This is a genomic window from Streptomyces sp. NBC_00012, from assembly GCF_045040875.1.
GTDB lineage: Bacteria > Actinomycetota > Actinomycetes > Streptomycetales > Streptomycetaceae > Streptomyces.
In genome coordinates this window covers 2,861,847-2,977,189 of record NZ_CP108309.1, presented here as the reverse complement: position 1 = coordinate 2,977,189, position 115,343 = coordinate 2,861,847, and the positions used below count along the sequence as shown (strand labels likewise).

The following is a 115,343-nucleotide window of genomic DNA, read 5'->3' as shown; positions in this document are numbered from 1 at the left end:
GTGGCGTACGGGAGCGGCAGCGGGCCGAGAAGGTCGAGAACGAGGCGCTGGGCGACCTGGTGACCACCCTCGGGGCCCAGCACGTCCACACGGTCTCGGCCCGCTCGCGCAACCGCCCGTACTGGGACTTCGAGCCCCCGATCGTCTGAGAGCCTGCCGGACGGACCGAAGGGCCCGGCCCCCGCGAGTTGCTCGCGGGGGCCGGGCCCTTCGGTCCGTTCAGCAGCGGGTCAGGCCTCGAAGACCTCGGCGACCAGCTGTGCCTGCTCGGCCTGGTGACGCTTGGCCGAGCCGACCGCCGGGGACGAGCTGTGCGGACGCGAGATGCGGCGCAGGCGCTCGCCGTGCGGCACGTCCGCGCCGACGGCCAGGTCCAGGTGGTCGATCAGGTTCAGGGCGATGAACGGCCAGGCGCCCTGGTTGGCCGGCTCCTCCTGGGTCCAGAGGTACTTCTCGGCGTTCGGGTACTTGGCGATCTCGGCCTGGAGCTCGGCACCCGGCAGCGGGTACAGGCGCTCCAGACGGATAATCGCCGTGCTGGCAGCTGCAGCGTCCGTGACGCCGCGCTTCGTACGCTCGGCCTCCAGGTCGTAGTAGACCTTGCCGGCGCAGAAGACGACCTTGCGGACGTCGGCCGGGTTCACCGAGTCGTCGCCGATCACCGGGCGGAAGCCGCCGGTGGTGAACTCCTCCGCCTTCGACGCGGCCGCCTTGAGGCGGAGCATCGACTTCGGGGTGAAGACGATCAGCGGCTTGTGGTGCGGGTTGTGCACCTGCCACCGCAGGAGGTGGAAGTAGTTCGACGGCAGGGTCGGCATGGCGACCGTCATGTTGTTCTGCGCGCACAGCGTGAGGAAGCGCTCCGGGCGGGCGGACGAGTGGTCCGGTCCCTGGCCCTCGTAGCCGTGCGGCAGCAGCAGCGTGACGCCGGAGGTCTGGCCCCACTTCTGCTCGGCCGAGGAGATGAACTCGTCGACGACGGTCTGCGCGCCGTTGACGAAGTCACCGAACTGGGCCTCCCAGACGACCAGCGACTCCGGACGGGCCAGCGAGTAGCCGTACTCGAAGCCCATCGCCGCGTACTCGCTGAGCAGCGAGTCGTAGACGTTGTAACGGGCCTGCTCGTCGGAGAGGTAGAGCAGCGGGGTGTGGTCCTCGCCGGTCACCTGGTCGACGAGGACCGCGTGACGCTGGCCGAAGGTGCCGCGGCGGGTGTCCTGGCCGGCGAGCCGGACCGGGGTGCCCTCCATCAGCAGCGAACCGATGGCCAGGGTCTCGCCCATGCCCCAGTCGATCGTGCCGTTCTCCACCGAGGCCGCGCGGCGCTGCATCTGCGGCATCAGGCGGGGGTGGACGGTGATCCGGTCGGGGATGTTGACCTGGGATTCCGCGATGACCTTCACGACCTCCGGGGAGATCGCGGTGGTCACGGCGACCGGGAACTCCGGCTGGACCTCGGGGGTGTGCGCCGGGGCGGGCAGCGAGGTGGCCTCGCGGACCTCCGCGAAGACCTTCTCCAGCTGGCCCTGGAAGTCCTGGAGCGCCTGCTCCGCCTCTTCCAGGGTGATGTCGCCGCGACCGATGAGGGACTCGGTGTACAGCTTGCGCACCGAGCGCTTCTTGTCGATCAGGGTGTACATCTGCGGGTTGGTGAACTCCGGGTTGTCGCCCTCGTTGTGACCGCGGCGGCGGTAGCAGATGAGGTCGATCACGACGTCCTTGTTGAACGCCTGGCGGAACTCGAAGGCGAGCCGCGCGACGCGGACGACGGCCTCGGGGTCGTCGCCGTTGACGTGGATGATCGGCGCCTCGATCATGCGCGCCACGTCGGTGGCGTACATCGAGGAGCGCGAGGACTCCGGGGCGGCGGTGAAGCCAACCTGGTTGTTGATCACCACGTGCACGGTGCCACCGGTGCGGTAGCCGCGCAGCTGCGACATGTTGAGCGTCTCGGCGACGACGCCCTGGCCCGCGAAGGCCGCGTCGCCGTGGAGCGCGACGGGCAGGACCGTGAAGTCCGTGCCGCCCTTGTTGATGATGTCCTGCTTGGCGCGGGCGATGCCTTCCAGGACCGGGTCGACCGCCTCCAGGTGCGAGGGGTTGGCGGCCAGCGAGACCTTGATCTGCTCGCCGTCCAGACCGGTGAAGGTGCCCTCGGCGCCCAAGTGGTACTTGACGTCGCCGGAGCCGTGCATCGAGCGGGGGTCGAGGTTGCCCTCGAACTCGCGAAAGATCTGGGCGTACGACTTGCCCACGATGTTGGCGAGGACGTTGAGCCGGCCGCGGTGGGCCATGCCGATGACGACCTCGTCGAGGCGGGCCTCGGCGGCGGAGTCGATGACCGCGTCGAGCAGCGGGATGACGGACTCGCCGCCCTCCAGCGAGAACCGCTTCTGGCCGACGTACTTGGTCTGCAGGAAGGTCTCGAACGCCTCGGCGGCGTTCAGCCGGCGCAGGATCCGCAGCTGCTCCTCGCGCTCGGGCTGCTGGGCGCGCGGGCGCTCCACCCGGTCCTGGAGCCACTTGCGCTGCTTCGGGTCCTGGATGTGCATGAACTCGATGCCGGTGGTGCGGCAGTACGACTCACGCAGCACACCGAGGATGTCGCGGAGCTTCATCATCGACTTGCCGGCGAAACCGCCGACCGCGAAGTCCCGCTCCAGGTCCCACAGGGTGAGGCCGTGCTCGGTGATGTCCAGGTCGGGGTGCTTGCGCTGGCGGTACTCCAGCGGGTCGGTGTCGGCCATGACGTGGCCGCGGACCCGGTAGGAGTGGATCAGCTCGAAGACCCGCGCGGCCTTGGTGACGTCGTTGTCGTGCGAGGCGTCGATGTCCGTCAGCCAGCGGACCGGCTCGTACGGGATGCGCAGCGACTTGAAGATCTCGTCGTAGAACTCGTTCTCGCCGAGCAGCAGCTGGGCGACGATCCGCAGGAACTCGCCGGAGGCGGCGCCCTGGATGACCCGGTGGTCGTACGTCGAGGTCAGCGTCATGACCTTGGAGATGCCCAGCTTGTTCAGGGTGTCCTGGGAGGTGCCCTGGAACTCGGCCGGGTAGTCCATCGCGCCGACGCCCATGATGAGGCCCTGACCGGGCATCAGGCGGGGCACCGAGTGGACGGTGCCGATGCCGCCGGGGTTGGTCAGCGAGGCGGTGACGCCGGTGAAGTCGTCCATGCCGAGCTTGCCGTTGCGGGCGCGGCGGACGATGTCCTCATAGGCCTGCCAGAACTCGAAGAAGTTGAGCGTCTCGGCCTTCTTGATGGCCGCGACGACCAGCTGGCGGTCGCCGTTCGGCTTCACCAGGTCGATGGCGAGGCCGAGGTTGACGTGCTCAGGCTTGACCAGGGTCGGCTTGCCGTCCTTCAGTGCGAAGGAGTGGTTCATCGTCGGCATGGCCTTGAGGGCCTGCACCATCGCGTACCCGATGAGGTGCGTGAAGGAGATCTTCCCGCCCCGGGCGCGCTTGAGGTGGTTGTTGATGACGATGCGGTTGTCGAAGAGCAGCTTCACCGGGACGGCGCGGACGGACGTGGCCGTCGGCAGCTCCAGCGAGGCGTTCATGTTCTTCGCGACGGCGGCCGAGGGGCCACGCAGCGTGACGTACTCGGGTCCGGCCGGGGCCTCGGTGGCCGGCGCGGCCGCGGCCTTGGCCGGGGCGGGCTCGGCGGCCTTCGCGGCCGGAGCCGGGGCGGGCTTCGCCGGGGCTGCCGGAGCAGCGGCGGCGGGGGCGGCCTGTGCGGGGGCCGGGGCCGCGGGGGCCGGAGCGGGTGCGGCCGGGGCCTTGGCCGGCGCCGGCGCGGCCGGGGTCACCGCGGCCGCTGCGGCCGGGGCACCGGGAACGGGCTTGTCCGCCGTGCCGGACGTACCCGGCTTGTAGTCGGCGAAGAAGTCCCACCAGGCGCGATCGACCGAATTGGGATCCTGGAGGTACTGCTGGTAGATCTCGTCGACGAGCCACTCATTGGGCCCGAAAGCAGCAGCCGGGTTCGAACCCGGGCTGGCTTGGTCGGTCGAGATGCTCGAGTTACTGGGGGACTGAGACGACACGGCGGCAACCGCCCTCTTCCGCTTCACAAGGTGATGGACAGCGGAAATCAAGGCTACGCCTCCCCAGCCGTTCCACGCAGGCCGGGCCGGTCTTCGTCGCGCAAGTCACATCGGAAGGCGGGTTTCGGTGCGGGAATTGGCGGGAAACAAGCACGGTTCCGCTTTGTTTTGGGTACGGGGGACCACGGCTACGGCCCACTGGGCCGCACCCCTTGAACGGAACACGCAGAACGTGCCCTTCCGGTTCGAACCCTATGTCAACCGCGCTGCTGAGGGATCCCCGGAAGAGTGACCTGAATGCGGCAGCCGCGAACGGATTCGGCCACGCCGATGCGTCCGCCGTGCAGATCCACCGCCCAGCGGGCGATCGCCAGGCCGAGGCCCGTACCGCCGTCGCTGCCCGGACCGTGCGGGGAGGGCACCTCGCCGCGGTTGAAGCGCTCGAAGACCCGGTGCCGCTCGGACTCCGGAATGCCCGGTCCCTCGTCCATGACCTCGAGCGTCAGGGATTCCGGGGCGGTCCCGCGCCGGGCCAGCACGGTGACCCGGCCGTGCGGCGGGCTGTGCTTTACCGCGTTGTCGATCAGATTGGCCACCACCTGGTGCAGCCGCTCCGCGTCCGCGTGCGCGGTCAGCTCCGGCGGCGACACGTCCAGGTGCAGATGTACGTCCTTGCGGGTGTGGTTCCCGGAACCGGAGGACAGCCGGCGGTGCCCGGCGGCGAGATTCGCCTCCTTCAGCACGCCCGACAGATACGGCCACACCTCGAAACGGCGGGCCTTGAGCGTGACCACCCCGTTGTCCAGCCGGGACAGGTCCAGCAGCGTCTCCACCAGCCTGCCGAGCCGCTCGGTCTGCTTCAGCGCCGTGCGCATCGTCTCGGGATCGGCCGAGGACACCCCGTCCACGACGTTCTCCAGCACGGCTCTCAGCGCCGCGATGGGTGTTCGCAGCTCGTGCGAGACATTGGCCACCAGCTCCTTGCGGTGCCGGTCCACGGCCTCCAGGTCGTCCGCCATGCGATTGATCGTCTGGGCCAGGTCGCCGAGCTCGTCGCGCCGGTCGGCGCCGCTCACCCGTCTGGTGTAGTCGCCGTGCGAGATCGACCGGGCCACCGTCGTCATCTCGTCCAGCGGCGAGGTCAGACCGTGTGCCACGAACTGGGTTATGAGCAGGGTCGCGATCACCGAGAACACCGTGATGAACCGCAGCTCGGTCCTGGTGCGCACGGCCACCATCAGCAGCCCGGTGGTGATGAACACCGAGACCACGACGAGCGTGCTCATCTTGGCCTTGACCGAGAAGGGACGCAGTCCGGAACCGGGCCGGGTCATGGAGCCGGGGTCTCCAGGGCGTAGCCGACACCGTGCACGGTACGGATCCGCTCCGCGCCGATCTTCCGGCGCAGCGCCTTGATGTGGCTGTCGACCGTACGGGTGCCGGAGGCGTCCGCCCAGTCCCAGACCTCTGCCAGCAGCTGCTCCCGGGAGAGCACCGCCCGCGGCGTATTGGCCAGACAGACCAGCAGGTCGAACTCGGTCGGCGTGAGGTGGACGTCGTCGGCGCGGACCCGGACCCGGCGCTGCGCGTGGTCGATCTCCAGCTCGCCGAGGCGCAGTATCCCGCTGCGCGGCGTCACCGCGGCCAGCGCCGCGCGCTCGACCCGGCGCAGCAGGACGTGGACCCGGGCCGCCAGCTCGCGCATCGAGAACGGCTTGGTCATGTAGTCGTCGGCGCCGACCCCGAGGCCGACCAGCATGTCCGTCTCGTCGTCCCGGGCGGTCAGCATCAGCACCGGCACCGGCCGCTGGGCCTGCACGCGGCGGCAGACCTCCAGACCGTCGAAGCCGGGAAGCATGATGTCGAGCACCATCAGATCGGGCTGCCACGCCTCGGCCGCGTCCACCGCCGCGGGACCGTCGAGTGCGGTCTGCACCAGAAAGCCCTCGGCCCGCAGCCGGGCGGAAATGGCATCGACGATCGTGGCGTCGTCCTCGACCACCAGCACCCGGCGCTGCGCGCCAGGGGTGGCCGCGACACCGTTGTGGGTGGTGTGTGTCTGTTCCATCGCCCCGCCCCTGCCCGTTCTCGCGGGGGCCATTCCCCCGGACGCACGGTCTTCGCTTGTGGATTTCGTGGGTGATCCCGTTATCGGTCAGCAGCGTAAAGGCAGCGGACTGCTCTCGGCTACGCAGGGTGTAACGCCTCGGACGCGAAGAGGTGGCGGAGTGTCTGTCTTGTGGCGCTTGGCCCCCGGACTTCCGGGGGCCGGGGATACCCGGTGGGGGGTCTCAGGTTGTCCGAAGTGCGAGATGCACCACGTCGGGCACACCTCGGGCAACGCTGATCTCTTCGGTTCTTACCCCATCGAATCCGGCATTCCGTAGGGCCTGTTCGAAGTCGGCGGACGGTTGTGCGGACCACACTGCGAGAACGCCGCCCGGTGTCAGCCGCTCCCGGCAGTCCGCCAGGCCGGCCGGGGAGTACAGGCTCGTGTTGTCCTCGGTGACGGTCCAGTCCGGCCCGTTGTCGATGTCCAGGCACAGAGCGTCGTAACGGTCCGTAGTCATACGCAGGTACTCGACGAGATCCGTCGTCAGGATCCCGGTCCGCGGATCGGCGAGCGCCGCTCCGGAGATCGCGGCCAGCGGTCCCTGAAGATGCCAGTCCACGATCGCCTGCTCCCGCTCGGCCACGACGATCCGCCCCCACCTCGGCTCGGCGGCGGCCCGGACGAGCGAGAAGCCGACGCCGAGACCCCCGATGAGCACCGACGGGGCGGTCCGGCCGACCGGCAGCGCGGCCAGCGCCGCGTCGATCAGCAGCCGTTCGGAGCGCCCGTCCGAGGTGTCCATCAGGAAGCACCCGTTGGCGATGATCTCGAAGTCGTCACCCCGCTCCCGCAGCACGACTTCGCCGTACGGGCCTTCGCGGCGGTCGAGCGTGACGGGAGCGGCGGGGGTGAGGGTGTCGGAGCGGTGAACGTCGGGCATGGCACGGGTCTCCGATGGACGGCGGGCGGGTTCCCCGCCATCCTGTCCGGTCGGCGCGGCCCGGTGCCAGTGGATTGCCGCATCTGCCCCGAGTGCCGGGAGGGCAGCGGCGGTTAGGGTCTTCGTTTGGATCATGCCGGGCTCGATCCAAACGAAAGACCCTAACCGCGCTCCGGGCGTGCGCCGCGCACCGCGAGGAGCGCCGCCCCGGCCACGTACGCCGTCACGGCCACCGCCCACGCCGCACCCTGCGGGCCCGGTTGCATCGGCCAGGCCCACACCGCCGCCGCGCCGCCCGGGGTGCGGGGCGCCGCCAGATAGACGGCGCCGCCGTAGACCGTCATCGGCAGCCAGCTCAGCCGGGCACCGATCAGGGCGGCGGAGGCCGCGGCCACCCCCGTGGCGCCCAGCACATTGCGCACCATGGCCGGCACGCCGAATTCCTCCGGGTGCCCCGGGACCGCTGCCGCGAGGGCCCCGGCCGCCAGCGCGGTCAGCGCCAGCAGATGCAGCAGCCGGCGCGGCCACCAGCGGCGCACGGCCGTCCGGTCCAGCTCGTCGGAGTGCGAGTGCAGGCTGGTGCCGATCGCGGCGGAGACGAGCAGCGGGGCCAGCACGACGACCGGGACGCGGGCGGTGTGGTCGAAGTACGGCTGGTCCTGGAGCCAGTGGGCGGCCCATGCGGCGACGAGCGTGACGCAGGTCAGGGTGGCGGCGGTGAGGGGGAGCGCGCGGGAACGGATGTAGAGGAGCGGGGGAGCGGCATGGGGCGGCTGGATGCTCACAGGGCCGGGACCTCCGCGGGTGCGCAGCTCTTCAGAGCGGCCAGGAAGCGGCCGAGCCAGACCTTGCGGTCGGCGTCCGGCATGGCCTCGAGACGGGTGACGAGGGGGCGGGCTTCCGGGTCCCACGGGGAGTCGTCCCCGGCCAGCCAGGTCCGTACGGCGTCGTCGGTGAGCTCCACCCGCTCGGCCGCCTCGCGGTCGCTCGTCCTCGAACCGCCCGGACAGTCACGGCTCACCAGGGTCAGGACGGTGTTCGAGGCGTACGCCTGCGGATCGGTCAGCCGGTTCCGCGTGACGCTCCAGCCGCGCGTCGCCGAGCCGAGAACGGCTTCGCCGCCCTTCGGGCGGAACATGGAGTCCACGTATCCGACCGGAGCGCCCGGCACTCCCTCCAGGCGCGAGAACATTCCGGCCAGGGCGGCGGACACGCTGGGCAGCACCGGTGCGTCGGGGGCCTTCACGCAGAGCTGCGGTGTGCCGGGCGCCGGTGCCGAACAGACCTTGCGTGTCGCGGTCGGGTCGTCCCGGAGCAGGCCGGCGCCCGTGGACGCGATCACCGCCCCGGCCGCCACCGCCAGCGCGAGCGGTACGACGGCCGACAGGCGCCGCCGCGCCGCGTACGCGAGCAGCACGGCGGCGGCGATGCCGCCCGTCCAGGCCAGCATGACCGGTGCGAACCACCACACCGGGACGGACCAGCCGAGCTGGTACTGCTCACCGGGGCTAAGGAACCGGCCGCCCGCCTCCATATAGCCCGGGGCCCCCAGGAGCACGTAGAGAACGACCGCGAGCACCGGGGCGGTCAGCCGCCACCGCACCAGCCGCCCGACCACGAAGCCGACGAAGCCGATGGACAGCAACAGACCGAGATCCGTGACGGCGACCGCGAGGGACGGACCGCCCGCCCCGGTGTACGGAGCCGTCGCCGCGAACACCACGCCCAGCGCGAGCAGATACCCGGCCGCCGCCCACAGCGCGATCGGCGCCGCGGCCGTCGTCACCTGGGCCAACCGGCTGCGCGGGACCGAGAGCAGCAGCTCGGTGGTGCGCCGGCGGTGCTCCCGGCCGCCCTGCCAGCAGGCGGCCGCGGCGACGAGCGGGCCGCCGAGCAGCGCCGCCGCCGCGTGCAGTTCGCTCTGTGTCGTGCCCCAGCTCCCCTGCCACTGGGCAGCCTTGCTCCACATCGGAACGAGGAGGGTGAGGGCGACGGCGAGACCCGTCCAGGGGGCGATCCCGCGCCGGAGTTCGGTCCGCAGGGCGGTGCGGGCCGGGGGCCTCCCAGCCGCGGCCTTCACGGACGTGACGGAGGCGGTCATCGGTTCGTCACCGCCGCCCGGTGCGCCCGCAGCGCGCAGGTGTAGCCGCGCTCGATCGGGTTGCCGTCGGGCAGTCCGGCCCCACCGTCCCCGGTGCCGCCGAGCTCCGTCAGCTCCCGTGTCGTGCCCCGGTACGCGATCCGGCCCGACTCGATCAGCGTGACATCGGTGCAGGCGGCGGCGACGTCCTCGACCAGATGGGTCGAGACGATCACGGTGGCGGAGCGGCCCAGCTCCCGTATCAGTGCCCGGAATTCGACCCGTTGCTCCGGGTCGAGACCGGCGGTCGGCTCGTCGAGCAGCAGCAGGTCCGGATCGTTGACGATCGCCTGGGCGATGCCGACGCGCCGCACCATGCCGCCCGACAGGGTCTTCACCCGGGCGTCGATCCGGTCCGCCAGACCCACCCGGTCCACCGCGCGTTCCACGGCCGCCGGGACCGCCGCCGCGTCCATCTCCTTGAGCCAGGCCACGTACGAGACGAACTCGCGGACCGTGAAGCCCGGGTAGTAGCCGAACTCCTGCGGCAGATAGCCGAGCCTGCGCCGGACCGCCGCCCGGTCGCGGTGGTCCGACCCGGCGCCGACCTCGCTGCCGAGCAGCTCGACCCGGCCGCCGGAGGGCGCGGCGACGGTGGCGAGCACCCGGATCAGCGAGGTCTTGCCCGCCCCGTTCGGCCCGAGCAGCCCGTGCACGCCGGGCGCGAAGTCGAGGTCGACGGCGTCGAGCGCGGTCGTCCTGCGGTGCCGGACGGTCAGTGCCCTGACCTCGACCGTGTGCACTGCCTCGGTGCCGCTCATGCGTTCACGCTCACAACGTCTCCAGATGGTCGAAGGATCTACGGCGTACGGCGAGCAGCGCGGCGCACACCAGCGCGCCCGCCGCCCAGCCGGCCTGTGCGGCGGGGCCCGCGAAGTACCGCGCGGCCGCGGCAGCCGCCGCGACGGAGGCCGGGGGCGACGCGGCGAAGGCTGGCAGGACGACGGCCGCCGCCCAGGCCACGGCGACGGACGTGGCACCGGTGCGGCAGCCGACGTACGAGCCGAGAACGAGCGCCGCCAGCGTCATCGCGAGTCCGGGCAGCAGCCACGCCGCCGCACCCGGGCGCCCGGCGGACGCGGGCAGCACCGCTCCGGCGAGCGTGAGCGCCGGGATGCTCACGGCGAGCACCGCGGCGGTCCTGGTCAGCAGCAGCCGCACCCCGCCGGACGGGGTGGCGGCGGTGATCTCGTGCATCGGGTCCGCGTGCCGGCCGTACGAGAGGGCCACCCCGGCCAGCGGCAGCACCGGCGCGACGACGAGGAGCAGCGGGCGGACGGCCTCACCGGCCCCGGAGCCCGCCCCGTACGCCAGCGCTACGGCCCCGACGGCCACCAGCGCCAGCGCGAGCAGCCACGGTCCGCGCAGCGCGGGCCCGGCGGCCCACAGCAGCCGCCCGGCGCGGGTGGCGGCCCCCGGAAAGCGGAACGGGGCGCTGCGGACCGGCCCCGCGTCCTCCACCGCCGGTGCCGGCATGCCTGCCGCCGTCGTCGCGGCCGATGCCGCCCGCGCCGTCACCGCGGCCGGTGCCCCCTGCGCCACCACCGCGGCCAGCACCCCCGCGCGCACCCCGGCCAGCACCGCCCCCGTCTCCGGACGTGCCCGTACCGCCGCCGAGAGCCGGGCCGCGCACCCCCCGCACGCCTCCACGTGCTTCTCCACGGACCAGGCGTCCGTCTCCGGCACCGAACCGGCGGCGTACCGCCCGGCCAGCTCCTCGCTCACGTGCCAGCGGGGCATGCCGTCGTCTCCCATCGTGGTCATGCCGTTCCTCCCAGCGGTCCGGCCGCCGGGGCCGACAGCTCCAGTGCGGCCCGCAGCTCCCGTCTGGCCCGCATCGCCCGGGTCTTGACCGTGCCCTCGGGTATGCCGAGCAGCCGGGCCGTCTCGCGGGTCGTCAGCCCGTCGATGACCGTGGCGCGCAGGACCTCGCGCAGCTCGGGCGAGATCCGGTCGAGCGCGGCGCCCACATCCCCGTACTCCAGCCCGGCGAGCACCCGCTCCTCGGCGGACGGCGCGGTGGCGGCCCACTCGTTGCTCCCGGTCCGCTCGGCCCGGTGGGCGAGATCGGTACGGGCATGGACCCGCTGGGCGTCCACCAGCCGGCGCGAGGCGATCACCCACAGCCAGCCGCCGACCCGCGCCCCGCGGTGCGACGCGGCGGAGCGCCAGACCGTCACGAAGGTGTCCTGAAGGACCTCTCGTACCGTCTCCGCGTCCGAGCACCGTCTGCTCAGCCGGGCGAGCAGCCAGCCGGCGTGCCGGTCGTAGAGCGTCGCCAGGGCCTCCGTATCCCCCTGTGCGACGGCCCGCAGCAGGGCGTCGTCGTCGTTCGGATCCTCCCCCGAGGGGCGCAACAGCTTCACACCTCTTCTATCGGGTGACGTCGTCCGACCGGTTCACGGGCGGCGTGTGTGGCTCACGCCATAGACGGCGCCGGGGAAGATCGCAGAAGGTAGGACGTTGCTTTGGGGGGCTTGTCATGGAAAGGGGCCTCGCGCGGTGCATCAGCGTACGGACAGGGCGGTCCGCGAAGAACCCTCCGCGGCTCCGCTGCTCGACGCCATCCCGCTCCAGCCCCGCACGGACCGCCCCGCCGCCCCGCCGCCACCTCCGGACAGCGGGGCCCGCCGGTGGCTGCGGCTGCTGCCGACACCCGCAGGTACCCCGTTCACCTTCGGGTACCTGCTGGTGCTGGTCGCCACGTCCCTCTTCATGGAGTTCGCCGATCCCGCCACCGTCGCCGCCGTGCTGCGCGAATCGAGCACGGACGTCGCACACCTCGGCGAGCGGCCGCTGCTCGTCCTGACCGCCAGCGCACTGTGGGCCGTCGGCGGGCTCGGCTCGCCGATGGTCCTCGTCCTCGCGCTCGTCCTGACCGCGCTGGAACGCCGCATCGGAGGATGGCGGACCGCCGCGGTGTTCGTGCTCGGCCATGTCGTGGCGACGCTCGCCACGGAGATCCCGGTCGGGATCTCCGTGGTTGTCGGACATCTGCCGGAGTCGTCGCTGCACCGGCTCGACTACGGCATCAGCTTCGGGCTGATGGCGAGCGTGGGCGCGCTCACCGGGCTGTTCACCCCGCTGGTCCGGACGCTGGTGCTCGGCGGGCTGGGCGTGATGCTGGCGCTCGATCTGGTCGACCTGAGCAACCCGCTCACCGACTGGGGCCATCCGCTGGCGCTGCTGCTCGGCGTGGCCTGCTGGCCGTTGCTGCGCCGGGCCGGTGCGGTCGGGGAAGCGGTGACCAGGGGTGTGGCGGCGAGGGGCGAGGTGATCAGGGGCGCGGTGCCTTCTCGCCGTGCACCGCGAGGTACTCGGTCGCCAGCCAGGGCGCGAGGTCCTCGATGAGCGTGGTGAGGACGGCCGGATCGGCTGAGGGAGCGCGGCCGACGCGGGCGGCCAGCCGCATCTGCTCGACCCGCTCCGGATGGTCCGGGTAGTAGTGGGCGAACACCTCGGCGGACTCGGCCAGGTCACTGGTCCAGCCCCGCCACCGCGGCATGACCAGGGTGAAGCCGGACCGGACGATCCGGCGGGCGGCCCCGCGGCAGAGGCTGCGGCGTTCGGCGTCCGTCGCCGCCTCGGCGGCCCTGCGCCGCCAGCGGGGCAGGGCCAGCACCAGGTCCCCGTTGGTCTCGCGGGCGAGCAGCGGGGTCGGGCGGTAGTGCGGCAGCCGCCCGGCGAGGTCCTCGCCCAGCAGCGGGGTGCAGAGGCAGGCGAGGAAGAAGCCGAGGTCGTGCCGTTCGAGCTCGCTGGTGACGGCTTCGGTACTGGTGAGGAGGGCCCCGACACCGTCGATCTGCCCGAAGCCGGCGTCCAGAGCGGCCTCGACGGCACGGGCCGCCGCCTCGTCGGCCCCGGTGGGCCGGGTCCGCAGAATCAGCAGCAGATCCAGATCGGAGACACCGGGAACGGCCGTGCCGCGCGGAATGCTGCCGTAGACGTACGCGCTGTGCAGCCGCGTACCGTCGAACGCTCCGGTGATCCGCGACCGGGCCGCCGCCACCACGGGGGCGAACGCCGCGGGCACCCGGCTCAGCGAGCCCTCCCGCCGGATCGTCCCGTCCTCGTTCAGTCCACGGCCACCGCTGTCGTCGTCCATGGGGGCACTGTGCCCGTGCCTCCGCGACGCGACGAATGATTTTCGCGCTCGCGTCGGGTCCGTTCCGCGTCGGGCCCTTTCGCGCCGGGGCCCTTCCGTGACGAAGCCTTCCGCGACGGCCGGAGTGGTTTTCGCGCCCGCCGAGGGTCGCGGGGCGACCTCTCAGCCAGCCTCCCGGCGGCGCACCAGCTCGGCGATCCAGACCGGTGCGAACGGGGACGTGCAGTTCGGGGGAGTCGGGTAGTCCTTGAGCACTTCCAGGCGCTCGCCGATGCCGATCGCGCGGGCGCGGTACTCGGCGTGCTCGATCCCGATCTGCGCCAGACAGTGGTTCATCGCCCACTGCAGTCGGTCCGGGGCGTCCTTCATCTCCGCCTCGATGACATCGAGCAGCCCCGCGAGGTCGAGACCGTCGGGCCTCTTCGCCACCCGCTCGGTGGTCAGCGCCCAGCCGGCGCTCGCGACCACCGGATCCGGGTCGGCGGACCAGGACAGGCGCAGCTCCTCGGCGTGGGGGTTCTTCTTCACCACGTAGTTCACGAGCCAGTCGTGCACCTTGGGGGCGCGCGTCTCACGCACCATGGCGTCAAGCTCCTCGCGCCCGAACGTCTTCGGGCGGCAGATCAGGATCGCCAGGAGCCTCGCCGCGATGTCGTCCGTCGCCCAGAGCCCGCCCGCGAGCTCCTGCTGCGTCTTGAGCCGCTTCGCGAGCGCGCGCAGCTTGCCGAGGTTCACTCCGTGATCGTCGCCGCGCTTCTCGTTCGCCCTGCGCGTCTTCGGGTCGTCGAGCTCGGCCAGCTCGGCCATGACCTGCGCCACCGTCGTCGTCCCGGTCACCCCGGCGTCCGCCCTCCGCGCGTGAAATTCCAGCGTACGGGCGGAAGTTCCGCAAGCGCCTGTGGGCCCGGCGGCCTAACCCCGGGTAGGGGCAGGGGTCTCGGCCGTCACCATCCGGCCGGCGACCAGGCCCGCGAGGAGCAGGCAGACGACCGCCCACCAGGGAGGGCCGTTGAGGCTGTCGTACACCGCCGTGCCGAGCCCTTGCCCCACGAACTGGCCCGCGATGAGGGCGCCCGCCGCCGTGCCGGAGTGCTGGGGGGCGACGGCGGTGGTCGCGGTGGCGAAGAGCGGTGTGAAGACCAGGCCGATGCCGAGGCCCGCGATGATCACGCCGGGCAGCAGCTCCACGTACGGGGCTTCGGCCCCGATGGCGATGATGCCCAGGGCCAGCCCGAGCGGCGTGATCAGCAGGCCCGCCACGACGATACGGCGAGGCGGCACGGCGCGCCGCAGCAGACGTGGGGAGATCTGGGTGGCGCCGATGACGATCGCGGCGAGCATGGGCAGCATCGGCAGGACGAGCGGGCGCGAATGGCCGGACTCTTCGCCCATCATGAGAGCCAGGGGCGGCATCAGGCAGAGGATGCCGATACCGACGAGGAACATGGCCAGGAAGCCGCCGAGGCGGCTGCGATCCCGGAGGACGTGCGGCGGGAGGAGCGGGGCCGGAGTTCTGTCCTGCCACCACAGGAAGGTCATGAGCAGGACGAGGCCGCCGAAGATCGCGACGGTCACCTGGGGGGTGTCCCAGCCGTCCCGCGGGGCCTGGGCGAGGCCGTAGGCGAGGGCGGCCGGCCCGAGGGAGCCGAGCAGCACGCCGGGCAGGTCGAAGCGGGCGCCGGTGCGGTCCGGGCGGTCGTTCGGCAGTACGCGGATGCCGGCCAGGGCGATCAGGGTGAGGAGGACGCCGATGCCCAGCATCGGGCCCGGGCCCAGCGGTTCGGTCGCGAGCAGCCCGAGCACCGGACCGCAGACACTGACCGAGGCGTAGAGACCGAAGGCTCTGATCCGTTCTTTCGGTTCGGTGAAGCCGGTGGCCACCATGGCCAGCGCCGCCGCCGTCACGAGTGCGCCGAAACCGCCCTGCAGGACGCGGCCCAGAATGATCGCCGCCATGCGGGAGGACTCGGGGAAGACGGCGGACACGGCGCACAACAGGCCGGCCGCCGCGAAGCCCGCCAGGCCGATGACCAGCGCCCGTCTGCGCCCCACGCGGTCCGCGACATGTCCGCCGGGCAATAACAGCCCGACGAAAGCGACCGCGAAGGGGTAGGACATCACCGAGTACTCGCCGTAGACGTGGTACCAGTCACCGATCGTCGTTGCGAACAGCACCGCCAGTTGTGCCAGAGCGATCACCGCCAGGCCCCACCCGCGGCGGGGTGCCGGGGCGGGGGCGGCCGGGGCGGGGGCCGTCGGGGTGTACGCGGGTGCCGCGGAGGGGGTGGCGGGGGCCGTCTGCGTCACGGGCTCGGCGGCGGGCGCCTCGGCCCGCGCCGCTGGCACGTAGTCCAGTAACTGGGCGGTGCGGCGGCCGAGTTGTGCCAGCACCTCACCGGGCAGCCATACGCCGCCGCCGTCCCCGCCGGTGCGGGCGGAGATCTGCGCCGGGGTCGGCCGCCTGGCCGGATCCTTGTCCAGGCAGGCGCGTACGAGGTCGACGAGGGACTCCGGTACGCCGGTCAGGTCGGGGTCGTCCTCGGCGATCTGGAAGAGGTGGGCGTTCAGGCCGGTGTCGGTGGCGCCGAAGAGAAGGCGTCCGGTGGCGGCGTACACGAGTACGGCGCCGAGGCAGAAGACATCGCTGGCGGGGGTGAGTTCACGTCCCCGGACCTGTTCGGGGGACATGAAGCCGGGCGAGCCGATCAGCATGCCGGTGCGGGTGTGCAGGCTGTCGCCGGTCAGGCTGTCCATCGCGCGTGCGATGCCGAAGTCGATGACCCGCGGCCCGTCCACGGTCACCAGCACATTCGACGGCTTGAGGTCGCGGTGGATCAGACCCGCCTCGTGCACGGCCCGCAGTGCGAGGGCGAGGCGGTTGGCGAGGACGCGGACCGAGTGCTCGGGCAGCGGGCCGTAGTCCTCGGCGACGACTGTCGTCAGGTCCGGGCCGGGCACGTACTGGGTGGCCACCCATGGCACTTCGGCCTCGGTGTCGGCGTCGAGGACGTCCGCCGTCCAGTTCCCGCCCACGCGCCGGGCCGCCGCCACCTCGCGGGCGAAGCGCTTGCGGAACTCGGCCTGTGCGGCGTACTCCGCCTGCACGACCTTGACCGCGACCGTACGGCCGATCTCGGAGCGGCCCAGATAGACCAGGCCCATGCCGCCGGCGCCCAGGCGGGCGATGAGGCGGTAGGGGCCTATGTATGTGGGGTCTTCTGCGGTCAGCGGGTTCACTCCAGGAATCTAGCCCGAGGCGGCTGGCGCAGGCGGGGAAACGGATGAGATCGACGATGCTGTGCGTGCCCCTTTCCTCCGTGCAGATTCACGCGAAGCCGTCGAATCCCGATCGCTGCTGACACCCTCGCTGAGTAGGGTTGCGGCCGTGTCGATTCTCTTTCTCACCTGTGGGTTGCCCGGCTCCGGCAAGACGACGTGGGCCAGGCGCCTGGAGCGGGAGTGGTCGGCCCTTCGGTTGACGGCTGACGAGTGGCTGCATGAGCTTCATCCGCACCTCTCCGGTGACGAGCTCGACACCATGCGTGATCCGGTCGAGCGGGTGCAGTGGCGCGTCGCCGTACGTGTTCTTGAGACGGGCGGCAACGTGGTGCTCGACTGGGGGCTGTGGTCCCGGGAGGAACGCGATCACTACCGGAGCGAGGCTCGGGCTCTGGGGGCCCAGGTCGTGCTGTGCTTGCTCGATCCGCCACCGGATGAACTGCGGCGTCGGCTGTCCGAGCGCAACGGGAACCTGCCGCGAGGCACGTTCCACATCACTCAGGACCATCTCGATGACGCGATCCGGTACTTCCAGCGGCCGACGGCCGAAGAGCTGGCGGAGTTCGACCCGTTTCCAGCAGCTGTGGAGCAGTGACCCGTCTGGTCAGGGCGCTTGGGCAGGGCAAGTCAGGGCGCTCCGGGCGGTGCAAGGTCACGCCGGCCTGTGCAAGATCATGTGCAGTTCGGAGCTGAGCTGCGCAAGATCCGCCATTGCAGGACGGCAGCACGCGATCGCTCACAGCGAACGCACCCCGGGGAACAATGTAAGGCTCACGAGCATTGAGTCTGCATAGCTCAACTTGACTGCCGAAGGGGAGATCATGGCTACCGATTCCAATGCGGTCACTCCGCTCGCCCTGCCCGTGCTGCCGCTCGACGACGAGGTCGTGCTGCCCGGGATGGTGGTGCCTCTGGACCTGTCGGACACCGATGTACGTGCCGCCGTGGAGGCCGCACAGGCCACGGCCCGTGCCGGTGGCGGCAAGCCCGAGGTGCTTCTTGTGCCGCGGATCGACGGTACGTACACCGGCACCGGTGTCATCGGCACCGTCGAGCAGGTCGGACGGCTTTCGGACGGGGATCCGGGCGCGCTCATCCGCGGCCGGGGCCGGGTGCGGATCGGGGCCGGGACCAGCGGGCCGGGCGGAGCGCTGTGGGTGGAGGGGACCCGGGTCGACGCGGTCGTTCCCGATCCGCTCCCCGGCGCCGCCGCCGAGCTGGTCAAGGAGTACAAGGCGCTCGCCACCAGCTGGCTGAAGAAGCGCGGCGCCTGGCAGGTCGTGGACCGGGTCCAGCAGATCGAGGACATCTCCGCGCTCGCCGACAATTCCGGTTACTCGCCCTTCCTCACCACCGCCCAGAAGGTGCAGCTCCTGGAGACCACGGACCCGGTCGCCCGGCTGAAGCTCGCCATCCAGTGGCTCGGCGAGCACCTCGCCGAGCAGGACGTCGCCGAGTCCATCGCCAAGGACGTCCAGGAGGGCGTCGACAAGCAGCAGCGCGAGTTCCTGCTGCGGCGCCAGCTCGAAGCCGTCCGCAAGGAGCTCTCCGAACTCAACGGCGACCCGGAGGACGAGTCCGACGACTACCGGGCCCGCGTCGAGGCCGCCGACCTTCCCGAGCACGTCCGCGAGGCCGCGCTCAAGGAGGTCGACAAGCTGGAGCGCTCCTCCGACCAGAGCCCCGAGGGCTCCTGGATCCGGACCTGGCTCGACACCGTCCTCGAACTGCCGTGGACCGAACGGACCGAGGACGCCTACGGCATCCGGGGCGCCCAGGAGATCCTCGACGCCGAGCACGCGGGGCTCCAGGACGTGAAGGAGCGCATCACCGAGTACCTGGCCGTCCGCAAGCGGCGCTCCGACCGGGGGCTCGGCGTGGTCGGCGGGCGGCGCGGCGGTGCCGTGCTGGCGCTGGTGGGGCCTCCGGGCGTGGGCAAGACCTCGCTCGGCGAGTCCGTCGCGCACGCCATGGGCCGCAAGTTCGTCCGCGTCGCCCTCGGCGGTGTGCGGGACGAGGCGGAGATCAGGGGCCACCGGCGTACGTACGTGGGTGCGCTGCCGGGACGTATCGTGCGGGCCGTCAAGGAGGCCGGTTCGATGAACCCGGTCGTCCTGCTCGACGAGATCGACAAGGTCGGCTCCGACTTCCGGGGCGACCCGGCCGCCGCTCTCCTCGAAGTCCTCGACCCGGCGCAGAACCACACCTTCCGCGACCACTACCTGGAGGTCGAGCTCGACCTCAGCGACGTCGTCTTCCTGGCCACGGCCAATGTGCTCGAAGCCATCCCGGAGGCCCTGCTCGACCGCATGGAGCTGGTCAGGCTCGACGGCTACACCGAGGACGAGAAGGTCGTCATCGCCCGGGACCACCTGCTCCCGCGCCAGCTGGAGCGGGCCGGTCTGGAGAAGGACGAGGTGACGCTCGACGAGTCCGCGCTGCGCAGGCTGGCCGGCGAGTACACCCGCGAGGCAGGCGTACGCAACCTGGAGCGGGCCGTCGCCCGGCTGCTCCGCAAGGTCGCGGCCCAGCACGAACTGGGCGACCGGGAGCTGCCGTTCACGGTCACCGAAGCGGATCTGCGCGGTCTGATCGGACGTCCGCACCACGTCCCCGAGTCCGCCCAGGACCCGGCCGAGCGCCGTACCTCGGTGCCCGGCGTGGCCACCGGACTCGCGGTGACCGGCGCGGGCGGTGACGTGCTGTTCGTGGAGGCGTCGCTGGCCGACCCGGAGACCGGGGCGTCCGGACTGACCCTCACCGGCCAGCTCGGCGACGTCATGAAGGAGTCCGCGCAGATCGCGCTGAGCTTCCTGCGGTCGCACGGCGCGGAGCTGGAGCTGCCGGTCGCGGACCTGAAGGACCGCGGCGTGCACATCCACTTCCCGGCGGGCGCGGTCCCCAAGGACGGTCCCAGCGCCGGTATCACCATGACGACGGCGCTGGCCTCGCTGCTCTCCGGACGGCTGGTGCGTACGGACGTGGCGATGACCGGCGAGGTCTCGCTGACCGGACGGGTGCTGCCGATCGGCGGCCTGAAGCAGAAGCTGCTGGCCGCGCACCGCGCCGGTATCACCACCGTGGTGATCCCGAAGCGGAACGAGGCCGACCTGGACGACGTCCCCGCCGAGGTCCTGGACACGCTGGAGGTCCACCCGGTGACCGATGTCCGCCAGGTGCTGGAGATCGCCCTGGCCCCCGCCTCGGCCCGGTCCGACGAGAGGATCCCGGCCGCGGCGTGACCGTCACGGCGTGACGGACGTGGCACCACGTACGCGACCGGTACGGACGGCCCGCCTTCCCGGCAACGGGTGGGCGGGCCGTTCCGCGTCCGTACGCCGCAGGCCGTTCCGGGTCCGTGCGCCGCGGGCCGTTCCGCGTCCGTGCCCCGTGCGGGCCGCTCCGGGTCCGCGACGCCCGCGCACGCCGCCCCCGGCCCGCACCTCCAGCCCCCCACGTACCGCGCGGCGCCCCCGGTTCACACCTCCAGCCACCCCCACAGCGTCGCCTGCGCCCCGCCGGTTCACCGCTTCCGGCTCAGGGGCGGTAGATGGTCCCCGGGACCGGCTCGGCGGGCGCCATCAGCTGAGGGACGGTGACGAAGGTGTAGCCCTGCTTCTTCAGTTCGTCGATGATGCCCGGCACCGCGGGCACCGTGCCCTTGTAGATGTCGTGCAGCAGGATGACGCCGTCCTTGCTCGCCTGATCCAGGATGCGCTTCTTGATCAGCGCCGAGTCGGTCGTGGAGTAGTCCTTCGCCGTGGCGCTCCACAGGATCTGGGAGAGCCCCAGGTCCTTGCTGATCTCCGAGACGGTGTCGTCGGTGCGGCCCTGCGGCGGGCGCATCAGGCGCGGCTTCTTGCCGGTGATGTCCGCTATCGCGTTCTGCGTCTTCTCCAGCTCGGCCCGTATCTCGGCGGGCTTGCGGTCCGTCAGCACCTGGTGGGTCCAGGTGTGGTTGGCCACCTCGTGCCCCTCGGCGGCGATCCTGCGGACCGTGTCGGGGTGCTTCTTGACGTGGTTCTTGCCCAGCAGGAAGAAGGTCGCGTGCACCTTCTTCTCCTTGAGTATGTCCAGCAGGTGCGGGGTGTCCTCGGCCGGTCCCGCGTCGAAGGTCAGCGCTATGCACTTCGCCTTGCGGCAGTCCACCGGCCCGAAGGAGCCCTTGGCGTCGGAGCCGGCGTCGCCGCGCGCCGAGGCGGGCGCCGTGGTCTGCATGGAACACCCGCTCAGCGTGAGGGTGAGCGCTGTCACAAGGGCGGCGGCCAACCCCGTACCGATCGACTTCGTCTTCATGGCCAAGGCGGGTCACTCCTCCGTTGCTGAACAGCTGGACACGGCGCACGGTGTGCGGCAGAGAAGGACTATACATAGGGTGTATACACCGGATGTATAGGGGGGTCCGCTTTCGGCCCGGAGTGCGGAAAACCCTGGTCGCGGGGGTGAAAAGGCGAGAGCCCCGGCGGGTGACCGGGGCTCTGCGGTGTGAAGCGGCGGGGGCGCGGCGGGCGGGCTCAGCCGTTGGCGAGGGCCTGTACGCGGTCGAGGGCGCCGTTGAAGCGGTCGTGGTCGCCGACGGTGGGGCCGGACGAGGTGTACTGCCATATCGTGTAGAAGCCCCAGCCGGCCGGGAGCTCACCGACCGTGGAGGCGTAGCGGGCCACCCACAGCGGGTTGGTCGCGCCGAAGCTCGCGTTGTTGCCGGTGCAGGTCTTCCACCAGCTGGTCGCGGTGTAGATGACCGCGTCACGTCCGGTGCGCGCCTTGTACGTGTTCACGAAGTCGCGGATCCACGAGACCATGCCGGCCTGGCTCAGGCCGAAGCACTGGTCGCCGTACGGGTTCCACTCGATGTCGAGCACTCCGGGCAGCGTCTTGCCGTCCCGCGACCAGCCGCCCCCGTTGTTCACGAAGTAGTTGGCCTGGGTGGCGCCGCTCGTGGTGTTCGGGGTGGCGAAGTGGTACGCGCCCCGGATCATGCCCACGTTGTACGAGCCGTTGTACTGCTGCGCGAAGTACTCGTTCTTGTAGTACGTGCCCTCGGTGGCCTTGGTGTAGGCCCACTTCACGCCGCTGTTCCAGAGTGTCGACCAGGCGACGTTGCCCTGGTGGCCGGAGACGTCGACGCCCTCGGTCTGGACGGCGCGGGTGTCCCGCGGCAGTCCGTCCTGGCCGTCGTGGGCGATGACGCCCATGCCCATCGTGGCCGAGCCGCGGGCGGGCTTCTTGGCGGCTGCCGCGTCATGGCTGCCGGTGGCGCTCGCCGCGCCGGGCAGGGTGAGCAGGAGCGAGAGGGCCGCGAGCAGGGTGCCGGCCGCCGCGAAGCGCGAGCGGCGGGACGTCTTGGCGGTGGATCTGAGCACCGGCATGGGAGTGCCTCCGAGGACGTGGTGGGGGGACGTGCTGATCCCAGGGAGACGCGGAGCGCACCCTGTCGGCATGTAATGGTGTGAACATGCCAGGACTGACGCTACGCACGTAGACCCGTGCTGCGGAAGGGGGCCTGGTCGCTGCCGTTGGTCTACGCCTGCGAAATACTGGCGGAGCTGCGGCGATGACCAGCGGCGAAAGAAATTTTCAGCGACAGGAAAGCTCACGAGGGGTGTTGACGTGCACGGGAGCGAAAGCGGTAGTGAACCCGGCGCGACGGGCGGAAGTGGTGTGGACCACGCATTCCTTGCCCTGGAGCGGGAGTTGGCCGTCTTTCTGCGCCGGGCGCGGTCCAATTCCGGCGAGATGGCGCGAGAGGTCCATCCGGAACTGGAAGCCGCCGCGTACGGGCTGCTCGTCCGGCTGGAGTCGGCCGGGCAGCAGCGGGCCACCGATCTGGCGGCCTACTTCGGGGTGGGCAAGGCGACCATGAGCCGTCAACTGCGCGCCCTGGAAGGCCTCGGACTGGTGGCCCGTGAACCCGATCCGGCCGACGGCCGGGCCATTCTCGTCCGCCTCACCGCCGAGGGGCTGGCCCGCTACCGCAGCGTGCGCGACGCCCGCCGTGAGCGCTACGTCCGCAAGCTCGACGACTGGGACCGGGCCGAGGTGGCCGAACTGGCCCGGTTGCTGCACCACTTGAACGCACGGGCCGAGGACTGACGCGCACCGGGGCGCGGCCTTCCGGTGCGCCGTCACAACACTGCGTAGACCGCCGTCGCGTCGTCGTGGGTCTTGCTGCCGCGCAGCCGCACGCGCTCCGTGTCCGCGTCCTCCAGGGCCCTGACCCGGTCGATCAGTCCCTGCGTGCCGTCCTTGTGGAGAACCCCGAGGCAGTCCGCCCAGTCGCCCTCGCCGAACATCTCGGTCCAGCGGGCCGCCCCGTCGGTGAGCGCGGCGATCGCCCGCACCCGGTCGCGCGGGGTGCGCCCGGTGACCGCTCGGGCCGCCACGGAGGGGTCGGCCGCGGCGGTGAAGAAGCCGCCCTCCTTGTTCCGGAAGGAGTCGGCGACGGCCTCGGTGCTCAGCGAGCCGGGCGGCAGGCGGTCGAGTCGGTCGTCGAGCAGGGGGCGCACGCTCCCGTCGTGCGCCTCGAACAGAAGTGCAGAATCGGAGAGCACCAGATGCTCGACCTCGTGGTCGTCCCACCGCGCCATGACGACCGTCGCCTGAGGCGTACGCACGTGAGAAAGGTCACACAGGGAACGGTGCGTGTCGGCGGTGCGTCGGATGGACACTTCCAGGATCTCCTGAAGGGTCAGATCCCGCCGCGAACCGGACAGTTCGACCAGCGCGCCGCCCAGTCGGGCGGTGAACCAGGGGACCGAGTGCACACAACCGTCGTCGCCCCGGGGCGGCGTCACCCCGTCGAGCACGACCAGCGCCCCGCCCTGGCCGGAAGCGGGCAGCGTGGTGGCGGCCCAGTCCTCGTTCGGGCGTTCCGGGCTGCCGGCGACGGTGGCCAGTTCGATGCGCATGCGACCAGTCTGCACGGTGCCTTCACGAGCCCTGCACCCGGCCGGTATTGGACTGCACCAGCAGGTCAGACAGACGTCCCGAGCGGAAGGAACGGCTCCGCAGGGCGTGCGGGTGGGCATCCTGCCAAAGCCTGCGCGGAAGTTCCAGCTGAAGTACCAGGTGTGGCCGAGGTGCCTCCGGGGCAAACTTGTTCGCCAACTCTGGAGTGATGTTCACTCGTTCAGGTGGCGGAGTGGTTGATGCACGCCCCCCTCTCAAAAGCACTGGAATGGTCAGAAGCCGTACCAGGGGTCGGGGCGCTCGTTACATGTGACCGTGCGTCACCTCTGCTTCAAGGGCGGACGAGTCAAGATTGCGAGCACCGGTGCAGAAGAAGCGGCCTCGGAGCAAGGGCGGCAAGCAGAGCGGTTCCGGGGTGACGCCACCGGCACCTGCCGAGAGCGGAAGCACCCGGCGCACCGTGCGGGTGCGGAGCCGGCTGGTCGCCGGTGTCGCGGTGGTCGGCATCACGGTCATCGCCGCGGGCACCCCCGCGATCCTCGCCGCCTCCTCCGAACTGAACGAATCGCAGCGGCTGGTCACCCTCGCCGAGCTGAACCAGCAGGCCATCGCCCTCGCCCACGCCCTCGCGGACGAGCGCGACGAGGTCACCGCCCGGATCGCGGCAGGACGTGACGAGGCGTCCGGCGGCAAGGACGACTCCCGCGACCGCAGCGCCCGCGTCGACCAGCAGGTCGACGAGATCCGGGCCACGGCCCCGGCCGCCCTGCGCCGCGACCTCTCCACCATCCCGTCCCTGCGCCGCGACGCGCTCAGCGGCAAGGGCACGGCACTGGAGGCCCACCAGGCCTACGCCGAGGTCATCGCCAAGCTCCACGAACTCGCGGACGAGCTCGCCGAGAAGACCCCGCCGCGCGCGGTCGAGGCCACCCGCGCCCCGCTCGCCCTCGGCCAGGCCACCGAGCAGGCCTCCGCCACCCGCGGGCTGCTGATCGCCGCCCTCTCGGTGCCCCGCAAGGTCACGGTCCCGCAGCTCGACCCGGTGACCGGACTGCCGGTGCAGACCACGGACGGCGGCAGCGACAAGGACGACCGCACCCGCGACGAGCTGAGTGCCGCGGCCCAGCAGTCCCGGGTGCGTGAACTCGCCTCGCTCGCCGACTTCGACCAGGCCGCCGGCGCCACCGCCCGCGACAAGCTGTCCTCCACCGTCACCGGGCCCGAGGTCAACAGCGCGGAGAAGTACCTCAACAGCCTCACCGACCGCCCCGAGCTGTCGGACTCCGACCAGCGGACCAGCCGCAAGAAGGCCGAGGCGGCGCTCTCCGCCCGGATCGACCGGATGCGGAGCGTCGAATCCGCCCTCGGCACCGAACAGATCCAGCGCCTGGAGCAGTTGCGCGACGACGACGTCACCGCGCTCGAACTGCGCATCGCCCTGCTCGGCGGCTGCCTGCTGATCGCCGTCGGTGTCTCCACCGCGGTGGCCCGCACCCTCACCCAGCCGCTCGCCGTGCTGCGGATCGGCGCCGCCCGCCTCGCCACCGAGCCCGACACCGCCGAACCGGTCCGCTACACCGGCCGCAACGACGAGTTCGCCCAGGTCGTACGGTCCCTCAACAGCCTGCACGGTCGGCTCCAGGGACTCCTGACCGAGTTCAACGGCCGCTACGAGAGCCTCCGGGCCGAGCACGGCGAGCTGATCGCCGGGCGCGAGACCCTCACTCTCCAGCGTGCCGAGCTCCAGGTCGTGGCGTCCGACCTCACCGCCCAGCTGGAGCGGCTGAAGAACACGGTCCACCACACCTTCGTCAACCTCTCGCTGCGCACCCTCGGCCTCGTCGAGCGCCAGCTCGGGGTCATCGAGAGCCTGGAGGAGCGCGAGCACGACCCGGAGCGGCTCGCCACCCTCTTCAAGCTCGACCACATGGCCACCGTCATGCGCAGGCACAGCGAGAACATGCTGGTCCTCGCGGGCGCCGAGCACAGCCACGGGCACGCGGGACCGATCCCGCTGGTCGATGTGTTGCGCGCGGCCGTTTCGGAGATCGAGCGGTACGAGCGGGTCACCATCCAGTCCCTGCCGCCGCACGCCCAGATCGCCGGCTTCGCCGCCGACGACCTCAGCCACCTGGTCGCCGAGCTCCTGGAGAACGCCACCTCCTTCTCGCCGCCCGACTCCAGCGTCCAGCTCTCCGGCTGGCTGCTGGAGAGCGGCGAGGTCATGCTCTCCGTCCAGGACGAGGGCATCGGGATGTCGACCGTACGGATGGGCGAGCTCAACACCCGGCTCGCCGACCCCACGCTCTTCGAGGCCGGGGAGCAGAGTGCGGACGGGGCCGGCCTGGGCCTCCAGGTCACCTCCCTGCTGGCCGCGCGCCACGGCGTCCGGGTCCAGCTGCGCGAGCACAAGGGCAGCGGGATCACCGCGGTCGTCGTACTGCCCCGGACCCTGCTGCCGAAGGCGCCTCCGGCCGCCACCCCGCCGCCGGTGAAGATCCCCGGGGACGCCCCCGCGCTGAACCTGCCGGGATCGGTCGCCGAGGCCAACTCCAACGCGCTGCCGAGCCGTACCCTCGCGATGCCCGACGACCCGCTGATCGCCGCCGCCGAGCAGACGATCCGCGAGGCGGAGGCGGAGCCGGCCCCCGCCGTTCCCGAGCCCGCCGCGGTCCCCGCCCCCGCCGCTCCCGAGCCCGCCGCGGTTCCCGTCCCCGAGCCGGCTGCCGCCCCCGAGCCCGCCCCGGCCGAGGCGAAGGCCCCGGCCGAGACGGAGGCCGAGGTCACGATGCAGGTCCGGCTCCCGGTGGTGCCGGAGTTCGCGGACGCCCCCGGGACCGAGGCCCCCGGCCCGTACGCCATCGGCCCCGACCGCCACGAGCGCACCGCGGACGAGGCCCCGGAGCCGCACCCCGCCGCCCCGGCCGCCACCCCCGTGGCCGACGCCCTGCCCGGCCCCCGGCAGCCGGAACAGCAGTCCCGGCCCCCGCAGCCCGCCGAACGCGTCACCGACAAGGGGCTGCCCAAGCGCACCCCCAAGGTGGTCAAGCCCGCCACGGCACCCACCGCCGAGCGCAAGGGCAGCCTGGACAAGGACGCCCTGCGCCGTCGGCTCGGCGGCTTCCACCAGGGCGCGAAGGACGGCCGCCGGGACGTCGAGGCAGAGATCGCCGAGAGCACGGCCACCCGGACGCTCCCGGGATCCACCGCACCCGGCGGACGCCCCGTACCGACCGAACACAGTGAGGTGGCCGGCCTCGATGGCGGCCGGACCGACCGGACCGACGAGACGGGGGACACAGTCGAGGAGGCACGCAGTTGACTGCGCCCAGCACATTCGGGCTGAGTAACGAGGCCCGTAACCTTCACTGGTTGCTGAGCAATCTCGTGGAGGAGGTGCCAGGGGTCCACTCGGTCACCGTCGTCTCGTCCGACGGACTGATGCTGCTCTCCTCCGACCCCGGCCATCTGATCGCCCGGACGGGCGACCAGGGCGGCCCCAGGGGCTCCAGCGCCGACCTGGCGACCATCGTCTCCGGCATCGGCAGCCTCACCATCGGCGCCGCCAAGCTGATGGACGGCGGTGGCGTCAAGCAGACGATGGTCGCCATGGACGAAGGCAGTGTCTTCGTCATGTCGATCAGCGACGGCTCGCTGCTCGGCGTGCACGCCACCCCGGACTGCGACATGAGCGTCATCGCCTACCACATGGCGCTCTTCGTCGGCCGGGCCGGACACGTACTCACCCCCGAACTCCGCAGTGAACTGCGCAAATCGATGGAGAGCACCCAGTGAAGCCCGCTGCTGAATCCGCCCGCAGGCTCCCCGTCCGCGGGGCCGACCGAAGGCCCGCACGGGTCCGTCCGTACTCGCTCACCGGCGGACGCACCCGCTTCGGCCACGTCCTGCTCGTCGAGACGTTCGTCGCCGCGCTCGAAGCGCCCGAGGAACGCCGCGAGCTGACCAACGGCAACCTGGCCGGCCGTATCATGCCGGAGCTCCAGGCCATCGTCGAAATCTGCCGCCGGATGCGTACCGTCGCGGAGATCTCGGCCCTGTTGAAGATGCCGCTCGGCGTGGTCCGGGTGCTGCTCAGCGACTTGGCCGACCAAGGAAAGATCCGCGTGTACGGGACCGGTCACGGCACCGGCCAGCCCGACCGCGCACTGCTCGAAAGGGTGCTCAATGGACTCCGCCGTCTCTGAGTCGCCGCTCTTCGCCCCGCGTCAGCCGGGCGCCAAGGACCAGGCCGAGGAATCGCTCCAGGCCTGGCAGCTGGACCACACCCGGGCCCCGATCGCCACGAAGATCGTGGTCGCCGGCGGGTTCGGCGTGGGCAAGACGACCTTCGTGGGTTCGGTCTCCGAGATCACCCCGCTGAAGACCGAAGCGATGATGACCCAGGCCAGCGAGGAGACCGACGACCTCTCCGCGACGCCCGACAAGGTCACCACGACCGTCGCGATGGACTTCGGCCGGCTCACGCTCGACGACGACCTCGTGCTGTACGTATTCGGCACACCGGGCCAGCAGCGTTTCTGGTTCATGTGGGACGACCTGGTGCGCGGCGCGATCGGCGCCGTGGTGATGGCCGACACCCGCCGGCTCGCCGACTGCTTCCCCGCACTCGACTACTTCGAGAGCTGCGGGCTGCCGTACATCGTGGCCGTCAACCACTTCGAGGGAACGCCCGGATTCGAGGCCGATGACGTGCGGGAGGCCCTGACCGTCCTCCCGCACGTGCCTGTTGTGATCATGGACGCGCGTAACCGGATCACCGTCGTCGAGTCGCTGCTGGCCCTGGTGGGCCACGCGCTCGACGCAACCCCGGCCTAGGCCTACCCCGCACCAGCAACACACAACGGAGAAACCGCGATGCGGAAGATACTCATAGTCGGAGCCGGCCAGTCCGGGCTCCAGCTGGCTCTCGGGCTGCAGTCCCGCGGGTACGAAGTCACCCTGATGTCCAACCGCACCGCCGACGAGGTCCGCTCCGGCAGGGTCATGTCGACGCAGTGCATGTTCCACACCGCGCTCCAGCACGAGCGTGACTACCAGCTCAACTTCTGGGAGTCCCAGGCCCCGCGCATCGAGGGCCTCGGCGTCTCCGTCGCGGCGCCGGACTCCTCGCGCGCCGTCGACTGGGTCGGCAAGCTGAACGGCTTCGCCCAGTCCGTCGACCAGCGCGTGAAGATGGCCGGCTGGATGGAGACGTTCGCCCAGCGTGGCGGGCAGCTCGTCATCCACGGCGCGGCCGTCTCCGATCTGGACTACTTCTCCCGCACCTACGACCTGGTGATGGTCTCCGCGGGCAAGGGCGAGCTGGTCTCCATGTTCGGCCGGGACGCCTCCCGTTCGCCGTTCGACGCCCCGCAGCGTGCCCTGGCCGTCGCGTACGTCCACGGCATGGGCCCGCGCCCGGAGCACCCCGACTTCGACGCGGTCCGCTGCAATCTGGTCCCCGGCGTCGGCGAGCTCTTCGTGATGCCGACCCTGACCACGTCCGGCCGCGCCGACATCCTGTTCTGGGAGGGCGTCCCGGGCGGCCCGCTCGACGTCTTCCAGGGCATCAAGGACCCCTCCGAGCACCTGGCGAAGACGCTGGAGCTCATGGAGCGGTTCACGCCGTGGGAGTACGCCCGCGCCACCAAGGTCGAACTGACCGACGCCAACGGCACCCTGGCGGGCCGCTACGCCCCGACCGTCCGCAAGCCGATCGGCCGGCTGCCCAGCGGTGGTCTGGTGCTCGGCGTCGCGGATGTCGTCGTCGCCAACGACCCGATCACCGGCCAGGGCTCCAACTCGGCCTCCAAGTGCGCCAATGCGTACCTGGACTCGATCATCGAGCACGGTGACCGGGAGTTCGACGCGGAGTGGATGCAGGCCACGTTCGACCGCTACTGGGACACCGCGCAGCACGTCGTGAAGTGGACCAACGCGATGCTCGGCGTACCGCCGGAGCACGTGCTGAACCTGATCGGCGCCGCCGGCCAGCTCCAGCCGGTCGCCGACCGCTTCGCCAACGGCTTCAACGACCCGGCCGACTTCGACAACTTCTTCTTCGAACCGGAGAAGACCAACGCGTACCTCGCCGAGGTGTCGGGCGCCGCGTAGGCGCCTGATCACCGAGGCGGGGCCGGGACCGGTCGGGCGACCGACGGACCCGGCCCCGCCGGTGTTCCGTGCCCCGCCGGTCACTTCCCGGAGGCGGCGGGGGCCGATGACGAGCTGTACCCCGCGTCCGAGCCCGAGGAGGCCCCCTGCGGGAGCCCCGGCGGCTTGTACGCGGACAGCGGCACGTTCCGCGGGTCGGGCCGTACGGCGCCGAGCAGCGGATTCGACGCCAGCGGCGAGACCTTCACCCGCGAGCCCGGCCGGGGCGCCTGCACCACCAGGCCGTTGCCGAGGTACAGCGCCACATGGGTGGCCTTCGGGAAGTAGATCACCAGGTCACCGGGGCGCAGCGCGTTCACCGGGACCTTCCGCAGCTGACGCCACTGCTCCTGCGAGGTCCGTGGAATGACCAGGCCGGCCTTGGCCCAGGCCTGCGAGGTGAGCCCCGAGCAGTCGAACGAGTCCGGCCCCTCCGCGCCCCACACGTACGGCTTACCGACCTGTTCGACGGCGTACCGCACCGCCTTCCCGCCGGCTTCGGACGGCGGTCGTGTCGAGGACAGGGCCCCGGAGGAGGCCAGGGCGCCCTGTGCCTTCTGCACGTCCCGCTGTTCGAGCCGGGACAGCTCGGTGAGCTGCGGGCCGGAGAGCGTGGCCAGCATCGACTCGACGGCCTTCAGCCGCTTCCGGACCTTGTCCCGCTGCTTCTTCTGCTTCGCGGCCAGGACCTGCTGCCGGTCGAGCACCTTGCGGGACTCGGTGGCCAGCTCGTCGGCGCGCTTCTCGGCACCGGTGAGCCGCTTCACGGTCGCCGCCCGCCCGGCCGCCGCACGCCGGATCACATGCTCCTGGTCCAGGAGGTGTTCGGGGTCCCGGGACAGCAGCAGCCGCAGGTACGTGGAGAAGTCGGACCGCCCCTGGTACTGCTCCCGGGCCAGCCGCCCGGCCTCGTCGCGGCTGTCGGCCAGTGCGGTCCGGGCGGCGACGAGCTGGATGTCGAGCTTCTTCGCCTGCGCCTTACGCTTCTTCAGCTCCGCGGCGGTCCCGTTGTACGTCTCGGTGGCCTCCTCGGCCTGCTGGTACAGCTGCCGCAGCTCGGACAGGAGCTGGGCGACGCTCCTGTTCGCACCCGCGGGCGCGGCGGGAGCCTTCGCCGTGCCGCCCGCGTCGGGGTCCGGGGCCACGGGTGCGGCGGCCGCCTGCGAGGTCACGACGAGCGTGGCCAGGGCTGCGGCGCAGACCGTACGCAAGACTCCGCCTGACACGACATCACCTCCGATGACGGGGCGACCATGGGACTACCCCACGAGTGAGCGCAACGGGACAATACGGTCACTCGGTGTCGGGAGATGCAAGAACCGTGCGGCGCGGCGGCGGACGGGTTCGCCCGGAAGGCCGTGGGGTACTCCGGTCGGGTCCGGGCGCAAAACACGGCAGGGCCACCGGGACCTCTGAGGCCTTGCGCCCGTGTCGGCCCGAGTGTCCGAGAGGTCGAGCCCCATGACTCGATTCGTTCGGTGGCGCGAGCCTTTCGGCCGTCCCCGATCGGAGTAACCCGCCGCCCCTGGTGCGCCGCAGCTACAACTGCGACCGGGGCGACGGCGACAGCGGGCTGATCTTCTCCTGCTTCCAGCGGGACCTGGCCAAGAGGTTCGAGGCCGCGCAGAGACGTCTGGAGGGTGAGGCCATGGCCAAGTACATCCTCACCACCGGTGGCGGTACTTCTTCATGCCGCCACCCGGGGACGCCTGGATCGACGCGCTGTTCGGTCAGTCGACCGGGAACGCGTAGAAGATCCGGTCGCGTTGCACGACGGCCGTCCGGCCGGCCGCCAGTACCCGGTACGGGGCGGTGACCGTGGGGCCCTTCGGGTCCTGGGTGCCGATGTCCTGGAACTTCCACAGCCGCCGGCCGTCCTCGGCCGCGAACGCGGTGACCTGGGAGCCGTCCGCGGCCAGCAGTGTCCCGCCGGTCGTGCTGAGGGTGACGGCGGGGGCGGCGGTGCCGATCGCGGCCTCCGTGGAGCGCCGCCAGCGCAGTCGGCCGGTCTCCCGCTCGACCGCGCCCACCTCTTGGTTGCGGTTGGTGGTGTGGAGTACGGCTCCGGTGGCGACGGGGGTGCCGTACGGGGTGCCGCCGGTGCCGTTCAGCGTCCACTTCGGCTTGCCGGACGAGGTCTCGAACGCCTGGAGGTCGTCGCCCGCCGCCGCGTACAGCAGGCCCCGCTCGTCGCCCATGGCCGCCGCGTCCGGAGCGACCGTGCCGAACTGCTTGCTCCACAGCGCCTTACCGGTCTTGCGGTCGAAGCTCCGGAACACTGCCTTGCCCTTGGCGGCCCTGACGTCGCCGGGGGCGAGGGTGGCCGGGCTCTGACGTACCACCAGGTCGTTCCGGCCGACCGCGATCAGCCGGTGGGCGGGGGTGCCGCCGCGTCCGGCGGGTACCGGGGCCCGCCACAGCTGCTCGCGCCGCACGATGTCGTACGCGAAGAGGTAGGCCCTGACCACCTGCTTGTCCTTCCCGCGCTTCTTGCCCTTCTTCGGCGGCGGGGCCTTGACGGTGACCGTTTCGGAGCCGGTGAACCAGATCACCGGCCCGGACGCGCCGACGAACGCCGGCGCCGAGAGCTTGGGCATCCCGGGGGACAGGGCCGCGTGTTCCACCCGGTGCACCGTCTTCCCGTCCTTCGGCGACAGCCAGAGGAAGCCGGACGGGGCGGCGACGAAACAGAGGTCCTTCCCGGCGGGGAGGGCGGCGGCCCCCTCGGCGGCGTCCGCGCTGTCCCAGGCCCGGCGTCCGGTGCGCAGATCGACGGCGGTCGCGCCGTTCTTGCCGGTCAGCACCAGTAGCCGGTCGTTCCAGACGGAGGCGGTGAGCGGTGCGGGTTCCGCCGCCGGGTGCGTGTACACCCAGCGGGGCTGCGGCGGCAGTCCCGCGACGGTGGGACCGCTGCGGCTCGGCGTGGGCTTGGGGTCGTCGGTCGTCCCGTCGCCGCCGCCCAGGGCGAGGGCGCCGCCGCCGCCGACGACCAGCCCTGCGGCCCCGGCGGCGAGCCCGATGAGCAGGGTGCGACGGCCGGCAGCGGGGGAGGCGGTCCTGGTGGCGGAGAGGGCGGAGAGGGCGGGGCGCCCGGCGGGGACCGGCAGCGGGGCCGTCGGAACCATCGGCGGGGGCACGGCGGGCACCCCGCCGGGGCCGGCGGGTAGCGCCGTAGCGGGTCCGGTGGGTCCCGTGGGTCCGGCGGGTCCCGTGGGGAGGGCCGCCGCGGCGGCGCCGGCCGGGCGGCCGGTGAGCTCGGGCGGGACGGAGAGCTGGGTCGTCGGCCGGTCGGTCGTGGGGACCTGGCGCCCGAGGTTCCCGAACTGGGCGGTCCGCGTGTCCGGGATCGGGAGCGGCTCGACGGCCCCGGCCCCGGGGGCGGCTGTGTCGGCCGGTGAGCCGGGCGGGGTGTCAGCCGGTGCGACGGGCGGGGTGTCGGCCGGATCATAGGGCGGGGTGTCGGCCGGGCCGTCCGCCGGGCCGACGGCCGGGGTGTCGACGGGGCCTTCAGCTGTTCCGTCCGCCGGGCCGTCCACCAGCCCGCCCACCGGGCCTTCGGCGGGCCCGTCCACCGGCCGGCCCGCCGCGACCGTCTCCCGTGCCTGCGTGCCCTGCTCCGCCACCGCGGCCGCCAGCGCCTCCGGCAGCCAGCCGCCCTTCGCCAGGCCCGCCGCCCCCTCCAGGGCGAGTTCGGCCGCCACCGTCCCGGCGCTCGGCCGGTCGGCCGGGTCCTTCTCCAGACAGCGGGCGATCAGATCGCGCAACTCCTCCGGAACCGCGCCGAGTTCGGGTGCGGTGCGGGCGATCCGCTCGGCGCCCTCGGCGGCCGGGCCGTCGGCGAGCGGGGTCGTGCCGGTCGCCGCGTACGCCAGCAGCAGGCCCAGCACGAAGAGGTCGGAAGCCGGTCCGGGCTCCTCGCCCGCGACCTGTTCGGGGGTCAGATAGCCGAGCCGTACGGACAACTGCCCGCCGGGCCGGGCCTCCGCCGCGGCCGCGGCGCCCAGCGGGCCGAACGCGGTGAGCCGCGGCCCGTCCCCGGCCAGCAGCACCGTCCGGGGAGCCAGGCCCTGGAGCACGGCTCCGGTGGCGTGCACCCGGGAGAGGGTCTCGGCGATTCCCGCGCCCAGTATCCGCACGGCGCGCTCGGGAAGCGGCCCGGTGGCCTCGATCGCCTCGGCGAGCGTCAGCGCGGCCACGTACGGGCCCGCCGTCCACAGCAGGTCCTCGCCCGTGGCGTCGTCCGGGCCGCCCAGCTGCGGCTGGACCCAGCCGCCGGTCAGCCGGTCCGCGGTGCGGGCCTCCGCCTGGAACCGGCGCCGGAAGGCGGGCAGCGCGGCGAGTTCGGGGCGGGCGGCGGTGACCACCACCGCGTCCTCGGAGGCCGTGTCGCGCGCGAGGTACTGCACACTGCTCGCGGTCCCGCGCAATCTCGCCAGCACGGTGTACGGGCCGAAGCGGCGTGGATCGTCCTGACGCAGCGCCTCCATGGCGCACCCCCCTCGCTGACCGTGCCAGAGCACCGGAGCGTCGATCTTAGACCGACCGGCAATCGGGGTGCGGCGTCGCGGGGCCCTCAGCCCGGCTTCGACCAGGGCCACTTGGGGCTGTGACGCTCACGGCCGTCGGGGGCGTACTCGTACACCCAGCCGCGCGGCAGCCCCAGCCGCTTGGTGTGACCGGCCGACACCCTGCGGTACGCGTACACGGTGGCGGGACCGCCGTCGGCGGCCGGTACCGGGACCTCGTACCACTTGGGCGGATGGCCGGTCGGACCGACCAGGACGGGCAGTACCCGGCCGTCCAGGGGGCCGCCCCTGAAGGCGGTGTTCTCGCTTCGCACCGTCCCAGTCTGACCGATCAGTCCGCGGGCAGCAGATGGGCCGCCTCGCCGAGCACCGGCACCAGCCGCTCCGCCAGCCGTCCGGCCGGACCCGCGGGGCTCTCCAGCGGCAGCAGTGCCGCCACCGCCGACGCGGTCTCCGGATCCGTCGCCGCCGTGGCCGCCAGCAGCACCATCAGCTGGTCGACCAGCCAGTCGCGCAGCTCAGCCACGGCGGGCTGCTTCCCCTCGTCCAGCCAGATCAGCGACGCCGCCTCGACGGCCGCGATCCAGGTGCGCACCATCATCCGCAGCCTGGGGCCCGGCGCAGACCCGTCCCTGCCCAGGTGCAGCAGAATCTGCTCGGCCGCCGCCCGCCGTACCTCGTCGACGATCGCCGACGTGCGGGAGGTCTCGACGACGGAGCCACCGCGCAGCAGCGCGCTGAAACCGGTGTCGTGCTCGTCGACGAAGGCGAGGTAGCGGTCGAGCACCCGCGTCACCCGCTCGGTGGGCGGGCCCACGGGCGGCTCGCCGAAGCACAGGATCAGCTGTTCGGCGGCCGACCTCAGCGCCGCCTCGTACAACTGCTGCCGCCCGCCCGGGAAGTAGCGGTAGACGAGTGGGCGGGACACCCCGGCGACCGTCGCGACCTCGTCGAGCGAGACCTCGTCGGGCGCCCGGTGGGCGAAGAGGGTGAGGGCCGCGCCGAGGAGCTGGGCGCGGCGCTCCTCGACGCCGAGCCTTCGGTACGCGCGGGCCGGCGGCGCGGTGGCGGCAGCAGAGGTCATACGCCGAAGCCTAAGCCCGGCCGGCGATCCGGGGGCGGCGTCGCGGAGCGGGGCGGCCGGCTCAGGCCAGCAGACCCGAGCTCTTCCACAGCCTGCGTCCCATCCCGTTCAGCACCCCGATGTCGTCGAAGAAGTCCGTCAGCCGCTTCGCGCCCGACTGCATGACCTCCGCCCGGTGACCGCTCGCCTTCACCTGGGCGACCGCCTCGTGGCGGTCCAGGCCGACGTTCTCGTACACCCGGGGGTTGATGAAGCAGACGGAGAAGACGCGGGCCGCCTCACCGCAGCTCACCCGGGTCAGCTCGCGCTCCCAGCGCGGGGCGGTCACCATCTGGCGGCGCAGCTCCTCGCGGGCGTAGCGGACGTGCCGGGCCTCCTCGACCACATGGATGCGGGTCACGCCGCGCACCAGCGTCTGGACGCGCTCGTCCGGGAAGGTCAGCCGCTGCATCCAGTCGAGGATCTCCTCGCCGAGCAGGGTCGCGGCGAACGAACCGGGCGTGGTGGAGATGGTCTTCAGTACCCGCGCGAGGTTGTGATAGACGCGCGGCACCGGGTAGTCGGGAGAGCCGCCCCACTTGATCATGCGGCCGAACATCATCGAGTGCCGGCACTCGTCGGCGATCTCGGTGAGGGCGTAGCGGACGTGGTTGCTGGTCACCGGCCGGTCGTAGATGTGGCGGACCAGCAGCTGCATGAGGATGATCTCGAACCAGATGCCCAGCGAGGCGAGCGAGGCCGCCTCGTGCCGGGACAGCTCCATCCGCTGCTCCTCGGACATCTTCCGCCACAGCGGGGTGTCGTAGAGCGAGACCAGCTCGGGCGGCCAGAACCACTTGCCGTCCTCGACCGGCGCGTCCCAGTCGAGTTCCTTGTCCGGGTCGAAGGAGTGCTTGGCCGAGGAGTCGAGCAGCCGCTCGGCGATCTGTTCGCGGTCCCGGAGCGGGCCGAGTGCGTCGCGAAGCAGCTGGACGTCGCGTTCGCTCACTGTGGTCATGCTGGAGGCACCTCGCACATGGGTTACCGGCGGTCACCCCTTATGAGACTCCTCGTCAGCAGGGCCGTCAATCCCTTGCGCACGACTTGTTGACCCGGTGTCTACCAACGTGTGAACCTGCCAACTGACGCAACCGCCAAGGGAATTGCCGGAACACGCCAGGCGAAGGAGCCGTCCGTGTCGACACACGACCTCTACACCACCGCCCCCGAAGCGCCGTCGTGGCAGGTGCCCGCCTCCGGCGCCGCCCGCTTCAGCTGGGACTACGACGACGGCCGCGAACGCCTGCTCGCCCTCTACCAGAAGGGCAAGGACAAGCAGTGGGACGGCAACAAGCGCATCGACTGGTCCCTGGAGGTCGACCCCACCGACCCGCTCGGCACCCCCGACGAGGGCATCCCGCTGTACGGCACCCCGCACTGGGCGAAGATGACCGAGAAGGACCGGGGTGAGCTGCGCAAGCACTACACCTCCTGGCAGTTCAGCCAGTTCCTCCACGGCGAGCAGGGCGCCATGGTCTGCGCGGCCAGGATCGTGGAGTCCGTCCCAGACCTGGACGCGAAGTTCTACTCCGCGACCCAGACCATGGACGAGGCGCGGCACGCGGAGATATACGGCCGGTTCCTGCACGAGAAGGTCGGGATGCTCTACCCGATCAACGACAACCTCCAGGGGCTGCTCGGCGACACCCTGCGCGACTCCCGCTGGGACATGCCCTACCTCGGCATGCAGGTCCTCATCGAGGGGCTCGCGCTGGCCGCGTTCGGCATGATCCGCGACACCACGACCAGGCCGCTGCCCAAGCAGATCCTCGCGTACGTCATGCAGGACGAGGCCCGGCACGTCGCGTTCGGACGGATGGCGCTGCGCGACTACTACAAGCAGCTGAGCGACGCCGAACTGCGCGAGCGCGAGGAGTTCGTCATCGAGGGCTGCTACCTGATGCGGGACCGGCTCAGCGGCGTCGAGGTGCTGGAGAACTTCGGCATCGCCAAGCAGGAGGCCAAGGACCTCTCCGAGCACTCGGAGTTCCTGCAGCTCTTCCGCAAGCTGCTGTTCAGCCGGATAGTGCCGTGCGTCAAGGACATCGGCCTGTGGGGCGAGCGGCTCCAGAAGGCCTATCTCGACATGGGCGTCTTCGACCTCGGCGACTCCAATCTGGACCTGCTGATGACCCAGGACGAGGAGATAGCCGAACAGCTGGACCGGGACCGCTTCGCGGCGGAGGAGCAGGCCAGGGTCGCCGAGGTCGAGGAGGCGATAGCCCAGGGCGCACCTGGAGAATGACCTGGAGCGGCGCCCTCGCGGGGGCGAATCCCATGTACGCCATCGGCCCGTCGGGGGAGCACGGCGGGCATGACGACCTCGACCCCGCCCCTCGCCGCAGGCTCTGCGGCGAGCCCGTCGGAGCCTCGCAGAGCTGCCCCTGCGCCCCGAGCCGCCGCCTGTCCGCGCACGGGCCGGTCAGCCCTGTGCCGCCGACACCTCCTCCACCGCACCGGCCATACCGAGCAGCGGTACATCGGCCCCGCGCTCCGCGACCAGCTGGAGCCCGACCGGGCAGCCGTCCGCCGTGAACCCGGCGGGCAAACTGGCCGCCGGATGCCCACTCAGGTTGAACGCCCAGGTCAGCGCGGTCGAGTAGAGCTCACCCGGACCGTCGTGGCCGTGCGGGCGGTTGGGGGTGGCCGGCGTGAGCAGCAGCGGCGTACGGGCGAACAGGGCGTCCAGCACGGTGTCGTTCGCTCGCCTGATCTCCTCGGCGCGCGGGGACGGCGACCCGCCCCGGACCGACAACCACGCCTCGCACGGGTCGAGCAGCTCGCACCCACGGTCCACGAGCCGCACCACCCCGGCCGCCACCAGCCGCCCCACCGCACCCCGGACGACCGCCGCGACCTCCGGGTCGACCTCCGCGTACCCCAGATCCGGGCTGAAGACGGCCGGTACGGGGAGGACGGGCGGCACCGGCTCGTAGGCGTCCAGGACGCAGCGCAGGTACGTCGCGGCCCCGGCGGCCGACCGGGTCAGCACCCCGGCGGAGGCCAGCCCGGTGCGGTCGGGGGAGGGCAGCAGACCGTTCGTCGTCTTCAGGCCGAACACCCCGCACCACGCCGCCGGGATCCGTACCGACCCCGCCCCGTCGCTGCCGGTCGCCAGCCCCACGAGGCCGGCCGCGACCGCGACCGCCGAACCCGCCGAGGAGCCGCCGGGCGTGCGGTCGGGGCGCCAGGGGTTGACCGTACGGCCGTGCGCGCCCAGACCCCAGGTCTGCCACCGCGTGCCGGGGCCGGGCACCGACGTCGCACCGACCGGGACCGCGCCGGCCGCGATCAGCCGCCGGGCCGCGTACGACCGGATGCCGGTGCGCCCCTTGACCGCGAACGGCATCCCGGCCGCCGGGAGTCCACGGGCCCGCCCGGCGTCGGCGAGCGCCCGCTCGGGCCACACCTCGATGAACGCGGACAGGCGGGGGTCCTCCCGCGCGATGCGCTCCAGCACCCGGCCCACCCCGCCCACGTCTGCCACGCGGTCAGTCTCGCAGGGCCGCCTCCATGACGGAACGGGCGATCGGGGCCGCGCTGCCGCCGCCGCTGATGTCCGCCCGGTTCGCCGCCGCGTCCTCGACGACCACCGCGACCGCGACGGCCGGCTGCGCCGAACCGGGCGCCTGCGCCCAGGAGATGAACCAGGCATACGGACGGCCCGAGTTGTCGATGCCGTGCTGTGCGGTGCCGGTCTTGCCGCCGACCGTCACCCCGTCGATCGCGGCGTTGGACCCGGTGCCGTTCTCCACGACGTCCACCATCATCTCCCGCAGCTCCGTCGCCGTGCGCGGGTTCATCGCCCGGTGGTAGGTGCGCGAACCGTTCCGGTGGACGGTCGAACCGCCGCGGGTGGTCGTACGGTCGACCAGGTAGGGATATTTGAGATCGCCGCCGTTGGCCACGGCGGACGCCACCATCGCCATCTGGAGCGGGGTCGCCGTCGTGTCGAACTGCCCGATCGACGACAGCGCCAGCTGGTCCCGGGTCATGTCGGTGTCGAAGTTGCTCTTCGCCACCCCCGAGGGGATCCTCAGCCCGGTGTCGTTGAAGCCGAACTTCCGCACCGCGTCCACCATGGAGTCGAGCCCGACCCGCACCCCCAGATCCGCCATCACGGTGTTGCAGGAGACCCGGATCGCCTCGGCGAGCGAGGCCCCCTCGCAGCCCCGCGCCTCGTTGGGCAGTGTGGTCGAGGTACCCGGCAGCACATACGGGGACGGGGTGCCGGTGTCCGCGTACGGATCGGTGACGACCTCCGAGTCGAGCGCCGCCGCCGCGGTCACGATCTTGAAGGTGGAGCCCGGCGGATAGGTCTGCCGGATCGCCCGGTTGAGCATCGGCCGGCTCTTCGCCGCGTTCAGCCGCGCCCAGGCGTCGGTGACCGACGAGCCGGTGCCCGAGAGCTGCCCGGGATCGTACGAGGGGGTCGAGACCAGCGCCAGGAGCTTCCCGGTGGACGGTTCGACGGCGGCGACCGCGCCCCGCCGGCCGCCGAGCCCCTCGTACGCGGCGCGCTGCATCGAGTCCTTGACGGTCGTGACGACGTTGCCGCCGGGCTGCCGGCTGCGGGTGATCTCGTTCCACAGCGGGAACGGGGCGAGCATCGAGTCGGTGCCGGAGAGGACGGAGTCCTCGGCGTTCTCGATCAGGGTCGTGCCGTACGTCTGCGAGGCGTAGCCCGTCACCGGCGCGTACAGCGGACCGTTGACGTAGGTGCGCTCGTACTTGAGCTGTTCGCCGGTGTCCTTCGAACCGGTCACGGACCTGCCGCCGACCAGGATGCCGCCGCGCGGCTGGTCGTAACGGGCGATCGTGAGGCGGCGGTTGGCGGGATTGTTGTCCAGGCTGTCGGCGTCGAGGACCTGGATCCGGGCGGCGTTCAGCAGCAGCGCCACGAGCAGCAGCAGCAGGAGCCCGGCGGCCCGCCGGATGTAGCGGATCACCGCTCGTCCTGCGCGATCGGTGCGATGATCCCGGTCTCCGCCTGGCCGGGCTGGGGTCTGCGGGCCAGATCGCTGAGCCGGATCAGCAGTGCCACGATGATCCAGTTGGTGACGACGGACGAACCGCCCTGGGCGAGGAACGGCATCGCCATGCCGGTCAGCGGGATCAGCCCCATCACCCCGCCGGCGATCACGAAGACCTGGAGCGCCAGGATCGAGGCGAGACCGATCGAGAGCAACCGCCCGAAGGGGTCGCGCAGGGCGAGTCCGGCCCGGTAGCCGCGCGCCACCAGCAGCGCGTACAGCAGGAAGATCGCGGTCAGCCCGGTCAGCCCGAGCTCCTCGCCAGCGGTCGCCAGGATGAAGTCGGACTTGGCGGCGAAGCCGATGAGGATGGAGTGGCCGAGACCGAGGCCGGTGCCGAGCATCCCGCCCGCGGCGAACGCGAACAGCGACTGGGCCAGCTGGCCGGGGCCCTGGCCGGCGTCGATGGAGGCGAAGGGGTCGAGCCAGTCCTGGACCCGGCTGTGCACATGCGGTTCCAAGGAGCCGACCACGAACGCGCCGACCGCGGCGAGCAGCAGACCCACCGCGATCCACCCGGTCCGGCCGGTAGCCACGTACAGCATGATCACGAAGAGGCCGAAGAAGAGCAGCGAGGTGCCCAGGTCGCGTTCCAGGACCAGCACGCCGACGCTCAGCAGCCAGATCGCCACGATCGGGCCGAGCACCCGGCCGGTGGGGAGCTGGAGCTTCCAGATCCGGCGGCCGGTGTAGGCGAGCGCGTTGCGGTTCGCGGCGAGGTACGCGGCGAAGAAGACCGCGAGCAGGATCTTGGCGAACTCGCCCGGCTGGAAGGAGAATCCGCCGACCCGGATCCAGATCTTGGCGCCGTTCACCGCGGGGAAGAAGATCGGCACGATCATCAGGACCAGTGCGGTGGCGACCGAGAGGTACGCGTACCGCTGGAGCACCCGGTGGTCGCGCAGCAGCACGACCACCGCGATGAACAGCGCCACCCCGAGCGTGGACCAGATCAGCTGGGTGGGGGCCGCCTGGTCCTTCGGCGTCTCCAGGTCGAGCCGGTAGATCAGCACCAGGCCGAGCCCGTTGAGCAGTACGGCGATGGGCAGCAGCAGCGGATCGGCGTACGGGGCACGGAAGCGGACCGCGAGATGGGCGAGGAGGGCGAGCAGCCCCAGGCCCGCGCCGTAACCGGCCACATCGGGCGGGACCGCGTCGTTCCTGGCAAGGCCGACGGCGGCGTAGCCGTAGACGGAGATGAGGACGGCCCCGATGAGGAGCAGCAGCTCGACTCCGCGCCGCTTGGGCAGACGTAGATCGGGCGGGGGTGCGTCCGCCGTCGTTGCGGTCATGCCAGGCAACGTAGCAAGAGCAGGTGAATATTTCCCTTATGTCGTAGTAGGTATGTCCGAAGGTGCAGTGGTGAACGGCCGCCCCGTGTCCGGTGGCGACCGGCGCGCGTTCCGACGGGCCGTCATTCCTCGTGACGAGGTGCGGGCTCCGTGCCGGTCCCGGGCTCCGGCGCCCCGTCGTCCGGTCCGGTGTACTCGGGCAGTGTCACCCGGGCCACCGCCCCGCCGTCCGGGGCGTTGCGGAACTCCAGGACGGCGCCGATCACCGCGGCCTGCCCGGCGGCGATGGTCAGCCCGAGGCCGTGCCCCTTGCCGCCGGCCTCGGTACGGAACCGCTGCGGGCCGTCGGCGGGCAGATAGTCCGGAAAACCCGGGCCGTGGTCGCGTACGGTCACCACCGGTCCGTCGACCGTCAGCACCACCGGGGGCCGGCCGTGCCTGTGCGCATTGGTGATCAGGTTGCCCAGCACCCGTTCCAGGCGCCGCCGGTCGGTCACGACACGTACCGGTCCGGCCTTCCCCGGCCGCTCCTTCCGCGCCGCCCCGACCCGGACCGCGGTCGGCGTCCCGGAGTCGCGCACCACCCGCTCGACCAGTGGCACCAGTTCGTACACATCGAGATCGACCGCTTCCGTGCGGGCGTCGAGCCGGGAGATCTCCAGCAGATCCTCCGTCAGCGCCCGCATCGCCCGGACCCGGTCCCGCACCAGCTCGGACGGCCGCCCCGGCGGCAGCAGCTCGGCGGCGGCCGAGAGGCCGGTCAGCGGAGTGCGGAGCTCGTGTGCCACATCGGCGGTGAAACGCTGCTCGGCCTGGAGCTTGCGCTGGAGCGTGGACGCCATCGTGTCCAGTGCCCCGGCGACGATCGCGACCTCGTCCTGCGGGCGCGAGGGGTCCGCCGTACGCGGGTCGCGGACGCGGGCGTCGAGGTCCCCGGCGCTGATCCGGCCGGCCACCCGGGCCGTCTGGTGCAGCCGCCGGGTGACCCGGGTGACCGAGAAGGCACCGACCAGCAGGGTGGCGCCGATGGCCAGCAGGGAGGAGCCGACGATCGCCCCGTCGAGGCTGTCGATGGTGCGGGCGCTCTGGGTGTAGTCCACCTGCGTTGCCAGGGCACGGCCGTCCGCCGGGCCCGCCGCCCACATGGCCGGATGCCCGTCGTGCTCGCCGACGAGCGTGCCGCGTTCGCCGCTTCTCGCCAGGGCACGCAGGGCGGCGGGCAGCCCCGGCGCATCGATCCCGGAACCCGGCGGCAGCGCCTCGCCGGTCTCGTACGCGGCGGTGACGTCCGTCAGCCGGGACAGGGCCTTCTCGCGGGCCCGGCCGACGGTCTGGCGGGTCACCTCGGTGTGGACCAGCGCACCCAGCAGCGCGGCGAGCGCACAGCACATCACGGTGAGGAAGACGGCCGACTTCCAGGTGAGCGTCGCGGCCCAGGAAGGCACCCGGAGCCGACGCCGCCGCGTCCGCTGCCCGCCCGCGCCGGTCCGGCTCATCGGCGCTCCGCGGAGATACCGGCGGACGGTGTCGCGGTGGGGGCCGTGGGACCGGTGGGAACGGGACCGGTGGGCGCGACGGGCGCGGCGCTCGGCCCGGTGGTGGTGAGCCGGGGGCTCGGCGCCGGGGACGGGGGGATCCGCTGGATCTCGTCCTGGGTGGGCAGCATCGCCCGCTGCCGGGCGTCCCAGGACCAGGCGGTGCGGTACTCGTACCCGGTGATCGCCGACGGCGCCCGCATGATCAGATCCCGTCCGGCCAGCTCGACGCTGATCACCGCGTCCGAGGTGGACAGGATCCGGGTCAGCCCGCCCGCGTCCGGCATGTAGACCCGGACCGAGATCTGGTGGTCCGCCAGCCGGATGCCGAGCACCAGCTCGTCCCTGCCGTCGCCCGTCAGATCGCGGTAGTACGGCCGGAGCACGGGACAGGAGGCCGGTTTCGTCCGGCAGGCGTTGATCTTCCGTACGGTGTCGGCGGGCAGGTCGGCCGTGCCGCTGGACCGGTTGGGCCGGGCCCGCAGGCCGGCCCGTACCACCGCCACCGGATCCAGCCGGTGCACATCGCCGTCCGGCACCACGATGCCGGGGATGCGCGCGGTCTCGCCCTCGCCGTAGTCGTACGGCGCGGCGGAGGCGGGCGGCAGCTCGGGCCAGAGCCGGGCGGGTCCGACGGCTGTCGGGGTCGGCCCTGCGCTCCGCAGCCCGCCGCCGTTGCCGCAGCCGGTCAGCAACGCCATACCGGCGACGGCCCCGAGGGCCGCCGCCGTGCGGCACCGCAGCCGGCGACGCGGACGCATGACTGCCTCCCTTCCCGAGGTCCAGGTCTCAAGACCTTATTCGGAAGGAAGTCCGTAATGCCTATTTAATGCGAGCAGGAGCGTTTTTGATGCGGGCAGGAGCGTTCATTCGGTATCGGCAGGGCGCGTATCAGCTCTGGTAGGGATTCTGCCCCTGCCCGTTCGGCGCGTACCCCGGCTGCCCCTGCGGCTGCCCGTACGGATTGCCCTGCTGCGAGGCCGCGTGCTGGGCCAGCAGCTGGTCGGCCTGCTCCTTGGGGATCTGCTGCTCACCGCCGCAGAACGTGCACTGGGTCGCGAACTTCGTCGAGAACGGGAAGAGCGGCACGAAGAACAGCGTGAACTTCGTGACCCTCTTGCGCAGCGTGTGCGCGGCCGGGTTGCCGCACCACCCGCAGACCAGCGTCAGTATCGCCAATTGGTACAGATAGCCTCGCGTACCGAAAATGATCATGTTGCGGGTCCCTTCCCCGTATGTCCCGGAAGCGCTCGCCGGCAGAGCGCCAGCAGTTTCTCGTCCTCGTATGTGTCATGGCTGCCGTACCCCCCGTCCATCGCGTTGTGACGGCGTACGGAGGTGAGTTCGGCGCGCAGCACATGTGCCGCGTCCGACCCTGCACCAGCGGCACCCATCCGCGCCAGGCCTTCCGCCACCCGGACGCGCACATGACGGTTCTGCTCCCAGGCCGCCAGGAGCACCGGCACCGACTCCTCGGCCCGCCCGGACACGTCCCACAGCGCGATCGCCGCGTCCACCCGCAGCCACGGCTCGTCGTGGACCAGCAGCGCGCGCAGCCTCGGCGCGACCACCGAGGCCCGCGCCCCGAGCCCGCCCAGCGCGTCGACCGCGGACCGGACCTCGTGCACGCGGTCCGCCCGCAGCCCCTCGATCAGCACCGGCAGCACGGCCTCGGCGTCACCCTCGACCGCCCACAGGGCCTTCGCGGCCTCGGTCGCCGAAGTCGCCCCGGGGCTCCGCAGCAGCGCACGCAGCTCCGGCAGGACGCCGCGCGCCGCCGGCCCGAACGAGCCGAGCGCCCGCAGCGCCTCGGTACGCACCCACTCGCCCCGGTACTCCGGCGCGCCGTGCAGCACCCGCAGCACCTCGGGCAGCGCCTCGTCCGCCCGCAGCGCGGCCAGGCCGGTGAGCAGCGGGCCCGCCCGGTCGTGCACCCGCTCGTCGAGCGGGACCTCGCCGAGCCGACGGCGCAGCACCCCGGCCAGCGGGGCCGCCGCCTTCCCCAGCCGGCCGATGGCGAACCCCACGTCGTGCGGCACCTCGGGCCGCTCCAGCGCGGCGGCCAGCGCGGGCACGGCACGGGCGTCGCCCAGCCTGGCCAGCGCCTTCACCGCACTGCCCAGCGCCGGCGGCCCGCTCGGCCAGTCCCGCACCCAGGCCCCGGGATCCGCCGCCACCCGTGCCGCCAGCGCGTCCGCGGCGGGCGCGGCGAGCCCGAAGAGGTCCTCCAGTACGTGCGAGGCGGCCTCGGCCAGCAGCGGGTCGGGGGTGGCGAGCTGCTCACCGACCAGCCGGACGAGCTCCCCGTAGGAGCCCCGCCAGGTCCGGATCAGCCCGCTGCACATCCGCAGCGCATCGATCCGCTGGCGGCGGTCCGGGCTGCGCAGCTGATCCGTCAGCAGCGCGGTCCGCTCGGCGACCCGGTCGTCGAGCCCCACGTGCAGCGTGCGCAGCAGATCCGCCGTCCAGGGCCCGGTGCGCACCGGCTCCTCCTCGTCGGACAGCGCCCGCAACCGGCCCACCCGGGCCACCGGCGCGACCCGCTCCTCGGCGGCCGGCTCCCCGGCCGCGTCCGGGTACGCGTCGACGGCCGCGACCGCCTCGGCCGCAGCGGCCGGCGCGTCGACCGCGGGGGCCGGGCCGGAGCGGCGTCCGGGCGCCGAGCGCAGCTGCCGCAGCAGCCCCGTCACCACCCGTACGACGTCGCCGGGCAGCGCGTCCGGGGCGCACCGGGCCAGCTGGGCCAGCGCGGCCAGCCGCAGCCCCGGCGGGAATCCCTCACCGGCCAGCCGGCTCAGCCAGGCCGCCGCCTCCCCGGCCAGCAGCCGGTGGCGCAGGGCCACCCGCCCCGCGGCCTCGACCAGGGCGAGCCGGACCTCCTCGTCCGGCTCGATCGGCAGGCGCTCCCGCAGTATCGCGAGAACCCTGTCCGGATGGCCGTGGAGCGCGGCGAGCGCCAGCGGCGCGCTGAGCCGTACCCCCGGGTCCTCGTCGGCCATCAGCTCGAAGAAGACCCCGGCGCCCGCGGTGACGGCGGACGCCGCCATCGCGTAGTTGGCCGCGCCCTCGATCTCGTCCTCGTCGATCTCGTCCTCGTCGTCCCCGTCCAGATCGATACCGCCGATGCTGGTGAGTAGTTCGACGATGCTGCCCCGGTCCTGGATGCCCGGATCCACGGCCAGTTCGAAGAGGAACGGAATACTGGCCAGCGTGCAGGCGTAGACGTCACCCTGGTGGTGAACCGCCCCGTACATCCCGTCCAGCGCCGCCTCGCGCTCCGCCGGATCGGCGGACGCGAGACCCCGCAGCATCACGGGCACATCACCGGCCGGCCCGTAGGCGTGCTCCATCGAGGCCCAGTCGACCTCGTCGATCCCTGCGAACACCCCATCGCCTCCCCACGCATTTCAACGAAGCAGTGTCTGCGAGGAGTCTGCACCACGGGCCGGACGATCCGCCCTCCACATGCGGTCTTTTCCTGGCGAGCATGACAAAGATCCATGCCATGCGCTATCGGCGGACAGTGAGAATCGGCCGCGCCGAGTGATGGAGTGACAGAAAGGCTTCCGGCGGGGGAGAGGAAGGAATCTGACGGGGGAGAGGAAGGAATCTGACGGAGCGACAGGAAGGGAGAAGGGGGAAGGGAGAAGGAGGAGACGAGAGAAAGGAGAAACGAGAAACGATAAAGGAGGCGGGAGGCGGGAGACGGAGACCTCTACGGGGCGGCCGGCAGGCGTCCGGCCCGGTCCGGGTCGGCCAGTGGTCCGAGCAGATCCCCGTACCGCTCCAGTCGCGCCCTCATCGCGCCCAGTGGGAAGACCAGCTCTCCGGGGGTCCGGCACTGCTCGATCTCCGCCCAGGTGACGGGCGCGGACACGGTCGGTTCGGGCCGGGCGCGCAGTGTGTAGGGCGTGGCGGTGGTCTTCGCCGCCGCGTTCTGGCTGAAGTCGACGAAGACCTTCCCCGGCCGCAGCGCCCGCTTCATCCGGTGCACGACCAGGTCGGCGAGCCCCTGCTCCGCCCGGACGGCCAGCCCCTTCGCGTACGCCGAGACCCGGTCGGAGGGGGTCGGTTCCAGCGGTACGAGCAGATGCAGCCCCTTCGACCCGGATGTCTTCCCGTACGCGCTGAGCCCGTCCGCCGCCAGTCGCTCGCGCAGCCACAGTGCCACCGCACAGCACTCCACGACCGTCGCGGGCGGGCCGGGGTCCAGGTCGAACACCATCCGGTCGGCGATCCCCGGCGCGCCGGCCCGCCATTGCGGGGTGTGGAACTCCACCACCAGATTGGCCGCCCACACCAGCGAGGCCAGATCCTCCACGACCACCTGCCTGGCCTTCTCGTCCTCGCGGTGCGGCACCGGAGCGGTCCGTACCCAGGACGGCGTACCGGGCGGCGGATTCTTGGTGAAGAAGCGCTCCCCGTCCGGCCCGTCCGGATAGCGCAGGAAGGACACCGGCCGGTCACGCAGATGGGTGAGCAGGGCCCCCGCGACGGTGGCCGCGTAGTAGTGCAGCACCTCGCCCTTGGTGGTCCCGGTGGCCGGATACAGCACCTTGTCGAGATTGCTGAGCGCCAGCCGTCGCCCCTCCACCTCTGTGATCGGCGTCATACGATAAGAATCACACGATTCACTGACGTATTGGTACCCAAGCGGACGCAAGGGGTGAACGGTGAGGTCCATCTGGAACGGCGCCATCTCCTTCGGGCTGGTCAGCATCCCCATCAAGCTGGTCAACGCCACGGAGAACCACTCGATCTCCTTCCGCCAGATCCACCTCGCCGACGGCGGCCGGATCCGCTACCGGAAGGTCTGCGAGATCGACGAGCAGGAGGTCACCGCCGCCGAGATCGGGAAGGCGTACGAGGAGCCCGACGGGTCGATGATCCCGATCACCGACGAGGACCTCGGCTCGCTGCCGCTGCCCACGGCCAGGTCGATCGAGATCGTGGCCTTCGTGCCGGCCGCCTCGATCGACCCGCTCCAGATGGACGCGGCGTACTACCTCTCCGCCAACGGGGTCCCGGCGGCCAAGCCGTACACCCTGCTCCGCGAGGCGCTGAAGCGGAGCCAGAAGGTCGCCCTGGCGAAGTACGCGCTGCGCGGCCGCGAGCGGCTGGGCATGCTGCGGGTGGTCGACGACGTGATCGCCATGCACGGCCTGCTCTGGCCGGACGAGATCCGCAGCCCCGAGGGCGTCGCCCCGCAGACCGAGGTCAAGGTCCGCGACGCCGAACTCGACCTGGCGGACGCGCTGATGGACACCCTCGGCGAGGTCGACATGGACTCGCTCCACGACGACTACCGCGAGGCGGTGGAGGAGCTCATCGCCGCGAAGGCCGACGGCCGGACCCTGGAGCCGGCCCCGGCGGACGACTCGGGCGGCAAGGTCATCGACCTGATCGCGGCCCTGGAGAGCAGTGTCCGGGCGGCGAAGGAGGCCCGCGGCGAGGAGCCGGAGACCGGGGAGGAGGCGGCGGACGCTACCGTCGCCGAGGTCACCTCCCTCAGCGGCCGCAAGAAGTCCGGCGGCACCGGGGCGAAGAAGAAAACCTCGGCCGCCGCCAGGAAGACGGCCGGGGCCACGAAGAAGACGCCCGCACCGGGCCGGGCGCCCGCCGGCAAGACCGCGGCACGGTCGACGACGAAGAAGACCGCCAAGTCGACGGCGAAGAAGGCCACCGCGAAGGCGGACCCGAAACCGGCGGCGAAGAAGGCGGCCCCCCGCAAGCGTGCCTCGGCCTGAGCCGCCGGTCCGCCTCCCCGCGCGCACGGCCGACGGCCGCCCCGGAGCTCAGGCCCCCGGACGGCCGTCCCGGAGCTCAGGCCCCTGGACGGCCGCCGGTACCGCACCGGTGGCTCAGTGCCTGCGGAACGGGAAGCGGTACGAGTCCACGTAACCGGCCGCCGGAGTCCCGACACCCGTCACGTCGTCGTACCCCTTGACCGCCTTCAGCGAGGCGTCCTTGCCGAGGCCGCGCAGCGACGTCAGCAGGCCGTCCGCCGCGTCCACGCCGTTGGCGTAGTCGACCCGGACCACCGCGAGATCGCGGTTCGGTCCCAGCGGGTGGTCGGTGACGTCGTGGTACGCCTTCGAACCGTACCGGGCGTAGATCCCCGGGTTGGCGAAGCCGATCGGCAGCCCGTGCCGGGCCTGCTGCGCGAGCGCCTGGACGCCGGCGATGACGGGCGCGGCCAGTGACGTACCGCCGATCCGGTACTCGTCGTAGCCGAGCGAGCCGTCGGGCAGCGTCTGGGTCTGGCCGACCAGGAAGCCGGTGTTCGGGTCGGCGACGGCCGCGATGTCCGGGGCCGTGCGCATCCGCTGCTTCCCGTTCGCCTGCGCGAGCGAGTCGGGCACGACACCGCGCTGGTAGAACGGCTGCTTCACGGACGAACTGGTGCCGCCGCCCGCGCCGGAGGTGTACGCGCCGGGGAAGCCGTCCCAGCTCTTCCCGTCGGCGGAGAGGTTCGACTTGAGTGTGCCCCAGCCGGTCTCCCACTGGTACTTGTCGTTCTTGCCGACCGCCAGCGCGGTCCCGCCGACGGAGGTCACCCAGGCGGAGTTGGACGGTACGTCGATCTGCTTCGTGCCCGTCGAGGCGACGTTGTCGCCGTCGTCGCCGGAGGAGAAGTAGAAGCCGATGCCCTCGACCGCGCCCATCTTGAAGACCTGGTCGTACGCGGCGGCGACGTCCGGCGTCTCATTGGCCTCGATGTCGCCCCACGAGTTGGAGACGATGTCGGCGAGCCGGTTGTCGACGATCTTGTTCAGCGAGTCCAGCAGATCGGCGTCGTAGCAGGAGGCGCCGCCCACGTACACGATGTCGGCCGCGGGGGCGACCGCGTGCACGGCCTCCACGTCGAGGGTCTCCTCGCCGTACCAGCCGGAGGCTCCGCACTCCTCGGTCTTCGTGTAGTCGTCCGGCAGCACCTGGGTGAGCTGACCGCGGCGGTAGGGCGCGTCGCCGTTGCGCTCGGCGTACTCGGCGGCGTCCTTCGCGATGGTCGGCGAGGCGTACGCGTCGGTGATCGCGACGGTGACGCCCTTCCCGGTCCAGCGCCCCGCACCGTAGGCGGCGCGCAACTGCTTGCCGGTGTACCCCTTCACGGCGTACGGCGCCTTGGACCCGTAGGCGCTGGGCAGCGACGACGCGGTCTTCGAGCCGTAGTACGTGGAGAAGGGGCCGGAGTTGCGGAACACCGCGTCCGGCGGCGGCAGGGCCTCGTCGTGGCTCGACTTGTGCGGTGCGTTGTCCAAGCCGGAGACGGCGAGCACGGCGTCGCTCAGGGCGGCGGGCACGGAGGCGGTGGAGGCCGGGGCGCGGTAGGTGCGGCCGCCCTTGCGGTAGTTGCGCAGCTGGGTGCCGAACGCCTTCTCGGCGGCGGCGACTTCACCGGTGGCCGAGACGTAGTGCTGGTTGGTGCCGGTGACGGTCAGCCCGTTCGACCTCAGCCACTGGCCGACCTGGTCGATCTGCTGATGGGTCGCCCCGAACCGGGCCTGTGCCTGTCCGGCGCTCAGGTACTTCCCGTACGAGGCGGACTGCGGGTCGGACACGGCGGCGGCGTAGGCGGCCAGCCCCTTCGCGTCCCGCCCGGCCAGATGGACCCGTACGCTGACCTTGCCGCTGTCGGACGTGGCTCCCAGATCCGCCCCGGCGGTGGCCCAGGCGGGCTTGGTGCCCTGCAGCGCGTCCCGCCCGCCCGGCGCGGAATCGGCGCTGGCGTTCGGTATCCCGAGGGCGAGCGCGCCGGCCAGCAGCGGCAGCGTCGCTGCCATGCTCAGCGCGGCGCGACTTCTCGCGCGGCTGGTTCTCATACAACCCCCTGCGATGTGGGTCTACGCGTGTGGAACATGTGCCGGATGATGTGCACATGTAATGCGCCACTCTGGCGAGGAACGCCTCATGTAAGGGGCATGTACTGACCAAGAATCGACCAAGTGTGCCAATGTGCAGGGCAGTTCGCCGAGAAATCTACGAAATGCGCTGTTGTGGAACCCTGTGTGCCCACCAGGCGGTCACCAACGGCCGCAGGTGGAGGAGCTGATGGGCGGATGTCCGGCGCCGGGGCTGCCGGTGGGGTGACTGTGTGCCGCAGTGGCCGTCCTGCCGCGGCGACCGTCTCTCCGTGGTGACCGTCCTGCCGCGGCGACCGTCTCTCCGTGGCGACCGTCTCTCCGTGGCGACCGTCCTGCCGCGGCGACCGTCTCTCCGTGGTGACCGTCCTGCCGCGGCGACCGTCTCTCCGTGGTGACCGTTTCGCCGCGGCGCGGTGAGCTTTGCCGGCAGGTGTTGAACGCCCGCACAAATATGATGGTGCGACCTGTCGTGCTCGCGGTAACGTCTCGAACCGCAACCCCGCCAAAACGGCTGGGTAGGCTTCAACTCATGTACTCAACAAGGACGTTACTGCAATGAAGCAGAACCGGATCCGTGCCCTCACGGTGTCTGTCGCCGCCGCTGCCGCCACCTTCGCCCCGGGCGTCTGCGGCCTCGCCCATGCGCAGGGCGAAGCGGTGTCAGGTCTCCGGTCCGTGGCCGAGCAGCCGAGCGCCGGAGGCCCGTACGCCGTGATGGCGCAGGCGGAGCCGAAGCGGTGGATGCGGGCGGATCAGTGGATGTGGTAGTCGCCTGATGGCGGGCCGGCTCCCGGGCGCGGGTGCTCAGGAGCCGGCCACCTCGGGGTGTTCCAGGAGCAGGCGGCGCAGTTCGTCGGCCTCCTCCCAGGCCTCCAGTCTCCGGTACAACGCCATCGCCCGGGTGCCGTAGCGCCGGACCGGGCCCCAGCGGCGCGCGCCCAGCGCGGTGCGGGCCAGTCCCGCGAGGGCCTGCGCCGCACCGGGCAGTGACCCTATTCGTCTGGCCTCCGCCAGGCCCAGCTCAAAACTCTCCGAGGCCGCGGCGAACTGCCCCGACGCGCGGTGGGCGTCGGCCGCCCCGAGCAGGGCCCGCATGTACTCGTAACCGCTGTCGATCCGGCGGGCCACCCCGCCGGCCGTCCGGAAGTGGGCGAGCGCCTCGCCGGCGCGTCCCGTCTCCGCGTACAACGTCCCCAGGCTGATCAGGGCGTTGGCCTCGCCCAGCGCATCGCCGTGCGCGCGATGGCTTTCCAGGGAGCGCCGGAAGCAGACCAGGGCCCGCGCGGTCTGTCCGGTCGCCTGGTACACCGCCCCCATATTCGTGTCCAGGATGTCCAACTCCTGTCGGCCACCGTGCCGTTCGGCCAGTGCCCGGGAGCGTTCGTAGTGGGCGAGAGCCTCCTCGTACTGTCCCTGGCTCTGATGGAACTCGCCCAGATTGTTCTGGGCGCGGATCTGCCCGAGCAGATTGCCCGTCTCCTCGTAGATGCCGAGAATCACCAGGGCCCTGCCCAGTGCCTCCCCGTACTGACCGGCCTGGAAGAACGCCGCGCCCTGGACGTTCAGGGCGCCCGCCTCGCCCTCCCGGTCCCCGGCCTGCCGGTACCCGGTCAGGGCCTCTTCGAGGACGCGCAAGGACGCGCTTCCGTGACCCGCCGCCAGATGCGCCCGGCCCGCCTGGAGGAGGGCGTCCGCGCAGCCGTGCGGATGGCCGAGACCACGGAAGAGCTCCAGCGCCTCGCTCGCACAGCTCAGCGCCTCGTCGGGACCGGTCTGCGCCAGTACGTCGGCGGCCTCGACCAGCGTCTGTGCCAGCGCGTACGGGGTGCCGAGGGTGCGCAGGGCGTGAACGGCCGCTCCGTAGAGCTCGTTCGTGACGGCCCAGGTGCCCCAGCGCTTGAGCACGGGGGCGAGCACGTGCGGGAAGAGGGCCGCGTACGCGGGAGCCTCGTCGGCGGCCGTACGGGCTACCGCGAGGAGGTTGGCGCGCTCCCGGGCCAGCCACGCCGAAGCGCTGTCGGCGTCGCCGAATTCCGTGGCGTACGCCGAGGTGCACTCCGGCCCCGGGGGCAGCCTCCGGCGACGCGGTTGGGTGTGCAGGTCGGCTTGGTGCGCCGCGGTGAGGTAGTGGCCGAACAGCCTGCCGGCCGCCTCCGTCCGGGCCTCCTCCGGCTCCTCCCGGGCGAACATGCGCAGCGCGAAGGCCCTGGTGAGATCGTGCAGCCGGTACCGGCCCGGGGTGGGCTCCTCAAGGAGGTGGAAGTCGTGGAGTTCGTCCAGGCCGCGGCGGATCCGGGCGTCGTCGGGGGGTGCGCCGACCAGCGCCGTGGCGGCGGCGACCGTGATGTCCGCGCCGGGATGAAGCGCCAGATGCCGGATCAACTTCCGGATGGGGGACGCGAGTTCGGCGTACGAGAAACGGAACGCGGAGACGAGTTCGCCGTCGTCGAACTCGTCCAGCGGGTCGGCCGCCTCGGCCAGCCGGTCCAGCAGATGGCGCAAGGTCCAGGACTCCCGGTGCCGGAAGCGGCTGGCAAGCCAGTGGAGGAGAAGGGGGTGGAAACCGCAGGCCCGGGTCACGAGCGCGAGCGCCTCGGGGTCGGCGGAGACCCGGGCGGCGCCCGCGATCCGGGTGAAGAGGGCGGCGGCCTCCTCGTCGGACAGCCCTTCCACCAGGAGCGAGGAGGCGCCGTCGAGCCCGGCGAGCCGGTTCCGGCTGGTCACGATCGCCCGGCAGGTCGCGGCGCCGGGCAGCAGCGGACGTACCTGGGCCGCGTCCCGCGCGTTGTCCAGCACCACGAGCACCCGGTGACGGGCCGTCCACTCACGCCACCGCGCCGCCCGCTCGTCCAGTGAGTCCGGCAGGTCACCGCCGGCCCCGGCCGCGTGCAGCAGCACCGCGAGGGCCTCTGCGGGGTCGTACGGCGCCTGCCCGCTGAACCCGTGCAGATCGACGTAGAGCCGGCCTCCCGGATAGGCGTCGTGGAGCCGGTGAGCGGCGTGCACCGCGAGCGTGGTCTTTCCGATCCCGGGCATGCCGTGAATGACGGTGAGCGGCATCGCGTACGCGGCGGAGCCGGCCGACTGCCCGGAATCGCGCGCGCCGGAGCCGTCCGGTTGCCCGGAGTCGGCCAGCAGTACCCGGAGTTCGCCGGCCCGGCCGGTGAAGTCGCGGCTGTCGCGCGGAAGGTTGCTGCGCGGCCCGGGGCCCGCCGGCCGGTCGACGCGTACGGCCGTCTCCAGCAGCGTACGGTCCTGTCCGAGGACGCGCCGGTGGAGTTCTTGCAGGTCCGAACCCGGTTCGATGCCGAGCTCCGCACGCAGCCGGGTCCGCGTGTTGCGGAAGACGGCGAGTGCCTCGTCGTGCCGCCCGGACCGGTACAGCGCCAGCATCAGATCGGCGATCACCTGCTGGGCCAGCGGATTCTCCGAGGCCAGTCCGTGCAGCTCACCGACGAGATCGGCGTGCCGCCCCAACTCCAGCTCCAGCCCGATGCGTTCCTCCCGCACCCGGCGCAGGTCCTCGACCAGCCGGCCCCGTACCGAGGCGGCCCAGTCGCTCCTGGACTCGGGCAAAGGTTCCCCGCGCCATCTGTCCTCGGCCGTGCGCAGCAGACCGATCGCCAGCTCCCGCTTGCCCTGCCCGGCCGCCACGCGGGCGTCCTTGCGCAGCCGCTGGAAGTGCGAGACATCGACCTCGGCCCCGGCACGGGCGTCGATCCGGAGCTGGTACTGACGCGGCGACGGGCGCTCCACCTGGATGAGGTCGCCGACCGAGTCGCGCAGCAGCCCGCGCAGCCTCGACACATAGCTCTGCATGGTGCCCACGGCCGACTCGGGCTGTTCATCGCCCCAGACCCGGTCGATCAGCGCGTCCATGGAGACCGGCTCACCGAGCGAGTGCACCAGAACGGCCAGTACACAGCGTGTTTTGACCGATCCGAGCTTGCACTGCTGTTCTTGGTGCCATAGTTCAAGAGGTCCCAGAGCAAGAAGTTCCACATCGCCCCCGCTGGGTGCGCTGCTTCCTGCCGTCGACGGCAGCGCCCGCACCTGTGTGCAGGACCTTCCACTGTCACCCCCGGTGCGGGGAGCAAGCAGGGGCGCACGGGCGCGTACAGGGCGCACCTCCCGTCACCGTTCCGAACTCCCCGGGGGCCGCCCGGAATCGGCCCCGAGCCGGGCCCGAAGCGGCCCGGAGACGGCCCGGGAACGCCCGCACCCGGAGTGCAGGATTCCTGCAAGCAACCCGTCAAACACGTCGGGCATGACTTCGGCGTGCGCCGCGAAACGACGCGGCCGTCTCGGACGGGTGCACCGGTCCGAGGACGAGGAATCGGGGGATCGATTCAATGACTCTGACAATGGCCGAAACGCATCGGCCGCACGTGCCGATGCGTCTGGACGTGGACCGCTGGGCCACCCGGCAGATCCGCCGGAGGGTGCTGGCCGTCGTGCATACGGTGACCGCCGGACAGCGGCTGCTGGACGCGGTGCGGCTGCTGGAGGGCGACGCCCGGGTGCAAGTCTTCTTCACACCGGCGCCCGACGTGTTCAGCCATGGGGTGGACTCCTTCCTGGAGGAGCTCGGCGGGCTGGTCCTGCCTTGGCACCAGGCGGTCCAGATGCCCTTCGACCTGGCGCTGTCCGCGGCCCACGGCGGGCTGAACGACCTGCACGCCCCGGTGATCGTGCTGCCGCACGGAGCCGGACACAACAAGCTGGTCCCGGGCGGGCAGCGCGGACGTCCGGTCGCGGAACGCGGGGTGTACGGGCTGAACCGGCAGTGGCTGGTCCAGGACGGCAGGCTGGTGCCCGAGTCGATCGTGCTGGCGCACCACGAGGAACTGACCCGCCTCGGCCGCGAGTGCCCCGAGGCGCTGCCCGCCGCGGAGGTGGTCGGCGATCCCTGCTTCGACCGCATCGCTGCGAGCATGTCCCTGCGGGCGCTCTACCGCGAGGCACTGCACACCAAAGCCCGGCAGCGGCTGGTGCTCGCCTGCTCCACCTGGGGACCGCGCTCCCTGTTCGGACAGAGCCCGGAACTCCTGGAACGGCTGGTCACCGAACTGCCCCGGGACGACCACCGGGTCGCCGTCCTGCTGCACCCCAACATCTGGAACGCCCACGGGGAATGGCAGATCCGCAGCTGGCTGGCGACCCTGGGCAGGATGGGCCTCACCGTGATCAGCCAGCACGCGGACTGGGTCGGCGCACTCGTCGCCGCCGACTACATCGTCGGTGACCACGGATCCGTCTCGCTCTACGGATCGATGACCGGTGTCCCCGTGCTCATGGCGGGCGCACCGGAGGCGGACGTGGACCCCGGTTCACCGGTGGCCGAACTGGCCTCGCTCGTCCCCAGGCTGCACGGCGACCGCCCGCTGGGCCGCCAGCTCGCCCGCTCCTCCGCGCTCTACCGACGGCAGCGGTACGAGCGGATCGCGGACCGCATCACCTCCGAACCCGGCCGGTTCGCCGGCCGGATGCGCGCGCTGATCTACCGCAAGCTCCGGCTGCGCGCCCCGGCGGTGCGCCTCGGCCCGGAGCACGCACCGCTGCCGTTCGGTGTGCGGTACGACGAGCGGGGCGGGGGAGTGCGATGACCGCGCTCACCGTGGTGCTGTACGAGGACCCCGAGGCCCGGGGGCCGGTCCGCCGCACCGAAGTCACCCTGCTGCACCCGGACACCGGCGCCCCGGTCGTGGACGAGCACGTACGCGTCCGGCTGCCCGCCCCGTCCCCGCTGCCGCTGCTCGCCGACGTGCTCGTGGCCGGGGGAGACGGGCCCGGGTCCGCGACGGCACTGGCCGCCCGTCACCCCGGGGCCCTGGTGGTGGCCGTGCACCGTGGCCCCCGGTGCTGGCTGCTCCTCGGCGGGCAGGGCCGCCCGATGGCGCTGGACGCGCGCCGGCCGGGTACACCGTGGGCGGTCTGGGCCTCGGTCGCCCACGCCTGGCTGGTGGCGGGGCTGCCCGTGGCGGAGTTCGGCACGACAGCGGTACGGGTCATCGGGAACGCGCGCACTCAGCCGGCCCCGGCGCCGGCACCCGTGGCGGCGCTCTCCCCGGCCTCCGGTTCCAGGGCGCCCAGCCTGCCCCGCACCTCCTGCGCGTCGGCCGAGTCCGGCCCGCCGACGGCGGAGTACAGGATCAGCGCCTCCCGGTAGCACTGCCGGGCCAGTCCGGGCTGCCCGCGCCGTTCGGAGACCAGGGCAAGACCTTCCAGCGCGCGGGCCGTCTCGTGGCCGGCGGACATGGGCCGAAGCGTGTCCAGCGCCGCCCGCAGACCGGCCTCGGCCCGGTCGAGCTGTCCCAGGCCGAGGTACGCCCGCCCGGCCAGCGCGTCGGCGCGGGCGGTGTTGTACGCGTCACCGGCCTCCCGCAACACGGCGCGGGCGGCCTCGGCGCCGCGGGCGGCATCCTCGTGCAGCCCGCGCGACAGCGCGACATCCGCGAGGTTGAACCGCGCCAGCGCACCGGCCCGTCGGTCGCCGCAGGCCGGCAGCTCCTCGGCCGCCCGGCCGAAGAACTCGGCCGCCAGGTCCGGCTCGCCGAGCCGCTGATGGGCCAGACCTCGGTAGTTGAGCGTCCGGGCGTGCCCGAGCGCGTCCCCGGTCCGCCGGAAGGAATCGGCGGCCCGCTCGAACATCCCCAGAGCCTGTTCCGGGCAGTCCATGTCGAGTTCGCCCAGACCGCCCGAGGTGAGCATCCGGCACACCGCCGCCGCGTCGCCGCACTCCTCGGCCGCCAGCAGCCCTTCCCGGTGCGCCTCGCGCCACTCCGCGTAGAACTTGCGCCGCAGGAACAGCGGCCACATGGCGTCGGCCAACTGCCAGCACAGCGCCGGAATCCCGGTGCGACGGGCGAGCCGGAGCACCGCCATGAGGTTGGGCAGTTCGTGTTCGAGCCAGTCCAGCGCGGCGTCCGCAGCCCCCGCGCCGTCGCCCGTTCCGCCGTCACCGAACTCCGCGACCGTGACCGGGTCGGGGCCGAAGTCCCGGGCCATGGTGCGGTGCTGCGGGTCGATGACCTCCTCCGCGCGGGTGGCGTTGGCCAGATAGTGGTAGCCGATGCGGCGCAGTGCCGCGGCCCGTTCCTCGGGGGACTCGTCCCGGTCCGCCTGCGCCACCGCGTGCAGCCGTACCAGGTCGTGGAAGCGGTAGCGCTCGGCCCCGGCCGCCTGACCGGCGTCGATGAGCAGGCTCGCGTCGTACAGCACATCGAGCGCGTCGGCGGCGTCCGAGCCCAGCACCGCATCGGCCACCGGCCCGCCGAACTCCCGCCCGGGGTGCAGCCCCAGCAGCCGGTAGAGGTGGGCGGCCCCGGCCGGCAGCCCCTGGTAGGAGAGGTCCAGCGCGGCCCGCACATCGTGGTCGCCGTTGATGGCCAGCGCCTCCAGCCGGTCGTGTTCCTCGGCCAGTGCCCGGACCATCGTGGTGATGCCGTGCCGGGGGCGCGCCGCCAGCCGGGCTCCGGCGATACGCACCGCGAGCGGCAGCCCCGCGCACAGATCGACCAGGGCCCGGGCCTCCTCGGGCTGCGCGGCCACCCGGCCGTCGGCCAGGGTGGAATCCAGCAGCTCCATCGCCGCCTCCGGCCCGAGCGGCTCCAGATGGATCACATGCCCGCCGTCGACGCTCAGCCCCGGCAGCCGCCGCCGGCTGGTCACCGCGGTCACACACTGCCCGGCCGGTAACAGCGGCCGGACCTGCGCGGCGGTCGCCGCGTCGTCCAGCAGGACCACGAGCCTTCGGTCCGCGGTCAACGACCGGTACAGCGCGATCCGTTCGGCGAGGACCGGGGGCACCTGCGGGGTCGGCACGCCCAGGGCCCGCAGGAACCGCCCGACCACTTCGCCCGGGTCCACCGGACCGCCTGGCGACTGGGCCCCCAGATCCGCGTACAGCTGACCACCGGGAAAGTGCGGGCGAATGGTGTGCAGCCACGCCAGCGCGACCGCTGTCTTGCCGACACCTCCCAGCCCGCTGACCGCGGCCAGCGTCGGATGCCCCTCCCGGGTGGCCCGGGCCCGGTGCCCCTCCAGCGTGCTCACCTCCGCCGAACGGCCGGTGATCCGGATCGAGGGCGGGAGCTGCCAGGGCGGCCTCGGCCCGCGGGCCTCCGGGGCGGCCTCCGTGCGGAAGTGAATGCCGCCGTACACGGTCCCCGACTGAATCGCGGGGCCGTGCACCGTACCGCTCAAGTCGTTGTCACTGCGCTCGTGCCCCAGCACCGGTCCCCCTCCGGACAGCCACCCGGGAATCTCCTGGAGAACATCCTTTCCGCACAGGCGAGCGATATCCGGCTCGCCGGGGGTCGGCCTCTCCCGCATGTCCTGATATTGCTCAGGGTGCCGTGTGACGGATGTACCGCAGGCATATTCAAGACATCGTTCGAAGACGCCGAAATGATGGCGACGAACGGTCCCGTCCGGCCCGGACCGCCGATGGGAAAGGCCGATTGATCACCGGTCGCGGGGCCGCGCGCCTATGCTCGCCGGATGGAGCAGAGCGAAGTGGTGAAGCGGGTGGTGGGCATCCTCACGGAGGCGGGCGAGATCCGTCGGCTCCTCGAAGAGAATGTCGACCGCGACGACCTGGAGACGGATCCCAGCGTGGTGACCGTGCTCCTGAACGAGACGATGCCCCGAATCTCCGTCCCCGAGGACGCCTCGATCGAGGAGATCGCGACGCTGGTCGGCCGGGAGGTCGGCGGTGCGGTGGAGCAGCTGGTGGGCGCGTTCACCCTGGCCTTCGCGATGCTGGCCCAGGTCCACGACTCCGGGCAGACGGACGTGACCTCGGCCGATGTGCTCCAGGACCTGGCACTGCGGGCCGAACAGATCGGCTCCGACGGACCGGACGACGTGGGGCCGTAGACGTACGCACGCCGACGTGGGGCCGTGGACGTACGCACGAGCCTTCCCGGCCCCGCGGCCTACGGCTCGCCCGCACCCGCCCGGGAACAGGCCGGCCGCACCCCGTCGGCCATCCCGCCCGTCCTACCCGCCCAGCCCGCCCGGTCCGCGCGCCGCAGCAGGACCACCGCCGACACCGCCGCGACCAGCGCGACCACCGCCGCGACGGCCCCGGCCTCCCCGACCGCTGCCGTGTACTCCCGCCGCCCGGGAGCACGGAGCCCGACGAACAGCCCGCCGCACACCGCGGTACCCAGCGCGAGACCCACCTGGCGGGCGGTGTTGGCCACGGCCGCGGCCGTGCCCGCGCGGCCCGGATCGGCGTCCCGCATGGCCGCGGACAAAAGCACCGGCGAAACCATGCCCGCACCGATCCCGGTCAGCAGGAGCGACGGCACGAGCGCCACCGGCCCGTATGAGACGCCCAGCAGTGCGAAACCCGCGCACCCCACGGCGCAGAGCGCGGTGCCGGCACCCAGCGGGATCCACAGCGCCACGCGCTGGAGCACCGCCCCGCACGTGGCGGAGACGACGAAGAAGACCGCAGGCTGGAGGGCCAGCAGCAGCGAGGTGTCGGCCGCGTCCAGGCCCGCACCGTCCTGGAACCACGACGACATCACCGTCAGCGGTCCGAACGCGGCGAAGTAGTAGCCGAACGCCACCGAGACCACGGCCAGGAACCCGGGGTGGCGGAACAGCGCCGGATCGATGACGGGATCCGGCGTACGGCGCTCGTACGCGACGAAGGCGAGCATCGCCACGGCCGCCACGACGGCGGCGAGCCCCGGGCCCGCTCCCGCCCCGTGTTCGCCGAAGAGGAGCGCACCGACGACCAGGGCGGCGATGCCCGCACTCAGCAGGACCGACCCCGGTACGTCCATCCGCCCGGCCCCGCGCCCCGGATCACGGGGCAGGAACACGACGGCGAGCACCAGCCCGGCCGCACCCGCCGGCACGGCGAGCAGAAAGATCCACCGCCACCCCAGGGCCTCGGCGAGCAGCCCGCCGCAGACATTGCCGACGGCGGCGGCCAGCCCGGCCACGGCGCCCCAGACGGCGAAGGCCCGGTGCTGGTCCCGCCCCTGGTACGACGCCCTGATCAGCGGCAGCGTGGTCGCGAACATGGCGGCCCCGCCGACCCCCTGCGCACCCCGGAACGCGATGAGTTCCCGCACACCGGGTGCCAGCCCGCAGGCCAGCGAGGACACCGTGAAGAGAGCGAACCCGGCGAGGAAGACCCGGCGCAGGCCGAACGCGTCGCCCACCGCCCCGCAGACGACCAGGAGCGCCGCGAGCGCGAGCGTGTAGAGGTCCACGACCCACTGCAACGCCGCGAAATCGGTGTGCAGATCAGCGGCGATCGCGGGAATGGCCACGGTCGCGACCGTGGCGTACGCGAGCAGCAGAAACGTCGCCGTGCAGGCGACGACCAGGGGAGCGAAGCGACGGGGTGCCATGGACTCGGTTCCTCCGGAACGGCCGTTCGTACGCGTCCGGGCACCGGCCGTGCCCGGACGGCGGCCATGGCGAGCCGGCCCGTCACGGGGTTCCGGCAGGTCCCGTACTCGCAGGCCGCCCACCCATCCTCGGAACGAACGCCGTGGAACGTGTACGGAGAGCGCGACCACGAAATGTGGAGCGGGCACCCGCGCGGATCAGGAACGGGCCTCCCGGGCACCGGCCGTGGCCCGTGCCACCCGGTACTGCCGGGGCGTTCGTCCGTAGCGCTTCTTGAACGCGTGGCAGAAGTTGCTGGGGCTGGAGTAGCCGCACCTGAGCGCGACGGCGGCGACGCTGAGATCGGTCTCCACCAGCAGCAGCGAGGCCCGGCGCAGGCAGGCGTTGCGGTGGTGGTTGAAGACGGTGTCGCCGTAGAGCTGTTTGAACCCCTCGTTCAGCCGCTTGGGAGTCATCCCCAGCGCTCGCGCGAGCGACTTCCCGGTGTACTGCTCGTGGAGGTTCTCCATCAGCAGCTCCGGCACCCGCCGGATCCGCTCGATCTCGTACTCCGCCATGGGCGGCCGGGCCTCGCCACGCGGGGGCTCGGTGCCCGCGACGATCCGGGCAAGGATCTCCATGACCTTGGACTCCAGATACAGCGCACGGAACCGGGCCGGCAGCGCACAGGTGAACAAGTCGGCGAACGCGGCCGCGAGTTCGGGCGGAGCCTGCCGCCCGAGATAGTGCGCGTCGCGCGAAGCGGCGGACATCTCCTCGACGCTCTCCTCCCAGGCCGCCGCGCCCAGACTCCCGAAGAAGACGGTGACCGCCTCCCGGCGGGCCGCGATCGACACACCCCGATATCGCTGCCCCGCAGGCCGGACGAGACGCCCCGCCGAAGCCCGCGAATGCGATATCGACAGCTCGTTCGCCCCGAAGACCGTCGCCCCGGTCGTCCGCTCCTCCAGATGCATCAGCCCGTCGACGCAGTACTCCAGCTCGAAGCAGTCGCCCGCGAGGTCGAAGTCGAGGACCAGCTCGTCGTGGAACATCAGGTCGTACAGGGTGAGCGTGACCCCGTGCAGCAGCTCATGGACGGTGATGCTCCCGGCCCCGGTCTCCGGCCGCAGCTCATACACCCGGGCGCCCTGAGCGCCACCGCCGCGGCAGTCCCCGATCGCCGCGTAGAAATCCCGGTACTGCCGTCCGAGTTCCGCGTACCCGTGCGCGGACGTGAGCGAGAAGCGCCTGGTCACACCGCCTCCAGAGCCGTGGGAAACACCCCCTCATATCTCTGATTAGGGTAGCCTGAGTTCGCCTCTGGTCCTCAGGCCGGGCGTGGAGTGTGCTCTACGGGCCGGGGCTCACCGGTGGCGGTGTCATCGCTGGTTCGATGGTCGACCGGAGATAGATCCGAGTGGTGCCGGGCCTGAATTCGTGCGTGAACAGGTCGATGCAACGCCTGAGGTACTTGCCTTCGGGGGAGTCGAGTTCATCGGGGCAGAGGCTGGTCTTCCGTAGTCCTTCGACGAACGTCTCCGGCTCGGCCAGCCCAAGATGGGAGAAGGCGGCAGCGGGCCGGTATCCCTTCTTCTCGGGATGAGAGTTCCCGATCATTTCGGTGCCCTCCCGAACGAGTCGGCCCGTGTAAGCGCCCGCCTCCTTGCTGGACAGAACGAAGGACAGCAATCCGGTGTCGTAGCGCTGCCCGGCCTTGTAGCCCGCACGCCGGTCCGAAGCCGCCTCCGGGATGCGGATGCCCATCTGCTTGCTCACCCAGGCCGGGTTGGCTCCCTCCTCCCAGCAGCACTTCATCTCCTGGTTCGTCAGGTCCGACGACGCATCATCGGCAACGCAGGCGACCACGCCAATCGCAGCGGCGACGCAGGCGACGAATGCCAGGACGATGACGACGGCGACCGGCAGCCGCCGACGACGCGCGGGTTGCTCGTCGGCGGCATTCTGGCTGGAGCTGTTCATCGGATGGATCCCTATCGCCCTTCCTGTTGTTCGCGGCCAGGGTCCGCGCGGTCACCTTCACGCCCGGGCTCGTCCGGCTGCGGCAGAGGGTCGTGGTTCGAGGCGGATCGCCCAAGTCGTAATGCTTGACCGAACTGCTGCCCGCCATGCCGAATTCGCGGGCGATGCCCGTGGTGCGGAGACGGGCCATCTGACCGTCCGGAATGGCTGCGCCGCGGGAAAACTACAGATCGGGAAAACTACAGATGGGGAGTGGTTGCCCGAGTCCGGCCAAGCGCGACGGCCGCCGCCCCGCCTCCAGCCAGCATGAAAAAGACCCCCCGCTCAGCGTTTCCGCTGGTCGGAGGGTTTTTCGGAAGTGCCCTCGGCAGGATTCGAACCTGCGCACACGGCTCCGGAGGCCGATGCTCTATCCCCTGAGCTACGAGGGCGTATCGCTGTGTTGCTCGGCGACGGGTGAAACACTACCAGCTTCCGCAGGGTGTCCGTGAACAGGTATTTCCGGGTCGGCCGGGGAGGCTGAGCGGGCCGGGTGGAGGGGGGCGTGCGGTGTGTTCCGGACGCATCCGGCCACCCCTCGCGCCACCCGTCCGGGGGCGGAAGTGGGTAAAACCCGGACGCAGCCACGGAGCCGCCCCTACTCTCGAAGTGTGTCAGGGGCATGTGGCCGCGTGCTTGTTGTCGACGACAACAAGGTCATCCGGCAGTTGATCAGGGTCAACCTCGAGCTTGAGGGCTTCGAGGTCGTGACCGCGGCCGATGGTGTCGAGTGTCTTGATCTGGTGCATCGGGTCCTTCCCGATGTGATCACCCTCGATGTGGTCATGCCCAGGCTGGACGGTCTGCAGACCGCCACCAGACTGCGCTCCGATCCCCGGACCAGACACCTGCCCGTGGCGATCATCAGCGCCTGTACGCCGTACGAGGTGGACAGCGGGGTCGCCGCGGGGGTCGACGCGTTCCTCGCGAAGCCCTTCGAGCCGACCGAGTTGGTGCGGCTGGTCCGGCAGTTGATGGAGCGGAAGGATCAGCCGTCGCTCGACGGCAGACGGAGCGCCGGGACCGCGGAGCGCGCCGCGGGGTGACCGCATGGCGAAACGGGGTCGCGGGATGCCCCCCTTCCTCCCATACGCTTGTCCTGTGACCCCCGCCGATCTCTCCAGGACCGTGCTGCACGCCGTGCGCCGCGCGGTCGACGAGGACGCCCTGCGCGCGCCCGTGCCCGCGCGCGTGCGGGTGGAGCGGACCAGGCCCGGCGGGCGTGGGGACTACGCCTGTGCGGTCGCCCTCCAGCTGGCCGGGCCCGCCGCGCTGCCGGCCAGGGACGTCGCCGAGATCCTCAGGGAACGAGTGCTGGGGGCGCCGGGGATCGGGGACGTCGAAGTCACCGGACCGGGATTTCTGAACTTCACGCTGAGAGCCGGTGCGCGCGGCCTCGACACCCTGGTGCGCAGTGTCGCCGAGCGCGGTACGGCGTACGGGCACGGGGACGCCCTCGCAGGTGCGCCTGTCTCCTTCGCAGCCGTCGAGGAGCTTCGCGCCCGGGTCGTCACCGGGACCGTCGAGCGGCTGCTCCGGGCCCAGGGGGCCGAGGTCGGGGAGCGGACGGCGGGCGGGGAGGCGCTGCACGTGATGCCGGTGCCGGCCGCCGACCGTGATCTCTTCGAGCGGCTCGGGAGCGACGCCGCCCGGTGGGCGCTGCTGCGGGCCGCCCCGCACGACCGGCCCCGGGCCACCGGGAGCGACGAGCTCCTCGTACAGCAGGAGAGCAATCCGCTGTTCCGGGTGCGGTACGCGCACGCCCGGATCCGCGCGCTGGGACGCAACGCCCGGCAGCTCGGCTTCGACGCGGCGTACGAGGAGAGCGTGGCCGCGCCCGTGCTCGGCGCGCTGCTCGCCGACCACCCCGGGGTGCTCGCCGCCGCCGCCCGGCACCGCGAGCCCGACCGGGTCGCCCGGCAGTTGGAAGCCCTCGCGCAGGCGTTCTTCGACTTCCACGACAGCGCCTCGCCGCTGCCCGTCGGTGACGAGAAACCCTCGGCCGCCCACCGTTCCCGGCTCGCACTCGCCGAAGCCGCCGGGACGGTGCTGGCAGGCGGCCTGACCCTGCTCGGCATCAGCGCACCCGAAGTCCTCTGAGAGATCCGAGAGAACAGAGCAACACCATGAGCCGATCCGCACACCCCGCCGGGCCCCGTCACGCCGATGTCATGACGGAGGGGCACTACACCGCCCCGCCCGCCGATCTCAACGCCCTGGACGAGAAGGTCTGGGCCCGCACCGTCGCCCGCGACGAGGACGGCGCGATCACCGTCGGGGGCATCGAAGTGACGCGGCTGGCCGAGGAGTTCGGCACCCCCGCCTACTTCCTCGACGAGAGCGACTTCCGGGCCCGCTGCCGCGCCTGGGCCGACGCCTTCGGGCCGGACGCCGATGTGTTCTACGCCGGTAAGGCCTTCCTGTCGCGCGCCGTGGTGCGCTGGCTCCAGGAAGAGGGGCTCAACCTCGACGTCTGCTCCGGCGGTGAGCTGACCACCGCGCTGGACGCCGGGATGCCGGCCGAGCGCATCGCCTTCCACGGCAACAACAAGACCGTCGCGGAGATCGAGCGGGCCGTCGGGGCCGGCGTCGGGCGGATCGTGCTCGACTCCTTCCAGGAGATCGCCCGGGTCTCGCACATCGCGCAGCGGCTCGGCAAGCGGCAGCGCGTACAGATCCGGGTGACCGTCGGCGTCGAGGCGCACACCCACGAGTTCATCGCCACCGCGCACGAGGACCAGAAGTTCGGGATCGCGCTGGCCGGGGGACAGGCCGCCGAGGCGGTGCGCCGGGCGCTCACCCTCGACGGTCTGGAGCTCATCGGCATCCACTCGCACATCGGCTCGCAGATCTTCGACATGGCCGGCTTCGAGGTCTCCGCCCGCCGTGTGGTGCAGCTGCTCGCCGAGGTGCGCGATGAGCACGGGGTGGAGCTGCCCGAGATCGACCTCGGCGGCGGGCTCGGCATCGCATACACCTCCGAGGACGACCCGCGCGAGCCGCACGAGATCGCCAAGGCGCTCGGCGACATCGTGACCCGCGAGTGCGAGGCCGCCGGCCTCGCCACCCCGCGGATCTCCGTCGAGCCGGGGCGCGCCATCGTCGGCCCGACCGCCTTCACGCTGTACGAGGTCGGCACCATCAAGCCCCTGGAGGGGCTGCGTACGTACGTCAGCGTCGACGGCGGCATGTCGGACAACATCCGTACCGCGCTGTACGACGCCGAGTACACCGTCGCGCTCGCCTCGCGCACCTCCGACGCCGAGCCGATGCTCGTCCGCGTCGTCGGCAAGCACTGCGAGAGCGGCGACATCGTGGTCAAGGACGCGTTCCTGCCGTCCGACCTCGCCCCCGGCGATCTGATCGCGGTGCCCGCGACCGGCGCGTACTGCCGTTCCATGGCGAGCAACTACAACCACGCCCTGCGTCCGCCGGTCGTCGCCGTGCGCGACGGAGCGGCGCGTGTCATCGTCAGGCGCGAGACGGAGGAAGATCTCCTGCGTCTCGATGTCGGCTGATGAAATAGATGTCTCAGGATCCGGACGGGTGGCAGAAACTCCCGTCCGGTGAGTGAGACTGGTCCACACATCAGATGTAAAGGAAACGAGGTCGGATGATGCGTACGCGTCCGCTGAAGGTGGCGCTGCTGGGCTGCGGAGTGGTCGGCTCAGAGGTGGCGCGCATCATGACGACGCACGCCGACGACCTCGCCGCGCGCATCGGCGCGCCGGTCGAGCTCGCCGGTGTCGCCGTGCGCCGGCCCTCCAAGGTGCGCGAGGGCATCGACCCCGCACTGATCACCACCGATGCGACGGCCCTGGTCAAACGGGGCGACATCGACGTCGTCATCGAGGTCATCGGGGGCATCGAGCCCGCCCGCACGCTCATCACCACCGCCTTCGAGCACGGCGCGAGCGTCGTCTCCGCCAACAAGGCGCTGCTGGCCGAGGACGGCGCCGCGCTGCACGCCGCCGCCGAGCAGCACGGCCGGGACCTCTACTACGAGGCCGCCGTGGCCGGTGCCATCCCGCTCGTACGGCCGCTGCGCGAGTCGCTCGCCGGTGACAAGGTCAACCGGGTCCTGGGCATCGTGAACGGCACGACCAACTTCATCCTCGACAAGATGGACACGAGCGGAGCCGGGTACTCCGAGGCGCTCGACGAGGCCACCGCCCTCGGGTACGCCGAGGCCGACCCGACCGCCGACGTGGAGGGCTTCGACGCCGCCGCCAAGGCCGCGATCCTCGCCGGCATCGCCTTCCACACCCGGGTGCGGATCGGCGACGTGCACCGCGAGGGCATCACCGAGGTCACCGCCGCCGACATCGCGTCCGCCCGCCGCATGGGCTGCACCGTCAAGCTCCTCGCCATCTGCGAGCGCGCCGCGGACGGGCAGTCGGTCACCGCGCGCGTCCACCCGGCGATGATCCCGCTGAGCCACCCGCTGGCCTCCGTCCGCGAGGCGTACAACGCGGTCTTCGTCGAGGCGGAGGCGGCCGGGCAGCTCATGTTCTACGGCCCCGGCGCCGGTGGCTCGCCGACCGCGTCCGCGGTCCTCGGCGACCTGGTCGCGGTCTGCCGCAACAAGCTCAACGAGGCCACCGGCCCCGGTGAGTCCGCGTACACGCGCCTGCCGGTCAGCCCCATGGGCGACGTGGTCACGCGGTACCACATCAGTCTCGACGTGGCCGACAAGCCTGGCGTACTCGCCCAGGTCGCGACGGTCTTCGCCGAAAAGGGCGTATCGATCGATACGGTCCGCCAGCAGGGCAGGAATCCGGGCAGCGGCGACGAAGTCGCCGTCGAGCAGGGTGGCGGCGGGCGACGGGTGGGCGGCGAGGCGTCCCTCGTCGTCGTCACCCACCGCGCGTCCGACGCCGCCCTCTCGGCGACCGTCGAGGCGCTGCGCAAGCTCGACACCGTGCGCGGTGTCGCCAGCATCATGCGTGTTGAAGGGGAGTAAGGACCCATGACCAGCAAGGGCACCCACCAGTGGCGCGGCATCATCGAGGAGTACCGGGACCGCCTTCCGGTCACGAGCGCGACGCCGGTCGTCACGCTCCGTGAAGGTGGTACGCCGCTCGTCCCCGCTCAGGTCCTCTCCGAGCGCACGGGCTGCGAGGTGCACCTCAAGGTCGAGGGCGCCAACCCGACCGGTTCCTTCAAGGACCGCGGCATGACGATGGCCATCACCCGGGCCAAGGAGGAGGGTGCGAAGGCGGTCATCTGCGCCTCCACCGGCAACACCTCCGCCTCCGCGGCCGCGTACGCGGTGCGGGCGGGCATGGTCTGCGCCGTCCTCGTGCCGCAGGGCAAGATCGCGCTGGGCAAGATGGGCCAGGCGCTGGTGCACGGCGCCAGGATCCTCCAGGTCGACGGCAACTTCGACGACTGCCTGACGCTGGCCCGCTCGCTCTCGGACAACTACCCGGTGGCGCTGGTCAATTCGGTCAACCCGGTCCGTATCGAGGGCCAGAAGACCGCCGCGTTCGAGATCGTCGACGCGCTCGGCGACGCCCCGGACATCCACGTCCTCCCGGTCGGCAACGCGGGCAACATCACCGCGTACTGGAGGGGTTACAAGGAGTACGCGGGGGACGGCATCTCCACGCACACCCCGCGCATGTGGGGCTTCCAGGCCTCCGGCTCCGCTCCCATCGTGCGCGGCGAGATCGTCAAGGATCCGTCGACCATCGCCACCGCGATCCGGATCGGCAACCCGGCCTCCTGGCAGTACGCGCTGGACGCCCGGGACGAATCGGGTGGTTTCATCGATGAGGTGACGGACCGACAGATTCTGTCCGCCTACCGGCTGTTGGCTTCCCAGGAGGGCGTCTTCGTCGAGCCCGCCTCGGCCGCCTCCGTCGCCGGCCTGCTGAAGGCCGCCGAGGAGGGCAAGGTCGACCCCGGCCAGAAGATCGTCTGCACCGTCACCGGCAACGGCCTCAAGGACCCCGACTGGGCCGTCGCGGGCGCCCCGCAGCCGGTCACGGTCCCGGTCGACGCGGCCACCGCCGCCGAGAAGCTGGGCCTGGTCTAGGGTCTTCCGTTCGGATCGGGCCGGGTCCGGCCCGATCAAGCCGGACCCCGCGACCCCGGCATGATCCGAACGAGAGGCCCCAGGGCCTGCCCCGGCCCGTCGGGCATGCCCGACGGGCCGGGCAAGAACCCAGCTCAACCGCCTCTTTTCGGGGCGGAGAGCGCATAGGAGGCGGGCGACACGCATCGTGCGCCTCCTGTGCGCCCTATGTCGCCACAGAACCTTCCTTCGATAAGCTGTACCCAACCCGCCCCGCCGCATCTGCCGCGGTGCTTGGGCCGTTGTGGCCGTCGGGTTCCCCGGAATTCCACTCCCCGCCGCGCCACGACCTCCCGCCACCGAGAAACCGCTTCACCACCCCCGCTGCCTCACAAGGAGAGTCCTCCAACCGATGGCCGGTCCCGCTTTCCGAGCCGCCGCCGTCCGGGTGCGTGTCCCCGCGACCAGCGCCAACCTGGGCCCGGGTTTCGACGCCTTCGGCCTGTCACTGGGGCTGTACGACGACGTCGTCGTCCGCGTCGCCGACTCCGGACTGCACATCGACATCGCGGGTGAGGGTGCGGACACGCTGCCCCGCGACGAGCGCCACCTCCTCGTACGCTCCCTGCGCACGGCCTTCGACCTGCTCGGCGGACAGCCCCGGGGCCTGGAGATCGTCTGCGCCAACCGCATCCCGCACGGACGCGGCCTCGGCTCCTCCTCCGCCGCCATCTGCGCCGGAATCGTCGCCGCCCGCGCCGTGACGACCGGCGGTGACGCCCGGCTCGACGAAGCGGCCCTGCTGGAGCTCGCCACCGAGATCGAGGGTCACCCCGACAACGTCGCGGCCTGCCTGCTCGGCGGGTTCACCCTCGCGTGGATGGACGGCGGATCGGCGCGTGCCATCAGGATGGATCCCGCAGAATCCATCGTTCCGGTGGTTTTCGTCCCCGGCAAGCCGGTGCTCACCGAGACCGCCCGAGGGCTGCTCCCGCGCACGGTGCCGCACGTCGACGCCGCCTTCAACGCGGGCCGTGCCGCGCTGCTGGTCGAGGCACTGACCAGGAGCCCCGAGCTGCTGCTCACCGCCACCGAGGACCGGCTGCACCAGGAGTACCGCGCCCCGGCGATGCCCGAGAGCGTGGAACTCGTCAACAGACTGCGCGCGGACGGCGTCCCCGCGGTCATCTCCGGTGCCGGGCCGACCGTGCTCGCACTGGCCGAGGACGGTGCGGCCGACAAGGTCGCACAGCTGGCGGGCGAGGGGTGGGCGGCCAATCGCCTCGCTCTCGACGCCCCGGGCGCGAGTGTGCTGCCGCTCGCCCCGTAGCCGAGAAGTGATTGCCGGTGAGTGAGAGGGGGAATGTTTGTTGGAGCCGGTAGTGTTAACCTCAAGTCTGCAACCGACGTCTATGTGGCGCGTTGCTTCGTGTCCCTTTCCGGGACCACCAATTCTTCCGGGAGCCTCCCCAACTGCCTGAGCAGCCTGCCTGAGCAGTTTCGTGCACGCTCCGGAACCGGCACGACACCCCTCGCTCGTCCAGGAGTGGGCCGAGCAGGGGGATGCTCGCGCCGGGCCCATGCACACCTTCATCTCTCCGCCGTACCCGGCGGACCACCGCCCCGGCACGGTCCGCAAGAAAAAGACCGCAGTCGGACAGCACAACCGGTCGCCGAGCCAGAAGGCCGACGTCCGCTCCAGGGAAGGACCCTTCGTGAGCGACACCACCGATCTGATGGGCGTGACTGCCGACAAGAGCGTCGACAGCGCCGCGCCCGCCGAAGGTGCTGCCACTGGCACCACCGCACGGCGCCGCCGCTCCGGCACCGGCCTTGACGGCATGGTCCTGGCCGAGCTGCAGCAGGTCGCGTCCGGCCTCGGCATCAAGGGCACTGCGCGGATGCGCAAGGGCCAGCTGATCGAGGTCATCAAGGAGGCGCAGGCCGGTAACTCCGCCGCGCCCAAGGCCGCCGCGCCCGCCGCGACGACCGAGACCAAGCCGAAGCGCCGTACCACCTCCAAGGCGCGCACCGGGGACGAGCCGGCCGCCGACGCGCCCGCCGAGAAGGCCGCGGCCCAGCAGCAGATCGACATCCCCGGTCAGCCGGCCAGCGACGACCAGCCCGCGGGCGAGCGCCGTCGGCGCCGTGCGACCGCGCAGGCGGGCAGCCCGGAGACCAAGGCGGACAGCAAGCCCGCCGAGGCCAAGGCGGACACGCAGGCCGAGCCCAAGGGCGACGACCGCGCCGATGCCAAGGCCGAAGCCGCCGCCGACACGGCCGAGGGCCGCCGGGGCGACCGCCAGGACCGCGGTCAGCGCGGCGACCGGGGCGACCGCCAGGAGCGCGGGGAGCGCGGGGAGCGCCGCGACCGTCAGCGCGACCGCCGGGGCAAGGGCGACGAGCAGGGCGGTGGCCAGGGCCAGCAGCAGGGCGGCCAGCGCCAGCAGCGCCAGGGCCAGCAGCAGGGCGGCGGCCCGCAGGACGACGGGTACGACGACGAGGCGGGCGGCCGCCGTGGCCGTCGCGGCCGCTACCGCGACCGCCGTGGCCGCCGTGGCCGCGAGGAGTTCGCCAACGAGGTCCCCGTCTCCGAGGACGACGTCCTGATCCCCGTCGCGGGCATCCTGGACATCCTCGACAACTACGCGTTCATCCGGACCTCCGGCTACCTGCCGGGCCCGAACGACGTGTACGTCTCGCTCGCCCAGGTCCGCAAGAACGGCCTGCGCAAGGGTGACCACGTCACCGGTGCGGTGCGCCAGCCCAAGGACGGCGAGCGCCGGGAGAAGTTCAACGCACTGGTCCGCCTCGACTCGGTGAACGGCATGGCGCCCGAAACCGGCCGAGGCCGCCCGGAGTTCCAGAAGCTGACCCCGCTCTACCCGCAGGACCGGCTCCGTCTGGAGACCGACTCCAACGTCCTGACGACGCGGATCATCGACCTGGTCGCCCCGATCGGCAAGGGCCAGCGAGGGCTGATCGTGGCCCCGCCGAAGACCGGCAAGACCATGATCCTGCAGGCGATCGCCAACGCGATCACCGTCAACAGCCCCGAGTGCCACCTGATGGTCGTCCTGGTCGACGAGCGTCCGGAAGAGGTCACCGACATGCAGCGGTCGGTGAAGGGCGAGGTCATCTCCTCGACCTTCGACCGCCCCGCGGAGGACCACACCACCGTCGCCGAGCTGGCCATCGAGCGCGCCAAGCGTCTCGTCGAGCTGGGTCACGACGTGGTCGTCCTGCTGGACTCCATCACCCGCCTCGGCCGTGCGTACAACCTCGCGGCCCCCGCCTCCGGCCGCATCCTGTCCGGTGGTGTCGACTCGACCGCGCTGTACCCGCCGAAGCGCTTCTTCGGTGCCGCGCGCAACATCGAGGACGGCGGTTCGCTGACCATCCTGGCCACCGCGCTCGTCGAGACCGGCTCGCGCATGGACGAGGTGATCTTCGAGGAGTTCAAGGGCACCGGCAACATGGAGCTCAAGCTCGACCGGAAGCTCTCGGACAAGCGCATCTTCCCGGCGGTGGACGTCGACGCGTCCAGCACCCGTAAGGAAGAAATCCTGCTCGGCAGCGACGAGTTGGCCATTGTCTGGAAGCTGCGCCGGGTGCTGCACGCGCTTGACCAGCAGCAGGCGATCGAGCTCCTCCTGGACCGGATGAAGAAGACCCAGTCCAACGCGGAGTTCCTGCTCCAGATCCAGAAGACGACGCCGGCCCCGGGCAACGGCAACGACTGACGTCGCCCCGGACCGCGCCGGACCACAGGGCCGCCCCCGTCACCTCGGTGACGGGGGCGGCCCTGTGTCATGGGGCGGCGCGGATGTGACGCAGCCGACCCGGTGCCCGTGGCCGATCCGAGACCTTTGCCACATGCCGGACGTGCCGCAGGGCCCGCAGCGATGTCTGCATCTGCCAAGAAACCGCAGGTGAGCGCCGGATTACCGACTGTTGGGCCGAGTTGATGTCCGTTTCGTCCCTCACGCGGAAGCAACGGGTGTCTGTGCAACCCTTCTTCGTGCCGCAGCGTCGTACGCATTACCGACATGTCGACGTCGCAGTGCCCGAACACCGCTGCTTGGGGGGGGGAGGGCCTGCCCGGGCCGGGAAAGCCGACGACCGAAGGAGACCCATGACCGAGCAGAACGGGAGCGGCGGCCGAATACGCCCCACCGGCAAGCGCCGGAAGAAGCCCTCCCGTCGCCGCAGGGCGACGGTGATCGCGGCCTGGACCCTGGCCGGTGCCGTGGTCATCGGCGGTGCCGGACTGGGATTCGCCTACGTCAAGCTCAACGGCAATCTCAAGGCCGTCGACATCAACGCCGCGCTCGGCAAGGACCGCCCCGACAACATCGACAACGGCTCCCAGGACATCCTCGTGCTCGGCTCGGACTCCCGGTCCGGCGCGAACTCCGAGTACGGCGCCGACGAGGGCACGGCCCGCTCCGACACCGCGATGGTCGTGCACATCAACAAGGGCCACAAGACGGCCTCCGTCGTCTCCATCCCGCGCGACACCCTCATCACCCGCCCCGAGTGCACCAGCGACACGACGGGGAAGTCCGTCGCGGGCCAGCAGCGCGCGATGTTCAACACGGCCTACGAGGTCGGCGGACCGGCCTGCGCGGTCAAGACCGTCGAAGCCATGTCCGGCATCCGGATGGACCACTACCTCGAAGTCGACTTCACCGGATTCAAGAAGCTCATCGACGAGCTGGGCGGCGTCGAGATCACCACCACCGCGGCGATCGACGACCCCAAGAGCCATCTGAAGCTCGAACCCGGCACCCACACCCTGGACGGCGAGCAGTCGCTGGGCCTGGTCCGTACCCGCAAGAGCGTCGGCGACGGCAGCGACCTCGGCCGTATCCAGCTCCAGCAGGCATTTATGAAGGCGCTGATGGAACAGGCCAAGAGCGTCGGGGTGTTCTCGAACCCGAAGACCCTGTACGACCTCGCGGACACGGCCACCAAGACCATCACCACCGACTCCGACCTGGGCTCGGTCAAGGAGCTCACGTCCTTCGCCAACGGCCTCAAGGGGCTCGGCTCGAAGGACGTCCACATGGTCACCCTGCCCGTGGAGTACGACCCGGCCGACCCGAACCGCGTCGTCCCGCTGGAGGAGTCCGCGCAGCAGGTCTGGTCCGCGCTCGTGCAGGACAAGGCCATCCCCGCCTCCGCCACCGAGAAGTCGGCGGGCGACAAGGGCGCCGCGGGCGACGTCGTGCGGTGACCGGGCGGGCCGGGAATAGTTGCGGCCCGCCCCCGGTTTTGGGAGATACGGCCGGTCCTGGCAGACTGGTACGTCGGCCCCGGTTCACGGACGCGCAATCCGCGCGTACGACCCGGCGCCCTCCCGAACCTAGGAGAAACCCTTGAAGCGCGACATCCACCCCGAGTACGTCGAGACGCAGGTCAGCTGCACCTGTGGCGCGTCGTTCACCACCCGGAGCACCATCGGTGGCGGCACCATCCGCGCCGACGTCTGCTCCGAGTGCCACCCGTTCTACACGGGCAAGCAGAAGATCCTCGACACCGGTGGCCGCGTGGCCCGCTTCGAGGCCCGCTTCGGCAAGGCTGCCGGCTCCGCCAGCAAGTAGCGAGCCACTGCGCCGGTTCCCGGTGCCCTCTTGCGGGGGCGTCGGGACCGGCGTTTTTTTCCGGCCGGGGGTACGCGGCCCCGTTCCGTACCCCCGCCCGGCCGGCATCACGCCGTCCAGCAGGCACGCACGAGTGAAGAAACCAGGAGCCCGAAGATGTTCGAGGCGGTCGAGGAACTGATCGGCGAGCAGACCGATCTGGAGAAGAAGCTCGCGGACCCGTCGGTCCACGCCGACCAGGCCAACGCGCGCAAGCTCAACAAGCGCTACGCCGAGCTGTCCCCGATCGTCGCGACTTACCGCTCCTGGAAGCAGACCGGGGACGACATCGAGACGGCGCGCGAGTTCGCCGCCGACGACCCCGACTTCGCCGCCGAGGTCAAGGATCTCGAGAAGCAGCGCGAAGAGCTCACCGAGAAGCTCCGCCTCCTCCTGGTCCCGCGCGACCCCAGCGACGACAAGGACGTGCTCCTGGAGATCAAGGCCGGCGCGGGCGGCGACGAGTCCGCCCTGTTCGCCGGCGATCTGCTGCGCATGTACCTGCGCTACGCCGAGCGCGTCGGCTGGAAGACCGAGATCATCGACTCCACCGAGTCCGAGCTCGGCGGCTACAAGGACGTCCAGGTCGCCGTGAAGACCAAGGGCGGCAACGGCGCCACCGAGCCCGGCCAGGGCGTGTGGGCGCGGCTGAAGTACGAGGGCGGCGTGCACCGCGTGCAGCGCGTCCCGTCCACCGAGTCGCAGGGCCGCATCCACACCTCCGCCGCCGGTGTCCTCGTCACGCCCGAGGCCGAGGAGGTCGACGTCGAGATCCACGCCAACGACCTCCGCATCGACGTCTACCGCTCCTCGGGCCCCGGCGGCCAGTCCGTCAACACCACGGACTCGGCCGTCCGCATCACCCATCTGCCGACCGGCGTGGTCGCCTCCTGCCAGAACGAGAAGAGCCAGCTCCAGAACAAGGAGCAGGCCATGCGTATCCTGCGCTCGCGACTGCTCGCGGCCGCCCAGGAAGCCGCCGAGCAGGAGGCTTCGGACGTACGTCGCAGCCAGGTGCGCACGGTCGACCGTTCCGAGAAGATCCGTACGTACAACTTCCCGGAAAACCGGATCTCGGACCACCGAGTCGGCTTCAAGGCGTACAACTTGGACCAGGTGCTCGACGGCGACCTGGACTCCGTGATCCAGGCGTGTGTCGACGCCGACTCCGCCGCCAAGCTCGCCGCCGCATAAGCAAAGCCCGCCCAGCCCGTAAACCGTACGGAGAACCGCGATGAACCTGCTGCTCGCCGAGGTGGCCCAGGCCACCCAGCGGCTGGCCGACGCCGGTGTGCCCTCGCCGCGATTCGACGCGGAGGAACTCGCCGCGTTCGTCCACGGCGTCAAGCGGGGCGAGCTGCACCGGGTGCCGGACGCGGACTTCGATGCCCGCTACTGGGAGGCCATCGCCCGCCGCGAGGCCCGCGAACCGCTCCAGCACATCACCGGCCGCGCCTTCTTCCGCTACCTGGAGCTCCAGGTCGGACCCGGTGTCTTCGTCCCCCGCCCGGAGACCGAATCGGTCGTCGGCTGGGCGATAGACGCGGTGCGCGCGATGGACGTCGTCGAGCCGACCGTCGTCGACCTGTGCAGCGGATCGGGCGCCATCGCCCTGGCCATGGCCCAGGAGGTGCCGCGCTCGCGCGTGCACGCGGTCGAGCTCTCCGACGACGCCATCGAGTGGACCCGGAAGAACGCCGACGGATCCAGGGTCACCGTCCACCAGGGAGACGCGCTGACAGCCCTCCCCGAGCTGGACGGCCAGGTCGACCTGGTCATCTCCAACCCGCCGTACATCCCGCTCACCGAGTGGGAGTACGTGGCGCCGGAGGCCCGCGACCACGACCCGGAGATGGCCCTCTTCTCCGGCGAGGACGGCCTCGACACCATCCGCGGCATCGAACGCACCGCACACCGCCTGCTGCGCCCCGGCGGCCTCGTCGTCATCGAGCACGCCGACACCCAAGGCGGCCAGGTGCCGTGGATCTTCACCGAGGAGCGTGGCTGGGCGGACGCGGCCGACCACCCCGACCTGAACAACCGGCCGAGATTCGCCACGGCCCGCAAGGCCATGCCGTGACCGGCGGCCACCACTCGCACGACCCGTCCCCGCGACACCCGTACACGCTTGAGGAGGCCGGCTGATGGCACGGCGATACGACTGCAACGACGCGACCGACCGTACGACGGGTCTGCGTGAGGCCGCGTCGGCCGTCCGCCGCGGCGAACTGGTCGTGCTGCCCACCGACACCGTGTACGGCCTCGGTGCGGACGCCTTCAGCTCCGAGGGCGTCGCCGACCTGCTGGAAGCCAAGGGCCGCGGCCGCAACATGCCGACGCCCGTCCTGATCGGCTCCCCGAACACCCTGCACGGCCTGGTCACCGACTTCTCCGAGCAGGCCTGGGAGCTCGTCGACGCCTTCTGGCCCGGCGCCCTCACGCTCGTCGCCAAGCACCAGCCGTCGCTCCAGTGGGACCTCGGGGACACCCGTGGCACCGTCGCCATCCGGATGCCGCTGCACCCGGTCGCCATCGAACTGCTCACGGAGGTCGGCCCGATGGCCGTCTCCAGCGCCAACCTCACCGGCCACCCGGCCCCCGAGGACTGCGACGCGGCCCAGGAGATGCTCGGCGACTCCGTCTCCGTCTACCTGGACGGCGGCCCGACGCCCGGCATCGTGCCCTCGTCGATCGTCGACGTGACCGGCAAGGTCCCGGTGCTGCTGCGGGCCGGCGCGCTCTCCGTGGAGGAGCTCCGCAAGGTGGTACCCGACCTCGAGGTGGCCAATTGACCGCCCCTGAGGGGCGTGGCATAGCGGGGCGGGCCGACTCTTTCCGCATCCTCCACGTCAGCACCGGCAACGTCTGCCGCTCGCCCATCACCGAGCGGCTGACCCGCCATGCCCTGGTGGACCGCCTCGGCGATCCGCTCAGCGGCGGACTGATCGTGGAGAGCGCGGGCACCTGGGGCCACGAGGGCGCCCCCATGGAGGCCAACGCCGAGACCGTCCTCGCCGACTTCGGCGCCGACACCACCGGCTTCGTCGGCCGGGAACTGCTCGACGAGCACGTGATCCGCGCCGACCTGGTGCTCACCGCCACCCGCGACCACCGCGCGCAGGTGATCTCGATGGGTCACTCGGCCGGCCTGCGCACCTTCACCCTCAAGGAATTCACCCGGCTGGTCCGGGCGATAGACCCCGCCACGCTGCCCGACGCACGGGACGAGGGCGTCGTCGAGCGCGCCCGCGCACTGGTCCGCGCCGCCGCCGCGCTGCGCGGCTGGCTGCTGGCCCCCACCGCCGAGGCGGACGAGGTCTACGACCCGTACGGCGCCCCGATCACGTTCTTCCGCTCCATCGGCGACGAGATCAACCAGGCCCTCGACCCGGTCGTCACCGCGTTGACGGGCATCACGACCCACCGCTGAGGATGCGGCCCCGACGGCCGGAGGCCGGCGCAGCGCGCCGAAGCCCGGGAGGCCCTCCGGGGCCGAGCGGTGCGAGGGGCGCGTCGGGAATGGTGCTCGACCAGGCCCTCGACCCGGTCGTCACCGCACTCACCGGCGTACCCGTGCAGCACTGACGGGCGGGCCTTCCGCGCCACTCCGACGGGCGTACGCACCGCCCGGGCAGGGAGGGCCCAATGGGTGCACGACGGCGCCGCACAGCGGGCAGGAGGCCCTTCGCGGGCCTACATTGGATCTGACGCCAGCGCACCCCCTCCCCAGGCCCGGAGCCCATCGATGCCGGTCACCACTCCAGCCGCACCGCCCTCCGCCCCCCAGGCCGCCCTGCCGCAGGACTTCGACGCCCTGCTCCGGGAGGATCCGGAGATCGCCGCCGTGCTGCTGGGGGAGCTGGGCCGCCAGTCCACCACCGTGCAGCTGACCGCCGCCGAGAACTTCACCTCGCCCGCGGTCCTCGCCGCCCTCGGATCACCCCTCGCCAACAAGTACGCCGAGGGCTATCCCGGCGCCCGTCACCACGGCGGCTGCGAACAGGCCGACGCCGCCGAACGCATCGCCTGCCGCCGGGCCACCTCGCTCTTCGGCGCCGAGCACGCCAACGTCCAGGCGCACTCCGGCTCCTCCGCGGTCCTCGCCGCGTACGCCGCCCTGCTCCGCCCCGGCGACACGGTGCTGGCGATGGGCCTCCAGTACGGCGGACACCTCACCCACGGTTCGCCCGCCAACTTCTCCGGCCGCTGGTTCGAGTTCATCGGTTACGGGGTGGACCCGGAGAGCGGCCTGATCGACTACGAGCAGGTGCGCGCCCTGGCCCGCGCCCACCGGCCCAAGGCGATCGTGAGCGGCTCGATCTCCTACCCCCGCCATCCCGACCACGAGCTGTTCCGGGAGATCGCCGACGAGGTGGGCGCATATCTCATCGCCGACTCCGCGCACCCGATGGGGCTGATCGCCGGGGGAGCGGCGCCGAGCCCGGTGCCGTACGCCGATGTGGTCTGCGCGACCACGCACAAGGTGCTGCGCGGGCCGCGCGGCGGAATGATCCTGTGCGGCGCGGACCTGGCGGAGCGGATCGACCGGGCGGTCTTCCCGTTCACCCAGGGCGGTGCGCAGATGCATACCGTCGCCGCGAAGGCCGTCGCGTTCGGGGAGGCGGCCACCCCGGCGTTCACGACGTACGCGCACCGGGTGGTGGCCCATGCCCGGGTGCTGGCGGCAGGTCTGGAGGCGGAGGGCTTCGAGGTCACCACCGGCGGCACGGACACCCACCTGATCGTTGCGGACCCGGCCCCGCTGGGCGTGGACGGGCAGACCGCCCGCGCCCGGCTGGCGGCGGCGGGCCTGGTGCTGGACACCTGCGCGCTGCCGTACGGGGACGCCCGGGGTATCCGGCTGGGCACCGCGGCCGTCACCACCCAGGGCATGGACGACGCGGACATGGCCCGGCTGGCGGTGCTCTTCGGAACGGCGGTGCGTGAGGAGGGCGACGTCAGCGCGGAGGTGCGCGAGCTGGTGGAGAACCATCCGCCCTACCCCGGGTAGGCGTCAGATGCGGAACCGGCCTGTCCCGGGTGGGTGTCCGATGCGGAACCGAATCCGTCCCGGGTGGGTGTCCGATGTGGAACCGATGGGCCCGATCGTTGTGTCCTCGGTCATGAGGCCCGTGCAGCGCGGCCGTCGGTGATGTCCGGACGGTTTATGGTGTGGGCTGAGATGGCCGGCGAAATCTATGAGGCAGCCCGTGCGTGATTACCTGCTGACGCTCTGTGTCACGGCCGCGGTGACCTATCTGCTGACCGGTCCGGTGCGTAAGTTCGCCATCGCGATCGGGGCGATGCCCGCGATCCGTGCGCGTGACGTCCACCGAGAACCGACACCGAGGCTCGGTGGCATCGCCATGTTCGGCGGGCTGTGCGCCGGACTGATCGTCGCGGCCCATCTCCACAACCTCGACTGGGTCTTCCAGCTCTCCACCGAGCCGCGGGCGCTGCTCTCCGGCGCCGCGCTGATCTGGCTGATCGGTGTCCTGGACGACAAGTTCGAGATCGACGCCCTGATCAAGCTCGGCGGGCAGATGATCGCCGCCGCGGTCATGGTCATCCAGGGTCTGACGATCCTGTGGCTGCCGATCCCCGGCGTCGGCACCGTCGCGCTCACCCAATGGCAGGGCACGCTGCTCACGGTCGCCCTGGTCGTCATCACCATCAACGCGGTCAACTTCGTCGACGGTCTGGACGGCCTCGCGGCGGGCATGGTGTGCATCGCCGCCGCCGCGTTCTTCCTGTACACGTACCGGCTCTGGTACGGGCACATGATCGAGGCGGCGGCCCCGGCGACGCTCTTCATGGCGATCCTGATGGGCATGTGCCTGGGCTTCCTGCCACACAACATGCATCCCGCGCGGATCTTCATGGGCGACTCGGGTTCGATGCTGATCGGGCTGGTGCTCGCGGCCGGCGCGATCTCCGTGACGGGCCGGGTCGACCCGGACACGATGACGCTCTTCGCGGGCAGTGAGCGCGAGGCCACCCAGGCGATGCTGCCGGTCTTCATCCCGCTGCTGCTGCCGCTGACGATCATCGCGATCCCGGCCGCGGACCTGGTGCTGGCGATCGTGCGGCGGACGTGGAACGGGCAGTCGCCGTTCGCGGCGGACCGCGGCCATCTGCACCACCGGCTGCTGGAGATCGGGCACTCGCACAGCAGGTCCGTGCTGATCATGTACTTCTGGTCGGCCCTGATCGCCTTCGGTGCGGTGGGTTACTCGGTGCACTCGACGTCCCTGTGGATCGTGCTGGTGATCATGGGGATGAGCACGATCGGCCTCGTACTGCTGCTGATGCCCCGCTTCACCCCGCAGGCCCCGTACTGGGCGGAACGCTTCGTACCGCCCCGGTACCGCCATCGCCGGAGCAAGGGCGAGGAGCCCGGGGAGGAAGCCGCGTCGGCGCCCGAGGCCCAACAGGAGCCGCAGGAAGGCCCGATGGGGCAGAAGGGTTCCGAGTCGCAGGAGCGCACCCCGGTGGTCGTGGGAGTGTCCGGCGTCAACGGGGCGACCGCGATCGGCCCCCGTTCGCGTCTTTCGGACAGAGACAAGGCTGAATCCGCACGTTGAGAATTCGGGCACCAAGGGGCAATACCAGACAACTAATTGAGTTGCCTTGCTCACATGCGCGAATTCACTCTCACGTGTGACTGTAAGCACACTTTCTTGGTAAAGACCTCATCAAATAGTTTGTGATACCGTTCACGAAGCCCGGTGACGGAGCCGAAGGACTTGAGTAGCACGGTCTCTTGGCCCGAGGCATCGACTCGGACCGGGCCTACGCTCGTCCATGACGACACACTGCCCACCCCCTGCAAGCGGAGCTGCCGCCATGCCGTCCAACGACGCCCGGACTCTCCTTCAAGCCGCCGTACCCACCGCTGTCGCCGGTGCTGTTGCCGTCGCCGTCAGTGCTGGTGTCGCCGGTGGTAAGGGAGCCCTTGGCGCGGGCGTTGCGACGATCGTGGTGATCCTCTTCATGGGGATCGGACTGCTGGTCCTGCAACGGACCGCGCGGTCCCTGCCTCACCTGTTCCAGGCGATGGGGCTGATGCTGTATACGACTCAGCTTCTCCTTCTGTTCATCTTTGTTGCCGCCTTCAAGAACACGACGATGTTCAATCCGAAGGCGTTCGCGATCACGCTGGTCGCGATGACCCTCGTGTGGATCGGCGCACAGACGCGCGCACACATGAAGGCCAAGATCCTTTACGTCGAACCCGAGTCCGACAAGGCGGAAAAGCCCAAGAACACGGGCTCGAAGTCGTGAAGGGTAGGGGCGGGATAAGTGCAGGTTCCAGACCCTGCTATCGTCCGGTTCCAACTGCGGCACTGCGGGCGCGGGCATGTGAGCTGACGCCTGCTCGATCGCGAGGCTCAATGCCTGACTGCCGCTCACACATCCGTAACACCAGTCCAGTGCCGAACCGCGGCTGCGCGCCGCGCCGACACAACGAGGTTGCCGTACCTATGCGCCACGCTGAAGGAGCCCGCGGTGAGTGCTGACCCGACACAGGTGCTCGCCTTCGAGACCGATTGCCACATCTTCGACGGTTGTGGTTTCCCGGGTCCTGGCTTGCACTCTTTCCTGTTCGAGCCGATCTTCGGTGACGCGGACAGCAACGTCTACTTCAACAAGACGATGCTGCTGGCGCTCCTCGGTACGGTCATCATCGTCGGCTTCTTCTGGGCCGCCTTCCGTAAGCCGAAGGTCGTTCCGGGCAAGCTGCAGATGGTCGCCGAGGCCGGCTACGACTTCGTACGCCGCGGAATCGTCTACGAGACGCTCGGCAAGCGCGAGGGCGAGAAGTACGTCCCGCTGATGGTGTCGATCTTCTTCTTCGTGTGGATGATGAACCTCTGGTCGATCATCCCGCTCGCCCAGTTCCCGGTGACGTCGATCATCGCGTACCCGGCCGCTCTGGCCCTGATCGTCTACGTCCTCTGGATGAGCATCACGTTCAAGAGGCACGGCTTCGTCGGTGGCCTCAAGAACCTGACCGGCTACGACAAGTCGCTCGGCGCGGTCCTGCCGCTGATCATGGTCATCGAGTTCTTCTCGAACGTCCTGGTCCGCCCCTTCACGCACGCGGTCCGACTCTTCGCGAACATGTTCGCCGGTCACACGCTGCTGCTGCTCTTCACCATCGCCAGCTGGTACCTGCTCAACGGCATCGGTATCGCCTACGCGGGTGTGTCGTTCGTGATGGTCATCGTGATGACGGCCTTCGAGCTCTTCATCCAGGCCGTTCAGGCGTACGTCTTCGTGCTCCTGGCGTGCACCTTCGTCCAGGGCGCTGTCGCCGAGCACCACTGATCGCGCCCCCCCATACCCCCAGTCGTCCGGTGGCCAACCCCCGCCGGTCCGTGAAAGAGAAGGAAGAACTGGCATGTCCCAGACCCTTGCCGCCGTCACCGGTTCCCTCAGCTCCGTCGGTTACGGCCTGGCCGCCATCGGCCCCGGCGTCGGCGTCGGCATCATCTTCGGTAACGGCACCACGGCCCTCGCCCGTCAGCCTGAGGCTGCCGGCCTGATCCGCGCCAACCAGATCCTCGGCTTCGCCTTCTGTGAGGCGCTCGCCCTCATCGGTCTGGTCATGCCGTTCGTCTACCCGTAATCGGTCACGAACAGACCATTCGACGGAAGGCACTGACGTGAACCCTCTGGTTCAGCTCGCGGCGGAGAAGCCGGAAAACCCGCTCATCCCGCCGATCCCTGAGCTCGTCATTGGCTTCATCGCCTTTGTCATCGTCTTCGGTTTCCTCGCCAAGAAGCTCCTCCCGAACATCAACAAGGTTCTGGAAGAGCGCCGCGAGGCCATCGAAGGCGGTATCGAAAAGGCCGATGCGGCCCAGACCGAGGCCCAGAGCGTGCTTGAGCAGTACAAGGCTCAGCTCGCCGAGGCCCGCCACGAAGCCGCGCGCCTGCGCCAGGAGGCGCAGGAGCAGGGTGCCGTGATCCTGCAGGAGATGCGGGCGGAAGGCCAGCGGCAGCGCGAGGAGATCATCGCTGCCGGTCACGCCCAGATCGAGGCCGACCGCAAGGCCGCGGCCTCCGCGCTGCGTCAGGACGTGGGCAAGCTCGCCACCGACCTGGCCGGCAAGCTCGTCGGCGAGTCCCTCGAGGACCACGCCCGGCAGAGCGGCACCGTCGACCGTTTCCTCGACGAGCTCGAGGCGAAGGCCGAGGCTGTCCGATGAACGGCGCGAGCCGCGAGGCACTGGCTGCCGCACGTGAGTCGCTCGACGCGCTGACCGACAACACATCGGTCGACGCGGCGAAGCTCGCCGAGGAGCTGGCCGCCGTAACGGCGCTGCTCCAGCGCGAGGTCTCACTGCGGCGGGTCCTGACCGACCCGTCGCAGTCCGGCGAGGCCAGGGCGGAGCTGGCCGGACGACTGCTGCGCGGTCAGGTGGGCGGCGAGGCCGTCGACCTGATCTCCGGCATGGTCCGCTCCCGCTGGTCGCAGTCGCGTGACCTGGTCGACTCGGTCGAGGAACTGGCGAACACCGCAGACCTCACCGCCGCCCAGCGCAGCGGAGACCTCGACGACGTCGAGGACGAGCTGTTCCGGTTCGGCCGGATCGTCGCCTCCGACAAGGAGCTGCGCGCCGCGCTCACCAACCGGTCCGCGTCCGCGTCCGCCAAGGGGCAGCTGCTGCACAGCCTGCTCGGCGGCAAGGCACGGCCCGCCACCGAGCGCGTCGTCACGCGGCTTGTCACCCAGCCGCGTGGACGTAGCCTTGAAGAGGGACTCGAGTCCCTCTCCAAGCTCGCCGCGGGGCGCCGGGACCGCATGGTCGCCGTGGTCACCTCGGCCGTGCCGCTGAGTGATCGGCAGAAGCAGCGCCTCGGCGCCGCACTGGCGAAGATCTACGGCCGCCCGATGCACCTGAACCTCGACGTGGACCCCACGGTCCTCGGCGGGATCGTGGTGCGGGTCGGTGACGAGGTCATCAACGGCACCATCTCGGAGCGCCTCGAAGAGGCGACCCGACGCATGGCCGGCTGACCGGCGCAGCGCAGCAACAGAACAGAGCAAGACCAGCGGCCCGGTTGGGCCGTGCAGAAATTGCAGAAGATTCCTGGGGGTCGGCCCCCAGACCCCCTTAAGAAACTTCGGGCCCAACAAGGAGAGCAGGGAACCCAGATGGCGGAGCTCACGATCCGGCCGGAGGAGATCCGGGACGCGCTGGAGAACTTTGTCCAGTCGTACAAGCCGGACGCGGCCTCGCGCGAGGAGGTCGGTACGGTCAGCGTTGCCGGCGACGGCATCGCGAAGGTCGAGGGTCTTCCCTCGGCCATGGCGAACGAGCTGCTGAAGTTCGAGGACGGCACCCTCGGTCTCGCCCTCAACCTCGAGGAGCGCGAGATCGGTGCGATCGTCCTCGGCGAGTTCAGCGGCATCGAAGAGGGCCAGCCGGTGCAGCGCACCGGTGAGGTGCTCTCCGTCGGCGTCGGCGAGGGTTACCTCGGCCGCGTCGTCGACCCGCTCGGCAACCCGATCGACGGTCTCGGCGAGATCGCGACCGACAGCCGCCGCGCCCTCGAGCTGCAGGCCCCTGGCGTCATGGTCCGTAAGTCGGTGCACGAGCCGATGCAGACCGGCTACAAGGCCGTCGACGCCATGGTGCCGATCGGCCGCGGCCAGCGTCAGCTGATCATTGGCGACCGTCAGACGGGTAAGACCGCTCTGGCCGTCGACACGATCATCAACCAGCGCGACAACTGGCGCTCGGGCGACGTGAACAAGCAGGTGCGCTGCATCTACGTCGCCATCGGTCAGAAGGGCTCCACCATCGCCTCCGTGCGCGGTGCCCTCGAAGAGGCCGGCGCGCTCGAGTACACGACCATCGTCGCCGCCCCGGCGTCCGACCCGGCCGGCTTCAAGTACCTGGCGCCGTACACCGGTTCGGCCATCGGCCAGCACTGGATGTACCAGGGCAAGCACGTCCTGATCATCTTCGACGACCTCTCGAAGCAGGCCGACGCCTACCGCGCCGTGTCGCTTCTGCTGCGCCGTCCGCCGGGCCGCGAGGCCTACCCGGGCGACGTCTTCTACCTCCACTCGCGTCTGCTGGAGCGCTGCGCGAAGCTCTCCGACGAGATGGGCGCCGGTTCGATGACGGGCCTCCCGATCGTCGAGACCAAGGCGAACGACGTGTCGGCGTTCATCCCGACCAACGTCATCTCCATCACCGACGGCCAGTGCTTCCTGGAGTCCGACCTGTTCAACGCCGGCCAGCGTCCGGCCCTGAACGTCGGTATCTCGGTCTCGCGTGTCGGTGGTTCCGCCCAGCACAAGGCGATGCGCCAGGTCTCCGGCCGTCTCCGTGTCGACCTCGCCCAGTACCGCGAGCTGGAGGCGTTCGCCGCCTTCGGTTCCGACCTGGACGCGGCCTCGAAGGCGTCGCTGGAGCGCGGTAAGCGCATGGTCGAGCTGCTGAAGCAGCCGCAGTACTCCCCGCTTCCGGTCGAGGAGCAGGTCGTCTCGGTCTGGGCCGGCACCACCGGCAAGATGGACGACGTCCCGGTCGAGGACATCCGTCGCTTCGAGAGCGAGCTGCTGGAGTACCTGCGCCGTGAGCGCAAGGACCTCCTGACCAGCATCGCCGAGGGCGCCAAGATGTCCGACGACACGCTGCAGTCGGTCGCCGACGCGGTCGCCGCCTTCAAGCAGCAGTTCGAGACCTCGGACGGCAAGCTCCTGGGCGAGGGCTGATCGATGGGCGCTCAGCTTCGCGTTTACAAGCGCCGCATCCGCTCCGTCACCGCCACGAAGAAGATCACCAAGGCGATGGAGATGATCGCCGCCTCGCGCATCGTCAAGGCGCAGCGCCAGGTGGCGGCGTCGACGCCGTACGCGACCGAGCTCACCCGCGCGGTGACCGCGGTGGCGACCGGCTCCACCACCAAGCACCCGCTGACCACCGAGGCCGAGACTCCGGCACGGGCCGCGATCCTGCTCATCACGAGCGACCGCGGTCTGGCCGGCGGTTACTCCTCCAACGCCATCAAGGCCGCGGAGCGACTGACCGAGCGGCTCCGGGGCGAGGGCAAGGAGGTCGTCACCTATGTGATCGGCCGCAAGGGTGTCGCCTACTACGGCTTCCGTGAGCGCAAGCTCGCGGATTCGTGGACCGGCTTCACCGACAGCCCGACGTACGCGGATGCGAAGCGGGCTGCGGCCCCGCTGATCGAGGCGGTCACCCAGGAGACCGCCGAGGGCGGCGTGGACGAGCTGCACATCGTCTTCACGGAATTCGTGTCGATGATGACGCAGAACCCGGTCGACGACCGGATGCTGCCGCTCAGTCTCGATGCCACGAACGTCGAGGACGGCAAGGGCGAGATCCTGCCGCTGTTCGACTTCGAGCCGTCGGCGGAGGACGTCCTCGACGCCCTGCTTCCGCGGTACGTCGAGAGCCGGATCTACAACGCGCTGCTGCAGGCCGCTGCTTCCGAGCACGCCGCCCGCCGCCGCGCGATGAAGTCGGCCACCGACAACGCCGGTGAGCTCATCAAGACGCTCTCCCGGCTTGCCAACGCGGCCCGCCAGGCCGAAATCACCCAGGAAATCAGCGAGATCGTCGGTGGTGCCAGTGCGCTGGCCGACGCGACCGCGGGGAGTGACAAGTAATGACGACCACAGTTGAGACGGCCGTTGCCACGGGCCGCGTCGCCCGGGTCATCGGCCCGGTCGTCGACGTGGAGTTCCCCGTCGACGCGATGCCGGAGATCTACAACGCGCTGACCGTCGAGGTGGCCGACCCGGCCGAGGACGGCAAGCTCAAGACGCTGACCCTCGAGGTCGCCCAGCACCTGGGCGACGGTGTGGTCCGTGCGATCTCGATGCAGCCCACCGATGGTCTGGTCCGCCAGGCCGCGGTGACCGACACGGGCACCGGCATCACGGTCCCCGTCGGTGACATCACCAAGGGCAAGGTGTTCAACACCCTCGGTGAGATCCTGAACAAGCCCGAGGCGAACGCCGAGGTCACCGAGCGCTGGCCGATCCACCGCAAGGCGCCCAACTTCGACCAGCTCGAGTCCAAGACCGAGATGTTCGAGACCGGCGTCAAGGTCATCGACCTGCTCACCCCGTACGTCAAGGGTGGAAAGATCGGTCTGTTCGGTGGTGCCGGTGTCGGCAAGACCGTTCTGATCCAGGAAATGATCTACCGCGTGGCCAACAACCACGACGGTGTGTCGGTGTTCGCCGGTGTCGGTGAGCGCACCCGTGAGGGCAACGACCTCATCGAGGAAATGGCCGACTCGGGCGTCATCGACAAGACGGCCCTCGTCTTCGGTCAGATGGACGAGCCGCCGGGCACGCGTCTGCGCGTCGCGCTGGCCGGTCTGACCATGGCGGAGTACTTCCGCGATGTGCAGAAGCAGGACGTGCTCTTCTTCATCGACAACATCTTCCGGTACACCCAGGCCGGCTCCGAGGTGTCCACCCTGCTCGGCCGTATGCCGTCCGCGGTGGGTTACCAGCCGAACCTGGCCGACGAGATGGGTCTGCTGCAGGAGCGCATCACGTCGACCCGTGGTCACTCGATCACCTCGATGCAGGCGATCTACGTCCCCGCGGACGACCTGACCGACCCGGCCCCGGCCACCACCTTCGCCCACCTCGACGCGACGACGGTTCTCTCCCGTCCGATCTCCGAGAAGGGCATCTACCCGGCCGTGGACCCGCTGGACTCCACGTCCCGCATCCTGGACCCGCGTTACATCGCGGCGGACCACTACGCGGCCGCCATGCGTGTCAAGGGGATCCTCCAGAAGTACAAGGACCTCCAGGACATCATCGCGATCCTCGGTATCGACGAGCTGGGCGAGGAGGACAAGCTCGTTGTCCACCGTGCCCGTCGTGTCGAGCGCTTCCTGTCGCAGAACACCCACGTCGCCAAGCAGTTCACCGGCGTGGACGGTTCGGACGTGCCGCTCGACGAGTCGATCGCCGCGTTCAACGCGATCTGCGACGGCGAGTACGACCACTTCCCCGAGCAGGCGTTCTTCATGTGCGGTGGCATCGAGGACCTGAAGGCCAACGCCAAGGAGCTCGGCGTCTCCTGAGCCCCTGGCTCACCGAGGGGGGTGGGGTGTGTCCCGCCCCCCTCACCACGCCCCGTAGAATTGACCCAACACCCGGCTCGAACGGCCGGGTGGTGACCCGAGGAGCCACCCTTGGCTGCTGAGCTGCACGTCGAGCTGGTCGCCGCGGACCGCAGTGTCTGGTCCGGCGAGGCCACCCTGGTCGTCGCGCGCACCACGTCCGGCGACATCGGCGTCATGCCCGGTCACCAGCCGCTTCTGGGTGTGCTGGAATCGGGCCCGGTGACGATCCGTACGAGCGACGGCGGGACCGTGGTCGCCGCTGTGCACGGCGGTTTCATCTCGTTCGCGGACGACAAGCTCTCGCTGCTCGCGGAGATCGCGGAGCTGGCGGACGAGATCGATGTCCAGCGCGCCGAGCATGCGCTGGAGCGCGCGAAGTCGGACACGGACGCCGCCTCCGAGCGGCGCGCCGAAGTGCGACTGCGTGCGGTGGCGGTGCGCTAGCGCCCCGCGACCACGTAGCTTTACCCTCAGCCGCGGCCCGAGCTGGAGACCACTCCAGACCGTGTCGCGGCTGAGGCGATGCAGGTGCGGTTGTAGTTCTGGCGGTATCCGTTACTCGACGACGCGAGGAGGTCGGTGGAGATGTTCCTCGCGCTGTGGGTGGGCGGGTTGGTCGTCGCACTGGTCCTGATTGGACTCTTCGTCTTCGGTCTGCGTCGGCGGCTGATTCAGCGCTCCGGCGGGACCTTCGACTGCAGCCTGCGATGGAACGTATCCGAGGAGCCCGATCTGTCGGGCAAGGGCTGGGTGTACGGGGTCGCCCGGTACAGCGGGGACCGGATCAAATGGTTCCGGGTCTTCTCCTACGCTCCTCGACCCCGCCGGGTCCTGGAGCGTTCTGCGATCGAGGTGGTCGCCCGGCGGCTGCCCGAGGGCGAGGAGGAGCTGGCGCTGCTCTCCGACGCCGTGGTGCTCGGCTGTCTCCACGGGGAGACCCGCCTGGAGCTGGCCATGAGCGACGACGCGCTGACCGGGTTCCTCGCCTGGCTGGAGGCGGCGCCGCCCGGCCAGCGGGTCAACGTGGCCTAGAAACGACCGGCAATTGAGGGCCGGCGGAAAGCGGCCCAGCAGAAGGAAAACCGGGGAGACGGGGGGCGGACCCGTCTCCCCGGCTGCTTTTCCGGGGTGTTGCGCGGTGCTGGTGGGGGGTTGTCTCAGACCGTGAGGGTTACTTCAGACCGCTGTTGATCGCGCCGACGAGTTCACCGTTGGCGGTGTCGCCGCTGAACTCCCAGAAGAACGCGCCTCCCAGGCCCTGGCTCTTCGCCCAGCTCATCTTGGACGTGATGGTGGCCGGGGTGTCGTAGCTCCACCAGTTGGTGCCGCAGTGGGCGTAGGCGGTGCCGGCGACGGTGCCGGTGGCGGGGCAGCTGTTCTTGAGGACCTTGTAGTCCTCGATGCCGGCCTCGTAGGTGCCGGGTGCGGCGCCGGTGGCGGTGCCGCCGGGGGCGTCCTGGGTGACGCCGGTCCAGCCGCGGCCGTAGAAGCCGATGCCGAGCAGCAGCTTGGACGCGGGGACGCCCTGGGCCTTCAGCTTGGCGATGGCGTCGGCGGAGTTGAAGCCGGCCTTCGGGATGCCGTTGTACGAGGTGAGCGGGGAGTGCGGGGCGGTCGGGCCCTTGGCGTCCCAGGCGCCGAAGAAGTCGTACGTCATCACGTTGTACCAGTCCAGGGACTGGGCGGCGCCGGCGTAGTCGGCGAGGTCGATCTTGCCGCCGTCGGAGCCGTCGGCCGTGATGGCGGCGGTCACCAGGTAGTCCTTGCCGAACTTGGTGCGCAGCGCCGAGGTGAGGCCCTTCAGCGCGGCCGGGCCGCTGGTGTCACAGGTCAGGCCGCAGGCGTTGGGGTACTCCCAGTCGATGTCGATGCCGTCGAAGACATCGGCCCAGCGCGGGTCCTCCACCAGGCCGTAGCAGGACTCGGCGAAGGCGGCCGGATTCTTCGCGGCGTCACCGAAGCCGCCGGACCAGGTCCAGCCGCCGAACGACCACAGGATCTTGATGTGCGGGTACTTGGCCTTCAGCTTGCGCAGCTGGTTGAAGCTGCCGCGCAGCGGCTGGTCCCAGGTGTCGGCCACGCCGTCGACCGACTGGTCGGCGGTGTACGCCTTGTCGTAGTCGGCGTAGGAGTCACCGATCGTGCACTTGCCGCCCTGGACGTTACCGAAGGCGTAGTTGATGTGCGTGATCTTCGCGGCTGAGCCCGAGGTGTCCAGGTTCTTGACGTGGTAATTGCGCCCGTAGACGCCCCAGTTGGCGAAGTAGCCGAGGTTGACCTTGCCGCCGGTGCCGGGGTCGGGGTTCCCGCCGCCGGTGGTGTGGACCTTGACCGCGCCGCTGACCGGGCCGGTCTGGTCGGCGGTGTCACGAGCCTGCACGGTGTACGAGTAGTCCGTGCCGGCCTTGAGGCCGGAGTCCGTGTACGTCGTGCCGGTGACCGTCGAGACGACCGCGCCGTCCCGCAGGACGTCGTAGTTCTTGATGCCGTTGTCGTCGGTCGCGGCGGTCCAGCTCAGCTTGGCCGAGGTGTCGGTGACGGCGCTCGCGGTCGGGGTGCCCGGTGCCGAGGGGGCGTTGTCGCCGGGGACGCTGCCGCCGTCGCAGGAGGCGCCGTTCAGCTTGCAGCCGGTGGGGGCGCCGGGGCCGGTGCCGTTGAAGCCGAAGCTGACGGAGGCGCCGGGGGCGACCGAGCCGTTCCAGCCGAGGTTCTTGGCGGTCCAGTGGGTTCCGGAGCTGGTGACGGTGGCGTCCCAGGCGGAGCCGACCGCGGTGCCGGAGGGGAAGTCCCACTCGATGATCCAGGAGGACAGGGCGGTGGTGCCGGTGTTCTTCACCGTCCACTGGCCCTCGAAACCGCTGCCCCAGTCGGACTTCTTGACGAAGGAGGCGGTCGCCGAGGTGGCGGCCTCGGCGGGGGATGCCAGGCCGACCATCGCGGCGAGTGGAAGCAGCAGCGCGGTGAGGCCCGCTACCGCTCTGGATCTGGTGGCTCTGCCGGTCCCGAGTCTGAATCGGGTCCGGCGTAGGGGGGTTTCAGTGCTCAACGGTGCTCCTCGGGTGAGGTCCGGACAATCGGGGGTGGTCCGTGGACTGCAAACCCTGCGCCGCCCTGAGCCCGCCTTGTCATGGCGTGCTCACCGCAGTGTGCTCGGTGAGATTAGGAAGGTCTGGACCAATCGTCAAGAGGTCTGGACCAAAGTTCCCCGCAAAACCTCAGACGCCCAACTCCTGTGCCAGCACGGCCGCCTGCACCCGGCTGCGCAGCTCCAGCTTGCCCAGCAGCCTGCTCACATGGGTCTTCACCGTCCCCTCTGCCACGGAGAGCCGGATCGCGATCTCGGCGTTCGACAAGCCCTCGCCGAGGCAGCCCAGAACCTCCCGCTCCCGCCGGGTGAGCCCGTCGAGCACCGAAGGGTCGGGCGCGTTCGCCGGCCGTACGGGCGAGGCCCCGGCGAACTCGGCGATCAGCCTGCGCGTCACAGCCGGCGCGATCAGCCCCTCGCCGCGCGCCACCGTCCGTACGGCGTCGAGCAGATCGCGCGCCTCGGTGTTCTTCAGCAGGAAGCCCGCGGCCCCCGCCCGCAGCGCCCCGAAGACGTACTCGTCCAGATCGAAGGTGGTCAGCACCAGCACGTCCGCGAGCCGTTCGGCAACCACCTGCCCGGTCGCCGACACCCCGTCCAGCCGCGGCATCTGAATGTCCATCAGCACCAGGTCCGGCCGCAGCGTGCGGGCCAGCCGCACCGCCTCCTCGCCGTCCCCGGCCTCGCCCACGACCTCGATGTCGGGGGCGCTGCGCAGAATGAGCACCAGCCCCGCCCGGACGGCCGACTGGTCCTCGGCGACCACAACCCGGATCGTCATGTCCTCGACGTCCCTTCCTCCACGGGCAGTTCGGCCCGTACCCGCCAGATCTTCGTACCGTCGCCGGTGGTCGACGGGCCGGCCTCGATCGTGCCGCCCAGCAGCGCCACCCGTTCCCGCATCCCCACCAGCCCCGCCCCCGAGCCGGGTGCGCGCGGCCCGGAACGGTTCCCGAACACACTGCTGACCTCCACCGTGAGCAGCTGCCCGGACTGCCCGAGCCGCACCGCGACCGGGCCGGGCGCGGCATGCTTGAGCGCGTTCGTCAGGGACTCCTGGACGATCCGGTACGCGGCCAGCTCGACCGGCGTGGGCAGTGCGCCGCCCTCGCCCCGGTCGTCCTCGAACGTACAGGTCAGCCCGCTCGACGCGGCGTTCGCGCGGGTCTGCTCCACCAGTGCGTCCAGCGAGGCGAGGGTGGGTGAGGCGGCCGGTTCCCGCGCCCCGCCGCCGGTACGCAGCAGCCCGATCAGCCGGCGCATCTCGGCGAGCCCGTCGACGCTGTTCTCCCGGATCACCCCCAGCGCGTCGCGGGAGGTGGCCGGGTCGTCGATGGAGAGCGCGGCGGTGGAGTGGATGGCGATCGCCGACAGGTGGTTGGCCACCATGTCGTGGAGCTCGCGGGCCATCCGGGTGCGCTCGGCGGTCACCGCCTGGACCCGGTCCATCTCGGCGAGCAGCGCGGTCTGTTCGGCGTGCAGCCGGGCCGTCTCGGCGGCGTCGCGGTGGTTGCGGACGCTCACCCCGGTGAGGGCGGGCAGGAACGAGACCATGCCGGTGACGACACCGATGAGCAGCGCCTGGGGGCTGCGGAGCCAGGCCAGGAACCCGATGGTGACCGCGACCGTGATCAGGAACGTGGTCACCGGGATGCGGCGGGCGGCGGACGGTGTCCCGTACAGCACGGCCGCGTACATCAGGTCCGTGAACATCAGCACCGTCGCCAGGTTCCCGACCGTGAACTGGTCCGCGACCAGTGCGAGCGTGCCGATGGCCAGGGCCGTCTGCGGGGCGGTCCGGCGGACCAGTTCGAGCCCCGACACGACGGCGAGCGGCAGCAGGCAGACCCACGGGGCGACGAAGAGCCGGTTGCCCTGGAGATACAGGCCGAGCGCCCACAGGGCGAGGCCGCCGAGGAGACCGATGGCGGCCATGAGCACGTCGTGGCGGTGCGGCCGCGGAAGGGAGAACACCCCCCCATCCAACACGGCGGCCGGCGCCCGGACCTCCGTACCAGGGGCGAAGCCCGAGTACATCGAAGGATGCAGTCGCGGTTCGTCACGACAGACGACGAATCGGGGCCGCGCGGCCGGGAGGCTGGAGGAAACGGGAAAGGGGAAGTGCCGTGATCGTCACGCTGATCGTGCTCTGCGAAGTCGCCTTCTGGGTGCTGCTGGCCGCGGGGCTCGCGCTGCGGTACCTGGCGAAGAAACCGAGGCTGGGCGCGGCCGTGCTGCTGTGCGAGCCGCTGTTGGAGGTCGTACTGCTGGTGGTGACCGCCATCGACCTGAAGAACGGGGCGCAGCCCGACTGGAAACACGGGCTCGCCGCGGTCTACATCGGCTTCACGGTGGGGCTCGGCCACTCCACGATCCGCTGGGTCGACGCCCGGGTCGCGCACCGCTTCGCGGGCGGGCCGCCGCCGGTGAAGCCGCCGAAGTACGGCATGGCGCGCGCGGTGCACGAGTGGAAGGTGGCGGCGCGCTGGACGGTCGCCGCGGTGACCGCGCTGGCGCTGCTCCAGGCGGCCGTCTGGTACGTGGGCGGGGACGGTGATGTGTCCTCGCTCCAGGCGTGGCAGCAGACGATGCTGTTCGTGATCGGGATCAACGTGGTCATCGCGGGGAGTTACACGCTGTTCCCGAAGACGGCGCCGGGGCCGTCGAGCTGACCCCGGCCCGTCCCGGCCCGCGGACCGGGACGGCTACCGCTCGCCGCCCGGCACCCACAGCACGTCGCCGACCTCCTTGTTCGCCGTCCTCGCGAGGATGAACAGCAGGTCGGAGAGCCGGTTGAGATACGTCGCGGTCAGCGCGTTCATCACCTCGCCGTGCACCTCCAGCGCCGCCCAGGTGGACCGCTCCGCGCGCCGGACCACCGTGCACGCCTGGTGCAGCAGCGCCGCCCCGGGGGTGCCGCCCGGCAGGATGAAGCTGCGCAGCTTCTCCAGCTGCTCCAGGAAGTGGTCGCAGTCCGCCTCCAGCTTGTCGACGTAGCTCTGCTCCACCCGCAGCGGCGGGTATTTCGGGTCCTCGACGACCGGGGTCGACAGGTCCGCGCCCACGTCGAACAGGTCGTTCTGCACACGGACGAGGACCTTCACGACGTCCTCGGGGAGCTGCCCGAGCGCGATCGCGGTACCGATGACGGCATTGGCCTCATTGGCGTCGGCGTACGCGGAGATCCGCAGATCGGTCTTGGCGGTCCGGCTCATGTCGCCGAGGGCGGTGGTGCCCTGGTCGCCGGTGCGCGTGTAGATACGTGTCAGATTGACCATGCGGTCAGCCTAAGGGCTGTCCCGCCAGGGACCGCGGGACCGCCCTCGGTCAGGCACCCGCCCGCCGGAAGACGCGGGCGCCCACCGCCACGGAGACCGCCGCGAAGCCGAGCGAGACCAGCACCCCGTACAGCATGTGCGCGGTGGCGTACGACCCCACGTACGCGTCCCGCACCGCGTCCACGAGGTAGCGGAACGGCGTGAGGTGCGAGAGCACGTCCAGCCAGCCGGGGCCCAGTGTCATCGGCAGCATCAGACCGGAGAGCAGCATCGCCGGCATGGTGATCGAGTTGATCACCGGGCCGAACTCCTGCGGGGTGCTGACCTTCATGGCCAGGGCGTACGAGAGCGAGGCCAGCGAGACCGTCAGCAGGCCGACGAACGCGAAGCCGATCAGCACCCCGGGCAGGGGAGCGCGCAGCCCCATGAGCAGGGCGGTGAGCACCAGCAGCACCGCCTGGAACATGAACAGGAGCGCATCGCGCAGGGCCCGGCCCAGGAGCAGCGCCAGCCGGCTGACCGGGGTCACCCGCATCCGCTCCACGACCCCGGTCGACTTGTCGATGATGATGGCGAACCCGGCGAACGATGCGCCGAACAGGCCCAGTTGGAGCAGCAGTCCGGGGACCAGGACCTGCCAGGAGTCACCTGCCGAGCCGAGCGGCAGCCCGGTGAGCAGTGGACCGAAGAAGAGCAGGTAGAGCAGCGGCATCAGGATGCCGAAGAGGATCTGGAACTTCGAGCGCAGGGTCTGCCGGGCGTACCGCCCGAAGACGAGCGCGGTGTCGTGGAGAAGCATCGGACTCGATTCCTAGACGGCGACGGGAGCGGTGTCGGCAGGCGCGGGGGAGCGCCCGGTGATCGCCAGGAACGCCTCCTGGAGCGAGGCGGCGGGCGAGCCCGCGTACCGGGTCTTCAGCGCGGCCGGTGTGCCCTCGGCCACGACCAGGCCGCCGTCGACCACGACCAGCCGGTCCGCGAGCGCGTCGGCCTCGTCGAGGTAGTGGGTGGTGAGCACGACGGTCGTGCCGTACGTGTCCCGCAGTCGGCGCACCAGCTCCCACAGGTCGGTGCGGCTGCCCGGGTCGAGCCCGGTGGTCGGCTCGTCGAGGAAGAGCACGGCCGGGCGGTGAGTGAGCCCCATGGCGATGTCGAGCCGGCGCCGCTGGCCCCCGGAGAGCGTGGCCGTCCTGCGGTCGAGCAGCTCGGAAAGGCCCAGTCCGGCGGCGAGTTCCGTGGCCCGGGACGCTGCCGCCGCCTTGCCGAGCCGGTAGAGCCGGCCCTGGGTGACCAGTTCCTCCCGGACGCTGATGTGGGGATCGACGCCGCCCGACTGAGCCACGTACCCGCACTTCTTCCGTACGCCCGCCGGGTCCGCGAGCAGATCGCAGCCGGCCACGGTGGCGGCGCCGCCGGTGGGGGCGAGCAGCGTGGTGAGCATGCGCAGGGTGGTGGTCTTGCCCGCTCCGTTGGGGCCGAGGAGGCCGCCGATCTCGCCGGCCGCGACCGTCATGTCGATGGAACGTACGGCCTCCACCGGACCGGCCTTGGTGACGAAGGTCCGGGCGAGCCCGGCCGTGCTGATGATTGGCATAGTGACCACAAAAACAGAGTGACTGAAAAATTGCAATGACACCAAATATTGAGGAACCCCAGAGGAGTCCTACGATGGGGGCCATGGCTGAGGGACTCAGGGAGCGCAAGAAGCGCCGGACCAGACAGCACCTCTCGGACGTGGCCACCGGTCTCTTCCTGGAGCGGGGCTTCGACGCGGTCACGATCGCCGAGATCGCCCGCGCCGCCGACGTCTCGGTGAACACGGTCTACAACTACTTCCCGACCAAGGAGGACCTCTTCCTGGACCGCGGCCGCGACATCGTCGACCGCCTCTCGCGGTACGTCCGGGGCCGGGACAGGGGCGAGTCCGCGGCCGACGCGGTCCTGCGCGAACTGCGCATCCAGGTGGAGGGCGTGTCACCCACCGTCGGCCTGATGGAGGGCTACGAACGCTTCATGCGGGTCATCGAGGGCGCGGACGGCCTCAAGGCCCGCCTCTGGCACATACAGCAGGAGGCCCTTCAGTATCTGGAGACGACGCTTCAGGAGGAGTGCGGGACGGGGCCCGGGGATCCGGCCCCGATCCTGGTGGCCGGTCAGCTCTCCTGGGCGCACAGCACGCTCATGGCGTACATCGGCCGCGAGATGGTGGCCGGCCGCAGGGCGGCCGAGGTGTCCAGGGACGCGCTCGTCCTGCTCGACGAGATCGAGGAGCTGCTCGGCGAAAAGGTCCTCAACTACGCCCGGCGCGCCGCTGAATGACGGGTCCCGGTGTGATGTCCGTCATGTGAGACGTGACGCGCATCTCTTCACGGCCCCAGCGCCCCTCACGGGTACTAATCTCCGCCGGAGAGCATGTGAAGAACCGTTGAGACCGGCCGTGCAGGAACCAGCTGCAGAGGCGAACAGAAACCAAGGGGTGCAGACGTGGCCAGGAAGCTCGCCGTCATCGGAGCCGGACTCATGGGGTCCGGCATCGCGCAGGTCTCCGCCCAGGCGGGCTGGGACGTGGTGCTGCGCGATGTCACCGACGAGGCCCTGGGCCGCGGACGTGGCGGCATCGAGGCGTCGTACGGCAAGTTCGTCTCCAAGGGCAAGCTGGACGCGGCCGACGCCGAGGCCGCGCTCGCCCGCATCACGACCACCACCGACCTCGACGCGGTCGCCGACGCGGATGTCGTCGTCGAGGCCGTCTTCGAGAAGCTGGAGGTCAAGCACGAGATCTTCCGGGCGCTCGACAAGATCGTCCGGGACGACGCGGTGCTCGCCTCCAACACCTCCGCCATCCCGATCACCAAGATCGCGGCCGTGACGGAGCGCCCCGAGCGCGTCGTCGGTGTGCACTTCTTCTCGCCGGTCCCGATGATGCAGCTCTGCGAACTCGTACGGGGCTACAAGACCAGCGACGAAACCCTCGCCACCGCGCGGGAGTTCGCCGAGTCCGTCGGCAAGACCTGCATCGTCGTCAACCGCGACGTCGCCGGCTTCGTCACCACCCGCCTGATCTCGGCGCTCGTCGTCGAGGCCGCCAAGCTGTACGAGTCGGGTGTCGCCTCGGCCGAGGACATCGACATCGCCTGCAAGCTCGGCTTCGGCCACGCCATGGGCCCGCTCGCCACGGCGGACCTGACCGGCGTCGACATCCTGCTGCACGCCACGAGCAACATCTACACCGAGTCGCAGGACGAGAAGTTCGCCGCTCCGGAGCTGATGCGCCGGATGGTGGACGCAGGTGACATCGGCCGCAAGAGCGGGCAGGGCTTCTACACGTACTGATCGTTTTCGGTCCTCCGGTTGCCTGATCTGCCGTCGGTCAGGCCCGGAGGTACGGGGGGAGTCTCCCGGAATCAATGGATCCGAGCGGGCTCCCGCCGCGCCGCAGTCACTCCGCGGAGTGAATTCGGTATCGGTTCGCTTACAGACGGCAACTTCCCTGTCCCCGCCGCAGTCAGTTGTGGCAGAGACAGAACAGACAGACGAACCTTGCCACGGAGCATTCCAGGGGAGCGCATATGCACATCAGGGGCGACCACGCCGAGCTGGTCGTCGGGGGCCGCCTCGACGTCCGAAGCGCGGCGGACGCCCGTACGGCCCTGCACTCGGCCCTCGACGACGGCGTCGGCGACCTGGTGCTCGACCTGACCGAGCTGGATTCCTGGGATGCCACGGGGCTCGGCGTCATCATGGGCGCACACCGCCGGGCCGGACGGGCCGGGCGGCGGCTGGTGCTCCGCGGCGTGCCGCCGCAGATGCAGCGCCTGCTGGTGGCGACCCGGCTGCACCGCATCCTGGCGATCGAAGGCGGAATCGCCGCGGACTCGCTGCCGCGCGTGTAGCGGCGCCCGCGCCGTCCCGAGGGCTGCCCGCTCCGGGGCCGGCACGGTTCCGGTCCGGCGAAGGGTCCCGGTCGCGCGCCACGGCCGCCCGCCCGGGTCGCGCTCCCCGGTCGCCCGCCGCGGCCGAAAGCGCACAATCCGCATGAGAACGCGCGCTTCGGGCGGCGTGACCCCCCGACTGTGCGGGGACACCGCGCGACGGTCTAGGGTTCGCCCGTCCGCCGATTGACGAACCCACCGGGCGGACACCGGACCGGAAGCGACAGCGGGGCGTGCGAGGCCGGAGGGGCAATCGTGCGCGACGCGTCTGGGGGCTTTGGCGATGGACCCGACACACCGGGGACCGGAAGAGTACGGCCGGGACAACGGCGGCTTCGGTGAGGAGCCCGGCCGCAGACGGCCGGCCCGCGACCAGCTGACCCCGGAGCCCGGCCAGCCGACACCCCAGGCGCGCGTCGTCCGGCTCATATCGGGCGACTACCTCCTCACCGTCAATCCGATCGACGGCAGCGAGGTCGAGCTGTGCCCGCCGGGGGAGCAGCCCGGCCCGCCGGCCCGGCGCACCGTGACCGGCCGCGCCGACCGTGAACGCGCCACCGCGCCACCCGTACCGCCCGGCCCGCCCGCCCCCCAACTGCCGCTCCTGGAGCGCGCGCAGGAACGCGAACGGCTGGTGCGGCTGCTGTCCCGGGGCCGCTCCGTGCGGCTCACCGGACCGGCCGGATCGGGCCGTACGGCACTGCTCGACGCCGTCGCGTCCGACTGCGCGGACCTCGCACCGGACGGAGTCGTACGGCTCAGCGGCTACAAGCGGACCGTCACCGACCTGCTCTACGGGCTCTTCGAGGCCGTCCATGACGCGCCGCTGCACCGCCCCGACCGCGACCGGCTGCTCGAACGGGTCCGGAGCATCGGCGCCGTCGTCCTGCTCGACGACCTGGAGTTCGGCGGGGCCGCGCTGGAGGAGCTGCTCGACGCGACACCGGAGTGCGCCTTCCTGTTCGCGACGGTTCCGGACGTCGCCGCGCCCACCACCGACTCGCACCTCGAAGAGGTCTTCCTCGCGGGCCTCGGCCGCAGCGCCGCGGTCGACCTGCTGGAGCGGTCCGTCGAGCGCCCGCTCACCGAGGAGGAGGCGAACTGGGCGGGAGACCTCTGGTTCGAGTCCGAGGGGCTGCCGCTGCGCTTCGTCCAGGCGGGCGCCCTGCTGCGCCAGCGCGACATGCTGCGTACCGACCCCGAGGCGTACGGCGTGTTCGGCGGGGACGGCCTGCCCGCGGACGCGCCCTTCGGGCACGATCAGGCCGTCGACGGTGTCCACATCCCGCTGCCCAGCCTCGGGGAGGGGGCGGCGCCCGCCGCGCTGCTCGCCTCGCGGCTGAGCGGGCCGGCCCGTGACACCCTGCGCTTCGCGGTGGCCCTGGGCGGCGAGGTGCCGCACCAGGCCCATCTGCCGGCGCTCATCGGGGACACCCACGCGGACGCCGCGCTCGGTGAACTGGCCGGCTGCGGGCTGCTCTCCCCGGCCGGTTCCCGCTACCGGCTCGCCGCCGGTGTCGTCACCCAGCTGGAGGCCGCCGGATACGGCGAGGACACCACCGAGCGGGCCCGCACCGCGGCCCAGCACTACGCCTGGTGGGCGGGTCACCCCTCGGTGACCCCCGAGCGGGTGACGTCCGAGGGCGACGCGGTCATCGCGGCGATGGCACAGCTGGTGCCCGGCGACGGGGCGGGGCAGACCAGCGTGGCCGTGCTGCTGGCCCGCAGCGCCACCCCGGCCTTCGCGGCGGGCCTGCACTGGGGAGCCTGGGAGAAGGCGCTGCGGATCGGTCAGGAGGCGGCCAGGATCGCCGGGGAGGTGGCCGAAGAGGCTTACTTCCACCACGAGTTGGGGGTTCTCGCGCTCCTGGCCGGAAACCCGGACCGGGCCAGGGCCGAGCTGGAGACCTCGATCGGCATGCGCGGGGCGCTCGCCGACAAGTCCGGGGCGGTGGCCGGACGGCGCGCGCTCGCCCTGGTCGCGGACCGTTCCGACGGCCCGCTGCCCGTGATCCTCACCCCGCCCGGGGACGAGCTGCCGGTCCCGAAGGCCGAGGAGCCGGCGACGCCGCCCGCCGGTACGAAGCCGTCCGTGACGCAGACGCTGTCGAAGCCGTACGAGGGTGCCACCGCGGTGATCTCGCGGCAGAGCGCCCCCGGGGCCGGCCGGGAGACGCGGCAAGGCCGTTTCGCGCTGCTCGCCGGGGCCCGGCGCAACCTGGTCGCCACGGCCGCGGGCGTACTCCTGACCGGTGTGCTCGGCACGGTGGTCGCGCTGGGGTTGACCTCCGGTGACGACGACGTCCACGGGAACCAGGACGTCACGACCGAGCAGTCGCAGAGCCAGGACGGCGGCGAGGACGGAGCGCCGGCCGACGATCCGGCGGACGGCCCGGCGGACGGTTCGACGCCCGCCGACACGGCATCCGGCGGCAGTTCGGCGACGCCCGGACCGTCGGGCAGCGAGATCACGCCGAGCGGCAGCGGCACACCGTCCACCGGCCCGACGGAACCGAGCGACACCCCGTCCTCGGGCACGTCGTCCAGCAACAGGCCGTCGAACAAGCCGACCAAGTCGCCGACCTCGACGAAGTCGCCCTCGCCGACGAAGACCCCGAGCCCGACCGGGAGCCCGACGGACACCGGATCCCCGAGCCCGTCGGACACGGCCACCGAACCCGAGCCGTCCTCGCCCGACACCTCCGACTCGGCGAGCGGGCCCTCCTCGTCGTCGGCGGCGAGCGCGGACAGCGGCCCGACGGCCGCCTGAGCCGCCCCGGGAACCGACGAACGCCGGACGCGACACGCACGTCCGGCGTCGGGGACCGGGAACAACAGGGGAGCGGGAAGGGTCAGAAGAGCCGGAGCTTGTCGTCCTCGATGCCGCGCATCGCGTCGTAGTCGAGCACGACACAGCCGATCCCGCGGTCCGTCGCGAGCACCCGCGCCTGCGGCTTGATCTCCTGGGCCGCGAAGATGCCCTTCACCGGGGCGAGGTGAGGATCGCGGTTGAGCAGTTCCAGATAGCGGGTCAGCTGCTCGACGCCGTCGATGTCGCCGCGCCGCTTCAGCTCCACGGCGACGGTCTGGCCGTCGGCGTCCCGGCACAGGATGTCGACCGGTCCGATGGCGGTGAAGTACTCACGGCGGATCAGGGTGTAGCCCTCGCCGAGTGTCTCGATCCGGTCGGCGAGCAGTTCCTGCAGGTGCGCTTCGACGCCGTCCTTGATCAGGCCCGGGTCGACACCGAGCTCGTGGGACGAGTCGTGGAGGATTTCCTCCATCGTGATGATCAGTTTCTCGCCCGCTTTGTTCACCACGGTCCAGACGCCCGCGGTGTCGGCGGTGCCCTCCTTCAGGGTGCAGGGCGGCGACATCCAGTTGAGGGGTTTGTACGCCCTGTCGTCGGCGTGGATCGACACGCTCCCGTCCGCCTTCACCAGGATGAGACGGGGAGCGGAGGGCAGGTGGGCCGTGAGCCGGCCGGCGTAGTCCACGGAGCAGCGGGCGATGACGAGACGCATGGTCGGCAACGCTACTCGACGAGGGGTGTTCCACGCGATTCTCCCCCTGCCACTTCCGTCGCCCCTCTTTCGTCCAAGGGGCGCAGTCGGGGCTTGCCCCTCTTTGCGCCCCTTCGTTATTGGCCGGTTGTGTTCCCAATCTCCTGGTGCGGCCCGGACCGCACCCTTACCGTGTAAGCAGGAGGTCGCCGTCCGTGTACGCTGCGTCGCCGTCCTTCTTCCCTGCCCGTAAGGCCCCGGCCCGGCGTCGGGGTCGCGAGAGGAGAACCCATGTCGCTCGACGTCTCACCGGCGCTGTTGGAACAGGCCGAGCGAGGCGAGGTCGACGAAGCCGACTTCGTCGACTGCGTCCGGACCTCCCTGCCCTACGCATGGGAGATGATCAGCTCTCTGGTGGCTCAGCTGAAGGTGGACGGCGGAGAGTTCGCCGACAACCAGACGCCCCCGCCGGACGAGCAGGCACGTGGTCAGCTGCTGCGCGCGCTCGCGAGTGATGCGATCCGCGGCGCGCTCCAGCGGCACTTCGGGGTGCGTCTGGCATTCCAGAACTGCCACCGCGTCGCGGTGTTCCCGCTGGACCCGTCGGTCGACGAGCGTCTGGCCCGCTTCACCTCGGTGAGGGGCCAGTTGCTCAACCAGTCGCCCGAACTACGGGACTGCTAAACGCTTGCTGCCGTTCCGGGCCGAGATCGTGCAACTCGCTCCGGAGCGGCAGCCCCCGTACCTCCTACTACATGTCAGGTGAGCAGCGGGAGCACTTCGGTGCCCAGCCGCGCCACGTTCTCCTCCGTGGCCGTCAGATCTCCCGAACCCTCCACCAGGAGCGCGAAGCGGGTGATGCCCGTCCGCTCGGCAGTGGCGGCGAGGCGGTCGGCGGCGAGCCGGGGCGGGCCCACCGGATGAAGACCGCACAGCAGCTCCGTGTACGCGACCGGATCGCGCATCACCCGGTGCCGGCCGTCGACGGTGACATGGGCCTCCAGCCCCTGTCGCAGCCAGCCCGGCATCGTCTTCACGAGTGTCTCCACCGCCTCCTCGGGGCGGTCGGCGATCTGGGCCACCCCCGCGGACACGTGCCCGGCCGCGTGGACGCTTTCGGGCGAGCGGCCCGCGGCGAGCGCGGTGGAGCGCCACAGGGCGACCATGTCGGCTTTCTCCTGGTCCCCGCAGTGCATCCCGAGCAGCATCGGCAGGCCCTTCTCTGCGGCGAGCTTCACCGTCTTCGGAGAGGTGCACGCGACGACGACCTCGGGGCCGCCGGGACTCCCGCCGCCGTCCTCGGCGAGCAGCTCGTCGGCCCGGGGGACCACGGCGACCTCGCGGAAGCCGTACCGCTCACCGCGCCCGGCCACCCTCGGCCTGCCCAGCCAGTCGAGCAGCAGCTCCAGGGATTCCGGGAAGCCCTTCTCGTACGCCTCCAGGCCCCCGCCGAACACCTCCAGATCCACCCAGGGGCCGCCCCGGCCGACGCCGAGCGTGAACCGGCCGCCGCTGGTGAGATGGAGCAGCGCGGCCTGCTCGCCGAGCGCCACCGGATGCTGGGTCGACAGCACGCTCACCGCCGTGCCCACCCGGATTCTGCGGGTGCGGCCGAGCAGCAGCGCGGCCAGCGTGACGGCGGACGGGCAGACCCCGTACGGCACGAAATGATGCTCTGCCAGCCAGACCGAGTCGAGGCCGGATTCCTCGGCGACCTCGGTGGACCGGACAGCGCGGTGCAGCGCTTCCCCCGGCCCCTGCCCCGGAAACTGGGCTGCCAGTACGAACGTTCCCACACGCATCGCCAATTGCCTCCTTGCGGCCGACGCGGCTCTCCCCTATTGAGCAACAACGTCTGACACGTGCCAAAGGCACGGTCCACCGGCAGGTTGTTGCGATTTTCCGGTAACTCACCCCGCCGGGACTCCGTCCCGCGAGGTGCCGGACGACCGGCTCGGCCAAATGGCCCTACGCTGGACGGGAACTGCCCAGCCTGCCCCGTGAGGTGTCACGTGTCCCCGCGCCGCAACCGCCCCCGAGGCGGCGAGAGTCCCCACGACAGCACAGTGGAGCCGGGGGGCCGCTACGGCGGCGGCGGACGTGCCGAGGAGTGGCAGGGCGAGCAGTGGTCGGTCCGCCCGGTCAGCGGCGCGAGCGCGGCGGGCAAGCGGTACCGCTGCCCCGGCTGCGACCAGGAGATCCCGTCCGGCGTCCCGCACCTGGTGGCTTGGTCCGAGTACGGCGGGATCGACGACCGCAGGCACTGGCACAAGGCGTGCTGGAACGCGAAGGACCGCCGCACCACACAGATGCAGCGGTCCAGGAACGCGCCTCGCTACTGAGCCGCTCGGGACAGGCCTCAGACGTCCCGGCGGTCGAGCGCGGCGAACGCCCCGAGCAGCGCTACGGCCGTGACGCCGAGCATGATCCACAGCGGGTCCCAGCCGGACGGTCCCGAATCGGCGACCGAGGTGGAGTAGAACGCGCTGAGCTGGTTGGGGATCGAGTACTCGAAGAGCTTCATGCGCAGGCCGGAGAGCGACTGGGCGAACATGAACATGGCCAGCACGAGTGGCAGCAGCACCACTCCGATCATGATCGTGATCGCACCGGCGGAGTGCCGGATGAGAGCGCCGACCGCGAGCGAGAGCAGCCCCAGCGTCGCGATGTAGAGGCCGACACCGACCGTCGCGCGCAGCCAGTCGCCGCCGGAGGGCGCCGCGCTGTCGATGATCGCCATCTGCAACACCGCGACCAGCGCGGTCGTCACGGTCGTGATCACGAAGGTGAGCAGGAAGAAGACGATCGCCTTCGCGCTCAGCACCCGGGCCCGGCTCGGGCAGGCGGTCAGCGTCGTACGGATCATGCCCGTGCCGTACTCCGACGCGATGGTCATCACACCGAGTGTGATCACGCAGATCGAGCCCAGCAGCACGCCGAAGAAGCCGAAGCTGAGCACCGGCGTCGAGTCGAGTCCGGCCCCGGAGGTGTTGACGGCGACCGCGGCGAGCAGCCCGATCCCGAGCAGCAGCACGATCATGACGCCGAGCGTCCACATCGTGGAGCGCACCGAGCGGATCTTGGTCCACTCGGAGGCGATCGCGTCGCCGAGCGTGGCCCGGCGCACCGGGATCGGTGAGGTGTACGGACCGGTCGGTGCGGCCGAGGGGCTCTGCGGCGCGGCCTGCTGCTGGTGCGGCGCCTGCGGGGTCGGCGGCGTTGTCATCGGGCGTCCTCGCTGGTTTCGCGCTTGGTCAGGTCCGGGGCGGCCGGGGCCGGCTCGGCCGGGGGTCCCGCGTACGGGTTCTGTCCGGGCGGCGGCGGGGCGTACCAGTTCTGCTGCGGCATCTCCGGTGGCTGCTGCGCGTACCCGTGCTGTGCGTACGCGTCGGGTGCCGGCTGCTGCAGACCCGCCTTCTGGTCCGCCGTCGAGCGGTAGTCCACGGCGCCCTGCGTCATCCGCATGTACGCCTCCTCCAGCGAGGCCTGGTGCGGCGAGAGCTCCCACAGCCGGACATCCGCCTCGTGCGCCACGTCGCTGATCCGCGGCAGCGGCAGCCCGGTGATGCGCAGCGCCCCGTCCGGCTCGGACATGACCTGCCCGCCCGCCTCGGTGAGCGAGGCGGTCAGCTTCTCGCGCCGCTCCGCGAGGCCGTCCGCGACCCGCACCCGGGCGAAGTCGGCCGAGTTGGCGGAGATGAAGTCCTTGATGTTCATGTCGGAGAGCAGCTGGCCCCGGCCGATCACGATCAGATGGTCGGCGGTGAGCGCCATCTCGCTCATCAGATGGCTGGAGACGAAGACCGTACGCCCCTCGGACGCCAGCATCTTCATCAGATTGCGGACCCAGAGGATGCCCTCGGGGTCCAGGCCGTTGACCGGTTCGTCGAAGAGCAGCACCTGCGGGTCGCCGAGCAGCGCCGCCGCGATGCCGAGCCGCTGGCCCATGCCGAGCGAGAACCCCTTGGACCGCTTCCGGGCGACGTCCTGGAGGCCGACGACCCCGAGCACCTCGTCGACCCGGGCAGCCGGGATTCCGGCGAGCTGGGCGAGCGAGAGGAGGTGGTTACGGGCGCTGCGCCCGCCGTGCACCGCCTTCGCGTCCAGCAGCGCACCCACCTGGCGCGGTGCGTTCGGCAGGCTGCGGAAGGGGTGGCCGCCGATCGTCACATGGCCGGAGGTCGGCTGGTCCAGGCCCAGGATCATGCGCATGGTGGTGGACTTGCCCGACCCGTTGGGACCGAGGAATCCGGTGACGGCGCCCGGCCGCACCTGGAAGGAAAGGTTGTGCACGGCCGTCTTCGCGCCGTAGCGCTTGGTCAGGCCGACTGCCTCGATCATGCTCCAGCCCCATCGACTCACATCTGTCGTCGGGGCCCAGGCCGAGCGGCCGCACGCCCCCGTAAGAGTTAGGAGGATATCCAGGCATTGACGGTTCCGGCCAAGTCGTTACGATTGCGCGTCGCGCCGGTCCGAGCGGACGGAAGGCTTCCGGAGAGGCCGGGGACACCGCCCGCCCGCGCCCCGCGAGCGGTCAGGCGTCGCGCTTCTTCAGTACGACATAGCCGCCGATCAGCGCGGCCACCACCCAGGCGACCAGAATCCCGAGCCCGCCCCAGGGCCCGTACGGAGCCGGGTTGCTGTGCATCGCGTCGGGGACCACCTGCATGATCTTGGACCCGGCCTGGTCGGGGAAGTAGCGGGCGACCTTCTTCGCCCCCGGCACCGCCGACAGGATCTGGGAGACCAGGAAGAAGAACGGCATCAGGATGCCGAGCGACAGCATGGAGCTGCGCAGCATCGTCGCCACGCCCATGGAGAAGATCCCGATCAGCCCCATGTAGATGCCGCCGCCGATGACCGCGCGCAGCACGTTGTCCGCGCCGATGTCCGTGTGGTGGTCGCCGAGCAGGGCCTGTCCGAGGAAGAACGAGACGAAGCTGGTCGCGAGGCCGACCACCAGGGCCAGCACCCCGGCCACCGCGATCTTGCTGAACAGGAACGAACCGCGCTGGGGCACCGCCGCCAGCGAGGTGCGGATCATGCCGGAGCTGTACTCCGTACCGACCACCAGCACCCCGAAGACGACCATGGCCAGCTGGCCGAGGACCATGCCGGAGAAGCTGATCAGGGTCGGGTCGAAGGTGGCTCGCTCCGCCACCGGGAGGTCGTCGAACTGGGCGTTCATCAGGGCGCAGAGCGCCGCGCTCATCGCGACGGTGACGACGAACGCGGAGATCAGTGTCCAGACGGTCGAGGAGACCGTACGGATCTTGGTCCACTCGGAGGTCAGGACCGCGGGTACCGATGCCATCGTCGTCACACCTCCTTGCCGCTGCCGGCGGCGGGGCCACCGGTCTGCTGGTTCCACTGTTCGCCCCACTGCGGGCCCGTCGGCGGTGGCGCCGCGGCATGGTCCGAGTGCGCGTGGTACTCCACGGAGTCCGCGGTCATCTGCATGAACGCTTCCTCCAGGGAGGCCCGCTGGGCACTCAGCTCGTGCAGCACGATCTGGTGCTGCGCGGCGAGCTCGCCCAGTGCCTCGGTCGTGGCGCCGTCGATCTCCAGGACGCCGCCCCCGGTCTCGACCACGATCAGGCCCGCCTCGTGCAGTACGTCGCGCAGCCGCTCCTGCTGCGGCGAGCGCAGTCGTACGTAGCTGCGGGAGTTCTGATGGATGAAGTCGGCCATCGATGTGTCGGCGAGCAGCCTGCCCTGGCCGATCACGATCAAGTGGTCCGCGGTGAGGGCCATTTCGCTCATCAGGTGCGAGGAGACGAAGATCGTCCGGCCTTCCGAGGCGAGTGTCTTCATCAGATTGCGGATCCAGTGAATGCCCTCGGGGTCCAGGCCGTTGACCGGTTCGTCGAAGAGCAGCACCTGCGGGTCGCCGAGCAGCGCCGCCGCGATGCCGAGCCGCTGGCCCATGCCGAGCGAGAACCCCTTCGACTTCTTCTTCGCCACCGGGGTCAGCCCGACGGTGTCCAGCACCTCCGCGACCCGGCTCTCCGGGATGCGGTTGCTCTGCGCGAGACAGAGCAGATTGTTGTACGCGCTGCGTCCGCCGTGCATCGACTTGGCGTCCAGCAGCGCCCCGATGTACTTGAGGGGTTCCTCCAGGTCGCGGTAGTGCTTGCCGTCGATGCGCACCGAACCGCTGGTCGGGTTGTCGAGATCGAGCATCATCCGCATCGTCGTGGATTTGCCCGCCCCGTTGGGCCCCAGAAAACCCGTCACCATTCCGGGCCTGACCCGGCACGAGAGCCGGTCGACGGCAACCTTGTTGCCAAAGCGCTTGGTGAGGCCATCCAGCTCGATCATGCGTTCACGCTAGAACGGCCGCGCGCCCGGCGCCACCACAAGGGCGGAACCGGGCGCGCAAGGGGGACTTTCGGTGTCCTCCTGTAGTGCAGCTGAAGTACTCGGCGTCAGCGGCCCTGCTGAGCCGGGACACCACGGGTGACCGGCTCGTCGTCGGCGGGGGTGCCGGCTGCGGCGACCGCGGCACCGGTCAGCGTGGCCAGCATCTCGCGGACGTTGGTCAGCTGGGCGTTGATCGAGTCGCGGCGGTTGGTGAGCGCCGCCAGCTCGCGCTCCGATTCGCTGCGGATCCGGTCGGCCTTGGCGTTCGCGTCGGCCACGATGTCCTCGGACTGGCGCTGCGCGGTCTCCACCGTCTGACGGGCCCGGCGCTCGGCGTCCGTACGGAGCTTCTCGGCCTCCAGACGGAGCTGCTCGGCGCGGTGCTCGATCTCGGCGAGACGCTTCTCGGCCTTGGCCTGACGGGACGCGAGGTCGCGCTCCGACTGGTCACGGCGCTTGGCCAGGTTGGTCTCGAAGTCCGCGGCGGCCTGGGCGGCCTTGGCGCGGGTCTCCTCGAAGAGGGCATCCGCCTCCTCGCGCTTCTGCGCGGCGTCCTTCTGGGCCTCCGTACGCAGCGAGCCGGCCTCACCCTTGGCCTTCTCGACGATCCGGACGCCCTCGTCCTCGGCCTTCGCCTTGCGCTCGGCGGCGAACGTCTCGGCGTCGTTGCGCACCTGCTGGGCGGCCGACTCGGCGAGCTCACGGTGCTGCTCGGCGGCGCGACGGGCCTCCTCGCGCAGGTCCTTCGCCTCCTCCTCGGCCAGGCGGAGGATCTTCTCCACGCGCGCGCCGAGACCGGCGTACGACGGCTCCGCGTCGTTCACCTGGGCCTGGGCGTTCTGCGTCTCGAGGTGGAGCTCCTCGATGCGCTTTTCCAGAGACGTGATGCGGGTCAGAGCACTATCACGGTCGGCGACGAGCTTGGTAATGCGGTCATCCACCTGACCGCGGTCGTATCCACGTCGCACGAGCTCGAAGCCGAAGGGGGAGGAAGGGTCGCTCATGGGGTTCCTGTCGAATGAGACCGGTGAGGTGTTAGGGGGAATCCTAGGGGCCGGAACGGCGTGTCATCGAGCGGATGCCCTTTTGATCTGGAGAATGACACCTCTTTTGAGTGGCTAACCCCCGCAACTCTTGCCACTCGGAGGATGGAACGTTCCTGTCGAAGCACGGGAACTGACAAGGCGACTACCCCTCGGACGACTTGCCACTCGATCGAGTGCCCGCCGCAGCCCCGGCCTTGACGCTACCGGAGGAGCCGCCCGAGCCCTTGCCGCCGCCCGCCGGCGTCTCGAAGGACTCCAACGCCTCCAACACGTCCTGGACGCGGGAGATCTCGGTGTTGATGTCCTCGCGCCGGCGCACCAGCAGATCGAGCTCGCGCTTGCCCTCGTCGACCGTACGCTTCGCCTCGGCCTCGGCGTCGGCCCGCAGCTTCTCGGCCTCGCGGACCAGCGTGGCCTTCTTCTGCTCGGCCTCCTTCAGCAGCGACTCGGCCCGCTTCACCGCGGCGATCCGGACCTTGCTCGCCTCCGAATTGGCGTCCGCCAGCAGCTCCTTGGCCTTGGCCGCCGCGTCGTCGCGCTGCTCCGTCGCCGCCTTCATCAGGTTGTCGACGCGCTCGCCCGCCGTCTTCATCTGCTCGGACGTCTCCCGCCGGGCGCGGTCGTGCAGCTCCTCGATCTCGCCCTCGATCCGGGCCCGCAGCTCCTCGGCCCGCTCCCGGATCGCCGTGGAGTCCCGGCGCGCGCCGACCAGCAGCTCGTCCGCGTCCGTACGGGCCCGCTCGACCAGGGAGTTGCCCTCGACCGTCGCCTCCGAGGTGATCCGCACGGCCTCCTTGCGGGCCACGCCGACCATCGTGTCGGCCTGCTCCTCGGCCTCGGTGGCGGCGCGAAGCGCCTCCTCCTGCGCCTTGCTGATGAGTTGATCGGCCTGCTCGGCGGCATCGGCCCGGCGCTTCGCCGCGGCCTCCCGGGCCTCGTCGAGCAGCCGGTCCGCCTCCTGGCGGGCCTCCGCCCGCATCTGCTCGGCCGCCGCCTCCGCGTCGGCGCGCAGCCGCTCCGCCTCCTCGCGGGTGCGGGCCGCGTGCTCCTGCGCCGAGCCGACGGTGGCCGACGCCTCGGCGCGCAGCCGCTCGGCCTCGTCCACGGCCTCGCCCGACAGCCGGTCCGCCTGCTGCTTCGCCTCGTCGACCAGGGTGGTGGCCCGCTGCGTCGCCTCTTCCACGAGCCCGGTGGCCTGCTGCGTCGCCTCTTCCACGCGCTGGGTGGCCTGCTGCGCCGACTCCGCGCCGATCAGCTCGGCCTCGCTCGTCGCCTCGCCCACCAGCCGGTCGGCCTGGGCCGCTGCGTCGGAACGCATCCGGTTGGCGTCCTCGCGGGCCTCGGCCCGGCTGCGCGACGCGTCCTGCTCGGCCGAGGCCAGCGCGTCGGAGGCCTCGGTGCGCATCCGCTGGCTGTACTCGGCGGTGTCCGCCCGCAGCCGCTCCGACTCGGCGATCGCGTCCGCGACGGTCCGCTCGGCCATCGCCTTCGCGGCCTCGGACTCCTCCTGCGCCTCCCGGCGGATCCGGGACGCGTCCTCACCGGCCCGCTCCCGCTCGGCGTGCGCGTCGGTGCGGACCCGGTCCGCCTCCTCCTGCGCCTCGGACTTCGTCCGCTCCGCGACGTGCTCGGCGGTCGAACGCAGCCCGGCGATCTCCGCCTCGGCCTGCTCCTGCAGCCCGCTGACCGAATCCCGTACCTGCTGCGCGGTCTGCTCGGCCGCGGAGACCAGCTCGGTCGCCCGGCTGTCCGCCTCCTCGACCAGCCGCTGCGCCTCGGCCTGCGCCTCCTCGACCCGCTTGCGGGCGGAGGCGAGCAGCTCCTCGCTCTGCTCGCGGGCCCGCTCGCGCTCCTGGTTCGCCTCGGTGCGCGCCGCGTCGAGGGTCTCCTCGGCCTCCCGGCGGCGCCGGTTGGCCTCCTCCTGGGCGGCGGCCAGCGCCTCGGCGGCCTCCGTGCCCACCCGCTCCGCGGCGGCGGCGGCCTCGGACCGCACCCGGTCGGCGCTCTCCTGCGCCTCGGACTTGAGCCGCTCGGCCTCGGCTGCCGCCTCGGAGCGCAGCCGTACGGCGACGGCCTCGCCCTCGGCACGCGACTGCGACGCGTCCGCCGCGGCCTCGTCGCGCAGCCGCTCCGCCTCGGTCTCCGCCTGCTCCTGCAGCGTCCGGATCCGCTCGGCGGCCTCCGCGCGCTGCCGCTCGGACTCCTCGTTCGTCTCGCGCCTCAGGCGCTCCGCCTCGGCGCGCGCGTCGGTGAGCGCCTGCTCGGCGGTGGCGACCCGGGTCTCGGCCTCGGTGTGCAGCCGGGTCAGCTCCTCGGCCGCCTCCGCCTGCCGGGCCGCGACCGCGCGCTCGGTCTCCTCGCGCAGCTCCGCCGCCGCCCGCTCGGCCGCGGTGGTGGTCGAGGAGGCCTGCTCCTCGGAGTCGGTACGCAGCTGCTCGGCCTCGGCGCGGGCGCGCTCCAGGGCCTCCTCGGCCTGCTTGCGCAGTGCCGCGGCCCGCTCGGCCGCCTCGCTGCGGACCCGCTCGCTCTCGGTGCCCGCTGCGGACCGCAGCTCCTCCGCGTCCGCCTTCGCCTTGGCCAGCAGCTCCTCGGCGGTCTTCGCGCCCTCCTCGATCTGCTGGACCGCCTCGCGGCGGGCCTCGCCGCGGATCCGCTCGCCCTCGGCGACCGCCTCGGAGCGCAGCTGCTCGGCCTCGCCGCGCAGCCTGCGCGCCTCCTCCTGGAGTTCGACCGTCTTGGCCCGGTACTCCTTGGTGTCGTCCTTGGCCGCGCCCTTGAGCTGATCGGCCTGCTCGGCGGCCTCGCCACGCAGCCGGTCCGCCTCGGCCTCCGCCTCGTGGCGGATCCGGTCGGCCTCCTCGCTCGCCGCCCTGGTGGTGGACCGCGCGTCCTCGGACGCCTTGGTCAGCACCTCCTCGGCGCTCCTGGCGGCCTTGGCCAGCTGGGCCGCGGTGTCCTCGGCGGCGGCCGTGCGGGCCTTCTCGGACGCCTCGGACTTCAGCCGGTCCGCCTCGGCGCGGGCGTCGGCGAGCGCCTGCTCGGCCTCCGCCTTGAGCGTCTCGGCGTCCTTGGTGGCCTCGCCGACCAGCCGGGCGATCTCCGACCTGGCCGTGCGGGTGCGCTGCTCGTTCTGCGACTCGGCGGCGGCCAGCCGCTTGACCGCGGCCTCCTTCGCCTCGGCGGTGACCTTCTCGGCCTCCAGCCGGGCCTCGCGCAGCTGGGTCTCGGCCTCCTGCATGCGCTGCTCGGCGGCCCGGTTCAGCTCGGCGGTCCGCTGCCGGGTCTGCTCGGTCTCGGCCGACGTCGACGTACGCAGCTGCTCGGCGTGGCTGGTGGCCTCCTGCGCCTGGCTGGAGGCGGCGGCCAGCAGCCGCTCGGCGTCCTTGCGGGCGCGCAGCAGGATCGCCTCGGCCTCGGTCCGGGCCGTCTCCGCCTCGGAACCGAGCCGCTGCCGGGTCTCCTCCGCCAGCCGGCCCGCCTCGGCGCGCGCGGCCGACAGGGACTGCTCGGCCTCGGCCCGGGACTCCTCCAGCAGCCGGCGGGCCTGGGACTCCGTCCTGGCCCGGAGCTGCTCGGCCCAGGCGACGTTCTCGTTGACGTGGGACTCGACGGTCTGACGGCGCTCCGCCAGCTCCTGGTCGAGCCGCTGGCGCCGCTGCACCGCCTCGTTGTGCAGCTCGGCCTGGAGCCTCGCCTGGTGCTCGGCGTGCTCCTGGAGGATCCGCTGCGTCTGCGCGCGGGCGTCGCGGAGCTCCCGCTCGGCGTCGGTCCGCAGCTGCTCCGCCTGGACCTGGGCGTTACGGAGCAACTGCTCGGCCTGGTAGCCGATGTCCGCGCTGTCGTACGCGGGACGGGTCGCGAGATTGCGCCGAGCCTCGTGCAGCTTGGCGCGCAAGACCTCGACCTGGTAACCGAGGTCCTCGGCGTGCTGGACGGCCTTCTCCCGGTCGGTCTTCAGCCGGTCCATCTCGGCTTCGAACCGCGAGAGGTGGTCGTCGTCAGCTCGGTGGCTCTCCTGGCGTTCGTAGCCCCGCACTGCGCGGTCCCATCCGTCCCCTGGTCGCAACTCTCCAACGAGTACCGTTCACCGGTGAACGGTCCCCCGGGGAATGGTGACAGATCAACGGCTGGGGACGCGGCGCGGCCCCGACCCGGCCCCGGCCCGGAACAGCCCACTCTACCGGGCCGGGTATCCGGAGGTCAGTGCTCCGCTGCGGACGTGACCAGTTCGGTGAGGACGCCGTGGCAGTCCTTGGGATGCAGGAAGGTGATCCGGGACCCCATCGAACCGGTCCTGGGCTCCTTGTACAGCACCCTGACCCCCTTCTCCCGGATGTCCGCGGAGTCGGCGTCGACGTCCGCGGTGCCGAAGGCGATGTGGTGGACGCCCTCGCCGTTCTTCGCCAGCCACTTGCCCACGGCCGAGTCCTCCCGGGTCGGCTCCAGGAGCTGGAGGTAGGAAGCGCCGCCGTCCGACGTATCGTTGATCTTGAGCATGGCCTCCCGTACGCCCTGCTCCTCGTTGATCTCGGAGTGGAACACCTCGAACCCGTAGGTCGAGCGGTAGAACTCGACGGTCTTGTCGAGGTCGAAACAGGCGATCCCGATGTGATCGATTCGCGTCAGCATGGAACCAGTGCAGCGCCACATGGATGGTTACGCAACGTGCGCGCCGTCACACCCGCTGCCGGATGACGGGCGAGGTACCGCTCAGTACATTCAAGTAAACCCTCGTTCACTCCTCATCCCAAGGGGCGCCCCTCATGTCTGGAACGACCGGTACCACCTCAGTGATCGTCGCGGGCGCGCGTACGCCCATGGGCCGCCTCCTCGGCTCGCTGAAGAGCTTCTCCGGCGCCGACCTCGGCGGTTTCGCCATCAAGGCCGCGCTGGACCGGGCCGGCATCGGCGGCGACCAGGTCGAGTACGTGATCATGGGCCAGGTGCTGCAGG

Annotated in this window: 98 protein-coding genes and 1 tRNA gene (2 of these 99 cut by a window edge); 49 read left to right on the top strand and 50 right to left on the bottom strand. The window is 71.3% G+C overall.

The genetic code is table 11. The features are described 5' to 3' along the window. Window positions 1-149, top strand: partial view of an FxSxx-COOH system tetratricopeptide repeat protein gene (fxsT, locus tag OHA19_RS13510; protein WP_405716552.1) — the 3' portion only. 2,845 nt of this gene lie to the left of the window's left edge; only the last 149 of its 2,994 coding nucleotides appear in the window; its start codon lies off the left edge, out of view; it ends in the stop codon at window positions 147-149. A gap of 81 nt (window positions 150-230) precedes the next feature. Here fxsT and OHA19_RS13505 read toward each other — a convergent pair whose 3' ends face one another. The 9 genes from OHA19_RS13505 to OHA19_RS13465 all read right to left on the bottom strand — a co-directional run bounded on the left by OHA19_RS13505 (window position 231) and on the right by OHA19_RS13465 (window position 11,548). Beyond that, window positions 231-4,049 carry a multifunctional oxoglutarate decarboxylase/oxoglutarate dehydrogenase thiamine pyrophosphate-binding subunit/dihydrolipoyllysine-residue succinyltransferase subunit gene (locus OHA19_RS13505; RefSeq protein WP_405716553.1) on the bottom strand — a complete coding sequence of 1,273 codons (3,819 nt, stop codon included), beginning with the start codon at window positions 4,047-4,049 and terminating at the stop codon, window positions 231-233. A gap of 257 nt (window positions 4,050-4,306) precedes the next feature. Next, a complete protein-coding gene (locus OHA19_RS13500; RefSeq protein WP_259934378.1) occupies window positions 4,307-5,383 on the bottom strand; it encodes an ATP-binding protein in 1,077 nt (358 codons plus the stop codon). Continuing rightward, window positions 5,380-6,117: a response regulator transcription factor gene (locus OHA19_RS13495; RefSeq protein ID WP_014154105.1), complete on the bottom strand. Its 738-nt coding sequence runs from the start codon at window positions 6,115-6,117 to the stop codon at window positions 5,380-5,382. Before OHA19_RS13495 ends, OHA19_RS13500 begins: the two co-directional genes overlap by 4 nt. Window positions 6,118-6,340: 223 nt before the next feature. Further along, window positions 6,341-7,042: a spermidine synthase gene (locus tag OHA19_RS13490; RefSeq protein ID WP_405716554.1), complete on the bottom strand. Its 702-nt coding sequence runs from the start codon at window positions 7,040-7,042 to the stop codon at window positions 6,341-6,343. 161 nt (window positions 7,043-7,203) lie between these two features. Next, complete coding sequence (locus OHA19_RS13485) at window positions 7,204-7,827, bottom strand: hypothetical protein (RefSeq protein WP_405716555.1); 624 nt, start codon at window positions 7,825-7,827, stop codon at window positions 7,204-7,206. Continuing rightward, window positions 7,824-9,143: a hypothetical protein gene (locus tag OHA19_RS13480; protein ID WP_405716556.1), complete on the bottom strand. Its 1,320-nt coding sequence runs from the start codon at window positions 9,141-9,143 to the stop codon at window positions 7,824-7,826. Before OHA19_RS13480 ends, OHA19_RS13485 begins: the two co-directional genes overlap by 4 nt. Next, window positions 9,140-9,943 carry an ABC transporter ATP-binding protein gene (locus tag OHA19_RS13475; RefSeq protein ID WP_405750347.1) on the bottom strand — a complete coding sequence of 268 codons (804 nt, stop codon included), beginning with the start codon at window positions 9,941-9,943 and terminating at the stop codon, window positions 9,140-9,142. Before OHA19_RS13475 ends, OHA19_RS13480 begins: the two co-directional genes overlap by 4 nt. Before the next feature lie 10 nt (window positions 9,944-9,953). Beyond that, complete coding sequence (locus OHA19_RS13470; protein WP_405750344.1) at window positions 9,954-10,946, bottom strand: zf-HC2 domain-containing protein; 993 nt, start codon at window positions 10,944-10,946, stop codon at window positions 9,954-9,956. Then, the gene (locus OHA19_RS13465) at window positions 10,943-11,548 is read right to left on the bottom strand and encodes an RNA polymerase sigma factor (RefSeq protein WP_405750342.1); all 606 of its coding nucleotides are present in this window, start codon (window positions 11,546-11,548) and stop codon (window positions 10,943-10,945) included. Before OHA19_RS13465 ends, OHA19_RS13470 begins: the two co-directional genes overlap by 4 nt. Before the next feature lie 136 nt (window positions 11,549-11,684). Here OHA19_RS13465 and OHA19_RS13460 point away from each other — a divergent pair, with 136 nt between their 5' ends. Further along, window positions 11,685-12,533: a rhomboid-like protein gene (locus tag OHA19_RS13460; protein WP_405716560.1), complete on the top strand. Its 849-nt coding sequence runs from the start codon at window positions 11,685-11,687 to the stop codon at window positions 12,531-12,533. Here OHA19_RS13460 and OHA19_RS13455 read toward each other — a convergent pair. From OHA19_RS13455 to OHA19_RS13445, 3 genes are all read right to left on the bottom strand, one after another. Next, complete coding sequence (locus OHA19_RS13455) at window positions 12,460-13,287, bottom strand: nucleotidyltransferase (protein WP_405716561.1); 828 nt, start codon at window positions 13,285-13,287, stop codon at window positions 12,460-12,462. The two genes, OHA19_RS13460 and OHA19_RS13455, sit on opposite strands and share 74 nt — an antisense overlap. Window positions 13,288-13,449: 162 nt before the next feature. Next, on the bottom strand, window positions 13,450-14,094 hold the full coding sequence (locus tag OHA19_RS13450) for a DNA alkylation repair protein (protein WP_405753252.1): 645 nt from the start codon (window positions 14,092-14,094) through the stop codon (window positions 13,450-13,452). Window positions 14,095-14,199: 105 nt separating this feature from the next. Next, window positions 14,200-16,524 carry a bifunctional serine/threonine protein kinase/MFS transporter gene (locus OHA19_RS13445; protein WP_405750340.1) on the bottom strand — a complete coding sequence of 775 codons (2,325 nt, stop codon included), beginning with the start codon at window positions 16,522-16,524 and terminating at the stop codon, window positions 14,200-14,202. Window positions 16,525-16,672: 148 nt separating this feature from the next. Here OHA19_RS13445 and OHA19_RS13440 point away from each other — a divergent pair, with 148 nt between their 5' ends. Next, window positions 16,673-17,161 carry an AAA family ATPase gene (locus tag OHA19_RS13440; RefSeq protein WP_405716563.1) on the top strand — a complete coding sequence of 163 codons (489 nt, stop codon included), beginning with the start codon at window positions 16,673-16,675 and terminating at the stop codon, window positions 17,159-17,161. A gap of 226 nt (window positions 17,162-17,387) precedes the next feature. Next, window positions 17,388-19,808: an endopeptidase La gene (gene lon / locus OHA19_RS13435; RefSeq protein WP_405716564.1), complete on the top strand. Its 2,421-nt coding sequence runs from the start codon at window positions 17,388-17,390 to the stop codon at window positions 19,806-19,808. Between the two features lie 295 nt (window positions 19,809-20,103). Here the strand turns inward: lon and OHA19_RS13430 are convergent, their stop codons facing one another. Beyond that, window positions 20,104-20,862, bottom strand: coding sequence for a polysaccharide deacetylase family protein (locus tag OHA19_RS13430; protein ID WP_405721867.1), 759 nt, complete (start codon window positions 20,860-20,862; stop codon window positions 20,104-20,106). Between the two features lie 218 nt (window positions 20,863-21,080). Beyond that, on the bottom strand, window positions 21,081-21,935 hold the full coding sequence (locus OHA19_RS13425) for a lysozyme (protein ID WP_405716565.1): 855 nt from the start codon (window positions 21,933-21,935) through the stop codon (window positions 21,081-21,083). 241 nt (window positions 21,936-22,176) lie between these two features. Here OHA19_RS13425 and OHA19_RS13420 point away from each other — a divergent pair, with 241 nt between their 5' ends. Next, the gene (locus tag OHA19_RS13420) at window positions 22,177-22,659 is read left to right on the top strand and encodes a MarR family winged helix-turn-helix transcriptional regulator (protein ID WP_405750337.1); all 483 of its coding nucleotides are present in this window, start codon (window positions 22,177-22,179) and stop codon (window positions 22,657-22,659) included. A gap of 32 nt (window positions 22,660-22,691) precedes the next feature. Here OHA19_RS13420 and OHA19_RS13415 read toward each other — a convergent pair whose 3' ends face one another. After that, window positions 22,692-23,474: a protein phosphatase 2C domain-containing protein gene (locus OHA19_RS13415; protein WP_405716567.1), complete on the bottom strand. Its 783-nt coding sequence runs from the start codon at window positions 23,472-23,474 to the stop codon at window positions 22,692-22,694. Between the two features lie 365 nt (window positions 23,475-23,839). Between OHA19_RS13415 and OHA19_RS13410 the strand changes: the two genes are divergently transcribed. The 5 genes from OHA19_RS13410 to OHA19_RS13390 are packed head-to-tail and all read left to right on the top strand — an operon-like array spanning window position 23,840 to window position 29,589. Continuing rightward, window positions 23,840-26,797 carry a nitrate- and nitrite sensing domain-containing protein gene (locus OHA19_RS13410; RefSeq protein ID WP_405750335.1) on the top strand — a complete coding sequence of 986 codons (2,958 nt, stop codon included), beginning with the start codon at window positions 23,840-23,842 and terminating at the stop codon, window positions 26,795-26,797. Further along, window positions 26,794-27,270, top strand: coding sequence for a roadblock/LC7 domain-containing protein (locus OHA19_RS13405; RefSeq protein WP_405716569.1), 477 nt, complete (start codon window positions 26,794-26,796; stop codon window positions 27,268-27,270). Before OHA19_RS13410 ends, OHA19_RS13405 begins: the two co-directional genes overlap by 4 nt. After that, a complete protein-coding gene (locus OHA19_RS13400) occupies window positions 27,267-27,680 on the top strand; it encodes a DUF742 domain-containing protein (protein ID WP_266912215.1) in 414 nt (137 codons plus the stop codon). The genes OHA19_RS13405 and OHA19_RS13400 overlap by 4 nt, the downstream gene beginning before the upstream one ends. Then, entirely contained in the window at window positions 27,661-28,311 is a 651-nt protein-coding gene (locus OHA19_RS13395; protein ID WP_405716570.1) for a GTP-binding protein, read from the top strand. The genes OHA19_RS13400 and OHA19_RS13395 overlap by 20 nt, the downstream gene beginning before the upstream one ends. A 39-nt stretch (window positions 28,312-28,350) precedes the next feature. Next, complete coding sequence (locus OHA19_RS13390; protein ID WP_405716571.1) at window positions 28,351-29,589, top strand: styrene monooxygenase/indole monooxygenase family protein; 1,239 nt, start codon at window positions 28,351-28,353, stop codon at window positions 29,587-29,589. Between the two features lie 80 nt (window positions 29,590-29,669). Here OHA19_RS13390 and OHA19_RS13385 read toward each other — a convergent pair whose 3' ends face one another. Next, entirely contained in the window at window positions 29,670-30,854 is a 1,185-nt protein-coding gene (locus tag OHA19_RS13385) for an NlpC/P60 family protein (protein ID WP_405716572.1), read from the bottom strand. A 302-nt stretch (window positions 30,855-31,156) separates the two neighbouring features. Here OHA19_RS13385 and OHA19_RS13380 point away from each other — a divergent pair, with 302 nt between their 5' ends. Further along, window positions 31,157-31,444 carry a hypothetical protein gene (locus OHA19_RS13380; protein WP_405716573.1) on the top strand — a complete coding sequence of 96 codons (288 nt, stop codon included), beginning with the start codon at window positions 31,157-31,159 and terminating at the stop codon, window positions 31,442-31,444. Here the strand turns inward: OHA19_RS13380 and OHA19_RS13375 are convergent. The 4 genes from OHA19_RS13375 to OHA19_RS13360 all read right to left on the bottom strand — a co-directional run bounded on the left by OHA19_RS13375 (window position 31,359) and on the right by OHA19_RS13360 (window position 36,235). After that, the gene (locus OHA19_RS13375) at window positions 31,359-34,115 is read right to left on the bottom strand and encodes a PQQ-binding-like beta-propeller repeat protein (RefSeq protein WP_405750333.1); all 2,757 of its coding nucleotides are present in this window, start codon (window positions 34,113-34,115) and stop codon (window positions 31,359-31,361) included. The genes OHA19_RS13380 and OHA19_RS13375 overlap by 86 nt on opposite strands. 86 nt (window positions 34,116-34,201) lie before the next feature. Then, window positions 34,202-34,468: a hypothetical protein gene (locus OHA19_RS13370; RefSeq protein WP_405716575.1), complete on the bottom strand. Its 267-nt coding sequence runs from the start codon at window positions 34,466-34,468 to the stop codon at window positions 34,202-34,204. Between the two features lie 17 nt (window positions 34,469-34,485). Continuing rightward, on the bottom strand, window positions 34,486-35,238 hold the full coding sequence (locus OHA19_RS13365; protein ID WP_405716576.1) for a TetR/AcrR family transcriptional regulator: 753 nt from the start codon (window positions 35,236-35,238) through the stop codon (window positions 34,486-34,488). A 61-nt stretch (window positions 35,239-35,299) separates the two neighbouring features. After that, window positions 35,300-36,235: a diiron oxygenase gene (locus OHA19_RS13360; RefSeq protein ID WP_405716577.1), complete on the bottom strand. Its 936-nt coding sequence runs from the start codon at window positions 36,233-36,235 to the stop codon at window positions 35,300-35,302. A 177-nt stretch (window positions 36,236-36,412) separates the two neighbouring features. Between OHA19_RS13360 and OHA19_RS13355 the strand changes: the two genes are divergently transcribed. Then, on the top strand, window positions 36,413-37,522 hold the full coding sequence (locus tag OHA19_RS13355) for a ferritin-like domain-containing protein (RefSeq protein ID WP_405716578.1): 1,110 nt from the start codon (window positions 36,413-36,415) through the stop codon (window positions 37,520-37,522). Between the two features lie 177 nt (window positions 37,523-37,699). Here OHA19_RS13355 and OHA19_RS13350 read toward each other — a convergent pair whose 3' ends face one another. The 8 genes from OHA19_RS13350 to ligD form a co-directional block, all read right to left on the bottom strand. Then, window positions 37,700-38,764 carry an amidase family protein gene (locus OHA19_RS13350; protein WP_405716579.1) on the bottom strand — a complete coding sequence of 355 codons (1,065 nt, stop codon included), beginning with the start codon at window positions 38,762-38,764 and terminating at the stop codon, window positions 37,700-37,702. A gap of 4 nt (window positions 38,765-38,768) precedes the next feature. Next, window positions 38,769-40,226: a penicillin-binding transpeptidase domain-containing protein gene (locus OHA19_RS13345; RefSeq protein WP_405716580.1), complete on the bottom strand. Its 1,458-nt coding sequence runs from the start codon at window positions 40,224-40,226 to the stop codon at window positions 38,769-38,771. Further along, window positions 40,223-41,602 carry an FtsW/RodA/SpoVE family cell cycle protein gene (locus tag OHA19_RS13340; RefSeq protein WP_405716581.1) on the bottom strand — a complete coding sequence of 460 codons (1,380 nt, stop codon included), beginning with the start codon at window positions 41,600-41,602 and terminating at the stop codon, window positions 40,223-40,225. The genes OHA19_RS13345 and OHA19_RS13340 overlap by 4 nt, the downstream gene beginning before the upstream one ends. Window positions 41,603-41,724: 122 nt before the next feature. Continuing rightward, window positions 41,725-43,098, bottom strand: a complete 1,374-nt coding sequence (locus OHA19_RS13335) for an ATP-binding protein (RefSeq protein ID WP_405716582.1) — start codon at window positions 43,096-43,098, stop codon at window positions 41,725-41,727. After that, a complete protein-coding gene (locus OHA19_RS13330; RefSeq protein ID WP_405716583.1) occupies window positions 43,095-43,898 on the bottom strand; it encodes a hypothetical protein in 804 nt (267 codons plus the stop codon). Before OHA19_RS13330 ends, OHA19_RS13335 begins: the two co-directional genes overlap by 4 nt. A 130-nt stretch (window positions 43,899-44,028) precedes the next feature. Next, entirely contained in the window at window positions 44,029-44,352 is a 324-nt protein-coding gene (locus OHA19_RS13325; RefSeq protein ID WP_405716584.1) for a zinc-ribbon domain-containing protein, read from the bottom strand. Next, on the bottom strand, window positions 44,349-46,523 hold the full coding sequence (locus OHA19_RS13320) for a HEAT repeat domain-containing protein (RefSeq protein WP_405716585.1): 2,175 nt from the start codon (window positions 46,521-46,523) through the stop codon (window positions 44,349-44,351). The genes OHA19_RS13325 and OHA19_RS13320 overlap by 4 nt, the downstream gene beginning before the upstream one ends. A gap of 329 nt (window positions 46,524-46,852) precedes the next feature. Next, window positions 46,853-47,749, bottom strand: a complete 897-nt coding sequence (gene ligD / locus OHA19_RS13315) for a non-homologous end-joining DNA ligase (RefSeq protein WP_405750331.1) — start codon at window positions 47,747-47,749, stop codon at window positions 46,853-46,855. Between the two features lie 61 nt (window positions 47,750-47,810). Here ligD and OHA19_RS13310 point away from each other — a divergent pair, with 61 nt between their 5' ends. Next, the gene (locus OHA19_RS13310) at window positions 47,811-48,884 is read left to right on the top strand and encodes a Ku protein (RefSeq protein WP_405750328.1); all 1,074 of its coding nucleotides are present in this window, start codon (window positions 47,811-47,813) and stop codon (window positions 48,882-48,884) included. 114 nt (window positions 48,885-48,998) lie between these two features. Here the strand turns inward: OHA19_RS13310 and OHA19_RS13305 are convergent, their stop codons facing one another. Beyond that, entirely contained in the window at window positions 48,999-50,960 is a 1,962-nt protein-coding gene (locus tag OHA19_RS13305; RefSeq protein WP_405716588.1) for a protease pro-enzyme activation domain-containing protein, read from the bottom strand. Between the two features lie 597 nt (window positions 50,961-51,557). Here OHA19_RS13305 and OHA19_RS13300 point away from each other — a divergent pair. Next, complete coding sequence (locus OHA19_RS13300; RefSeq protein ID WP_405716589.1) at window positions 51,558-51,770, top strand: hypothetical protein; 213 nt, start codon at window positions 51,558-51,560, stop codon at window positions 51,768-51,770. Window positions 51,771-51,806: 36 nt separating this feature from the next. Here the strand turns inward: OHA19_RS13300 and OHA19_RS13295 are convergent, their stop codons facing one another. Then, window positions 51,807-55,004, bottom strand: coding sequence for an AfsR/SARP family transcriptional regulator (locus tag OHA19_RS13295; RefSeq protein WP_405750325.1), 3,198 nt, complete (start codon window positions 55,002-55,004; stop codon window positions 51,807-51,809). 350 nt (window positions 55,005-55,354) lie between these two features. Between OHA19_RS13295 and OHA19_RS13290 the strand changes: the two genes are divergently transcribed. Then, on the top strand, window positions 55,355-56,608 hold the full coding sequence (locus OHA19_RS13290; protein WP_405716591.1) for a hypothetical protein: 1,254 nt from the start codon (window positions 55,355-55,357) through the stop codon (window positions 56,606-56,608). Window positions 56,609-57,029: 421 nt separating this feature from the next. On the opposite strand, the gene OHA19_RS13285 is transcribed toward OHA19_RS13290, so the two are convergent. Then, complete coding sequence (locus OHA19_RS13285) at window positions 57,030-59,237, bottom strand: ATP-binding protein (protein ID WP_405716592.1); 2,208 nt, start codon at window positions 59,235-59,237, stop codon at window positions 57,030-57,032. Between the two features lie 267 nt (window positions 59,238-59,504). Between OHA19_RS13285 and OHA19_RS13280 the strand changes: the two genes are divergently transcribed. Next, window positions 59,505-59,882 carry a hypothetical protein gene (locus OHA19_RS13280; protein WP_405716593.1) on the top strand — a complete coding sequence of 126 codons (378 nt, stop codon included), beginning with the start codon at window positions 59,505-59,507 and terminating at the stop codon, window positions 59,880-59,882. Between the two features lie 59 nt (window positions 59,883-59,941). Here OHA19_RS13280 and OHA19_RS13275 read toward each other — a convergent pair whose 3' ends face one another. From OHA19_RS13275 to OHA19_RS13260, 4 genes are all read right to left on the bottom strand, one after another. Further along, entirely contained in the window at window positions 59,942-61,378 is a 1,437-nt protein-coding gene (locus OHA19_RS13275; RefSeq protein ID WP_405750322.1) for an MFS transporter, read from the bottom strand. A 198-nt stretch (window positions 61,379-61,576) separates the two neighbouring features. After that, window positions 61,577-62,617, bottom strand: a complete 1,041-nt coding sequence (locus OHA19_RS13270; RefSeq protein WP_405716595.1) for a helix-turn-helix transcriptional regulator — start codon at window positions 62,615-62,617, stop codon at window positions 61,577-61,579. Between the two features lie 94 nt (window positions 62,618-62,711). Then, window positions 62,712-63,341: a hypothetical protein gene (locus OHA19_RS13265; RefSeq protein WP_405716596.1), complete on the bottom strand. Its 630-nt coding sequence runs from the start codon at window positions 63,339-63,341 to the stop codon at window positions 62,712-62,714. A gap of 359 nt (window positions 63,342-63,700) precedes the next feature. Beyond that, a tRNA-Arg gene (locus tag OHA19_RS13260) sits at window positions 63,701-63,772 on the bottom strand. 219 nt (window positions 63,773-63,991) lie between these two features. Here OHA19_RS13260 and OHA19_RS13255 point away from each other — a divergent pair. The 25 genes from OHA19_RS13255 to OHA19_RS13135 all read left to right on the top strand — a co-directional run bounded on the left by OHA19_RS13255 (window position 63,992) and on the right by OHA19_RS13135 (window position 90,215). Further along, window positions 63,992-64,426 carry a response regulator gene (locus OHA19_RS13255; protein WP_405716597.1) on the top strand — a complete coding sequence of 145 codons (435 nt, stop codon included), beginning with the start codon at window positions 63,992-63,994 and terminating at the stop codon, window positions 64,424-64,426. 55 nt (window positions 64,427-64,481) lie between these two features. Further along, window positions 64,482-65,480 carry an ArgS-related anticodon-binding protein NrtL gene (gene nrtL / locus OHA19_RS13250; protein WP_405716598.1) on the top strand — a complete coding sequence of 333 codons (999 nt, stop codon included), beginning with the start codon at window positions 64,482-64,484 and terminating at the stop codon, window positions 65,478-65,480. A gap of 26 nt (window positions 65,481-65,506) precedes the next feature. Next, window positions 65,507-66,898, top strand: coding sequence for a diaminopimelate decarboxylase (gene lysA / locus OHA19_RS13245; RefSeq protein WP_405716599.1), 1,392 nt, complete (start codon window positions 65,507-65,509; stop codon window positions 66,896-66,898). Between the two features lie 95 nt (window positions 66,899-66,993). Continuing rightward, on the top strand, window positions 66,994-68,343 hold the full coding sequence (locus OHA19_RS13240; RefSeq protein WP_405716600.1) for a homoserine dehydrogenase: 1,350 nt from the start codon (window positions 66,994-66,996) through the stop codon (window positions 68,341-68,343). Between the two features lie 6 nt (window positions 68,344-68,349). Further along, window positions 68,350-69,420: a threonine synthase gene (thrC, locus tag OHA19_RS13235; protein ID WP_405716601.1), complete on the top strand. Its 1,071-nt coding sequence runs from the start codon at window positions 68,350-68,352 to the stop codon at window positions 69,418-69,420. A 391-nt stretch (window positions 69,421-69,811) separates the two neighbouring features. Continuing rightward, on the top strand, window positions 69,812-70,729 hold the full coding sequence (thrB, locus tag OHA19_RS13230) for a homoserine kinase (RefSeq protein ID WP_405716602.1): 918 nt from the start codon (window positions 69,812-69,814) through the stop codon (window positions 70,727-70,729). A gap of 385 nt (window positions 70,730-71,114) precedes the next feature. After that, complete coding sequence (rho, locus tag OHA19_RS13225) at window positions 71,115-73,142, top strand: transcription termination factor Rho (RefSeq protein WP_405716603.1); 2,028 nt, start codon at window positions 71,115-71,117, stop codon at window positions 73,140-73,142. Window positions 73,143-73,534: 392 nt separating this feature from the next. Beyond that, window positions 73,535-74,638, top strand: a complete 1,104-nt coding sequence (locus OHA19_RS13220; protein WP_405716604.1) for an LCP family protein — start codon at window positions 73,535-73,537, stop codon at window positions 74,636-74,638. Between the two features lie 142 nt (window positions 74,639-74,780). Further along, the gene (rpmE, locus tag OHA19_RS13215) at window positions 74,781-75,005 is read left to right on the top strand and encodes a 50S ribosomal protein L31 (protein WP_326767848.1); all 225 of its coding nucleotides are present in this window, start codon (window positions 74,781-74,783) and stop codon (window positions 75,003-75,005) included. A 156-nt stretch (window positions 75,006-75,161) separates the two neighbouring features. Continuing rightward, window positions 75,162-76,238 (top strand): peptide chain release factor 1, encoded by a 1,077-nt coding sequence (gene prfA, locus OHA19_RS13210; RefSeq protein ID WP_405716605.1) that lies wholly within the window; start codon window positions 75,162-75,164, stop codon window positions 76,236-76,238. A 40-nt stretch (window positions 76,239-76,278) separates the two neighbouring features. Further along, window positions 76,279-77,124 (top strand): peptide chain release factor N(5)-glutamine methyltransferase, encoded by an 846-nt coding sequence (gene prmC / locus OHA19_RS13205; protein WP_326767849.1) that lies wholly within the window; start codon window positions 76,279-76,281, stop codon window positions 77,122-77,124. Window positions 77,125-77,188: 64 nt separating this feature from the next. Next, complete coding sequence (locus tag OHA19_RS13200) at window positions 77,189-77,836, top strand: L-threonylcarbamoyladenylate synthase (RefSeq protein WP_405716606.1); 648 nt, start codon at window positions 77,189-77,191, stop codon at window positions 77,834-77,836. Next, the gene (locus tag OHA19_RS13195) at window positions 77,833-78,474 is read left to right on the top strand and encodes a protein-tyrosine-phosphatase (RefSeq protein ID WP_405716607.1); all 642 of its coding nucleotides are present in this window, start codon (window positions 77,833-77,835) and stop codon (window positions 78,472-78,474) included. The genes OHA19_RS13200 and OHA19_RS13195 overlap by 4 nt, the downstream gene beginning before the upstream one ends. 315 nt (window positions 78,475-78,789) lie before the next feature. Then, entirely contained in the window at window positions 78,790-80,055 is a 1,266-nt protein-coding gene (gene glyA, locus OHA19_RS13190) for a serine hydroxymethyltransferase (RefSeq protein ID WP_405716608.1), read from the top strand. Between the two features lie 187 nt (window positions 80,056-80,242). After that, a complete protein-coding gene (locus OHA19_RS13185) occupies window positions 80,243-81,628 on the top strand; it encodes an MraY family glycosyltransferase (RefSeq protein ID WP_405716609.1) in 1,386 nt (461 codons plus the stop codon). 262 nt (window positions 81,629-81,890) lie between these two features. Next, window positions 81,891-82,328 carry a hypothetical protein gene (locus OHA19_RS13180; RefSeq protein ID WP_124716366.1) on the top strand — a complete coding sequence of 146 codons (438 nt, stop codon included), beginning with the start codon at window positions 81,891-81,893 and terminating at the stop codon, window positions 82,326-82,328. A gap of 210 nt (window positions 82,329-82,538) precedes the next feature. Next, window positions 82,539-83,375 (top strand): F0F1 ATP synthase subunit A, encoded by an 837-nt coding sequence (gene atpB, locus OHA19_RS13175; RefSeq protein ID WP_405721870.1) that lies wholly within the window; start codon window positions 82,539-82,541, stop codon window positions 83,373-83,375. Between the two features lie 73 nt (window positions 83,376-83,448). Beyond that, window positions 83,449-83,676 (top strand): F0F1 ATP synthase subunit C, encoded by a 228-nt coding sequence (locus OHA19_RS13170; RefSeq protein WP_405716610.1) that lies wholly within the window; start codon window positions 83,449-83,451, stop codon window positions 83,674-83,676. A 37-nt stretch (window positions 83,677-83,713) separates the two neighbouring features. After that, window positions 83,714-84,259, top strand: a complete 546-nt coding sequence (locus OHA19_RS13165; protein WP_124716364.1) for a F0F1 ATP synthase subunit B — start codon at window positions 83,714-83,716, stop codon at window positions 84,257-84,259. Then, window positions 84,256-85,071, top strand: a complete 816-nt coding sequence (locus OHA19_RS13160) for a F0F1 ATP synthase subunit delta (RefSeq protein WP_405716611.1) — start codon at window positions 84,256-84,258, stop codon at window positions 85,069-85,071. The genes OHA19_RS13165 and OHA19_RS13160 overlap by 4 nt, the downstream gene beginning before the upstream one ends. A 138-nt stretch (window positions 85,072-85,209) precedes the next feature. Next, the gene (atpA, locus tag OHA19_RS13155; protein WP_405716612.1) at window positions 85,210-86,781 is read left to right on the top strand and encodes a F0F1 ATP synthase subunit alpha; all 1,572 of its coding nucleotides are present in this window, start codon (window positions 85,210-85,212) and stop codon (window positions 86,779-86,781) included. Window positions 86,782-86,784: 3 nt separating this feature from the next. After that, on the top strand, window positions 86,785-87,699 hold the full coding sequence (locus tag OHA19_RS13150; protein ID WP_405716613.1) for a F0F1 ATP synthase subunit gamma: 915 nt from the start codon (window positions 86,785-86,787) through the stop codon (window positions 87,697-87,699). Beyond that, entirely contained in the window at window positions 87,699-89,141 is a 1,443-nt protein-coding gene (gene atpD, locus OHA19_RS13145; RefSeq protein WP_405716614.1) for a F0F1 ATP synthase subunit beta, read from the top strand. Before OHA19_RS13150 ends, atpD begins: the two co-directional genes overlap by 1 nt. A 111-nt stretch (window positions 89,142-89,252) precedes the next feature. Beyond that, a complete protein-coding gene (locus tag OHA19_RS13140; RefSeq protein ID WP_405716615.1) occupies window positions 89,253-89,627 on the top strand; it encodes a F0F1 ATP synthase subunit epsilon in 375 nt (124 codons plus the stop codon). Between the two features lie 141 nt (window positions 89,628-89,768). Beyond that, window positions 89,769-90,215 carry a DUF2550 domain-containing protein gene (locus OHA19_RS13135; RefSeq protein ID WP_405721872.1) on the top strand — a complete coding sequence of 149 codons (447 nt, stop codon included), beginning with the start codon at window positions 89,769-89,771 and terminating at the stop codon, window positions 90,213-90,215. Between the two features lie 139 nt (window positions 90,216-90,354). Here the strand turns inward: OHA19_RS13135 and OHA19_RS13130 are convergent, their stop codons facing one another. From OHA19_RS13130 to OHA19_RS13120, 3 genes are all read right to left on the bottom strand, one after another. After that, window positions 90,355-92,229 (bottom strand): glycosyl hydrolase family 18 protein, encoded by a 1,875-nt coding sequence (locus tag OHA19_RS13130; RefSeq protein ID WP_405716616.1) that lies wholly within the window; start codon window positions 92,227-92,229, stop codon window positions 90,355-90,357. Window positions 92,230-92,398: 169 nt separating this feature from the next. Then, on the bottom strand, window positions 92,399-93,049 hold the full coding sequence (locus OHA19_RS13125; RefSeq protein WP_405716617.1) for a response regulator: 651 nt from the start codon (window positions 93,047-93,049) through the stop codon (window positions 92,399-92,401). Then, window positions 93,046-94,242 carry a sensor histidine kinase gene (locus OHA19_RS13120; RefSeq protein ID WP_405750319.1) on the bottom strand — a complete coding sequence of 399 codons (1,197 nt, stop codon included), beginning with the start codon at window positions 94,240-94,242 and terminating at the stop codon, window positions 93,046-93,048. The genes OHA19_RS13125 and OHA19_RS13120 overlap by 4 nt, the downstream gene beginning before the upstream one ends. A 152-nt stretch (window positions 94,243-94,394) precedes the next feature. Between OHA19_RS13120 and OHA19_RS13115 the strand changes: the two genes are divergently transcribed. Further along, entirely contained in the window at window positions 94,395-94,940 is a 546-nt protein-coding gene (locus OHA19_RS13115) for a hypothetical protein (protein ID WP_405716619.1), read from the top strand. 33 nt (window positions 94,941-94,973) lie between these two features. Here OHA19_RS13115 and OHA19_RS13110 read toward each other — a convergent pair whose 3' ends face one another. The 3 genes from OHA19_RS13110 to OHA19_RS13100 are packed head-to-tail and all read right to left on the bottom strand — an operon-like array spanning window position 94,974 to window position 97,140. Then, on the bottom strand, window positions 94,974-95,546 hold the full coding sequence (locus OHA19_RS13110) for a cob(I)yrinic acid a,c-diamide adenosyltransferase (RefSeq protein ID WP_259931864.1): 573 nt from the start codon (window positions 95,544-95,546) through the stop codon (window positions 94,974-94,976). A 49-nt stretch (window positions 95,547-95,595) separates the two neighbouring features. Next, entirely contained in the window at window positions 95,596-96,345 is a 750-nt protein-coding gene (locus OHA19_RS13105; RefSeq protein WP_405716620.1) for an ABC transporter permease, read from the bottom strand. A 12-nt stretch (window positions 96,346-96,357) separates the two neighbouring features. Next, window positions 96,358-97,140 carry an ABC transporter ATP-binding protein gene (locus OHA19_RS13100; RefSeq protein WP_405750316.1) on the bottom strand — a complete coding sequence of 261 codons (783 nt, stop codon included), beginning with the start codon at window positions 97,138-97,140 and terminating at the stop codon, window positions 96,358-96,360. Between the two features lie 83 nt (window positions 97,141-97,223). On the opposite strand from OHA19_RS13100, the gene OHA19_RS13095 reads away from it, so the two are divergent. The 4 genes from OHA19_RS13095 (at window position 97,224) to OHA19_RS13080 (ending at window position 102,248) form a co-directional block, all read left to right on the top strand. Next, window positions 97,224-97,865 carry a TetR/AcrR family transcriptional regulator gene (locus OHA19_RS13095; protein WP_405716622.1) on the top strand — a complete coding sequence of 214 codons (642 nt, stop codon included), beginning with the start codon at window positions 97,224-97,226 and terminating at the stop codon, window positions 97,863-97,865. A gap of 165 nt (window positions 97,866-98,030) precedes the next feature. Next, on the top strand, window positions 98,031-98,879 hold the full coding sequence (locus OHA19_RS13090) for a 3-hydroxyacyl-CoA dehydrogenase family protein (protein ID WP_405750314.1): 849 nt from the start codon (window positions 98,031-98,033) through the stop codon (window positions 98,877-98,879). A 236-nt stretch (window positions 98,880-99,115) separates the two neighbouring features. Continuing rightward, the gene (locus OHA19_RS13085; protein WP_072486732.1) at window positions 99,116-99,439 is read left to right on the top strand and encodes an STAS domain-containing protein; all 324 of its coding nucleotides are present in this window, start codon (window positions 99,116-99,118) and stop codon (window positions 99,437-99,439) included. A gap of 322 nt (window positions 99,440-99,761) precedes the next feature. After that, window positions 99,762-102,248 (top strand): ATP-binding protein, encoded by a 2,487-nt coding sequence (locus OHA19_RS13080; protein WP_405716624.1) that lies wholly within the window; start codon window positions 99,762-99,764, stop codon window positions 102,246-102,248. A gap of 82 nt (window positions 102,249-102,330) precedes the next feature. On the opposite strand, the gene nucS is transcribed toward OHA19_RS13080, so the two are convergent. After that, entirely contained in the window at window positions 102,331-103,002 is a 672-nt protein-coding gene (nucS, locus tag OHA19_RS13075; RefSeq protein WP_405716625.1) for an endonuclease NucS, read from the bottom strand. Window positions 103,003-103,272: 270 nt separating this feature from the next. On the opposite strand from nucS, the gene OHA19_RS13070 reads away from it, so the two are divergent. Then, window positions 103,273-103,665: an SCO5389 family protein gene (locus OHA19_RS13070; protein ID WP_124716348.1), complete on the top strand. Its 393-nt coding sequence runs from the start codon at window positions 103,273-103,275 to the stop codon at window positions 103,663-103,665. Window positions 103,666-103,739: 74 nt separating this feature from the next. Here OHA19_RS13070 and OHA19_RS13065 read toward each other — a convergent pair whose 3' ends face one another. After that, window positions 103,740-104,783, bottom strand: a complete 1,044-nt coding sequence (locus OHA19_RS13065) for an LLM class flavin-dependent oxidoreductase (protein ID WP_405716626.1) — start codon at window positions 104,781-104,783, stop codon at window positions 103,740-103,742. Window positions 104,784-104,993: 210 nt separating this feature from the next. On the opposite strand from OHA19_RS13065, the gene OHA19_RS13060 reads away from it, so the two are divergent. Continuing rightward, window positions 104,994-105,323, top strand: a complete 330-nt coding sequence (locus tag OHA19_RS13060) for an ATP/GTP-binding protein (RefSeq protein ID WP_405716627.1) — start codon at window positions 104,994-104,996, stop codon at window positions 105,321-105,323. 17 nt (window positions 105,324-105,340) lie between these two features. Here OHA19_RS13060 and OHA19_RS13055 read toward each other — a convergent pair whose 3' ends face one another. The 7 genes from OHA19_RS13055 to mce all read right to left on the bottom strand — a co-directional run bounded on the left by OHA19_RS13055 (window position 105,341) and on the right by mce (window position 115,019). Beyond that, window positions 105,341-106,207: an ABC transporter permease subunit gene (locus tag OHA19_RS13055; protein ID WP_405716628.1), complete on the bottom strand. Its 867-nt coding sequence runs from the start codon at window positions 106,205-106,207 to the stop codon at window positions 105,341-105,343. Continuing rightward, window positions 106,204-107,322, bottom strand: coding sequence for an ABC transporter ATP-binding protein (locus OHA19_RS13050; RefSeq protein WP_405716629.1), 1,119 nt, complete (start codon window positions 107,320-107,322; stop codon window positions 106,204-106,206). Before OHA19_RS13050 ends, OHA19_RS13055 begins: the two co-directional genes overlap by 4 nt. A 193-nt stretch (window positions 107,323-107,515) precedes the next feature. Further along, complete coding sequence (locus OHA19_RS13045; RefSeq protein ID WP_405716630.1) at window positions 107,516-108,295, bottom strand: ABC transporter permease subunit; 780 nt, start codon at window positions 108,293-108,295, stop codon at window positions 107,516-107,518. A 5-nt stretch (window positions 108,296-108,300) separates the two neighbouring features. Further along, window positions 108,301-109,302: an ABC transporter ATP-binding protein gene (locus tag OHA19_RS13040; RefSeq protein WP_405716631.1), complete on the bottom strand. Its 1,002-nt coding sequence runs from the start codon at window positions 109,300-109,302 to the stop codon at window positions 108,301-108,303. 107 nt (window positions 109,303-109,409) lie between these two features. Continuing rightward, window positions 109,410-110,348, bottom strand: coding sequence for a cellulose-binding protein (locus OHA19_RS13035; protein ID WP_072486740.1), 939 nt, complete (start codon window positions 110,346-110,348; stop codon window positions 109,410-109,412). 184 nt (window positions 110,349-110,532) lie between these two features. Further along, entirely contained in the window at window positions 110,533-114,426 is a 3,894-nt protein-coding gene (scy, locus tag OHA19_RS13030; protein WP_405716632.1) for a polarized growth protein Scy, read from the bottom strand. Between the two features lie 164 nt (window positions 114,427-114,590). After that, a complete protein-coding gene (gene mce, locus OHA19_RS13025) occupies window positions 114,591-115,019 on the bottom strand; it encodes a methylmalonyl-CoA epimerase (protein WP_405716633.1) in 429 nt (142 codons plus the stop codon). 134 nt (window positions 115,020-115,153) lie between these two features. On the opposite strand from mce, the gene OHA19_RS13020 reads away from it, so the two are divergent. Beyond that, window positions 115,154-115,343, top strand: partial view of an acetyl-CoA C-acetyltransferase gene (locus OHA19_RS13020; protein ID WP_405716634.1) — the start only. It continues 1,013 nt past the right edge of the window; 190 of the gene's 1,203 nt are visible here — the first part of the coding sequence; it begins with the start codon at window positions 115,154-115,156; its stop codon lies off the right edge, out of view.

Coding starts and splice junctions, on each gene's coding strand:
- OHA19_RS13170 (WP_405716610.1), top strand. CDS start 83,449: ATGTCCCAGACCCTTGCCGCCGTCACCGGTTCCCTCAGCTCCGTCGGT.
- OHA19_RS13495 (WP_014154105.1), bottom strand. CDS start 6,117: ATGGAACAGACACACACCACCCACAACGGTGTCGCGGCCACCCCTGGC.
- OHA19_RS13475 (WP_405750347.1), bottom strand. CDS start 9,943: ATGAGCGGCACCGAGGCAGTGCACACGGTCGAGGTCAGGGCACTGACC.
- OHA19_RS13095 (WP_405716622.1), top strand. CDS start 97,224: ATGGCTGAGGGACTCAGGGAGCGCAAGAAGCGCCGGACCAGACAGCAC.
- OHA19_RS13395 (WP_405716570.1), top strand. CDS start 27,661: ATGGACTCCGCCGTCTCTGAGTCGCCGCTCTTCGCCCCGCGTCAGCCG.
- OHA19_RS13415 (WP_405716567.1), bottom strand. CDS start 23,474: ATGCGCATCGAACTGGCCACCGTCGCCGGCAGCCCGGAACGCCCGAAC.
- OHA19_RS13375 (WP_405750333.1), bottom strand. CDS start 34,115: ATGGAGGCGCTGCGTCAGGACGATCCACGCCGCTTCGGCCCGTACACC.
- OHA19_RS13450 (WP_405753252.1), bottom strand. CDS start 14,094: ATGGCCGAGCTGGCCGAGCTCGACGACCCGAAGACGCGCAGGGCGAAC.
- OHA19_RS13330 (WP_405716583.1), bottom strand. CDS start 43,898: ATGCGTCCGCGTCGCCGGCTGCGGTGCCGCACGGCGGCGGCCCTCGGG.
- OHA19_RS13200 (WP_405716606.1), top strand. CDS start 77,189: ATGGCACGGCGATACGACTGCAACGACGCGACCGACCGTACGACGGGT.
- OHA19_RS13390 (WP_405716571.1), top strand. CDS start 28,351: ATGCGGAAGATACTCATAGTCGGAGCCGGCCAGTCCGGGCTCCAGCTG.
- OHA19_RS13490 (WP_405716554.1), bottom strand. CDS start 7,042: ATGCCCGACGTTCACCGCTCCGACACCCTCACCCCCGCCGCTCCCGTC.
- OHA19_RS13335 (WP_405716582.1), bottom strand. CDS start 43,098: ATGAGCCGGACCGGCGCGGGCGGGCAGCGGACGCGGCGGCGTCGGCTC.
- OHA19_RS13430 (WP_405721867.1), bottom strand. CDS start 20,862: ATGAAGACGAAGTCGATCGGTACGGGGTTGGCCGCCGCCCTTGTGACA.
- atpD (WP_405716614.1), top strand. CDS start 87,699: ATGACGACCACAGTTGAGACGGCCGTTGCCACGGGCCGCGTCGCCCGG.
- OHA19_RS13360 (WP_405716577.1), bottom strand. CDS start 36,235: ATGACCACAGTGAGCGAACGCGACGTCCAGCTGCTTCGCGACGCACTC.
- OHA19_RS13185 (WP_405716609.1), top strand. CDS start 80,243: ATGAGGCAGCCCGTGCGTGATTACCTGCTGACGCTCTGTGTCACGGCC.
- OHA19_RS13035 (WP_072486740.1), bottom strand. CDS start 110,348: ATGAGCGACCCTTCCTCCCCCTTCGGCTTCGAGCTCGTGCGACGTGGA.
- OHA19_RS13160 (WP_405716611.1), top strand. CDS start 84,256: ATGAACGGCGCGAGCCGCGAGGCACTGGCTGCCGCACGTGAGTCGCTC.
- OHA19_RS13080 (WP_405716624.1), top strand. CDS start 99,762: ATGGACCCGACACACCGGGGACCGGAAGAGTACGGCCGGGACAACGGC.
- OHA19_RS13425 (WP_405716565.1), bottom strand. CDS start 21,935: ATGCCGGTGCTCAGATCCACCGCCAAGACGTCCCGCCGCTCGCGCTTC.
- thrC (WP_405716601.1), top strand. CDS start 68,350: ATGACCAGCAAGGGCACCCACCAGTGGCGCGGCATCATCGAGGAGTAC.
- OHA19_RS13325 (WP_405716584.1), bottom strand. CDS start 44,352: ATGATCATTTTCGGTACGCGAGGCTATCTGTACCAATTGGCGATACTG.
- OHA19_RS13040 (WP_405716631.1), bottom strand. CDS start 109,302: ATGATCGAGCTGGATGGCCTCACCAAGCGCTTTGGCAACAAGGTTGCC.
- OHA19_RS13340 (WP_405716581.1), bottom strand. CDS start 41,602: ATGACCGCAACGACGGCGGACGCACCCCCGCCCGATCTACGTCTGCCC.
- OHA19_RS13220 (WP_405716604.1), top strand. CDS start 73,535: ATGACCGAGCAGAACGGGAGCGGCGGCCGAATACGCCCCACCGGCAAG.
- OHA19_RS13500 (WP_259934378.1), bottom strand. CDS start 5,383: ATGACCCGGCCCGGTTCCGGACTGCGTCCCTTCTCGGTCAAGGCCAAG.
- OHA19_RS13135 (WP_405721872.1), top strand. CDS start 89,769: ATGTTCCTCGCGCTGTGGGTGGGCGGGTTGGTCGTCGCACTGGTCCTG.
- OHA19_RS13300 (WP_405716589.1), top strand. CDS start 51,558: ATGAAGCAGAACCGGATCCGTGCCCTCACGGTGTCTGTCGCCGCCGCT.
- atpA (WP_405716612.1), top strand. CDS start 85,210: ATGGCGGAGCTCACGATCCGGCCGGAGGAGATCCGGGACGCGCTGGAG.
- OHA19_RS13275 (WP_405750322.1), bottom strand. CDS start 61,378: ATGGCACCCCGTCGCTTCGCTCCCCTGGTCGTCGCCTGCACGGCGACG.
- prmC (WP_326767849.1), top strand. CDS start 76,279: ATGAACCTGCTGCTCGCCGAGGTGGCCCAGGCCACCCAGCGGCTGGCC.
- OHA19_RS13100 (WP_405750316.1), bottom strand. CDS start 97,140: ATGCCAATCATCAGCACGGCCGGGCTCGCCCGGACCTTCGTCACCAAG.
- OHA19_RS13365 (WP_405716576.1), bottom strand. CDS start 35,238: ATGACCTCTGCTGCCGCCACCGCGCCGCCGGCCCGCGCGTACCGAAGG.
- glyA (WP_405716608.1), top strand. CDS start 78,790: ATGCCGGTCACCACTCCAGCCGCACCGCCCTCCGCCCCCCAGGCCGCC.
- OHA19_RS13150 (WP_405716613.1), top strand. CDS start 86,785: ATGGGCGCTCAGCTTCGCGTTTACAAGCGCCGCATCCGCTCCGTCACC.
- OHA19_RS13455 (WP_405716561.1), bottom strand. CDS start 13,287: ATGGACGACGACAGCGGTGGCCGTGGACTGAACGAGGACGGGACGATC.
- OHA19_RS13280 (WP_405716593.1), top strand. CDS start 59,505: ATGGAGCAGAGCGAAGTGGTGAAGCGGGTGGTGGGCATCCTCACGGAG.
- lon (WP_405716564.1), top strand. CDS start 17,388: ATGGCTACCGATTCCAATGCGGTCACTCCGCTCGCCCTGCCCGTGCTG.
- OHA19_RS13055 (WP_405716628.1), bottom strand. CDS start 106,207: ATGACAACGCCGCCGACCCCGCAGGCGCCGCACCAGCAGCAGGCCGCG.
- OHA19_RS13265 (WP_405716596.1), bottom strand. CDS start 63,341: ATGAACAGCTCCAGCCAGAATGCCGCCGACGAGCAACCCGCGCGTCGT.
- OHA19_RS13045 (WP_405716630.1), bottom strand. CDS start 108,295: ATGGCATCGGTACCCGCGGTCCTGACCTCCGAGTGGACCAAGATCCGT.
- OHA19_RS13240 (WP_405716600.1), top strand. CDS start 66,994: ATGATGCGTACGCGTCCGCTGAAGGTGGCGCTGCTGGGCTGCGGAGTG.
- OHA19_RS13290 (WP_405716591.1), top strand. CDS start 55,355: ATGACTCTGACAATGGCCGAAACGCATCGGCCGCACGTGCCGATGCGT.
- mce (WP_405716633.1), bottom strand. CDS start 115,019: ATGCTGACGCGAATCGATCACATCGGGATCGCCTGTTTCGACCTCGAC.
- ligD (WP_405750331.1), bottom strand. CDS start 47,749: ATGACGCCGATCACAGAGGTGGAGGGGCGACGGCTGGCGCTCAGCAAT.
- OHA19_RS13105 (WP_405716620.1), bottom strand. CDS start 96,345: ATGCTTCTCCACGACACCGCGCTCGTCTTCGGGCGGTACGCCCGGCAG.
- prfA (WP_405716605.1), top strand. CDS start 75,162: ATGTTCGAGGCGGTCGAGGAACTGATCGGCGAGCAGACCGATCTGGAG.
- OHA19_RS13470 (WP_405750344.1), bottom strand. CDS start 10,946: ATGACCACGATGGGAGACGACGGCATGCCCCGCTGGCACGTGAGCGAG.
- OHA19_RS13480 (WP_405716556.1), bottom strand. CDS start 9,143: ATGACCGCCTCCGTCACGTCCGTGAAGGCCGCGGCTGGGAGGCCCCCG.
- OHA19_RS13125 (WP_405716617.1), bottom strand. CDS start 93,049: ATGACGATCCGGGTTGTGGTCGCCGAGGACCAGTCGGCCGTCCGGGCG.
- lysA (WP_405716599.1), top strand. CDS start 65,507: ATGAGCCGATCCGCACACCCCGCCGGGCCCCGTCACGCCGATGTCATG.
- OHA19_RS13065 (WP_405716626.1), bottom strand. CDS start 104,783: ATGCGTGTGGGAACGTTCGTACTGGCAGCCCAGTTTCCGGGGCAGGGG.
- OHA19_RS13070 (WP_124716348.1), top strand. CDS start 103,273: ATGTCGCTCGACGTCTCACCGGCGCTGTTGGAACAGGCCGAGCGAGGC.
- OHA19_RS13305 (WP_405716588.1), bottom strand. CDS start 50,960: ATGAGAACCAGCCGCGCGAGAAGTCGCGCCGCGCTGAGCATGGCAGCG.
- OHA19_RS13180 (WP_124716366.1), top strand. CDS start 81,891: ATGCCGTCCAACGACGCCCGGACTCTCCTTCAAGCCGCCGTACCCACC.
- OHA19_RS13110 (WP_259931864.1), bottom strand. CDS start 95,546: ATGGTCAATCTGACACGTATCTACACGCGCACCGGCGACCAGGGCACC.
- OHA19_RS13085 (WP_072486732.1), top strand. CDS start 99,116: ATGCACATCAGGGGCGACCACGCCGAGCTGGTCGTCGGGGGCCGCCTC.
- nucS (WP_405716625.1), bottom strand. CDS start 103,002: ATGCGTCTCGTCATCGCCCGCTGCTCCGTGGACTACGCCGGCCGGCTC.
- OHA19_RS13050 (WP_405716629.1), bottom strand. CDS start 107,322: ATGATCGAGGCAGTCGGCCTGACCAAGCGCTACGGCGCGAAGACGGCC.
- thrB (WP_405716602.1), top strand. CDS start 69,812: ATGGCCGGTCCCGCTTTCCGAGCCGCCGCCGTCCGGGTGCGTGTCCCC.